A 113,402-nucleotide genomic window follows, 5' to 3' on the forward strand; every position below is an offset into this window, starting at 1 on the left:
GCTCGATGAATCGCTTCATGTGGCAACCCAGTTCGTGGCGTTGTCTCAATCTAGGCGACGGTATTCACGGATTCAATGCGTTTTCACACAGCCTCAGTCTGAAGCGGGCGGACGCGAAAGACGGCTACGCAGCCAGAGCAGAAGCTCACCGATGTTCACTCGGCTGTCCGCTCAGCGTGCGATTGCGGACGTCAAATTCGATCCGGTAAGCCTACATATCTAGAAATCCTCAAGGGCGACGTGGCTCGGCCGCGCGCCTATGGCCTGCCAGCGGGTATGCCTCGCTCAAGATGTAAGGCTTCGGCGCTCATGCCTGTACTTCTCTCGAGAAGCCCATCTGGTTCCACTCGATCGCGCGCTTGCGCCAATGCGTACCAATGGCTTGGGTAAAGTGTTTGCCGACCAGCTTAGCCCGAGCCTCGCACCATTGGGCTGATTCTCGGCGAACCACTACCCCCTCCAGCGGTCCTTTGCGGTAGCGGCTGGTCGCGGTGGCGACTAGTTGCTTTAACTCCGATACCGAAGTCTTATCGCATACTAGTTGGGGCACGGTTACTAGTCCCGCGATGGAAGCTAGAGTATTGCGTCGTTTCGTGTTCCAGAAATTCCCAGCCGCGCGGTCGTACACGTCAAACAGCAGAAACCAGTCGGGCAGAGCGACATAGTCAAGCGAATGGCGTGCGGCGCACCACTCGCCAAACAGAATCAAGTCGGGCTTGAGAACGGAATGCAGTGCTTCGCCATGTTGCAACAGCCATGCGGGCAGGCGGGCAAACTGACCAGCGTGAGGTTCGGCCAGATACTGGCCACGATTTTGCGCTCGTAGAACGCCACTGGCGTCGAGAGAGAAGCCCAAGTTCGCTCCATCAAGCTTTTCTTCCACCACCACCACACCCGCAAGCAGCTCTTGGATCTCGATAGGTGACAACACCTTGTCATCACGCGGCGCATCCTTGCCTAGCCAAGCCAAGTGCGGCGTGTGGGGAAAGCGGAAGAAGTCGGTCGTCAATTTAAAACTCTATCTTTGCTGCTTCTCGGCATGCTTCTGGCGTGACCAATCCTCAATGATTGGCTCCAGCAACACTTCATGCTGCGCTAAATGAATTTCCCAATCGTGCCAGTCAGTGTCGCCGGCAAATGCAACGCATCCCTCGCCATAAAGTATGTTTGCTGCTATTGCGGCCGCCACCATCTTCCTGTCCTCAGCGTCATGGATGACTGGCGTCAATACATCGGGCAAGACACCATAACCATCGACATCGAAATCCACCGGTACAACGTCGACTTCGGACATACCCCATTTGTGCATGACCATTTGGATGCCGAAATCGTTGAACCCGAGCTTGTTCTCGTACTCTTCAAAGATCTTTCCTGCGTCATCTAGGACTAAGCGAGATTCGCTCTGCTGAAACTGGCTCAGCCAATTCCATACTACGAGCCGTAGCGCGGGGTCAGGTGGCGTGGCGTCAATGTCGTTGGGGTGGGTGGGGTCTGCCGCGCTAGCGGCAATCAACACGTTGGTATCAACTACATAACGTGCCCTCATGCCCTCGCGCCCCGCTGACGCTCGAACATCAATTTAGCCTGTTCACGGGTTTCCCCAAGCGCGTCACCAAAAAACCCCTCCGGCCAATTCTTCACGCGGCCAAATTCATCTAACAATAGCTCGCGAAGCTTTGCCGCCTTGCGGTCGCGCTCAACGAAGTACATGGCAACCTGATCTGGCTTCACTTGCTGCTTGGCAATGAGGGTTTGCATGCGACGGAACAGATGTTCGGAGTGCGTTTCGACGACGAACTGCACCTTCCGTTGCCGACTGATCGTCACAAACAGTTCAGCCAAAACAGACTGCGCCAACGGGTGCAGGTGAATTTCAGGCTCTTCCAACATGATGGTGCTGCCAGCTGGCGCGAAGTGCGCCACGACAAGGACAGGCAACACTTGCGACACGCCAATCCCCACATCACGGAGGTTGCAAGCTGCTCCATCACGATGAACGATGAGCTCGTAGCGGTTAGACCGCCCCTGCTGACGAACTTCAAGGCTGTCAGCCAGCTTCATTTTCGCCAACCAGGAAGACACCCCCTGAACGACGTAGTTCTGCTCGTCACCTTTTAGCAAGGCACTGGCCAGCAGCGCATCGATTGCGCTACGCCCGTCAATGCCCACATCGCCGGGCTTTGTCTTGTTCCAAGGGTAGTCCCGTTCCGGTTTCCGCCGCAAAGGTCCCAAGTAGCTGATCGCCTCAAGTTCACGCCGAATGGCTAAGCTGAGGTCTTCGACGATAGGTCCATCTTGATTAAGGTCCGCAATCGCGTCCGCAGAAAAGGCAATTGATCGCTCCGGCGCATAGTTACGGCCTTTGAACCTAGGTTGCACCTCTTCGTCCACCATGATCGAGAAGGCGCCTTTGTCACGGCGTATTGCCCTGAACCGGCGAGAGTCGGTTCGCAGGTCTAATGTCTGAATTGCCACGCTGCCCGAGGAAGTTTGGCCATACGTGCAATCAAATTGCCCAGCGCTAACCCGGCCGCTGTCTCCCCTGCCTCGGAAGTCGAACCCGATTGAAAACTGACGCGGGCTTTCGGCGGCCTGATTTAACACGTCGTCGAACCCACCAAAGTTGAACAAATCGTTAACTTCGTCGCCTCCGAGGTTGAGGTGAACGGTTCGATCAGGTGATCGAACCGTTTGCTTGAGCAACAAAAGGCTTTGGATCAGCGTTGATTTGCCCGATGAGTTTGTGCCTAGCAACATCGTTACGGGCTTCAAATCGATAGGGGGAGGACTCTCCCAAGCCTTGAAGTTTGTCAGTCGCAGTTGCATAAACATCAGTTTGATTTCCCCGTTTTAGCCCCTCAACGCCCGCACCTTACGGGAAATGAATCAAACGGCGCCTTGCACCTGCTCGAGGACTGTTTGTAAGCGCCATTATTGTCGAACCCCATGATCGCGCTGATTCCTCCCGACATCGCGTTCCCAGTGCCCATCTCTTGTGCACCGCAGATTAGCTTTGTCTTCCGGTCGTTCTGCCGTCATCGCGCATTTCGAGACAGCCGCCGCGGCCTGGTTTCGGCGGTGAACGCAGCGGCTATCCTCAGCGTGAGGAAGTCCTCGACCTTCGAAGCGGTGGGTAAAACAGCAAGGCCTTCAGCCACCGCGAGGGCACAGGCTTCGGCTGAGAGAGGCATGCCTAAATTCTCGCAAGCCAATTGGCGAGGCGCCGGCCGGCCCGGGTCATCCCGAAATCCGCCGCGAGGGCTGCCAAAAAGATCTGATGCCGCGTGTATGTAACGAAAAGCTGTCGCATACTGAGCCGGGGGAAGGCCGCTGCCGCCCGGGCCAGTTTCCGCGGGTGATTTCACCCCGCTATGCCAGGCGGCTTCCGATTTCCGTTTCATCTTGCGACTTAGGCATGCGAGGGGGCATCCCCTGAAACCAGAGGAGAGTGTTCGCATGACCAATGGAAAAAGCGATGAACAAACAAGTCCCTGACGATGCGGCCATAGAGGCCCTTGACGTCCGCGCCCTACTAGTAAGGCTGGCACGCACGGATTGGCAAAACGACCCGCTTTTCGTTCCCGATGAGCAGGTGTTCCGCATGTTCGGCCGAGCCCGCAAGGCAAAAGACGAGGCGCGACTTGGCATGCTTTCCAGAGTGCTGTCACGGCGCCTGTTGAGCCTCGCCGGGGGCTTCGTCGTGCGCAGCGGCGTCGTCCCAGGGCTCATTGCCGATCGCGACCAAGCTGCGGAGGAGCTAGCCCAATACGTCTGGGACTGCCTGGTCAAGCGGCCCGGCGACGCTGCGCATGCCGAAAAACTGTTCGGTCAACTGTTTCGACGCCGTGCAACTGACTTCCAACGTCGCCTGTTAGCCAAAAAGCGTAAGTTTCAGGATAGCCTAGATGCCATGGGCGTCTCGGACGAAGACGACGACCCGGACAGAACCATTCGCAGGGTCATCGCGCTTCGCCAACCAGACACGCCGGCCGACGCGCTGGCCAGCAAACAAGAGCATGCTCAGCTCGTCGCCCGCCTCCAGGCTGTCCTCACCAAGCAAGAGTTTTACGTCTACACGATGCTGTTCGTGGACGAGATGCCGGTCAAGGACATTGCGGTCGCCCTCGGCGTCAGCACTCGAACCATCAACACCTATAAGAACACCGCCCTCGACAAAGTCGCAGAGATGCGGAAGGAGTTCAAGCAATGACATCGCCCATCCGCAGCCTGTCGCTCGATGAAGTTCTGGACGAGTTCTTCTTCTCTGCCGCCAAGCCGTCGCCCGACATGGTTCTTCGCGCCTGCGAAGCCCACCCCGAATATCGCGAGGACATCCTCGAGTTCGCCGCCCTCTGGTCGGCCTACGAGGCTTCGCCGGACGTGCCCGCGGCAGACACCGCTGACGTCTCTGAAGAGTCCGTCTCTCGCCTTCAGAGCTACGTTCTAAATCGCCTTCACGAAATCGACGGGCAGGCCGCGCCGCCCTCGGACATCGAAACCACGAAGCGTGCCGTGTCCACCTTGATTGGTGCCAAGCTGGCCCGTGCCGCGGCTGCCGTGGGATTCGGTGGCAACCCGCTGCTCATGGTTAAGGTGCTCACGACCATCACCAACGTCCCAGCGAGAGTAGTCAGGGACTTGGCCCAGCACCTTCACGTATTGCAGGCGGACCTGAGGCAATGCCTGGGGCCGCAACTCGCGGGGTCTAGAAGCTACAGTTCAGCCCGCCCACCAGATGCGCCAGGCTCGGAGACTTGGGAGAGCGCCGTCCGCTCCCTGCCGGTGAGCGAGGACGAGAAAAAGCGACTTCTGGCCTTCCAGACCGAGGAAGACGTCACGTGACACCCTTCCATCGCGCTCGGGAGGCCGCGATACAGCTGCGGCAGGACCTCTTTAAAGAGGCTGCCGCAACTGGCATCGCCTCCAACGTCGTCATCGCTGCCGTCGCCCACGAAGACGCTGAGAACTTCCAGATTTCGGATGCTAACCCTTCGGACAAAGCGCTTGGCGGGGCCGATGCAGTGCTGGACCACGACTTCCACCTCATCGTTGTCCGCAACGACGTATCAAAGCGCGAGCGCGCCTTCCTCGTGGCTCATGAGTTCGGACACTGGAAGCTTCATCACGAGACGCACGAAGGCTGCCACAAAGTTGTCGACAGCACGCTGAAGCCCGAGAACGGTGACACGTTCGGCGCCCAGAAAGTTGAAGCCTACGGCGCACGCGAGCGCGCTGAACTTCAAGCCAACATATTCGCCCGCGAGCTGCTGCTACCCAGAGAAGTGGCGCGCACCTTGTTCCTTTTAGGAAAAACGGCGCAGCAGCTTGCAACAGACCTCGATCTACCCTTGGAATTGGTCCGACAACAACTGCTGGATGGCCTCCTGCTTCCAGAGCCAGTTGAAAAGCCCCCCGAACCGCCGAAGGTCATCATCCCGACGGCCGAGCAGATAGCGGCCGCCCAGTCCAAGGCCAAGACATCGTTGGTGAAAGCAGGCCCGGGCACCGGCAAGACGGCCACGCTGCTGATGCGGGTGCAGCACCTCTTGGCAAATGGTGCGAAGCCCGAAGAGTTGCTGCTGCTGACCTTCTCAAACCGAGCAGCACGGGAACTGGTGGACCGCCTGCAACAGCTCGGCGTGGAGAACGCCCACCAGATGTGGGTCGGCACCTTCCACGCGTTCGGGCTGGAGTTCCTGCGGAAAAACTGCGAGCAGTTCGGCCTTCAGTCCCGCTTCGGGGTCGCGGACAAGATGGCCGAGATTGCGGTGCTTGAGCCACACATCTACGGCTTGGGCCTGCAAGCGTTCAACCCCTTGGGTGACCCTCTCGACTGGCTGAAGACCGTCGTCGAGGCCATTCAACGTGCGAAGGACGAGCTGGCTGACGCGGCCACGTATGCCGCAGCGGTGGAGGCTTCGGCATCAGAGACGTCGGCGGACCTGCTTGCTCGGCGACGCGATGTGGCCAAGCTCTACAGCTGCTACGAGGCCAAGACGGAGGACAACGCGCGCCTCGTGGACATGGGCGACCTCGTGATGCTCCCGGCGCTGGCGCTGACAAACAACTACGAAAGCTTCGAAGTTAGCGTGGATCGTTTCAAGCACGTCCTGATCGACGAGTACCAGGATGTGAACCGAGCGAGTGCGCAGCTGGTGAAGGCGCTCGCAGCCCATGCTGACACCCTCTGGGTGGTCGGCGACGCGCGTCAGGCCATTTACCGCTTCCGAGGCGCCTCGATGCGCAGCATCGTCAACTTCGGTGAGGACTACCCGGAGTACCAGCCTTTTCCGCTCAACGAGAACCGGCGAAGCTATGAAGAGGTCGTGCGTGTCTTCGAACACTCGGGACGGGCTACCCACCCGCTCCAGCTAATCCTTCCGTTGGACGATGTAGAGCCCGCCCGCGGCGCGAGCGGCGTGAAGCCGCGCCATGTCAAATGCGCCACCACTGACATCGTTCGCGGTGAAGTTGCGGCCAACGTCGCCCGCATCCATGACCTCGGCGTTGCGTACAGAGATCAAGTGGTGCTGGCCAGCACGCACGAAACCTGTGGCGATACGGCGGACGCTTTGAACGCCATAGGGATACCTGCCCTTCACCTTGGCGACATCTTCCAGCGCCCTGAGGCCAAGGATTTGCTGGCCCTTCTCCAGCTGTTCATCGACCGCTCAGGCAGCGGCTTGCTGCGTGTCTCGCGCTTGCCAGGCCTAGAGATGCCCCCCACGGACGTCGACCTCATCCTCGCTTGGCTCGACAGCGCTCGACCGGATGCGTTGTCATGGCTCGATTCCGCGCCCGATGGGCTTTCGGTTCAAGGGACCGGAGTGCTCGTTCATTGGAAGACCGTCTTCGATGGCCTTTCGTCGGCAGACTCGCCCTGGGACGTCATCTGCACGCTGCTGCTCGACCGAACACGCATCCTCGCCCCGCACCTGGAGGGCAGCGGTATCCTCGATGTGACCCGGCGCATTGCGTTGTGGCAGCTCATCTACTTCTTGCGTGTGCCCGATGGCGGTCATGCGTACCAAACCGTCGGAAGCTTCATCTCTCGCCTGCGGCGCCGTCTGCGCATCGGCGATGACCGCGAGCTGCGTGTGCCGCCGCCAGAAGCAGACAGCCTCGACGCCGTAGCCGTAATGACCATTCACGGCAGCAAAGGGCTTGAGTTTGAGGCCGTCCACCTTGTCGACATCGACGCCAAGCACTTCCGCATGGGCGCTGACCCGGACTTGGTGCCGGAATCCCTGCTGCAGTCTCTTCAACATAGCAAGAATTTCGAAGAGGAAACTGAAGCCTCGAACAAGTTGTATGTCGCGCTCTCAAGGGCACGCGAGCACCTCGTCTTATACGAGAGCCAAGGCGCGTACAAGGCGCAATGCGTGAGCGCAGTCGCCGACGCCGCCCATCTTCTCCAACCCGTTCAGGGCTTCGCGACGGCACCCAAAGCGGCGATACCGCAGTCGAAGGGTGTGCCTGTCCACCATTTTGGGCGGTGCGAGTTCGCTGGCCTCATGACCTACATGGTCTGCTCAAGGCGGTACTACTACGACTTCGTCAAGAACCTCAAACCCGCGTCGGGTCTACACCCCGCAGCCTTGATTGAAGGCGCGGTGATGCGGGAGCTTTTCGTCCCCTACGGCGCGGACCCCTCAGTCGCTGCCAATGATGTCGAAAGCACGCTGGCATCACTTGGACACGCCTTCAAAGACTCACTACCTCACCTGCGCGCCTACGCAGACCATCTTCTGGCTGCGGGACACAGCCTGATGCAGGCGCCGCGCGCCGCGATGGCTACGCCGTTCCAGGTCGAGTACTCCGGGCTGCATATCAACGTGCTGGCACACCGCATTACGAGTTCAGGGGATACCTACACAATTCACTTCGTCCGGACAAAGCCACCCAGCAAGCTTGGCCGGCAAAGGTCCGCAATCCGCTGGATGCTAAAACACTTGGCTGCGGCGAATAAGAGCCTCTCGTTTTTGGCTCGCATCCACGTGCTCAGCACGGGAGAGGAAGAGACGCTGTGGCCTGACAGCCCCAAGTTCGACAACAAATTCACCGTGGCGGCGGCTGAGGGAGTGATGGGCGGAGCCTTCGAGGCGCGACCCAATCCTTGGGAGTGCCCGAAATGCCGACACTTCCTGCACTGCCCCGCCTAGGCCCAGCCGGTCAGCGCACTTCCGATTTCAACGGCTTCCTGCGACTTACCCAGCATGAGCAGCGCATCCCGCGCAGCTCAACCAACGGTAAGGAGCAGCGATGCCAACCCGCGTTTACATCCAGTCGGAGTTCTTCTCTGACATCAAGTTCGTCGAAATCAACGACGAGGCGACCGTCGCTGAGCTGAAGCACGCCGTCCTCGCGCTGCTGCCGCCCGGCACCGAGGCGTCCGACCTGACCCTCTCGGTCGAGGACGATGACGACGACACCCACGGCCACGCCACCCACGTGAAGCACCTGAAGAAGGAGCACGGCGTGCGCGTCCACCTGCACCGCTGCAAGCAGGTGGAAGTGAAGGTGCGCTTCGGCGCCGATGTCGCGCACCACAAGTTCCGCCCGGCGACCACCGTCGGCCGCGTGCGCCTGTGGGCCGGAAAGAAGCTGGGCATGGCGCCCGGCGACATCGCCGAGCACGTCCTGCAGATTGCCGGCAAGACCGAGCAGCCCGACGTCGACGTCCACATCGGCACGCTGACAAAGTGCCCCCAGTGCGAGGTCACCTTCGACCTGGTGCCCGCGCACCGCATCAACGGCTAAGGGGAGAGGTATGGCACCGGACGAGCGATCGCTCCGTGCCGACCTCGTGTCGGCATGCTTTCTTTCGGGCGAAGACCGCAACCGCTGGCAGTTCAAGAAGCTGGAGTGGCCCTTCGTCTACATCAACGTCGTTGCCCGCGACCGCCGCGAGTACACGCTGCGCCTGGACTGCAGCGGCTTCCCGACGACGCCGCCTACGGGCACGTTCTGGGACCTGTCGACGAACAGCAAACTGACCTTCGACAAGTGGCCCCAAGGCGGTGAGCGCTTGCAGCTGGCCTTCAAGCCCGGCTGGAAGAACGGCGATGCGCTCTACATCCCCTGCGACCGCGAAAGCATTGTCGGCCACGACTGCTGGTTCGCCCAGTACCCGCAACTCATCTGGAAGCCCGCCAAGGGCATCAGCCACTACCTGGAGGTGGTCCATGAACTTCTTCAAAGTCGCGACTATGCCTGCGCCCCTGCTTGAGCTGCCGGCCGCGCTCTGGGCGGACCTGATGACCCATCTGCGTGAGCAAGGCGCCGGCGTTCGCGAAAGTGGAGCCTTCCTCCTTGGGCGCAAGACCGGCGCCGGCCGCGTGGTCCTGCGCTTCGTACCCTACGAGCAGCTGCAACCCGACGCCTTCAGCAACGACTACGTGTCCTTGAAGGCTGACAGCTTCGCAAAGCTCTGGGAGGTCTGCCGCGCCACCGGCATGACTGTCGTGGCCGACGTGCACACGCACCCTTTCGGCCCCGGTCAGAGCCGTTCAGACCGGACGAACCCCATGGTCGCCCTGAAGGGCCACATCGCGCTCATCGTGCCGCGATTTGCCAAGGACAACCCGCGCCCGCGCGACCTCGGGCTCTATGTCTACCAAGGCAACCACCAGTGGGATTCGTACTCGGGTTCCGATGCCGGCGGCCTCATTCGACTTACCGATGCCGGAGTTTTTTAATGACCCAGTTCAACGCTGATTCCATGCACCGGTTGGCAAAGATGGCCCTGGACGCCGGCGAGGTCGCCTCGCCCGAGGAGGCCGTGGCGCTCTTCTCGCGCTACAGGCTGCGCATCCACCTGGGCCATGGCTGGGCCAACACACTGGCCGGCCAGGCCTGCTTCTTGACCGCGCTGAACACGGCCATGCGCGCCTTCCTTGGCGGCGTCGAGGTCTACGGTGACCTGGGCCTCACGCTCGACGTCCCGTTGTACCAAGGTCGCAGCGCCCGGGGAGTCGCTGAGGAGCTCGGCGCGCCTGTGGTCACCAACGCCTCCACCGCGCTGCCGACGCTCGTGCTCGGTGCCGCCCCCGATGGACCGCCGCCCGCCTTCTGCGTTCAGCTCAGCTGGGACCACTGGCGCTTCGCGATTGCGCCCGTCAGTGTCGGCGGCGAGCTGACCTGCACTGACGACAACCCGCTCGCCGGCATTGGCGCCGCGGCGCTGGGGGTCAACGAGGCGTTCATGCACGTCCGTGGCGACCTCGCCGAGGCCGGCCACCGCAGCGTCGGCATGTCCCTCTGGAACCCGGTGGCCGTCGTCGACTGGCGCGACGACGCGCATAAGGGCCCCAAGCTCGCCTACTTGCCGAAGTCTCTGTGGCTGATCGGCCTGGGCCATCTCGGCCAAGCCTACGCTTGGACGCTGGGCATGCTGCCGTACCCGGTCGACGGTCGCCCGCACCTGGTGCTCCAGGACTTCGACAAGGCGGCCAAGTCCAATCTCAGCACCTGCTTGCTGCTGTGGTCGGCCGACCTGCTCAAGCCGAAGGTCAGGGCGGTGGCGAGCCGCCTCGAGGCCGCCGGTTTCACCACCGCGCTGGTCGAGCGCCGATTCGGCCCTAGACACCGAGTCATGGTCGACGAGCCGATTGCTGCGCTCTTCGGCGTCGACAACGTTGCCGCGCGCCGCGACCTCGATACAGCCGAGTTCTCGCTGGTCGTCGAGGCGGGGTTGGGCAGCGGGTATCGCGACTTCCGGAACATCCGCATGCACACGTTCCCGGGCTCGCGCCAGCCGTCCCAAATCTGGACAGCCGAATCCACCGCGCAGGCCGCCACCGAGCTGAATGACACTTACAAGAAGCTTGCCGACGAGCGCAAAGACATCTGCGGGATGTCGCTGCTGGCCTCGCGCGCTGTGGCCACTCCGTTCGTTGGCGCGCTGGCAGCGGTGCTTGCCTTGGCCGAGGTGATGCGTCCGCTCCACGGCGGCCTGGTCTATGCCACCCTGGACGTGCAGCTGAAGAGCTTGCGCCATCGCACTGGCGCAGCACCTGCGCCTTACCAAGGTCTGCAGACGGCCTTCGTTCAAGCCGAGAAGCGGCCGTCCGGCCCCGCGCGGGAGGCCGCGTGAGCAGGCGTCCCTACCGCCGCCGACGCCGCGACAGCCTTTTCTCCGCGGTAGACGACACCGCACACATCGCCGCTAGGTTCGGCCCCGTCGGTGCCCTCTGGACGGGCGTGATTGGCTTCGCCGTCTTCTACGCCGCGTTGCCGGCTTGCATGATTGCCTGGACCGCGGACCGTAAGGCCACCCTGAAGGGCCCAGCCGCGGCGGCCTTCGCGAACTTGCTGGACCAGGTCATGTGGCACCGCTTCATATCGCCCTGTCAGTGGGCCGGCGTCGCCATCCTGCTGGTGTGCTCGGCCATCGCCATCTGGAAGCATCTTGGCCAGGCTGACCTCGACGGCGACGACGTGACCTTCCTGAGCGCTGTGTCGAAAGCCGTGAGCCGCTTGATTGGGCATTGAATCGGTCAGGGCCTGACAAACGGTTTCGGCTGTGTTCAATACGGCTCCCTGAGCCGTATTTTCACTTGTGTGTTGGGCACGCGCTCGCCGGTGCAGCTTGGCGCCTGCAGCGTTCAATGACCGGTTTTGGTGGATGCTGCCGCTCACGCATCCGCACGCGAATGACTCAGATCAGTCTAGACCGGTCGTAGTCACTGGATCTCCGACCGCCCAGTGGAAGTCAACCAGCCAAGACGTGGCTAGGTTCCGATATTGAAATCAGCTGGTTCGGGAATCGTCCGAGTACCCCTCCGGATCATCGATCCAGCGCTGAAGTGCCCCACGCGGCCATCCACAAGCGCGTCCGCCCAAATGCACAGGAGGAGGAAACTTGCCTCCAGCAATCCTGCGATACAAGGTGGCGCGACTCAGTGCGGTGATGCGTATCACGTCGGCCATGCGAAAAAATGCGGGGCCTGTCGCGCTCGACAGATCAACATGGCGATGATTGACATGGGGTTCGAATTGCATGACAACTCCTTGAAGTTGGGTCGAGTCTTCAAGTAGCGGCTTGCGTACCGACGGTGAATTTCTGACTTGAAACCCCCCGGCAAAAGCAGAACCGGCACCGGAACCAGAGCAGCGCTGCCATCCGGACTCGCCCCGGCAATTGCAGCCTCACCCAGCGCCCCCTAGACTCGTCTTCCGCATGGATTTGCGCTGAGCGTGCGACGACTCACAGCTTCTGACAACTGGCAGTTTTGATAGGAGGTAACGCCCTGGCCCGGGCACACGCACTACCACGCTCAGACGACCACACCGTCACGGTATCAAGGCGGGCAACCCCGCAGAAGGTCCGCTGAAACGAGGACGGCTCAACCATCATCGGACACGTGGCCCAGACGAGTTGGCATCCGCGCGCTCCGGCGCTCGACTTCTCTCTGTCTCCCTCCATCGATCCGCCATTCGCTGCGCATCAGTCTGCACAGCCGGCATGCGCGCGACGAAGCGCTCCACCCGATCGGCCAATTCGGCCTGGCCCTGACTTCGAAGCGCATCCGCAATTGCGCACCAGCCCGCCACCACCTCCTGCCGCGCGCGCTGCATGGTCTCTTTGCCGGCATCCAGGGTGCCTCGCTTTGTCTGTAGGGCCTGGAGCACCCTGTCCAGCTTGGCGCGCATGAAGGTCGAGGTCTTCGGCGGCCGATGCCTGGTCCGGTCGCTCGGCGACAGTTGGCCGAACACCCGAAGCGCGCGGAGCCGATGATGGATCGCATCCCTGTAGGGCTTGCGCGTCTGCCCTCGCACCTGCCGCGGTGTGGCATTGGCCGCCGCGCCCTGCTCACGCATCAGCTCGGCGAACTGCTCGCGCCATTGCCGCAATGTCTCCTTGCGGATGTAGAGGCGCTTGCCCGGCTCGAACTCGTGCTCGCACTTGACCACCAGATGCACATGCGGGTGCGGCTGATCGGTGTGCAGCACCATGGCGTAGCGATATTGCAGCGCGAAGTTCTCGCGCGCAAAGACGCGCGCCGCGGCCAGTACCTTGCCCGGCGGCGTGCCGGCGGGCATGGACAGGACGATGTTGTGCACCAGCTTCGCACGGGTGTCTTTCTGCCCCAGCGCGGGTCTCGGCTTGTACTGGCTTCTGCAAAGCGCCAGCTGCCAGTCGGCCGTGATCTCCTTGGCGGCACCCCGGCCCTGCGACGCCAGTCCCTCGTCGGTTTCTAACTGCAGCTTGCCGTGCCGGCCGATGTAGCGCAGATGGGCCTCGACGCCGCCGACTTCCCGTGCGCCGCCGGAGACCTTCACCATCACCTCGGGCGTGCGCCCCACCGTGCGCTGGATCTGGGCGATCTGGTCGGCGCCGAGGCGCAGCGTGCCGCCCGGTCCTCGCCGACCGTAGCTCACGATGTCCAGGGTCATGTCGCGCGGCGCATCGGCTGCGCCGCGGCCGTTTCGGCCGATGCGCGCCGTCTGTTCAGGCATGGGCACTCCCGGCGCCGGTCTCCCAGCTGATAAGGTTGCGGCGCACGATGGCGGCCGCGGCTTCGCGTGCCTCCTCGACTTCCCGCCGGACCCGCGCGATTGCTTCGCCGAGGTCCGGTGTCAACGGCGCCGGCATCGTGTTCGGCATGCCGAACATTCGGAGCTGCCGCCCCAACGCGGCCAGTCGGGCCACGGTCACTTTGATTTGGTCCAGTTCGTTCGGCGGCAGCACGGCCGCGTCACGCACATGGTTGTGGATCAGCAGGGCGAGGTAGCTGGCTGTCTTCATCCCACGGACACGGGCTCGCTCTGCCGCCAGCGCGCGATCGCCTGTACGAAGCCGCAGCGTGAGGCGATCCGCCAGGCCGGGGCGGTTTTCCGATTCGCCTGCAGGCCGCTGTCCACCCGGGTCCAGCCAGCTTTCGCCGTTGGTTTTGAGGACCTCGTCGACCATCTTCGCGAGCAGGCTCGACGCACTGAGATGATGCCGCGCGGCCAGCGCGACGAAATGCGCCCTCGTCTCGGGCGGCACCCGAGTAGCTATCACGCGGCTCGATCGAGAGGTCTTAGTCATCGCAACGCCATGGCTGTTAACAATGTCTGACGGCAGTCTATCCTGCCCTCAACACCGCGCAAGGACTCAGCCTTCAAAGTTTCAACTTCTTGCTGCAGCCGCCACGTCCAGGGGACGGCGCTCAGTGATCCATTCCACACACAAGTATTCCACACGGCTGCATCACAAGTTTCCTCGCCCTTCATCGAACAAGAAAGCCTTCACTAGCTAGAACCATGCGAGACTTGTCTGGTGTTCGGTATGCCGAACACCGAGCGAAGGAGAGAAGGCTGGGCTACGGCGCATACCAAGTGCGCGAGCAATTACTCAGTGGGGGATCTGTCTCTTGGCAGCTCGACCTCGTCGCTGCAGACAGGCTACTCGCGCAGCGTGAACACTACCGATAGGTACGACACCGGCTGGCCTCCAATCGCCTCGATCCCATGCAGCGCTGTCGCATCAAACAGTAGCGAATCCCCCGCTCTCACCTCGACCACCTTGGCTCCATAACGGTAACGGACCGCCCCCGAGAGGAAGTACAGGAACTTCAGGCCCGGATGCTGGAAGGTTACGTAGGGATCGGCGCCGGGCAGCAGCGTTACCAGATACGGCTCGACGAACAGGTTGCCCGACAGCAGGTGACCCAGCAGCTCGTAGCGGTAGTCCGCCACCGCGCCAATGCGGTCGACTAGAACACCATGTCCCGCCCGTACATGGCAGAAGTCCGTGCGGCGCGCTTGGTCGCCAAAGAAGCGAGAGACCGGCACGTGCAGGCCCTGCGCGAGACGCTCAAGAGTCTCCACAGAAGGCGAGACCAAGCCGCGCTCGATGCGCGAGAGCATTGATGAGGAAATCCCGGATACCTGCGCCAGCGCACCGGCGGACATATCAGCCGCCATGCGCAACGCCCTGACCTGCGCGCCGACGCGTGCGGCAGACAGGCTTCTCACCACGGGCTCTGGCGCCCGCGGCCGAGCCCGTGTCACCGAGACCGGCAAGCGCAAAGGTCGGACAGTTGGAAGGGGTGAAGCGGTATATCTACGCGACATACAAGGCAGCCTCTGTGTACAGGAACTGGTCTAGAACGATGCGGTACATGCTGGTCAGCCCGTATGTGGAAGATCGTCCGTGGTGCAATCGTACACATGGCGAGAGCATTTTGTCCATGCCAATTGCCTCGCCCAAACACGCGCTCGACCCGGCGCTGTTGGCGCTTGGCTCTGCGATCAAAGCGCTGCGCAAGGCACATGGAATCTCACAGGAAGAACTTGCACACCGCAGTCACATCGACCGCTCTTACATGAGCAGCATTGAAAGAGGGATGCAAAACCCCGGCGTGATGACCGTGGTGCAGATTGCTGCGGGCATCGGCATTTCCATGGCCGAGTTGGCAACCAAAGCGCGGCTTTGAGGCTTTAGCCGCATTCCTTGTGGTCTGGCCCATGAGTCTTCACGGGGCGCTATTGAAGAGCCCTCTGCGAGCTCACTCACTTGGCTCAGATGCAACCAGTAGCGATGTCACCAGCTGAGATAAAGAGTTTGGGACGTGAATTGCACCTGCCCCCTGATGAATTAGGCTTATCCATCCTCGTTACCCGAACACTTGGTAGCACACAAGCCTCGCGCTGGAGCTCACTGATTTGTGGGATGACGCGGCACTCACACGCCCATACCATGTAATGGCAAGCATCCTCGCCGTCGAGGCTGGTGCTAATCGTGGATCACAAAAAAGAATGCGGTTCTGCCTGCAACCGCCTACGACGCTAAGGGGGATGCCACACCCAATCCTGGCTCGCTGGCGATGTCAGCGTTCTGCGCTCTTGCCGGAAGCTCATCGGATCGTGCTCAGCGCTGGGTCCTGTCTACCCCTTGGGGAATATTTTTTAACACATCCCTGCTTTGGTTCACCCCACCGCAAATGGACTGATCCGGATGATGCGATCGGGAAGTCTTGATACCAAGGAATTTGTATGGCGGAAGTACGGTTTCTGACAAACGAGGCGGGGAAGATTGAAGGCCTGTCATACGCAGGCTTCGAGACATTCCGCGGCTCTCCCTATACCAGCTGTGCGCGCGAGACCGGGCAGAACAGCAGGGACGCAGCCTCAGGAAATCTTCCGGTCAGCGTTCATTTCAACTTGCATGAACTGCCCCGCGCAGACATCCCCTTCGCTGACGAGCTCCAGCATTCGATCGAGTGCTGCCTCTTGGCGCCCCAAGATGAAAAAACCAGGCAGCACCTGCTGCGGGCACACGAAGCCATCGGTGCTCCACGGATCAAAGTACTCGAGATATCCGACTACCACACGACTGGACTGAAGGGGCCGACCACCGACCCCGGGTCAGTCTTTGCGGCACTTGTCAAGGGTGACGGCGTGACAAACAAGGCTGAGATGACTTCAGCTGGCTCGTTCGGGATCGGAAAAAACGCAGCTTTTGCCGTCTCAGATCTTCAGACCGTCATTTACTCCACCTGCTACCTCGAAGAAGGTACCGGCGAAACAAGGTTTGCGGCACAAGGCCGTCTCCGCCTGATCTCGCACATCAACGGTGAAAAGAATCTTGGCGCCGAGGGCTACTGGGGAAGTCCGGGCTTTGCGGCAATCGAGGATGACAAGGCGGTGCCGGACTGGCTTGCACGCACCACGGTCGGGACATCGATCTTTTCCATCGGATTCCGCGAAGAGGAGCAATGGGCTGACAGGATGGCCCTGTCACTTGTGACGAACTTCTTCCTTGCCATCGAGCGCCAAGAGATCGAATTTGTAGTCAACGGTCTGCATATCAATCGCGTATCGCTCGACGGCATTCTCGCCTCGCCGGAGCTGAAGAAAGTCGCTGCGGATGCGGATCAGAGCGAGGAACTGGACCGCGCGCTTCGCCTTGTGGAATGCATGCGCTCCGAAGCAGCGATCAGGGAAACCATCCACGTCGCTGATCTTGGCGATTTCGACTTTCATCTTCTGGTCCAGGAAGGCATGCCACGCGAGACCCATGTCCTGAGAAATGGCATCTACATCACCGACAACTTCGCCAAATTCTCTGAGCCCCTGCGCCGATTTCCCGGCACGCGCGAGTTCACCTCCGTACTCGAACCCGCCCGGAAACCAGCCGGCCGCAAGCCCAGTTCACTTCTCAAGCAACTCGAGAACCCTGCTCATGATGCGCTCGAACCCGAACGCATCGTGAACTCGACCGACCGGGATGCAGCGAAAAGGCAGATCAAGGCGCTCATCCGGAAAATGCGGGACATCATCCGATCAGCGGCAAAGATGGATGACGTCAGCCGCAGTCACCTAGACGAGCTCTCTCACCTTTTCGCGGACCCGGGAAATGGCAGCAAGGTGGATGACGAAAAGGACCCGGAGCACTTCAAATATGGCTCTGCGAGCATCGGAAAGCGGGCAAGGCTTCCAGGAACGAGCGGTAAAGGAGACGGAAAAGGAAAAGGCACGCAGCGCGCAACTCGTGCAGCCTCAAAGTCACCCAGAACTGGCGCCAGTCCATCCATTCCTCTTCTGGAACTGCGCTCCGTGCTAGGCGATGTACAGGACCAGCGGAAGCGCACGATCTTCTTCACCCCCGGCGACGACGGCAACGTAGAGCTCCGAGTCGCTGCGTCAGGCCTCACCAGTGATACCGACCTGCAGGTAGTCAAAAGCTCCGCCGGCGCAACGGCAGGCGGCGCGATAGAAGTAGCAATCAGCAAGGGCAAGCGCGTACAACTTGACGTTGTGTTCTCCGAACCCTTTGCCGGGCCCATCGAACTTGTCGCAGTCTCGCTCCAACCGCAGGCGGGGGCCGAATGAAAGTATCCGAAACAACAAGCTTTCCGCACCCTGTTCTTGCACCGTGGTCAACTGACTTCGATGGAATTTCATTCACATCACAGATAAGTTTTCGCGAGAATCCGGATGACAACCAGGTTTCCCTGCACTGTGCTGCCACGCTGGACCAGCCCGACATTGCGCACCTGATACAGGAGGGACTTGCAACCTTTGGCTGCTACATAAAGTGCCACGACACCGGCATGAGACGCCTTCAGGAGTTTGGCTTCCCTTCCGGTATTCGGCATTTCGCTCCTGGCGCCCTCTTGGGCAACGTGCAGTTGCGGCCCATGGTCTGGTCAATCCAGGCGATCGAAAGCTACAGACCTGCCGGAGTCCATGCGGAATTCTCCGGAACGTTCTCAATCGCACCGGGCCAGATACTTGCTCTCGGCGAAGAGCAGGTCATCGAGGTCACCCGACCACCCCTACCGACGATCGAGTCGATCTTCGAGATTGTTCTCTCGAAGGAAGTCGGTGAGAACGAGTTTGAAATCGATACCGAACACGATCGGATCACAGTGCTGATGGGAGAGCGCACGTTTCAGCTCGTGCAAGGCCTCAGGCAGGCCGATGAAACCACTCGCGCTGTAGCCATGAACAGCGTTTATGTTCCAGTGGTGATGCAGGTTCTTGTTCAACTTGCCGAGGGCAGCGAACACTTCGAGCAATACCGGTGGCTTCATCCGTTTCTGGAGCGTTGCCGGCTCTCCAATGTTGATATCGGAAAGCCTGATCTGCTAACGGATGCACAGCGACTGCTGGCGCATCCGTTTGCCTCGCTGGCCCAAATGATCGAACAGGAGGACGCCGTCGATGTTGCAGCCTCTTAAGCTACTCTCCACCTCTGTCGTCGAGAAACTTCTGCAAACACGCAGCGAGAACCTGAATCGATACAGCGCAGGAGACTTTCTGGATCTGGAGAAGAACAGTGGATGGGCAATCGAAACCAAAGTTGCACGGTGGGACCCTGAAATCGTCCACAAGCTAATCCCGGAAAGCTCACCCGAGGCTGAACTCAGGAACTCTCGACTGATCTACGAAGGCCTGGAAGGCATGACGCCCGCCCTCGCCCGAGATGAGCGGATCTGGGCAAGGTTATGCCATGTGGAATGCCTTGATTACTCTCGTGCGCGCTGGCTGCGAAAAAGTGAAAGCCTGGACAATCAGGTGCGGCTGCATTTTTTCGCTCACGGCCTCCCTGGTTGTCGCGACGACAATGCCATCGGCCGACTATGGTGGAATGGCCACGTCGCAAGGCTCGCCAGCCCCGGCAATCTCGACCTCGGACTCGAGCGATTGCTGGCCAGAGCGAACATCCGTCTTCAGATCATCGACCGGGCCGACACGGCATTTCGGCAGCCACTGATCGAAGGAATTGTCCGCCTGCTTGGTGACCAATGGTTCAGTGTCGATGATGCTGCGGTGGCCGACTTCATGTATGAAGTGAACAAGCGAAGTGGCGGCATCGTTTTCGAGGCGCTCCCCTCCGAAGAAATCGACGCACACTTGGCCCAGTGTCTCAATGTCGCAAAGGAACGGCGAACCCCGTCGTTCACAAAAAATAGCTAACCCTTGTTCAAAAGCAGCAAGCGAATGCCAAGCTTGGCCTCTCGTCTCGAAAATGAGAAGACTCCACTAGGGAGAACGTGCTCAGATGGCGACATACATCACTTGTCAGCTATCGACGTTTACTGATCCAGTGTCAGCGCTGCCGCCCTTGCATGGAATCGACCGGTCTGACGCAGTCTGCGCCAGACTCAGCGTGTGCGAAACGCGCCTGACTTGACCGCCCATGCGGCGTAACGTCACAAAGAACCAGGCTGCTCCTTCCAGATCGCCCAAGTCATCGTCGGATCGTCGGGGTATTTCTTCAGGATCCGTTTTTCTCCTTTTGCCTTGAGCAGTGCATTCTCGCTCCAGGCATTCGGGCCTCCGAGTTTCACTCCCGTATTTATCGCAACCGACGACGCGGCGTCGACCTTGAAATCCCCCATTGCATACTTCAGCACGCGGTCAGCTTCTTCTATTGATACCTTCTGCTCCCAATACAAGAAATCATGAATTATTGCCGGATAGGTATATTGCCCGTCAGGTGGAAGAACTGACCAGAACACCGGCGGAATGCTGGCAAAGTCCGTCACAAATCCCGGGGGAACCGTAACTGGCGATGCGTTCTGCCCCGGATTCGGCGTCCATCGAATCTGCTTGAGAAGCCAGTATCGACGATCGGCAAATCGGCCTAGGTGCAAAGCCTCACTTGACGCATGTGGTGCATTCATCCAGCCTTGCATCCATGCATCCATGGCTGCCTTGTCATGATAGGAGCTCTGCTTCGGAGCGGTCTGCGAACGAGCCAGACGCGAAGCAGGTGAGATCACCAATCCCATTCCTGCCGCCAGAGCAGAGCGTCGTGAAATACTCATGGTCAGTACCTCCTTGCGTGCAAGCAAAAGCAGTTGAAGAACGCTATCTCTTTTCCAGGTATGAACTCACAAGGTCGGTCGTTTGGCCGATCAGCTCCCTGATGAATGCCCTTGAACCTTGCACATTGCGAGAGCAGTCCCCCAAGCCATAGAGAACGAGACTGATGCTGCCCTGATGCAATCTCGTAAGCACTTCGGGCTCTTGGGAGATTGCCAAAGCCCCATATGCCCCCCTGTCGTCATTCGTACACGGGCGCGTAGACAGAAGCATCATCAGTTCAACCTCGCGCGGATTCGCAAAATACTGACGACGCCCATAGGGCTGCAAAGCCATGATCTTGCGGGGAAGGTCGCTTTTGGAGCCTCCGGTTGCAGCTTCGTACTCCTCATTTGACATCGCCCGGAACCCTTCCGATCTGAGCGAGGAAATGATGTGACGCATAAGGCCGTCGACAACCCGGTTTGCGTCGCTGCTTGATATCCGGGAACCACTGACACTGGAGAGGTCAAAAGAGACAAACTGAGCCCATACGGGTACGCCTGCCGATCCGCTCAGTGCAGCGACATGATTGTTGACCTCCCCGTCAACATCAACACGCAGAACCCAGCGCCCCGTTTCCCTCCCCTGCCTGGGAGCCGCTTGCACTTCTTTGGCTCCAGTGAGGAAAGATATGTACTCGATAGCGGATACGGTGTTTCCGCGAATCGAGGGATCGACCGACGCGAACCCATGCTGCACCAGCGAATTGGACGTCCTGCCTTTCCCCTGAGGAGAGGCAAACCCCAACTCAAATTTGGTAATGAACGCCAGAAGGGGAGGCAGCAATGTGCCAGTCGAATGGGTCGCGCTTCCGTTGGATGACTTGCACGCCGAAGCGACGGCAAGGTACGCATTCTCCTTGATCACTAGCTTCTCATAGTCCCTCTTGTACGCTTCGATCTCCTCGACCTTTGACCTGCGGAAACAATCAAGTACCGAGGTGCGTGCATCTCTCGATGGAGGTGCGATGCAGGTGAAGCCTTCGAGCAAGGGGACCGGGGCGGCTTTGAGAATGCACACTCCCGCCTGACGGCCACCACGATCCATGAGCGCTTTCTCAAGGCTGGAGGACGCTTCCCGGCAGTACGAGCCGGAGGGAGGCCACGAGTTCTCAAGGGCAGAGACGACTCGGGCAATGTCCCCACACGCATCCAGCCCCTTCAAATCGATCTGGGCAAAAGTGAGGGAAGGCTGCAGGAGAACGAGTGAAGCGGCAGCCAGGGGAAGCCTACCGGATAACCAACTGATAAAGTTCATCGCGAAAGATCCTTATGAGTTGAGATGTTGTCGCGTTGACAAGGTCCGCGTCCCGGCCAAACACCCCCCTTCGGAACGCCAGGTCCCTTTGCCTCGGGTCCCCGTGTTCCCGGCCCGCCATTTCCCGATAGAGACCATGGACCAGAAGGTTCTGCTCGAATGCGTTGAGTTCAAACTCCTTGAATTCGACCTTGAACAAATGCCCGGCGAGAAAGTCGGCTCCAAGTTCGATCTTCTTCGACATCATGTTGTTCAGACTGGAAAGTTCCGTCGCACCGCCGGCTTCCTGCATCTGAGCAACATGGGCAAGCTCATGCAGCAGGGGAGCGATCAAGCGCACTACCGGGATATCCGCTGGATAATTCACGACATAGCGGGGCCCCGCACCTCCCCGCATTTCAGAGACGCTGAGCAATAGCCCCAGGCACCCCCGGAATTGAACCGTCTTTCGATCTATTCCAAGCACCTTCATCGCGCGCAGCATATGATCGTTCTGTTGCAGGTCCAACGGATCTTTCATCTCACAGGCAGGCTGTTCGGAGTCACCCACATGGGTTGCATACAAACACCCGGGGGACGGAATCAATGACTGGGCAAGGGACTTTGCCATGACCAAAGCAAACACCGCCAGAACGGTGCCCTGAAAAGCGACTCGTACGGCGCGGCCTGAAGTCATATTCATCATTGACAAATGGCCGTCCATGCAGCCCCGCCTCCTACACAATATGCCGAGCAAGCAACAGTGACTGCGATACGGCTCTGGCATGCCGGATTGCTCAGCTTCATCCCGGGCATCGCCGGCCCCCAGCATCCACAGGGACCGACTGCTTGCCCTGACAGAAGCCCCTTTTGTGGTGAAGGCTCCGCGATCGCCTTGTCCTTGTCCTTGTCCTTGTCGAGAATGTCACGAACCTCGTCGAGGTCCATATCGCACAGATCGGCAATCCTGGTTGCAGTCCTGCCCTCGGAAGCAAGACTACGCACCTTCGAGGTTGAACAGTTTGCTGATGCTGAAGACACAGAAAAGCCCAGCACAATGCCAACCAAGGCTACGCAAGTTCTCCCGTATACACCGTTGCGCATTCCTCGCCTCCTCATGGGCTGAATTTTTCGACCGTCCGCTAACAGTAAGCCTCTACGGGCTCCGATGGAAATACACAATCTGCGCGATGCCACGGGACAGCAAACTGAAGATAATGCGCAGTTGCCCCGCTTTTCGATTTCTGGCCGTCGCAATGTCCGTCATTTCTCGCGGCCGGGGATGTCGACCTCATATTCACCGGGATACACAACAGGCATGTCACCTCGGGCCCATACCTTACGAGCCTCGGATGAGGCTGCGCCGTGGCACGTAAGTTTCGCTTTGCAGGCTCAGGTTTGAGCGACTTAGAGAGCGCAGGATCGGCACAGACGAGAGGGCTGCATTCAATGGAGACGATTTGCGAGCGCCTCGCTGACGGCTCCCTTCGCCATTCAGAGATCAGGCACATCTTCGAGCAGCTGGCTGTAGAGGGACGCCGTCGCATTGACGCATTCGTGTTCGAGCTGCTCTTCAGAAACAGGATGCGGGCCATTGCACAGGAGCATGCCGGTCTGACGCTGTCCTTCGGGTGGCACATCGGATATGACGGAGCGGGCAACAGTGCCTACTGGTTCCGTCTGATCGACGAGGAGGATGGGTGGAACGCATGTGACGAGGCCTTGCTCTCGCATTTGGCCATACAGGTACAGCGGAGTGGCATCGCGATACATGTTTTCCGGGTCATGTTCAGGCCCGATACGAACGGGTTCGTGTCCTCGGAACGCGTATCAGGAGCATGGCGGCCAGAGCGGGAACTTGCCGAAGCCCTTGCAGACCTGACGCCCCCCGGAACGTGGCGCCCCCCACGATCCATGGACCACATGGACACGGCGATGGCTTACACGGCTTTCGACTGGATGAGCAAGTACCCCCTGCTTCTCTCCTGGCTGCCAGCGCTTTCCATCCAGCGCCGGTTGATGAACTGCATTCTCAGTCCCGCACTTGGTCGTGATCCGACAGATATCGACATGATGGTGCTGTCCCCTGCCGGACAGCTGCGCTGCGTCGAATTCAAGAGAAAGTATCCGGCATCAGGCTCGCAAAGTTTCGGGCTTGACCTGCATCCGCATGTCAACACTGTGCGGATGATGGATTCCATGGGGATTGCCCCCCTGCACATCCTTCTGGTGGCCCCAAGATGGCAGAAAAACGAATCGCCCCTTCACTGGCTTGACGATCGCGCGCTGAACACCAGCTGGACTTGGCTCGCGGCCAGTCTTGGCGGCGAAGATGCGTTTTTAGGCCCGCCACTCAAGACGCACGGCTGGGACAGCGGCCAGCGCAACGCAAGCAGGCAGCAGTTCAGTATCAGCTGGTCGAAAATCAGACGCCTCCATGAGGGACTGAAACTTGGCGACGAAGGAGGCAGGAGGATGGTGGAATTCCTCACCGCAGGTGACCTGCCTGCCGCACCACCCGCGACATTCCACTACCTGTCTGCCCGACGGCTGGACCGGTAACCATTCAGGGCAGAGCCGCTGCGAGTATTGCCCTGCTCCCCCGACAGGCTCATCAGCCTAAGGCAGCAGATTGACCGTCTCGAATGCGTGATACAGGCCTGACAGGCTGCCGGTACGGATCCTGAACTGGCTGCGGGCCTTGGTCGTCGGCCTGGGACCATGCGCATCCTTGATTTTCGGCGCCGGGTCGTAGACCACAAGCCCCGAAGCAAGCGCCGACAAGAACATCCCGAAGTCCGTCCCGATACCCAGCATCGCGGGGCCCGTGAACCGGTACAGCGGCTCACTCCCCGCCTGTTTCTCGTACTTCACATATGCGGCCTGGGCGTGCTTGCGGCCCCAGTGCTCAAGAAGTGCCGCGTAACTCCAGGAAGCCGTGACGTCGCCGTGCAGCATCAGCTGGATGCCTCCATTGACGTCCTCGATCGTCTGCTTCTTCACGTCAAAGCCCGCAAGCTGCAAGGTATGACCGCTGGTACTTGCCACGCCGACGCGATGAGTACCCGTGAAGTAGATGTCATCACCGCGAGCGCGCCCGTACTTGCGCAGAAACGCCTGCACACCTTTCTCGCCGTAGAAACCGCCATTCGGTTCGGGCGTCATGAGGGTCACACGGTCACTGCTGATTGCCTTGATCTCCCAGCCCAGATAGTCCGGCTCGGACCGCCCGTTCGGCAGGATGCCGAGCAGCGCCTCAAGCGTATATCCACCACCATTGGTCGCCGCATAGGGTCTGGGCTTGCCGTCCCGTCCAAGACGGATGGACGGCGTCGGACCAAGCCGCGCGATGTCGACAAGTGCGGCGAGGAGCGCAGCCTGAAGTTCCTGGGGAGTTTGCCCGACGGGGCCAGGCGGCGGGAGCGTGTAGAGCCGACCGATAGCCTTCAGCGCGCAGCCGGCGCGCAACTGCTCGAAGTCGCTGCTGGCTGCACTGTCCGGCAAAGAAAGAAAGGCAAGGACCCGATCGTCACGGGTGATGCCGAAGAACAGGACACGGCCGTCCCATGCATTCTTTTCGCCGCGCTGCGCCCTTGGCACAGGCCGCATGTGCTCCGATGGAGCTGCAGCACAGCCCTTGAGAAAGCCTGAAAGACGAACTTCGGGGTAGCGCGGATAGAGGATCAGCTGCGCGCCGGGAGCCTGCTGGAACTGTCCTGCTGGCGTAAGCCAGTGGAAATCCAATGCCGCCTTAAAAGTGGGATCCTTGACACTGTCGTCTGCGGAGACCTCGCCAAATGGAAGCTCGTTGAGAACATCAAAGCTGCCACCCAGATAGATCTGCTGCTTCGAGTTGTCATTCTGTGCCAGCGGCTTGGCTAGCACCCTGACAACGCCCGCCTCCCCGAAGATCTTCATCAGTCCTGCCAGAGGCAGTTCCAGCGCCATTTTTTCCAAGTTCGCCTCTCTCCTCGCCCGAAACGATCCATTCACAGACCGCGTCGGCGAGTGTCGCACGCCCGGCTCCACGCGTGGCGCATTCCCAGACTGTGAGAACCCGCCAGCCAAGCGCCAGAAGTGCCTCTTCCGAACGCTGGTCGCGCGCCCGATTCTGCCCGATCTTCTGGCGCCAGAACTGCGTGTTTGTAGCGGGGTACTTGAAGAGCTGACACTGATGCCCGTGCCAGAAGCATCCGTGGACCTGGATGACGGCCCTATGCTTGGGCAACACGATGTCCGGACGGCCGGGGAGGTCCTTGCGGTGAATACGGAACCGGAAACCCCTAGCGTGAAGCGCGCTGCGCAAGAACACCTCGGGCTTGGTGTCGCGCGACCGGATGCCGGACATCATCCGGCTCCGGACCGCCTTCGAAACGACGTCCGTCACCCCGGGCAGCGGTCAGGCTGAAACAAGTACGCGGCGTCGCGCCGGAGCGGCCCTTGCCTTGACCCCGGCGCCTTCAGCCATGATGCCGGGTTTCATCAGCTGGGCTGCATGCCGCATGACGTCAACCACGACGGAATTGCCGAACTGCTTGTAGGCACGGGTATCGGAAACCGGGATCCGGAACGAATCGGGAAACCCCATCAGACGGGCGCACTCACGAGGCGTCAGCCGCCTGGGGTTCTTTCTGCCGTTCTGATAAACGAGGATCTCGGACCCGTCCTTGTAGTAGCGGGCCGAGAGCGTACGCGCAACACTGTCCGGCTTCACGAGCCCGAAGCCGAATCCATTGCCGGCGGCCCGGTGTTTTTCAGCATAGTTCTGCAGATAAGCCCAGAGCTTGTCGGTCAGCGTGTACTTGGCAGGCACGGCGCGAGCCCGGTGATCGAAATACTTGTCGCCATCCCACGGCAGCACAGGTTCCGTCCCGTCCGTCCGGTGAAGGATGTCCCGCATCCGGTGACGATCTTTCGCCGGAAGTTCAATCCTGTCGAAGTCAAAATCGACCGGGTCGCGAAAGCCCACAATCAGAATCCGCTCCCGGTGCTGCGGCACAAAATGCGCGCCATCAATGATGCGTGCCTGCACGTGATATCCAAGCTCATGCTGCAGCGTACGCATGATGACTTCGAACGTCCGCCCCTTGTCATGCGAGCGCAGGTTCTTGACGTTCTCGAGCAGAAACGCCTTCGGTTGCTTGGCTTCGATGATGCGGGCGACATCGAAGAAAAGCGTACCCTGGGTCTCGTCGTGAAAACCGTGTGCCCGTCCGAGCGCATTCTTCTTCGAAACGCCTGCGATGGAAAAAGGCTGGCACGGGAATCCGGCCAGAAGCACATCGTGGTCAGGCACGTTCCCGGCTTCGATCTGGGTAATGTCACCGTTGAGCTCGTGTCCACCGGGGAAATTTTCCCGGTACGTCTTCTGCGCGTAGGAATCCCACTCGCTGGTAAAAACGCATGCACCCCCAATGTCCTCAAAGGCGCTCCGGATGCCTCCAATTCCCGCAAACAGGTCGATGAACCTGAAGTCTCCTGTCGGCGCGGCCGCGGGAGTCGCCTCCCCCATCTCGCTAAGCAGTCCGCGCAATGCGAGCTCGTACCGGCGCGGCATCGAATTGCCGTCTTCCCAGCGAGAGATCGTTTTTGGCGTGATCTCAAGCTGGTCTGCCAGTTCCTGTTTGTTAAGGCGCTCCATGACATGGAGCAGAAGTTGAGCGGGCAGGATTGGGTTCTTCATTTATCTGGGAATGATTTTGGACAAATTGTCCCATAAAATTCCCAGGCTCTGAGCAAATTTCTTCGCCTCCCGGCGTGTCACGAATGCTCCCGGGAGGCTTCCTGTTGCCCCGGCACACAGACAGAGACAGGCAGCCCTCGACTTCCGCCTCCAGTCAGTCAGACGACCACTGCATTGGCGGCCCAGTGCTGCGTCAGATACCTAGCACGGTTGTACGCGCAGCTCGCACTGCATCGACCTTTGTGTGAGCGAACTGCCGTTCGGCAACGTCACGCAAAAAAGCTCGAGCACTTGCTGAGAACCGTCGATGCCGGCGCACGAAGGCCTGCACGCTCGCCGATGAAAATGCTACTTGCCGCCTGCTTTGCCCTTACTAGGAGCGACACGTAGCAGACCTCGGATTTGCGCGGAGTCGCCAGCTTGCCAGATGCGTCTGAAGGGAGAGATCAGCTTGTGATAACCCAAAGCACTCAGACGGATGCCGCCAACTCGGCGACTTTCGCTTCGATTGCCTCGGGAGTAACAACTACAGGCTTGAGCTTCTGATACCGGTCGTCAGTAAAACGGTCATCCCCCTTCAGGAGCTTGACGGTGATGGGCTCGATGTCGATTTCGGACACGACAATGCGAAGGCCGAACGGCGCCATGCTCAGACCACACGATCGGCCAGCATCCTAGCGTCCGCGGCATCCGCCGCAGGCATCCGCGGCGGCGGGCGGAAGTCGATGTTGATCTGTCCGATGGCACGTTTCGCTTCTGCACTCAGCCCCGCCAGTTGGCTTGCAGGAACGATCTCGCCGAACAGCTGGGCACGCAGCACCTTAGCTCGCTCTGCGACCACCTTCGTGCGCAAATCATCGTATGTGCCCTCGACGGCGATGGTGTAAACATCCAGCGTGGGCGGTTTCTCTCCGACGGCAAGGGCTTCCTCGCATGCGGCCATCCAGTCGCTGTCCTGCCGGTCAATGCGCCCGATCTGCTGCTCGATGCGGCCCGGATTCCAGTCCAGGTGAAACAGCACGACCTTGCGGCAGGCGCGATGCAAGTTCAGCCCTTCGCTCATCACGTCCGATTGGCCGATCAGCACGCGCGGGTTGAGTTGCAGGTTGTTGAATGTGCCTTGGCGCGCGCGCCGGGTCGCGGTTTTGGTGTCTCCGATCAGGAGTTGCGCGAACGGACTCATCCGGAAAACAAAGCCACTGGAATCCCGTTGTAGATCCGCTTCGAGCTGCTGGATGATCGCCGGCCACCCCATTGCGCCGGCAATGCCGGACTCGTCCGGCGCGAGCTTCGCGTCGTCGGGAGGATCGGGATCGCGCACGCTGCAAAGCAGGCTCGTGGCGTGCGACCGCACCGCTGCCTCGCCAGCTGCATCGCCGATCGCCCAGAGCTGGTTGTCGACGCACAGCTGCTGCACAAGCCACGTCGTGAGCGTCCTTTCGTCCCCAGTCGAAAGCGGATCGCTCCGGCAGTGCGCGCGTATGGCATCCCTGCACAGGTCGCGTAGGTGGCTGCGGTCAGACTCGTAGCGCGCGGCCAGCTCCGCTGCGCGCCCGGAGAATCCGAGGCGCTCGTCCGCGTCGAAACCGAACTCCGGATCTTGCAGCCAGCGCCGCAGATCAGCATCGTCCGGGTCGACACCTCGCGGCAGCGGGAGTGCCTGCCCCCTGCTCACGTGACGCAGGTAATGCCGGATGTTGAGCGCACGCTCGAGCGCCCTGAGCGATTCGATGAATTCACCGAAGACCAGTACCTTGCCGTCCCCGGCCAGCGTCTCGACGAGCCGGATGGCATGTGACACGCGCGGGTGCCATTGCAGCGACCAGCGCCTCTCGGTCGCGAGATCCGAGCGATCGCGGTCGAGATCACGGAGACGCCCAAGCCAGTATGCAGTGCGCACGGCTCTCGCCCCGGTGGAGCCCGTATTCGCCGCGGCATCCTCCGGGCTCTCGGGCAGGATCGGCAGTGCCTGCGAAAAGCGCGAACCCGACGTCTTGACCTCGAAAGCGGCGTCCCCACCGCGGGCGGCCGCGGAAAGCGCTTCCGTCAAAGCGAGGTAAGTCCGGTCCCGGCTGGACATCCCTGCAAGCAGCCTCACGCTGGGAATCAACCGTCGATGCGGGTGCGCGACACGGGACGCTGCGGAAGCCTCCGCGAAGCGCTGGACCGTCGGGTGATCGCGCCACAATCGACGCGTGACCAGTGGCTTCAGCTTCCCACTGAATTCGATGGCAGCGCTGCGCAAGGCTTGCAGTTCGGCGTCCGAACCGACGCGGATCCCGCGGGCCGCCTTCTCGAAGGCCTTCACGGTGCGCTCGAGGTCGCCCACCTGGTTCTCAGCGAGCCCGATGCGGTTGAAGATGGTGACCCACTGGGCTGCATCCATCTCCATCGGGGTCGCAGTGAGAGCAACCCGCTTTGCCGCGCGCGTGCGCTGAGCCCCGTCGTGCAGAAGGATGTGATTGAGCAACCGTGACAGCCTGCTCTTGCGGGTCGTCTCAGTCGCTTTCTCTTTCTTAGTCATGCTATCCCCGGCCCGGGCCTTGTGCGCCTCGTCTATGACAACCAGGTCGAATTGCCCCAGCAACTGGCCCACAAGGTTTTCGAAGAGTTCGCGGTTGGCCCCGTTCGAAAACGCCCGGGGTGAAGGTGTCCCGAGCTGACCGGTACGCATCCGTATCAGCGACGAGTCGCTTCCATTCGCCTTGAGCCACTGCACAGCATCGGCCTGGAAATCACTAATGACCAGTTTGCCTGCACCCCTTACCTGGCGGCCGTCTACGAGTTCCTTCTTCAACATGAAAGGCAGCGCCCAGAGCTCAGGCTGCTTCGCGGTCTCCGTCCTGGGCAGCCCGAACGTGTGGGAGATGAATGTGATGGGGCTGTGCTCCGACACCGGGAATCCCCTGCCCGTCGTGAACAGGTCGCGGAATGTCCGCAACACGCTGCTGCGGGGCCACCAGTTCTGCAACCAGGACACGCCCTGCCTGCCTGCCTGGTGCAGAAATCCAGCCAACTCCTCATCGCGCCACTGGAAAGTAAGGCCCGAGGGGATCAGGATCGCGACCCGGCCTCCGCAATGAGCCACGCAGGCCGCCAGCGCGATCGCGATCCGTGTCTTGCCCAAGCCCACCTCGTCCGCGATCAACACCCCCGGTCGGCCGGAAAGACTACCGCGCAGCCATTGCAGCGAATCGTCCTGCCCCGCGCGCCAGAGCTGCGGGATGCCTTCCAGTTCTGCGAGGCGGTCGAAGACCCGATTCCAGTTCAGCACGATCAATTCCCGGAAGGTGCGCACCAGCCCGCACGCAGTTGATTCACAACCGCCGAGTACTGTGCCTGCAGGGCGACCTCCTCGTGCAGCCATTCCGGCCTGAAGCCGGGCTCGAGCAGCGCGTCGAACAGGTCGACTCCCAACCCCTTCACGCGCTGACGATCGGCCTCGGCCGCCTGCTCGAGCAGCAGCACGCGCAACTGGCTCAGCCAGTACGGAAACTCCTCACGCGTGACCGTCTCGTTGCGGTTCGCAATCGCCTCGATCAAGGCCGCGAGAGTGCGCAGTGGATAGGGCGACGCTTTGGGGCGGTTCGCCGTCACCGCGCCGCGCCCGCCGGCGTCCTCCTCGTCCTCCTCCTCATCGGCTGCATGAGGCGGTGGCGAAGGGAAGGTCAACAACGCCTTGAACACGCTGTCAAGCGACACCTGAGACACGGGCCGTTTGCAGAACAGGCCGTCCGCGGAGAACACCGGCACCTCCCATTCCTGTTGCGGCCCCGGCGCCAAGACGCTAGCACGGACACGAAGAACGGTAGGCGCCACGGGCGAAGGCCAAGGCACGCTGGAAGCATCTGCGGCAACGGCCATCCAGTCGCCGTCCGCACACTGAATCGACAGCTGCCACACCGCCAGGGCGCTGCGCTCCAGCACCAGCCTGCCAGGGCTGGCTGCGTCTTCATGCAAATGCCTCGCCAGCAGGACCGGTGGTGGGTCCTTCGGCGTGAACATGGCTTCGCTGTCGCCTGCGGCCGTGGCGGCGATGTCTGCGTCGGTAGCGAAATCCCCGCATGCAAGGCGTCTCCAGACCTCGTCGACCTTGCCACCATCCGTGAGCACGACACCGGCCTCCACATTGCCGGGCGCGGCTGGCGGCGCCGTATGGCCGCGACCGCCCATGCGTGCGGCACTCAGGTAGCCCTGGTACGAGAGATTGCCGGAGCCGATGTAAAGAAAACCGAGCCGGCCGCTGTCGGATCGCACGGGCCCCAGTCCCGCGACATACTTGGCGTGCAGGAAACCTCGCCCTGGTGCCTTGCCCTTTTGCAAGGGGTCGCGCGGACAGCAAAGGCGCCACTTACCAATGCGACCACCTTTCAGCTTGCGCTGACCGATCCAGTTCGCGAGCTGCCCGGCCTGCAACGCATTGAAGACGAGGAGGCGGGTACCCGGTCGACCGAGGTCTTCAAGTTCGCGCAGCACCCCGGGTTGGGATGAACTGCCCGCGACCGCCTGCTCGAAGAAGCCGGAGCCGGCGACGAGCGTGCTGAGGCCATCGGGGGGAAAGCGCTTGCGAATCTGCGTCGCCAGGGGCTCGTTCAGGCTATGCACGAACTGCGCTGCGGGCGGATCGGCAGTCCGCCTGACGGCAGCGCGCAAACTGGCCCGCCATGCATCGAGCCAGTCCATTGCGAGCCGTTGCGTCCTCAACTTTTCCAGATGATCACTGTAGAGGCCATCGAACACCTGCTGAAAGAAGTCAAATGCCGCGGCCACATCGACCAGCGCCTGCGCGTCGTCCGCATCACCCGTCGCCCAATCAGTCATCCAGAAAAAATCGATCTGCGTCTGATGGGTCCAGGTCGCTTCGGTCCAATTCCCGGTGGAGACAATGACGCGCCACCGCGTGGTCGCGGCGCAGCGCGAGGCACCAAATCCCAGCAGTGCGACCTTGGCATGCAGCAGGCTGGTCCGCGCTTTCCAGGCCGCAGCGACGCAGGGCGCCAAGTGCAACAGACCGGGAACGGACGTGGGCGGTATGCGCTGTGACGAGGCGTCTAGCAGCAGCAGGCCCCGAACGAGCCCGGAGGCTTGTCTTTCCACGGACGTCTCACAGGTGAAGGCAGCCAGCGCGCGCTGGAGCACGGACACGTCGGCGCTCAACCCGCACAACAAGGCATGGGTCCCGTGCTCTCCGGGCTGTGGCGCGAACAGTGCCTCGAGGTCATGGCGCTCAGCGGGCATCGGCAAAACTCTCCCCGGCTTCCTCTAGGAGCCGACGCAGGCGGATGACGGGCCGCGGGATCGGCAGTTGTCGACCCTCGTTCGCCTCCGCAGCATCGTACGGGTCGTCGGCGACAAGTTCGTCGGTATAGCCGATCCCCTGGTCGATGCGTTCGCCGAACACGGAAAAGATCATTGGAACCCGGGAGCACAGGGCCAGTACGCGGGTGGCGAGTGGACCGCCAGCCTGCTCGGCACAAAATGCGGCCGCTTCTGCGGGCGCATCTTGCGGAAGCCGAGTACCTAAAGCGGAAGCCTCCTTCTCGAGTGCTCCAAAACGTGCCCGCACGCCAGCGCGCGCGGCCAGGCTGGGCGCTGTAAGCGAGCCGCCGTGAATAGCATCGCTCACCTCCTGTGCGGCAGCCAGACTCGCTGCCCGGAGATCCTCGAAGGCGAAACAGGTCGCGAGCCGTGCGCGCATCGCAGGATCTGGCAGGCCCTCCAGAAACCTTCCGCGGCCCTGCTCGCCTGCGAGATCGTCAACCGGAATCTGATGAAGAAGACCCGCGATTGTTCGGCGACCTTCATGTGCGAGTACCTGCCTGTGCACCAGCGCCCGCTCCAAGTCGGTGGCGAACTCAGGCAGCAGTGACTTCCTGAGCGTGTCCCTTACGCGCCGGATTTTTGCCGTGCCGGCCTCCAGCCAATCAACCAGCCGCGCCCGCGCGTCGACATCCGCCATCGCAATCTCTGCAAGCTCGGATCCGTGCTGAGTGAGGCTCAGCGCATTGAAACGCGCTTCCTCATGGCAGAAGCCGAGTCCTGGAAGGGCCCGTGTCGCAGCACGGCGAAATGGCACCGTGACATAGGCACCACCTCGCGAGACCGCATCGAAGCTCAGCGCAGAAACCTCGGCGAATTTGCGCTTGCCCTGCACTCTGTCGTCTTCAACGCGCCCCGCCGAATCGCGCACGCTGATCCAGCTTGCCAGCGCTTCGATGCCTTCGGCGATCCGGGCCGCGCTCGATTGCCTCTCAAGCTCCTGGGCGAGACGCAAGCCCATGCAGCCCCAGCTCAACTGCCTTACGAAAAAGGCACCTCCCAAGCCCGGAGCCGCCCATTCGTTGAAGCGCAGGATGGCCGGGCGCAGTCCGAAATCGAGCCGCAGCCGTGAAGCGCTGTTTTCAGCAGGCTCAATGGCTCCCCAGGTCATGCGGCGACAAGGACCATATTCAATGGGTCGCCCATCGGCCGAAAGCTGAGTGTTTCAAGACAATCATCTGTTTGAGGTTAACTTACCCGGCGCCATACCTGCTACCAATGTGTCGACTGTCTCGCAATCTTTTTCACCTGCGCTGGGTCTAACCAGCTCAGACGACGTGGAGAAACTTATGTCCCGAATCGAAGGGCGGCTTGCAAAGACCTTACTGAACAAGAAGACGGTGGTCACCCGAGCCGTGTTTTGGAAGATTCCCCACTCGTCTGGAAAGGAAGACATCCGATTGAAGCTCGGGCGGTACAAAAAACCAGAGGACTTTGACCTTAACGAGGAGGTTGAACTCCTCGCTCCAAAGAGCGAACTCACACTGGATCAAGAAGAGTTCCAAGCCCTGCTCGCGTTTTTGTCGGAAAGCTACGAACCTTTTCGCCAAGGCGTCAGGGCGTTCTTGCCGCTCGACCGCCCCTTTGACATAGAGAACGCCACTCAGATTCGAACGCTCTTTTCGCTCCCGAACAAGCGCGAACTGATACGCTTTATCTTGACGAACGACGTCATTCCAGAGGAGCTGGCGGCGGGCCTACAGCAGGCCCGGCGTGCACGCGCTACTCGGGAATTTGAACGCATGCTTGCAGACGATCTGCGCGAGGCTCCGTGGCAAGAATGGTTTCAACGGAACAGCTGGGTTCTCGGCAGCCAGTTTGTCAGAGTCCTCGATGAACGCCATATCGATACACAGCACATCTCCGACTTCTTGATGGAGGCCTACGACGGTTTCCTAGACATCGTAGAGATCAAGCGACCTGACGGTGGTCTTGCTTTTTGGGCCGGATCCCTCGATCACGGAAACTATGTTCCGTCGGTAGATTTGACGAAAGCAATCACCCAGGCGGGACGCTACATCTTCGAGGTCGAGCGCGAGGCCAACAGCGTCAAATTTCTGGAGCGCGTTGGAGGAGTTAAGACGGTCAAGCCTCGCTGCGTGCTTGTCTATGGTCGGTCAGCCAACTGGGATGACCGCCAAGCCGAGGCATATCGAATCTTGAACGCGAGCTACCACAATCTAACAGTGCTCACTTACGACCACGTCCTAGAACGCGCGCGCCGCATCTGTGGGGTCAAGTCGTGATACTCCATGGCAAACGCTCCATTTCAGAGCCTGTTCTCGCTGGCACGCCGCCGATTGTCAAACCCGATATTGGAACCGACTACTAATGTCTTTCGTGTTGAAGGCCATCAAGGTAGCGCGCGAGCATTTCCGAACGATTTTTTGGGAGAGCGTCTTAACGGGTTCAAACGCCTGTTGCTCGTAGAGCGGGATACAGTAGAGAAAAACCGGCTAGAAACAGAAAAGTACCTGAGAACCACGCCAGCCACGACCCCTTTCAGATCCGAAGTTCTCTCCGGGTTTGACCAGTCGAAGGTACATGTAGTGGAAGCCTACAGCGCGTATCACAAGGCCGAGCTGAGGATTGCCAGCGCTGCCGAAGCTCCGCCCGGGTTGCAGCCTCGCGCCGCGAAGCCATACAGCTGGATGGCGATCAGCTTCTAGTTAGCACGCAGACTGATTTGGATGCGTACAACGCCATGCTCGCAGAACTTCAATCCGCCGCAGCACAAGAAAAAATCGCCACCAAGAAACTCGAAGACGTCAACGACCGGTTGCAAAGCGATAAAGAGACATTGACCAATTTTTCCAGGCTACAGGCGTCTCTCTCTTTGACGAGGTCGCCCTGATGAACGACATCAACGCTGCTTGTGCCGCAGCAAGCGTCGCGTCGGCACAGCCATCCGGCGGGCACAGTGCGGGGCCATCAATCGAAGCTCGCCCACGCACACTTACCGATCTGAAAGACAAGGGACTTGTCGCACCAGCCGAGTACGAGTCGCGCCGCAACGAGATCCTGGCTAATATCTAAGCTGATCGCGCGCCTGCAGTGATGCTGCAGCGGTTGCGCGGACACTCCGAGATTTGCCGGTACTTTTGGCGGTATCTTTGAAATGAAAACTCAAAATACCTAGTATCGATGCGCCCTGCAGACTTATTTTCGATTCCTGTCGAAGCACCAGCAAGCCCCCTGTTCAGATACCCGTTGTCGAAGCCTTCGGCGACTGCCGTTGCGCGAGCACTCGTTACGACCCCAGCGCGTAACAACGCTACGTAACAAGCGCCGAAGAGCGCTCAGCCAAGGGCTTTTGCCGATCTCCATCGCGGCACCGATCCGGCAAAAAATTCATATGAATCAATAGCTTGCACATTCGGCGCATGCGCGCTCGATGCATCGCGAGAATGCGGCACGCAAGTTGCCCCGTCAGTAAGTCCCACCACCGAGGAGACTGCCATGACGGATGCCAATGCATCGATTTCTTCGATCGCCGGAGGCGCCGACAACGGTGCTGCGCCGGTGGTCATCGCCCAGGCGACAGTGAAGCCGATTGCCCCCATGGGCACTACCGCCGCCGCAGTTCAGCCCGCGGCGCCGGCCGGCATCGGATCGCTGTCGAACGCCACGCCCGGCACGGTCCTCATGCGCGACGGCGTCTCGATTCCCGTCGACGGCAGCCAGGCGCTGATGGCCGGCGACCGCGTGATCGTTCCGCAGGACGGCCACGCCAATGTTCTCTTCCCCGGATCGGCCACCAACAAGGCGCCGCTGTCCGGCGTCTTCACAGGCGGCACCGACGCCACCATCAGCACGACCAAGCTGGCCAGCGGCCTCGAGCAGGTGAATGTGGACGTGGCCTCGGGCGACCTGGAAGTGACTTCGCCCGACAGCGACGCGGAAGCCGCGGCGCTTGCGGTGAGCAAGAAGACCGCTGCCGGCAGCGGCATCGGGCTGGGTGAATTCGCGCTCGGCGCACTGGGTGCTGTCGCGCTCGGCGCCGCGCTGAGCGGTGGCGGCGGCAGCGACGGCGGCGCGGTTCCTTTCTTCGTTCCGGGCGTTGGCGACAGCGATGCCGACGCAGATGCGGATGCAGATGCCGACTCGGATGCAGACGGTGATGCTGACGCGGATGCAGATGCAGATGCAGATGCAGATGCAGATGCAGATGCAGATGCAGATGCTGACGCTGATGCGGATGCGGATGCAGACGCCGATGCAGATGCGGACGCTGATGCCGACGCGGATGCAGACGCAGACGCTGACGCCGACCACTTGCTCGATCCAGGCGACAGCCTCGCCGGCCATCTGCTCGGCTCCCTGGACAACGTCCTCGGCCTCGGAGGTGGCAGCGCCGCCGCGGCCAGAAGCGTCGCCGCCAGTTCATCCGGCACATTGGCATCGCTGATGCCCGCGGCCGACGGCCTCACGGATCTGCTGGACGACGTGCTCTCGCCGATCGCGGGCAACAAGTTCAGGCCCGACGATCCGAACGCATTCGATCCGCTGGACAACACCGTCGACAACCTGGCCGTCAACATCGGCGGCGTGCTCACCCCCGTGGTGGACGGCCTGCTGGGCGACGGCTTGACTGACGCGCTCGTCGGGTCGCTGATCGGCCAGGTCGACTACCTGACCGATGCGTTGGGCAACATCCTCGAAAACGTGCTCGGCAGCGAAGGCCTGCTCGGCGGCGTGACCACCGGCCTTGGCATCGACGGCCTCGTGGACGAACTGGTCGGCACCGACGGCGTGGTCGGGCAGGTGCTCGAAGGTCTGCTGGGCGACGGCAGCTTGCTGGGCAACGTGCTCGGCGAAGACGGTCTGATCGGGCAACTGCTTGGCGATGACGGGCTCCTTGGCGGCCTGCTCGGCGGTGACAGCGGCTTGCTCGGTGGCGTGCTGGGTGACGACGGCCTGTTGGGCGGTGTGCTCGGCGGCGACGGCGGCCTGCTTGGCGGCGTGCTGGGTGACGACGGCCTGCTGGGCGGTCTGCTTGGCGGTGACGGTGGCTTGCTTGGCGGCGTGCTCGGCGGTGTTGACGGCCTCCTCGGCGACGATGGCCCGTTGGGCGGCGTGCTCGGCGGCGACGGCTCGCTCGCCGGCTTGCTGGGCAGCGAAGGCCTCACCGGCGGCCTGCTTGGCGAAGGCGGGCTGGTCGACAGCCTGCTCGGACCCGACGGCGTGGTCGGCGACCTGCTGAGCGAGACACCCCTGGCCGGTTTGCTCGGGGGAGATGGCGGCCTGCTCAGCGGCGTGCTGGGCGATAACGGCTTGCTTGGCGGCCTTCTCGGTGACGACGGCCTGCTGGGCGGTGTTCTGGCCGACGACGGCCTTCTCGGAGCCGAAGGCCCGCTCGGCAGCCTGCTGGGCGGTGACCGCGGCTTGCTCGGTGGCGTACTGGGTGACGGTGGTCTGTTGGGCGGTCTGCTTGGCAGCGATGGCGGCCTCCTCGGCGGGGTCCTGGGTGATGGCGGCCTGCTGGACGGAGTGCTCGGCGGCGACGGCGGTCTCCTCGGCGGTGTCCTGGGCGAAGGCGGTCTGCTGGGCGGCGTACTCGGTGGTGACGGTGGTCTCCTCGGCGGTGTCCTTGGTGACGACGGCCTGTTGGGTGGCGCACTCAGCGGCGACGGTGGCCTCCTCGGTGGCGTCTTGGGCGAAGGCGGTCTGCTGGGCGGCGTACTCGGCGGTGACGGTGGCCTCCTTGGCGGTGTCCTGGGTGACGATGGCCTGCTGGGGGGCGTGCTCGGCGGCGTGACCGGCGGCGACGGCGGTCTCCTGGGCGGTGTCCTGGGTGACGATGGCCTGCTGGGTGGCGTGCTCGGCGGCGTACTCGGCGGCGACGGCGGCCTCCTTGGCGGCGTACTCGGCGGCGGCAGTGGCAGCGGTGGCGGCCTGCTCGGTGGTGTTCTCGGCGAGGACGGCATCGTGGGCAACCTCCTGGGCAGCGACGGCCTGGTCGGCGGCCTGCTGGGCGCGGACGGTCTCGTCGGCAGTCTGCTCGGCGCGCTGGGCGGCGACGGCGCCGTGGCCAACGTCCTGCAGCCGGCGGGCGACGCAGTCGCTCCGGCAGTCGAGACCGTGGGCAGCACGGTCTCCCACGCCGCGGCTCCGGCAACGGACATCCTGGCAGGGGCCACGGGTGTCGTGGCGCCGGTGGTCGACACGGTGGCCAGCGTGGTCGAAGGCGCGGGCCATGCCGTCGGCTCGGGCCTGGCCGAAGTGGTGGCGCCGATCACCAGCCAGGTCGAGCAGACGGTGAACCACGTCGTGAGCCCGGTCACCAACATCCTGCACGGCCTGCTGGGCTGACTGTAGGCAAGCACCCACGCGCCCGGCCTGCCTTATCCCGCAGGCACGGGCCGCGCACGCGGTCAAAGTGGAGGCTTGAAGGTCTTCGGCAGGCAGCTTTTGCCGAAGGGCTCTCGGTTCCTCCTCACGGCGCATTCCTGCGTCGTTAAGCGCTCCCTCGAGGAGCGCTTTTTTTTGACTTCAGTGTGTTTCGCGGCGCAACTGCTGCACGTCTTCATGCAGCGACTGCGCCCAGGCGCGGCGCTCGCGGCCGTGCGGGTCCTGCGGCTCGCCGAAGCGCACGATAGCCAGCAGCGGCGGCGCGCGCAGGGTGTTCCACAGCGACGCGGCGAGGCTGTCGTCGTCGATGTAGCGCGGGGCCTGGCTGGTCTCGCCGGTGGCGGCATCGGCAAAGCGCAGCGCGGCGGGCAGCACCGGCGCGCCGGAAGAAATGGCCGCCTGCAGCAGGTTGGCGTGGAACGGCAGCAGGCCACGGCCGTCGCTGGTCGTGCCTTCGGGGAACACGCCGATCAGGTCGCCGTTGCGCAGCGCCTCGGTCATGTGGTGCACCACGCGCAGTGCGTCGCGGCGGCGTTCGCGCTCGATGTAGAGCGTGCCGGAGCCGTTGGAAAGCGTGCCGATCAGCGGCCAGTTCTTGACGTCCGACTTCGACACGAAGCGCACATGGCGTGCCGCATGGAGGCAGGTGATGTCGAGCCACGAGAGGTGATTGCAAATGAGCAGCACCGGCCCCTCGGGCGGCGGCGTGCCCTGCACCTTGAGCGTGATGCCCATGATCTCGAGCATGCGCCTCGACCATGCCTGCACGCGCGCATTGCGCTCTGCCTGCTCGAGGCGGGGAAAGGTGAAGCGAATCGTCCACCAGCCGACCAGCGCATGCCCCACCGCATGCAGCAGGCGCCAGCAGGCTTTCAACGAATGAACCATCGGGGCGTCGTTCTTTCTGTCTGTCAGCCGTGTACCACCCGGCCCGCCACCAGCGTGTGCCGTGCGCGGCCCTGCATCGGATAGCCGGCGAACGGCGTGTGCTTGCCCTGGCTCTTGAGCGCATCGGGCAGCACCTGCCATTCGAGCCCGGGGTCGGCAATGCACAGGTCGGCCACGCCGCCTTCCACCAGGCGACCGATGCCGGTGCCTGCGTCTTCGGCGGCCAGCAGGCGCGCCGGTGCAGAGGTGATGACCTCGATGGCGCGCGCGACGCCCGCGCCGCTGCGCTCGCCCCATTGCAGCGCGAGCGGCAGCAGCAGTTCGAGCCCGGTCGCGCCCGCTTCGCTCTCGGCAAAGGGCAGCGTCTTGGCGTCGGCCTCGACCGGCGTGTGGTCGGACACCAGCGCATCGATGGTGCCGTCGGCCAGCGCGGCAGAAAGCGCCTCGCGGTCGCCTTGCTGGCGCAGCGGCGGGTTCAGGCGCGCACGGCTGTCGAAGTAGCCGATGTCGGTGTCGACCAGGTGCAGCGAGTTGATGCTGACGTCGCAGGTGAGCGGCAGGCCCTGCGCCTTGGCTTCGCGCACCAGCGCCACGCCGCGGGCGCTGGAGATGCGGCACAGGTGCACGCGCGCGCCGGTGGCCTTCATCAGCTCGACGATGGTGAAGATGGCGATCGTCTCGGCCGACACGGGCACGCCCGCGAGGCCGAGCCGCGTGGCGAGCGGGCCGCTGGCCGCAACGCCCTTGCCGAGGTCGCGGTCCTGCGGACGCAGCCACACGGTGTAGCCGAAGGTGCTGGCGTACGACAGCGCACGCTGCAGCACCTGCGTGTCGGCCAGCGGCACGTCAGCCTGGCTGAAGCCGATGCAGCCGGCCTCGGTGAGCTCGGCCATCTCGGTCAGCACGCCGCCGGCGAGGTTGCGCGTGAGCGCGCCGAGCGGAAACAGGCGCGCGCACTGCAGCTTCTCGGCGCGGAACTTGAGCATCTCGACCAGGCCGGGTTCGTCGAGCACGGGGTCGGTGTCGGGCGGGCACACGAGACTGGTGACGCCGCCCGCAATGGCCGCGGCCATTTCGCTTTCGAGCATGCCTTCGTGTTCGTAGCCGGGCTCGCGCAGGCGCGCGGCAAGGTCGACGAGACCGGGGGCGACGATGCAGCCCGCGGCATCGATGGTGCGCTCGGCCTTGAAACCGGCGGGGATGCTGCCGATGCCGGCGATCTTGCCGTCGGCGATGGCGATGTCGGCCTTCTTGTCGATGCCCGATGCAGGGTCGACGACGCGGCCGTTGGTGATCAGTGTGTTCATGCTTCGTTACCTGCCACGATGCTCATCACCGCCATGCGCACGGCGATGCCGAAAGTGACCTGCGGGAGGATCACGCTCTGCTTGCCGTCGACCACGGCGGAGTCGATCTCCACGCCGCGGTTGATCGGGCCCGGGTGCATCACGATGGCGTCCGGCTTGGCGAGCTGCAGCTTCTCGGGCGTAAGGCCGAAGGTCTTGAAGAACTCTTGCGACGACGGCAGCAGCGCGCCGCTCATGCGCTCGTTCTGCAGGCGCAGCATGATGACGACGTCGCAGTCCTTGATGCCCTCTTCGAGCGTGTGGCACACGCGCACGCCCATGCCGGCCATGTCGCTCGGCACCAGCGTCTTGGGGCCCACCACGCGCACTTCTGCGCAGCCGAGCGTGGTGAGCGCATGGATGTCGGAGCGCGCCACGCGCGAGTGCAGCACGTCGCCGACGATGGCGACCGTGAGGTTCGAGAAGTCTTTCTTGTAGTGGCGGATCGTGTACATGTCGAGCAGCCCCTGCGTCGGGTGCGCGTGGCGGCCGTCGCCGGCGTTCACCACGTGCACGTGCGGCGCCACGTGCTGCGCGATCAGGTACGGCGCGCCCGACTCGCTGTGGCGCACCACGAACAGGTCGGCGGCCATTGCGCTCAGGTTGGCGATGGTGTCGAGCAGCGATTCGCCCTTGGTGGCCGAGGAGCGCGCGATGTCGAGGTTGATGACGTCGGCCGAGAGGCGCTTGGCCGCGATCTCGAAGGTGGTGCGGGTGCGGGTGCTGTTCTCGAAGAACAGGTTGAACACGCTCTTGCCGCGCAGCAGAGGCACCTTCTTCACCTCGCGGTCGCTCACGCTCGTGAAGTTGGCGGCGGTGTCGAGGATGTGCGTGACGATGTCCTTGGGCAGGCCTTCGATCGACAGCAGGTGGATCAACTCGCCGTTCTTGTTGAGCTGCGGATTTCGCTTGTAGAGCATTACTTGCTTTCCTCCACCTTGAGGCTGAAGGCGCCGTCTGCGGCGCGGGCCAGGGCAAGCAGCTGGGTGTTCGGCAGCGTGAGCGTGGTGGCGGCGAAGTCGGCGGCAACGGGCAGTTCGCGGCCACCGCGATCCACCAGCACCGCCAGGCGCACGCTGGCGGGGCGACCGAAGTCGAACAACTCGTTGAGCACCGCGCGGATGGTGCGGCCGGTGTAGAGCACGTCGTCGAGCAGCAGCACGTCGGTGCCGTTCACGTCGAAGGGCAGCACGGTCTGCGCGCTGGCCGAGAGGCCGCGGCGCGCGAAGTCGTCACGGTGCATGGCCGACGAGATGACGCCGGGGGCGCCGCTCAGGCCCAGGTCTTTCTGCAGGCGCTCGACCAGCCAGGCGCCGCCGGAGGTGATGCCGACCAGCCTGGTTTCAGGGCGCATCAGCGTCTTAACGCCGGCAAGCAGCTTGGTGTAGAGCGCTTCGGCATCGGGAATTGAACTCACGTGAGACTCCTCAAGAATTGCTCCAGGATGATGCAGGCCGAGGCAGCATCGGCATCGCGCGCGCCCGAAGCCAGGGCCTCGGTGGTGCTGTAGCGCTCGTCGACCTCGAACACCTGGAGGTTGAAACGGCCGCGCAGCTGGCGCGCGAACTTCTGCGCGCGGCGGGTGTTCTCGTGCGGGGCGCCGTCGGGGTGGTAGGGCACGCCGATCACCAGCGCGTCGGGCTGCCATTCCTTGATGCGCGCCTCGACCTGCGCGAAGCGGGCGTCGCCCTCGGCCTTGATGGTGGGCTGCGGGGTGGCCGTCTGCAGCAGCCGGTTGCCGCTGGCCACGCCCGTGCGCTTCAGGCCGAAATCGAAGGCCAGGAAGGTCTGGAAATGGGCTGGGACGGGAACGGCAGCAGCGGGAACGGAAGAAGAAGCAGTAGGAGCGGGAGCGTCTGGCATGGCGGCTGCGCTCATGCGTGTCCGGCGTCTGGCGACAATTTCCACGCTTCGAGGCCCAGCAGCAGCAACGCCCTGTCGTAGCGCTGCTCGATCGGGGTGTCGAAGATCACGGCCGGATCGGCGCCCACGGTGAGCCAGCTGTTCTCGGCCAGTTCCGATTCGAGCTGGCCTTCGCCCCAGGCCGCATAGCCCAGCGAAACCAGCACCTTGCGCGGGCCCGCGCCGGTGGCCAGGGCCTCCAGCACGTCCTTGGAGGTGGTCATTTCGAGCCCGCCGGGGATGGTCATGGTCGAGGCGTAGACCGATTCCTCGGGCTTCTCGGCCTGGGTGAAGACCGGCTCGTGCAGCACGAAGCCGCGTTCGGTCTGCACCGGGCCGCCCTGGAAGACGGGAGCTTCGCCCAGCTCGGGGCGGGCCAGATGGAGCTCGATCTTCTCGAACAGCACCCTCAGGTTGATGTCGCTGGGTTTGTTGATTACCAGGCCGAGCGCACCGCGCTCGCTGTGTTCGCAGAGGTACACGACGCTGCGGTTGAAAGTTTTGTCTTCCATCCCGGGCATCGCTATCAAAAAGTGATGCGTAAGGTTCATCGGGGCAGAATCGGCGGCCATATGCCTCCGATTTTACTGGCCGTTGACAAGACCTATCCCAAAGGGCTCATGTGGTTCCGCCGGGACCTCCGGGTGGACGACAACGCGGCCCTGTATCGCGCGCTGCGGGCCTGCCGCCAGGTGGTCTGCGTTTTCGTGTTCGACAAGGCCATCCTCGACGCCCTGCCCACGGTCGACCGCCGGGTCGAATTCATCCGCGAATCGCTGGTGGAGCTCGAGGCCGAGCTGCGCGCGCTGGGCGGCGGGCTGATCGTGCGGCATGCCGCGGCGGTGCAGGAAATTCCGGCGCTGGCACGCGAACTCGGCGTACAGGCGGTATTTGCCAACCGCGACGACGAGCCCGACGCGCTGGAGCGCGACGCCAAGGTGTTCGGCGCGCTGGCCAATGCCGGCGTGGCCTTCCACACCTACAAAGACTCCACCGTCTTCGACCGCGACGAGGTCATGACCAAGACCGACCAGCCTTACACGGTGTTCACGCCCTACAAGCGGGCCTGGCTGGCGAAGGTCGATGCGTTCTTCCTCAAGTCGTACCCGGTGCGCAGCCACGCCGACGCGCTGGCGCCCTCGCCGCAGGCCTATGGCGAGCCGGTGCCGACGCTGCGGGAGATCGGCTTCGAGCAGAGCAACCTCTCGGCGCTGGAAATTCCCACGGGCACGCGCGGCGCGGGCCTGCTGTTCGAGGATTTCTTCGAGCGCATCGACCGCTACCACGAGGCGCGCGACTTTCCGGCGGTGCGGGGGCCCAGCTACATGGGGGTGCACCTGCGTTTCGGCACGGTGTCGATCCGGCAGATGGCCAGCCTGGCGCACCAACTCTCGCTGCAGGGCAACGCCGGGGCGACGACCTGGCTGAGCGAGCTGATCTGGCGCGAGTTCTACTTCCAGATCCTGGTTCACTTTCCGCACGTGCACCGGGGCGGCGAGTCGAAGAGCTTCCGGCCCGAGTACGACAAGATCACCTGGCACCACGGCAAGCACGCCGACCAGCTGTTCGACGCCTGGTGCCAGGGCCGCACCGGCTACCCGCTGGTGGACGCGGCCATGCTGCAGATCAACCAGAGCGGCTACATGCACAACCGCCTGCGCATGGTGGTGGCGAGCTTCCTGTGCAAAGACCTGGGGCTGGACTGGCGGCGCGGCGAGGCCTACTTCGCGCTGCACCTTAACGACTTCGAGCTGGCGTCGAACAACGGCGGCTGGCAATGGGCCAGTTCGAGCGGCTGCGACGCTCAGCCCTACTTCCGCATCTTCAATCCGGTGACGCAGAGCGAGCGCTTCGACCCCGAGGGCAAGTTCATCCGCCGCTACCTGCCGCAGCTGGCAGGGCTGTCGAATGCGGCGATCCATGCGCCGTGGATGGCGTCGCCGGTGGAGCTGGAGGCGGCGGGCATCAAGCTCGGCGAGACGTACCCGAAGCCGGTGGTGGACCACGCCGAAGCGCGCGAGAAGACGCTGCAGCGCTACGGAGTGGCGCGGGCGAAGGCGCTGCAGAAATAGAAAAAGAAAAGGGCCCGAAGGCCCTTTTCTTTATCGCTGCCTGAAAACCGCGCGTCAGGCGGCGGCAGCCAGCGTCGTCGACTCGCTCGTGTACGCACGCACCAGGCGCAGCAGTTCCTCTTCCGAGTACGGCTTGCCGAGATAGTGGTTCACGCCTAGCGTGCGCGCGTAGTCGCGGTGCTTCTCGGCGATGCGCGAGGTGATCATGATGATCGGCAGCTCGGCCAATGCGGCGTCGGCGCGGATGTTGCGGGCCAGGTCGAAGCCGTCCATGCGCGGCATCTCGATGTCCGACAGCACCACCGCCGGGCGCTCCTGCTGCAGCCGTTCGAGCGCCTGCAGGCCGTCGGCCGCGAGCGACACGCGATAGCCTTCGCGCTGCAGCAGACGCTGCGTGACGCGGCGCACGGTGATGGAGTCGTCTACCACCAGCACCAGCGGAATCTGCGGTGCCACCGGGGCCAGCACCGGCAACGGCTCCTGCGGCGCGCCCTGCCCAGCCGTGGCCGATGCGGCTTGCGCCGGCGCCACCAGCGCGGCGGCCTGGCGCTCGCGCGCCTGTTCGCCGTGCACCGCGGCCAGCGCCACCGGGTTGTAGATCAGCGCCACCGCGCCCGAAGCCAGCACCGAGATGCCGGCCAGGCCGGGCAGCCGCGCAAGTTGCGGGCCGAGGTTCTTGACCACGACTTCCTGGTTACCCAGCACTTCGTCCACGTGCAGGGCCACGCGCTGCGCGGCGCTTCGCACGACCACGATCGTGTTGTTCTTGGCGCCCGCATGCTCGCTGCGGGTCGAGGCTTGCAGCAGCGCGCCGGCCCAGTAGAACGGCACCTGTTCGTGGCCGAAGGGATGGCTGTTGTGCAGGTAGGCGGCCTCGAGGTCGGTTCCGCCCACGCGCTGCACCAGTTCCACCAGGTTCGACGGCACGCCGATCGACACCTCGCCCGCGCGCAGCATCACCACGTGCGTCACGGCGGTGGTCAGCGGCAGCACCAGCTTGAAGGTGGTGCCCTGGCCCGGGTTGCTGTGCGTTTCGATGCGGCCGCCGAGCGCCGCGATCTGCGCGCGCACCACGTCCATGCCGATGCCGCGGCCGGCCAGTTCGGAGACCTGGCCCGCCGTCGAGAAGCCGGGCTTGAAGATCAGCTCGGTGGCTTCTTCGGCCGACAGCTCCTGGTCGTGGCCGAGCAGGCCGAGGGCGCGGGCGCGCTCGGCGATGCGCTTGTTGTCGAGGCCGGCGCCGTCGTCGCGGAAGCTCACCGAGACGTCGTTGCCTTCATGGTGCAGGTCGATGACGATCAGGCCGCTGGCGTCCTTGCCGGCCTTCTCGCGCACGGCCGAATCCTCGATGCCGTGGGCCACGCAGTTGCGCAGCAAGTGCTCGAAGGCGGGCGTCATGCGGTCCAGTACGCCGCGGTCCATTTCGATGGAGCCGCCGACGATGTCCAGGCGCACCTGCTTGCCGGTGTCCTTCGAGGCCTGGCGCACCACGCGGTAGAGGCGGTCGGAGATGCCTTCGAATTCCACCATGCGCGTGCGCAGCAGGCCGCGCTGCAGTTCGCGCGTCTGGCGCGCCTGCACGCTGAGGTCGTCTTCCGTCGCCTGCACCGTCTTTTGCAGCGTGCGCTGCACGGTGGCCACGTCGTTCACCGACTCGGCCATCATGCGCGTGAGTTCCTGCACGCGGGTGAAGCGGTCGAACTCCAGCGGGTCGAAGCCCTGTTGCGAGTCCTTGGCTTGCGCCAGGCGGGACTGCATCTGGCTTTCGGCCTGCACTTCGATGTCGCGCAGCTGCTGGCGCAGGCGGTCCAGGTTGCCCGTGAGGTCGGACAGCGAGCCGCGCAGCTGGCCCAGTTCGGCCTCCAGGCGCGAACGCGTGATGATGACCTCGCCAGTCTGCGCGACCAGGCGGTCGAGCAGCTGGGTGCGGATGCGCACGGCCTGGCCCGTTGCGGCACGCAGGGGCGTGAGCAGTGCGGGCGCAGGGCGCGGTTGCAGCGTCGTGGGTGCGGCCGGTGCGGCAGCGACGGATTCTGCGTCTTCCAGGCTCGCCACGGGGGCGGCGGTTTCGTCGTTCGCCGGCACGCCGGCTTCGGGCGCCACCTGCAGCAGCTGGGCGGCGGATGCGGTCGCGGTGGCCGCGGCCACGATCTGGGCCAGCTCGACCTGCGTGGCATCGTCGGCCGCGCGCAGTGCGTCGAAGGTGGCCTGCAGGGCGTCGAGGCGCGTCAGCAGCTTTTCGATGTCGGCCCGTTCCGCGCCCTGGGAACCCAGGACTTCGATCTCGGACTCCATGCGGTGCGCGCGCTCGCCAAGGCGCATGGCGCCGGCCAGCCGCGCGCTGCCCTTGAGCGTGTGCAGCGTGCGCAGCACCGAGGCGCGCGGCGCGCTGTCGTCGGGGTGATGCGCCCACTGGCGCAGCGCCTCGCCGAGCTGGGGCAGCAGTTCGGCCGCCTCTTCCTCGAAGATCGGAAACAGGTCGACGTCGACCGCGTCGGCCAGGTCGATGGCGTCTTCGGAATCGTCCAGCGCCACGTCGGCGACGGAATCGCTGACCACCACCTGCTGCAGCGGCCGGACTTCGGCGCGCATGGCAACTTCGGTCGGCATCGGCGAATTGGCGATGTCACGCAGCGCCTGCAGCGTGCCTTCGGCCGGATCACGCAGGAAGCCGACGGCGAACTGGTGCAGCAGGCGACGCAGCTCGTCGGCCGCGGCCACCAGCACCATGCCCTGCTCACGCGTGCCGCTGCCCTGCATTTGCAGATGCTGCAGCGCGGCTTCGAACAGGCGGGCCATGCCCGACAGGCTGTGGAAGCCGACCGTGGCCGAGCTGCCGGCCAGCGAGTGGGCCAGCGCAACGGTCGAGTCGGGCAGGCGTTCGTGCGATTCGAGCGCCCATTCGCCGACGTCGGTGGCGAGCTGGCGCGACCATTCGTCGGCCTCGTTGAGGTAGACGTTGTAGAGCTGGATGCCGATGCGCAGCGGGCCGATGACCTTGACCTGGTCTTCGGCGCTTTCCTGCTGCGCAGCTGGCGCAGCGGCCACGACAGGTTCGGGCGCTTCTGCTTCTGTTTCTTTGTCGGCAACGAGGATCTGCGGTTCTTCAGGCACCGGGGGTGCTTCGAAGATGGGCACGAGCACCTCTTCGGCAACCGCCGGGGCGGGCAGTTCGGGCTCGGGCTCCGGCTCTGCTTCGGCCACCGGTTGCGGCTCGGGTGCGGCGACCGGCTCTTCCGGTTCTTCTTCGTGCAGCGGCAGTGCCGCGGCTTCGATGACTTCGGGCTCGGCTGCAACAACGGTAGGAGCCTGCACGGGCAGCGGCTCGGGCTCCCAGTCCAGGTCGGGCAGGCCGGCCGTGGTCGGCACGGTGGCTTCGATCGATTCGATGACTGGAGCGGGCTCTGCCGGCTCCGGCTCGGCGGCGGCAGGCGTCTTCGCGGGGGGCGCCAGGAAATCGAACTCCTCGCCGCTCGGCAAGGCTTCAAGCGCTGCGGGCTCGGTGGTCTGCTTCGCTTCGAAATCGATGAAGTCGGTCGATGCGAAATCGTCGTCGGGCTCGGGCGTGGCAGCCTTCTCGGGCTCCTGCCATGCCACGGTTTCGAACGGCACCTCGGGTGCCGCAGCCGGTGCGGGAGCTTCCGAGGTAAGCGACAGGTCCGGCAGATCGGGCAATTGCAGGGGCGGCAGCTGCGCCGCCACCGGCGCCGCAACTTCGAGCGGCGCTGGCGCGGAATGAGGCGCTTCGGCCGCGATGTGGCGCGCGGCGACCGCCAGGGCCTCCGCATCGGCCACGCGCACCGGCGGGGGCACGGGCTCGCCGGCCAGCAGCGCGTTGGCCACGCGGCTGAACGGTGCCGACTGCCAGCCGTGTGCGGAGCCCGAGGCAATGGCCTCGACCCACTGGCTGAAGTCCTTCATCGTGCGTTCGGTGGCCGACAGCAGTTCCGGCGTGGCGGCGCGCTGGTCGGCCAGCCAGGTGTTGAGCACCTGTTCGAGCGACCAGGCGGCGTCGCCGAAGTCGGTGAGGCCGACCATGCGCGAGCTGCCCTTGAGCGTGTGGAAGGCACGACGCAGGATCGTGAGTTCTTCGGTGTCGTCCGGGTAGCTGGCGAGTTCGGCGATGGCGGCCAGGCCGTTCTGCACCACCTCGCGGGCTTCGTCGAGGAAGATGTTCTGCAGGTCGTCTTCTTCGAGCTCGGTGACTTCGGTGTCGGGCAGCGCGGACGGACCGGAAATCTTGTTCGTCCAGCTGTCGGCCTTGCTGCTGAACTCCTCGATCGGCGAAACCTTGGCCTTGCGGTTGGGCGTGGCGAGCGCGGCGAGCTTCGAGGCGATCTGTGCGTCGACTTCCTCGATGCTGAGCACGGCCTGGGCGACCGGAGCCGGGCTCGGGGCGGCGCCGTCGGCAGCAGTGCTGTCGGTGGCCTGGCGGCCCATCAGCGGCTTGAGTTCACCGGCTTCGGCGTCGAACACGAACAGGCGCTTGGCCAGCGCGGGCTGGTAGCCCAGCATGTCGATCAGGAAACCGAGCGCGCCGAGGTTGTTGCCCAGCGCGTCGAAGCCGGCCATTTCTTCGGCCGGCGAGGTGCTGACGAGCATCGCCTCGACGTCGTCGCGCATGCGCTGAACGGTGAGCGCGGCCTGGTCGAGGCCGAGCACGGAAAACACACCGCGCATCTGCAGGAGCTGCGTCGGCACGGTGCGCAGCAGGCCCTTTTCGGCCGGGCGGCGGAAATACTGGTCGAGCGATTTTTCGAGTTCGCTCAGGTGGCTGCGCAGCTCGTCGACCACGGTGCCCATGGTCTGGCGGTCGCTCACGCGGCGATAGAGGTCTTCCATCCACGGCTCGAGCGGCTCGGAATGGCCGCCCGCGCGCACGCGTTCGATGCGGCCCGCCAGCTGCAGGGTACGCGAGGTGAGCTGCGGATCGCTTGGGTCCAGATCTTCGAGCGCGGCTTCCAGGTAGAGCACCGAGGTGGCGACTTCCATCGCGAGTTCGGTGCCCGGGGCCTGGCCGGAGCGCACGGAGGCTTCGACCGAATGGGTCAGCGCCTGCACCATCGGCAGGCTCGGCGGGTGCAGCTTCTGCAGCGATTCGCCGAGCTGCGCGAAGGTGTCGGCCACCTGGCGCGTGCGGGTGATGTCGCCGCCCGAGAGGCCCGACCACATTTCCTTGGCGGTCTCGATACGCTTGCGCGCTTGTTGCAACACCAGCGGATCGAAGCGGCCGAACTGCTCGACGGTGTAGTCAATGCGCTGTTCGCCGGCGATGCCCCAGGCGCTGCGCACGGTGCGCAGCGTGGCGGCGTCGTCGCTGGCGGTGGGCACGGCCTGCGCGCAGAAGAACAGCAGGTCTTGCCCGAGACGGTCGGACACGAGGCTGTCGCCGCGCGCGAGCGTGGCGTACTGCAGCAGCACGCGCGAGGCGGCGCGCTTGACGTAGGAATCGGGCGTGATCAGCCCGGTGGCCAGGGCTTCGAAAAAGCCGGCGGCCAGGGTCCAGAAGCTGGCGACGCGGGGCAGCAGAGCGCCGCGGCCGAGCCCCAGGCACAGCGCATGCAGCCGCCGAGCGGCCTGCACGTCGCCGGTCTTGACCAGTTGCAGCACTTCGCGGTCGAGCTTCGAGCGCACGGCCGGGTCATAGGCGATGGCGGCCTGCGTCAGCGCGGGCTTGACCTCGACCCAGCGCCAGGCGGTGCTCCACAGGTCGGCCGGGTGAACGCGCTCGTTGCCGACGAGCTCCAGCACGTCGCGGTACTGGGGAAACAGCGCCACCGACGACACGGGCTTGCCGGCCAGCAGGGCGTTGAGGAAATCGGTGACGGCGAAGCCGGCACGCTCGATCTTGACCACCGCGGCATCGGTGCAGCGCTGCGGTTCGGCAATGAAGCCCTGCACCGCGAACTCGATGGCGCCGAGCACCAGCGCGGGCGAGGAATGCCCCACCATCTGGAGCGCGCCAACGGCCTGGTGCAGTTGCTGGCGGGCCATCTGCAGCGGGCCGGCCTCGGGCTCGGCTGCGGCGTCCACGTCGCGCACGAAGCGCCGCAGCGACTTGCCTACACCGTCGAGGGATTTCTGGATTTCTCCCAGCACCCAGGCCAGCGGCCCGAGGTCTTCGGTGGCCGGCACGTTGCCGGCGAGGGGGGCCGTGGCAGGGGTTTGAATCGACACGTTGGGTGCTCGCCGTTCTTATCTATCTTGTGGGTCAGGCAATCTTGAAACGAGCCACCGAACGACGCAGTTCTTCGGCCATCTGCGACAGTTCGCGCACCTGCTGGGCGGTGGTGCGCGTACCTTCTCCGGTCTGTTCCGTCACGGCAAAAATGTGCTGGATGTTCGCGGCCACCACGTTGGCCGAATCGGCTTCGCGGGAGGCGGATTGCGAAATCTGCTCAATCAGGTCAGCGAGTCGGCGCGACACGCGGTCGATCTCGGACAGCGCGGTACCCGCGTTGTCGGACAGCTTGGCCCCTTCGACCACACCCTGCGTGGAGCGCTCCATGGCGCCCACGGCATCCTGCGTGTCGGTCTGAATCGCCTTCACCAGCGCCGAGATCTGGCGCGTGGCGTCTGCGGAGCGTTCGGCCAGTCGCTGAACTTCTTCCGCCACCACCGAGAAGCCTCGTCCGGCTTCACCGGCCGATGCGGCCTGGATGGCGGCGTTCAGGGCCAGCACGTTCGTCTGTTCGGTAATGTCCGAGATCAGCTCGGTGATTTCGCCAATCTCCTGCGAGGATTCGCCCAGGCGCTTGATCCGCTTGGAGGTTTCCTGGATCTGGTCGCGGATGGAGTTCATACCGCCGATGGCGTTCTGCACGGCCTGCAGACCCGAGGATGCAGCCTGCAGCGACTGGCGCGCCACCGTGGCGGACTCTTGCGCCTGGGTAGACACACCGTTGATTCGCTCGGCCATGGTCAGCACCGACTGGCCGGTTTCGCGAATTTCGCGCAGCTGTTCGGTAGAGGCGGCCAGCAGCTCGGTCGAGGTGCTTTCCACCTGCGACGTCGTCTGCGCCACGCGGGTTGCCGTGTTCTGCACGTTGCCCACCAGCAGTCGCAGTTCTTCCACCGTGTAGTTCACCGAGTCGGCGATGGCGCCGGTGATGTCCTCGGTCACGGTTGCTTCCTGCGTCAGGTCGCCTTCGGCCACTGTCTGCAGTTCGTTCATCAGCCGAAGAATGGCGGCCTGGTTGGCGTTGTTCACGCGGCCGGCTTCGTCGGAAGCCTGTTCGGCAGCCAGACGTTCGCGTTCGGCGACGGCGGCACGTTCACGGCCTTCGCGCACCTGCACGAAACCGATGGCGCCAGCGAGTGCCAGGGCGGCCAGCGACAGCACGAACAGCAGCACGATGGTGCCGGCGCCCAGGCCGGTGCGTGCGGAGAGCTTTTCCTGCAGGTCGCCGAGCGACTTACGCAGCGGCTCGCTGTCGGTCAGGATGGAAGCCTGCGCTTCACGCGCCGCCACCAGGCCCTGCAGGTTGCCCAGAATGGCCGAAGCCTGTGTGCGCATCTGCTCGTAGGTCTTCAGGATGGCTTCGAGCTGCTGGCGGGTCTGCGGGTCTTTCGAGCCGGGGAAGCGCTGCTGCGCGTTGCCGTCGAGCAGGCCGCGGGTGGTTTCCTGGAAGGTGTTCAGGTCCTTGCCCAGCAGGAACACGGCGTCGGGGTTCACGCCCTCGACCGTGAAGAACTCGTTGGTCGACTTGCCGATGCGCTGCGTCAGCATCACGAGCTGGCCGGCGGCCGAGATTTCAGGCAGCGTGGCGTTCTGCTGCATCTTCAGCGACGCGACGGTTTCCGTCATTTCGAGCAGCGTGGACGACTGCTGGTTGATGTCGCGCAGAGCGGCGCCCACCTGCGTCAGGATCTGGCGCTGGGCCAGCACGGCCTTGGCGCTGGCGTCGGCGCGGGTGACGAGAGGATTGATCTTGTTCATCTCCTCGTCGTACTGGTTGCCCACGCGTTCCAGGCGCAACGAGTCGTCGCCGTTGGTCAGGCCCTGTACGCGGCGCGAGAGGTCGTCGGCGCTGTCCTTCACTTCGACGAACGCCGAGGCGCTGCCGACGAGGGCCTGCGAGATCGACTTGGCAAGACGCTGCGACTGCATCAGCGACTGGCCGGTGGCCGCCACCTGCTGCGCCAGGCGTTCCGCGCGAAGAATGGCGGAGCCGGCAACCAGCAGCAGCAACAGCACCACGACGGCCAGCAGGATGGCCAGGATCCGCTGCTGCCTCGCCGGGTTGGAGCCCGCGCGGCCGCCGGTGGTGTCGGGCGCCGCTTCGGCAACCGTGGCGCCCGGCTCGTTGGCGGCGTCGCCGCCGCCGCCCGGCAGGTCGAGCTCGCCGAAGCTGGTGTCCGTGGTCACGGCACCTTTCCTGGCGAGGCGCACGGTTTTCTCGTCCGGAACCTGGACGGTATCGACATCGTCAAGCGATATCGTGGAACCGGAGCCATCGACGCGGGCCTTGTCGTTCCCGTTGTTCACGGGCAGTAATTTCTTGAACTTGTCGGCGATCGAGCTCACGGTCGGTCCTTCAGGTGGTTTCCGGTACGGCGTGCGGGAGCACTACGCACCAATACTCAAAAACTGGGGTTGCTGCGAAAGCGCTTGCAGGTTGACTTCCTGCCAGCGCTCCCCCGCTGCATCGGTAAACAGATGCCCATGCCAGGCAGGTGCTTCTGCGCCAGGAGGCTCGGACGCCGTAAAGGCCTCCGCCCCCCGCAACCCCGCCAGTCGATCGACCAGCAATGCGCAGTTGACTTCGAGCAGCTCGTTGAAAGCAACGAGCCGCGACTGGATGCGCGCCGCCTCGGTGGCGGCCAGCGCGACCGGGACGCCGGAGGCGAATGCCGACAGCTGCACGACGCCATAGAGGCCGCCGCGCAGGTTGGCAACGCCGAGGAACCACGGCTCCGTGTAGGGCACGGGCTGTGGCGGCGTCCAGGGAAAGATTTCGCCGGCGTGTCCCAGCGGAAAGAGGTATTTGCCCTCGCCCGCCTCGACCGCCAGCCACGTGGCAGCCACGCCCGTCGTGCGAGCGGCCTGCAGGCGGCTCGCCAGCCGGGACTGGAAGGCTCTCAGAGCATCGCGATTCGCCATGGACTCGGCAGGCTTTCGCTCAGTTCAGCGCGCTGATCTTGGACATCAGGTCGGCTGCGTTGACCGGCTTCACGATGTAGTCGCGTGCGCCCTGGCGCATGCCCCAGACGCGGTCGGTTTCCTGGTTCTTGCTGGTGCACAGGATGATCGGGATCGCCGCGTACTTCGGGTCGCGGGCAATGGCGCGCGTGAGCTGGAAGCCGTTCTGGCCGGGCATCACGACGTCCATGAGGATCAGGTCGGGGTGGTCTTCTTCCAGGCGGCGCATGGCGTCGTCGGCGTTTTCAGCCGTCTTGACGGCAAAGCCGTTCTTCTGGAGGAGGTCGGTCAGGAACACCAGTTCCGTCTTGGAGTCGTCGACGACGAGGATTTTGCGAATAGGCATTACTGCACTTCCTGTTGAACGATGCCAAACTGCTGCACGGCCTGCAGCAGCTGGTCTTTGGTGAAAGGCTTGGTCAGGTAGTCTTGCGATCCGACCATACGGCCGCGGGCCTTGTCGAATACACCGTCTTTCGAAGACAGCATGACGACCGGAACGTTGGAAAAATGGGCGTTGCGCTTGATGATGGCGCAGGTCTGGTAGCCGTCGAGCCGCGGCATCAGGATGTCGCAGAAAATCAGATGCGGCTTGTGGTCGTTAACCTTGGAGAGCGCGTCGAAGCCGTCCTCCGCAAGAAGAACCTCGTGCCCACCCTGCTTCAGAAAAATCTCGGCACTGCGCCGGATGGTATTGCTGTCGTCAATGACAAGCACCTTGTAACCTGATCCATTCGGGCCCATTGCAAACGCTCCTGCTCATGAGACTTGGAAGCCCGCCGCGCCGAACATCGACGCAGACCGCGTAGCTCTATCTATGCCATGCTTTCAGATTTCAACCATTTCGAAGTCTTCCTTGCGCGCACCGCACTCAGGACAGGTCCAGTTCATCGGGACATCGGCCCAGGCCGTGCCTGCCGCGATGCCGTCTTCCGGTACACCAACCGCTTCGTCATAGATCCACCCACAAATCAGGCACATCCAAGTTTTCGTATTCATCGGAGCTTAAAGTCCTTGTTCATTAAATGCAACGAGTGTATCTATGCGTATCTCACTGGCAGACGGTAAACGTCGCGCCTATGCCACCATCCAGGGGATTCCGCCCGGCGTATGACCATCTACTTACTTCCAGCAGACAAAACCCGCAAACCGGGCGATCTTAACGACCCCTCGCAGGATGAAGGCGAGCTGGCCGAGCGCGACCTGAATCCTCCCTGCGTGCTGGTATTCAACGCCAGCGACCCCAGCGGTGCGGGCGGGCTGGGCGCCGACGCCCTCGCCATGGCGTCGGTGGGCGCTCACGTCCTGCCCGTCGTCACAGGCGCCTACGCCAGGGACACGGCCGAGATTTTCGACCACTTTCCCTTCGACGAGGAAGCCATCGCCGAGCAGGCGCGCGCCATCCTGGAGGACGTGGAAGTCCAGTTGATCAAGGTGGGCTTTGCCGGCACCCCCGAGGCCCTGAGCACCATCGCCGAGACCGCCGCCGACTATCCCGAGGTGCCCGTGGTGGCCTACATGCCCAACCTTTCGTGGTGGGACGAGAACCTGATCGAGCCCTATCTGGACGCTTTTCGGGAGCTGGTTTTGCCTCAGACAACGGTGTTGGTTGGAAACCACAGTACTCTGTGGCGCTGGCTGCTTCCGGACTGGAACGGCGAGCGTCCGCCCGGTGCGCGCGACATTGCCAAGGCCGCCGGCGAGTTCGGCGTGCCCTACACGCTGGTAACCGGCATGGTGCTGCCCGAGCAGTTCATCGACAACGTTCTGGCCTCGCCGCAGTCGGTGCTCGCCAACGAGAAGTACGAACGGCTCGAAGCCGTCTTCGCCGGCGCCGGCGACACCCTGTCGGCCGCCCTGGCCGCCCTGCTCGCAAGCGGCACCGACCTCGTGGCCGCGACCACCGAGGCGCTGGCCTACATGGACCGCTGCCTCGACGCGGGCTTCCGCCCCGGCATGGGCCACGTGCTGCCCGACCGCCTGTTCTGGGCCGAGCCCGAGGACGACGAAGACGATGAAGACCCGGACGCCGCGCCGGACTTCGCCCTCCCCCCACACGACACCCGACACTGATGACCGACCGCAACGACATTCTTTTCGAGCGCGCCCGCGCCGTGATCCCCGGGGGCGTCAACTCGCCCGTACGCGCCTTCAAGGCCGTGGGCGGCACGCCCCGCTTCATCCAGCGTGCGCAGGGCGCCTACTTCTGGGACGCCAACGACAAGCGCTACATCGACTACATCGGCTCCTGGGGTCCGATGATCCTGGGCCATGGCCACCCTGCCGTGGTCGAGGCGGTGCAGAAGGCCGTGCTCGAAGGCTTCTCGTACGGCGCGCCGACCGAGCGCGAGATCGAACTGGCCGAGGCCATCCTCGCGCTGGTGCCGTCGATGGAAATGGTGCGGCTCGTGAGCTCCGGCACCGAAGCCGCGATGAGCGCATTGCGCCTGGCGCGCGGCGCCACCGGCCGCAAGAGCATCGTCAAGTTCGAGGGCTGCTACCACGGCCACGCCGACGCACTGCTGGTGAAGGCCGGCTCCGGCCTCGCCACCTTCGGCAACCCGACCTCGGCCGGCGTGCCGCCCGAGGTAGTGCAGCACACCATCGTGCTCGAGTACAACAACCTGCAGCAGCTCGAAGAAGCCTTCGCCCTGCATGGCAGCGACATCGCCTGCCTGATGATCGAAGCCATTGCCGGCAACATGAACTTCGTGCGCGCCACGCCCGAGTTCGCCAAGCGCTGCCGCGAGCTCTGCACGCAGCACGGCGCCCTGCTGATCTTCGATGAAGTGATGACCGGCTTTCGCGTGGGCCTGCACGGCGCACAGGGCGTGCTGGGCATCAAGCCCGACCTCACGGTGCTCGGCAAGGTCATCGGCGGCGGCATGCCGCTCGCGGCCTTCGGTGGCCCGCGCGCGATCATGGAACAGCTCGCGCCGCTAGGCCCGGTCTACCAGGCCGGCACGCTGTCGGGCAATCCGGTGGCCACGGCATGTGGTCTTGCCACGCTGAAGGAAATTGCAAAGCCCGGCTTCTACGAAGCGCTTGGCAAGAAAACGCGCACGCTGGTCGATGGCCTGAAGGCGGCCGCCGCGGCCGAAGGCCAGCCCTTCAATGCCGACAGCGAAGGCGGCATGTTCGGCTTCTTCCTGATGAAGGACCTGCCGCAAAACTATGCCACCGTGATGACAACCGACAACGCGAAATTCAATGCGCTGTTTCACGGTTTGCTCGATCGCGGCGTGTATATTGCCCCCGCGCTTTACGAGGCAGGCTTCGTGAGCGCAGCCCACAGCGACGACGACATCGCCGCCACCATCGAAGCCGCAAGACAAATCTTCAGGACGCCCTAGCCCATGAACTCCCTGCGCACGTTGCCGGTCCTGAGCATCGCTCTTCTCATTCCCGGCTTCGCATCAGCGCAGGAGTCCTTCGACCCGAAGAACATCTGGATCAACCCGGGCTTCTATTCGGCGCACTTCGACGGCGGCAAGGGCCTGGAGAACGTCAACCAGGGGCTGGGCTTCGAGTACCCGCTGAACGACACATTCCGGGTCACCGCGGGCACCTTCCGCAACAGCGATCGCCGGCAGTCGAACTACGTGGGCCTGTATGTGTTGCCCGTCGAGTTCTACGGCGTGAAGTTCGGCGCCGTGGTCGGCGGCTTCGACGGCTATCCCAACTACCGCAACGGCAACTGGTTCCCGGCCATCCTTCCGGTGGCTGCCATCGAGGGCAAGAGCTGGGGCCTCAATATCGCCTACGTGCCGACGATCAAGAACCGGCTGTATGGCGCCATCACCTTCCAACTGAAGTACCGCTTCGGAGAATAGGCTCGCCCCCAGGCTTCGCGCACTTCGTGTCGCTTCGCCAACCCCCACCGGGGGCAACACCTGCGGCCCGGCAAAGCCGGTTCCGCGGTGTTCTTGAAGGAGCGTCGTCAGTGCCTGAAGTGGCGCACGCCCGACAGCACCATCACCACGCCGCGCTCGTCGGCGGCATCGATCACTTCCTGGTCGCGCATCGAGCCACCCGGCTGAATGACGCAACTCGCGCCCGCATCGACCACCACGTCGAGGCCGTCGCGGAACGGGAAGAAGGCGTCGCTGGCGACGGCAGTGTCCTTCAGCGACAGGCCGGCGTGCTCGGCCTTGATGCTGGCGATGCGCGCCGAATCGAGGCGGCTCATCTGGCCCGCGCCCACGCCCATGGTCATGCCGTTGGCGCAGAACACGATCGCGTTGCTCTTCACGTACTTCGCGACCTTCCATGCGAAGAGCAGGTCTTGCAGTTGCTGCGGCGTAGGCTGCTTCTTGCTGACCACCTTGAGGTCGCTGGCCGCGAGCTCATGGTTGTCGGCGGTCTGCATCAACAAGCCTGAGCCGATGCGCTTCACGTCCATCGCATTGCGGCCGTTGTCCCAGTCGCTCGCGCCGCCCGGCGGCAGCGATATCTTGAGAATGCGCACGTTCTGCCGGTTCTTGGTCGCCTGGAACAGCTCCAGTGCCTCGGGCGTGTAATCGGGCGCCATCAGCACTTCGACGAACTGCTTGGAGATCTCCTGGGCCGTCGCGCCGTCGACCGGTCGATTGAAGGCAATGATGCCGCCGAAGGCCGAGGTCGGGTCGGTCTTGAAGGCCTTGCCGTAAGCCTCGGCAGCATCCTTGCCGATGGCAACGCCGCAGGGGTTGGCGTGCTTCACGATCACGCAGGCCGGCACATCGAAGCTCTTCACGCATTCCCATGCAGCATCAGCGTCGGCGATGTTGTTGTAGCTGAGCTCCTTGCCCTGCAGCTGCTTCGCCGACACGAGCGAACCGGGCGCCGGATACAGGTCGCGGTAGAACGCGGCCTGCTGGTGCGGGTTCTCGCCGTAGCGCAGGTCCTGCACCTTCACGAAGCGGCCGTTGCTTTGCGCGGGGAACAGCGAGCGCTTGGGCGCGGGCTGGCCGATGCTGGCGTCGAAGTCGATGGCCGAGAGGTAGTCGCTGATGGCACCGTCGTAGTCGGCGATGCGGTTGAACGCGGCCACCGAAAACGCGAACTTGGTCTTGTCGCTGAGCTTGCCGTCGGCCTTCAGCTCGGCGAGCGCCACTGCGTACTGCGATGCGTCGGTGAGCACGCCCACGTCCTTCCAGTTCTTGGCCGCGCTGCGCACCATGGCCGGGCCGCCGATGTCGATGTTCTCGATCGCGTCTTCGAGCGTGCAGCCGGGCTTGGCCACGGTGGCTTCGAACGGGTACAGGTTGACCACCAGCAGGTCGATGGTGTCGATGCCGTGTTCCTTGATGGCCGCCACGTGCGCGGGCAGGTCGCGGCGCGCGAGCAGGCCGCCATGGATCTTCGGGTGCAGCGTCTTCACGCGGCCATCGAGCATCTCCGGAAAGCCGGTGTGGTCGGCAACTTCGGTGACGGGCAGGCCAGCATCGGCCAGCAGCTTGGCGGTGCCGCCGGTGGACAGCAGCTTGATGCCCAGCGCATGCAGCGCCTGGGCGAATTCGAGAATGCCGGTCTTGTCGGAAACGGAGATGAGTGCGGTCTGGGCCATTGGATATGCCGTGGAGTTATTTCAAAAGTTTGTGTTCAACGAGCTTCTTGCGAAGCGTGTTGCGATTCAGGCCCAACCATTGCGCGGCTTTGGATTGATTGCCTTCCGCGCGCGTCATCACGACGTCGAGCAGGGGTTTCTCGACCACGCGCACGAGCATCTCGTACATGCCGTCGGGTTCGGTGCCACGCAGATCGCGAAAGTAGCTGTCCAGACTGGTGCGCACGCAGTCCTCGATATGTTTCTTGCTCATTGCTTCTTCTCTTTTTCTCAATCGACGGCGCAAGCCGCCTCCTCTTCACCTGGCGACGCCTCTTCGTCCGCCAAGTGCTGCACGGGCATGCGGTCCATGCGGTCCGCCAGCCCGTCGAAATAGTCGCCGACCGCGCGCAGCTGCTCGGCACAGTCCTCGATGGTGTTCATGCGTGCGCGAAACGCTTCGCCGTCGGGCAGCGTGCGCACATACCAGCCGATGTGCTTGCGCGCCGTGCGCACACCGCTGTAGTCGCCGTAAAGCGCATAGTGCTCCACGAGATGGTCGAGCAGCAAGCGGCGCACCTCAGCGACCAGCGGCGGCGCGCGGTGCGTGCCCGTTTCCAGGAAGTGCGCGATCTCGCGGAAGATCCACGGGCGGCCCTGCGCGGCGCGGCCGATCATCACAGCGTCGGCGCCGGTGGCCGCAAGCACGTCGCGTGCCTTCTCGGGCGAGCGGATGTCGCCGTTGGCCACCACCGGCACGCGCACCGCGGCCTTCACGGCGGCGATGGTGTCGTACTCGGCAAAGCCCTTGTAGCCCTGCTCGCGCGTGCGGCCGTGCACCGTGAGCATCTGCACGCCGGCCGATTCGAAATCGCGCGCGAGCTTCACCGCGTTGCGGTGCTCCTGGCTCCAGCCGGTGCGCATCTTGAGCGTGACCGGCACGCCGAAAGGCTGCGCGGCATCGACCACGGCCTGCACGATTTCAAGCGCCAGCGGCTCGTCGCGCATCAGCGCAGAACCCGCCCACTTGTTGCAGACCTTCTTGGCCGGGCAGCCCATGTTGATGTCGATGATCTGCGCACCACGCTCGATGTTGTAGACCGTGGCCTCGGCCATCATGGCCGCATCGGTGCCTGCGATCTGCACCGCAATGGGGCCCGGTTCGCCATCATGGTTCGCGCGGCGCGACGTCTTGAGCGTGCCCCAGAGTTCCTTGCGCGACGTGACCATCTCGCTGACCGCGTAGCCAGCGCCGAGTTCGCGGCACAGCATGCGGAAGGGCCGGTCCGTCACGCCGGCCATGGGCGCGACGAACAGGCGGTTTTCCAGCGTGTGGGTGCCGATCTGCAAGGTCATTGGAAAGAGGAGCGTGCGCGTTCGGCTGCTGAAAAATGAGGCACGATTGTAGCCACGCCGCATTTCAGCGACTGAAACGATTTGCGCCCTGGGTACCCGTACAAACACCGGTGCATTCCGGGGCTTTCTCCTGCGGGGTTGCGAAGCAAGCGCTGCCTATACTGCGCCGACCTTATGCAAGCCTGGCTCGACTCCCTCATGGCGCTGCTGGCGCTGCCGCAGTACGGTCTCTCGACCTTGTTCGTGGCGGCGTTCGTCTCCGCGACGCTACTGCCGGTGGGCTCCGAGCCCTTTCTCTTCGGGCTGCTCAAGCTCAACCCCGACATGTTCTGGCCGGCCATCGCGGTGGCGACCATAGGCAACACGCTGGGGGGCGCAGTCGACTGGTGGATGGGCTACGGAGCGCACAAGGTGGCCGACAAATACTCGCACTCGAAACATCATGTGCGCGTTCTGGGCTGGCTGGAGCGGCTCGGCCCGAAGGCCTGCCTGCTGAGCTGGCTGCCGCTGGTGGGCGACCCGCTGTGCGCGGTCGCGGGTTGGCTCAAGCTGCCGTTCTGGCCATGCGTTGCCTACATGGCCGTGGGCAAGTTCCTGCGCTACATCACCATGACGGTGGCGCTGCTGCAGATCTTCTGATCAGTTCAACAAGGCGTAGGGGCCGCCGCGTTCGAGCGCGCGCTTGTACGCGGGACGCGCGTGGATGCGCTCCAGGTATGCCATCAGCTTCGGCCGCTTTGCATCGAGTCCGCCGCGCGCCTGCGCGGCTTCGACCACGAAGCTCATCTGGATGTCCGCGCCCGTGAACTCGTCGCCGGCGAACCATTCGCTCTTGCCGAGTTCGGCTTCCATGTAGTTCAGATGGCTTGCGATGTTCGGGTTGATGAACGCCGACTTCGCCTTGGCCGAGATGGCCTTGGCGATCGGCTTCGCGAAGAAAGGCATCTTGCTCGTCTCGATGCGATCGAACACCAGCTTGAGCAGCAGCGGCGACATCGCCGTGCCTTCGGCAAAGTGCAGCCAGTAGCGATAGCGCAGCGCCTCCGGCGAACCGGCCGCGGGCGCGAGGCGACCGTGGCCGTAGCGCTCGACGAGCGTCTCGATGATCGCGCCCGATTCCGCAAGCGTGAGTCCGTCATCCGTCGTTACCACCGGTGACTTGCCCAGCGGATGAATGGCCCGCAGCGAAGCGGGCGCCAGACTGGTTTGCGGATCGCGCTGGTAGTGAACGATCTCGTACGGCAGCTCGAGTTCTTCGAGCAGCCAGAGCACACGCTGCGAGCGCGAGTTGTTGAGGTGGTGGACGGTGAGCATGAAGGCGGGCCTTGCAGGAAAAATAGGGCGCGCGCAGTCTACCCAAGAAACCGGCCTTGGCGACCCAGCCGGATGTGCGGGCCGGCGGCTGCCAGCACTGTGCTCGACGCCTACTTCACCCCGGCCTTGCGCAGTTCGTCAGCCGTGATGCGGACTGATTTCTGGCCACGTTGCACCACGATGGCAGTGTTGGTGCGCACTGCGGCTTCTCGCGCTTCCCGTGCGGCGCGCCGAATCGCGATCAGCGAAGCGGCCAGGTCCTTGTCCTTTGCTTGCATCAGCTGTTCACGGGTCATGGTGCTTCTCCCCATTCGATGAGATCTGGCTCTTCGCCAGCGTTGTCGTACAGCGCCCAGGCATCCACCGCAGCGCGATAACGGTCGTCAAAATTCCGATGCCCCGCCTCGAAACGACGGCGAATCACATCTTCAGGAATATGATGCCCGCCTTGCCGGACACGTTCCGCCACGCGCGCGACTGCAAATTCTGCCGTCGGAAGCGCCAGAAAGAAAAGGCTCACGTGATAGCCAGACTTCCTCCATGCGCCGATGTGGCGCAGATAGCTCAGTCCCGACAACGTGGTCTCGAAAGCAAAGCTCTCCCGACGACGAACGCACTCGGCAATCTCTTCCAGCATCAATCGCCCGGCCTTGATGGCTTCGGCCTCCGGCGCGAAGGGTGACAGCCCGGCGGCGATCAGATCCGCATTGATGAAACGCGAGATTTGCGCTTCCTGCGGAAGGAAAGCGCGGGCGAAGGCAGTCTTTCCCGCCCCGTGGGGGCCCGCAATGATGACGATCTTGGGAAGGCTCATCAACGGAGCATTTCGCTCGGGAGAGTGGCGTCAGGAGCTGAACAGGAAGTTCATCACGTCGCCATCTTTCACGACGTATTCCTTGCCTTCAGAACGCATCTTCCCCGCGTCCTTGGCGCCCTGCTCGCCCTTGAAGGCGATGTAGTCCTCGAACGCGATGGTCTGGGCGCGGATGTAGCCCTTCTCGAAGTCGCCGTGGATCACGCCGGCCGCCTGCGGGCCGGTGTCGCCGATGTGGATGGTCCATGCACGCACTTCCTTCACGCCGGCGGTGAAATACGTCTGCAGGCCCAGCAGCTTGAAGGCCGCGCGGATCAGGCGGTTCAGGCCCGGCTCTTCCTGGCCGATCTCGGCGAGGAACATCTTCTTGTCTTCGTCGTCCATCTCGGCCAGGTCGGCTTCGATCTTGGCGCAGATGGCGACCACGGGCGCGCCCTGCTTGGCCGCGTATTCGCGCAGGCGGTCGAGATACGGGTTGTTCTCGAAGCCGTCTTCCGCCACGTTGCCCACGAACATCGCGGGCTTGGCGGTGATCAGCGTGAAGCTCTTGACCAGCGGCAGCTCTTCCTTGGTGAAGTCGAGCGCGCGCACCGGCGTGTTCTCGTTCAGCGCGGCCTGGCAGCGCTCGAGCAGGCCGACCAGCTTTTGCGCGTCCTTGTCGCCGGAACGGGCCACCTTGGTGTGACGGTGCAGCGCCTTCTCGACCGTGGCCAGGTCGGCCAGGCAGAGTTCGGTCTGGATCACTTCGATGTCGGAGATCGGGTCGACCTTGCCGGCCACGTGGATCACGTTCTCGTCGTCGAAGCAGCGCACCACGTTGACAGTGGCGTCGGTCTCGCGGATGTGCGCCAGAAACTTGTTGCCCAGGCCTTCGCCGGTGCTGGCACCGGCCACCAGGCCAGCGATGTCGACGAACTCGACGATGGCGGGCACCACGCGCTCCGGCTTGACGATCTCGCTCAGTTGCGCGAGACGGGGGTCGGGCACTTCCACCACGCCCACGTTGGGCTCGATGGTGCAGAACGGATAGTTTTCCGCCGCGATGCCGGCCTTGGTCAACGCATTGAAAAGGGTGGATTTACCGACGTTGGGCAGGCCGACGATGCCGCATTGCAAACTCATGGGAGGTCCTCTTGGGTAACCCGCGATTTTAGGCGAGCATGGTTGCAGGCCCGTCCGGCAGGTCTTCGAGCTCGCATTTGCTTGCTCAAAACCTCAGGGTTAGCACCGACCGGCAAACGTTTGCGCAAACGTTTCCCTCAGCTAACATCGGAGCCCCCGGCAAAGACCGGCGCACCGTTCTGATCAACCACCTCAGGAGACATTCACCATGAAGTTCACCCGCCGTACCCTGCAAAGCGCCGCCGCACTCACGCTGCTGGGCGCCATGGCCGGAACACCCGCCCTCGCCCAGGACAAGCCCAAGGTCGCGCTGGTCATGAAGTCGCTGGCCAACGAGTTCTTCCGCACCATGGAAGACGGCGCCAAGGCGCACCAGAAGGCCCATGCCGCCGAATACACGCTGGTGGCCAACGGCATCAAGGACGAGACCGACACCTCCGCCCAGATCAAGATGGTCGAGCAGATGGTGGCGCAGAAGATCAACGCGCTGGTCATCGCTCCGGCCGATTCGAAGGCGCTGGTGCCGGTGATCAAGGCGGCCATCGACAAGGGCATCCTGGTGGTCAACATCGACAACCAGCTCGACGGTGCCGCACTGAAGGAAAAGGGCATCCTGGTGCCGTTCGTGGGCCCCGACAACCGCGCCGGCGCCAAGCTGGTGGGCGACGCGCTCGCCAAGGAGCTGAAGGCGGGCGACAAGGTCGGCATCATCGAAGGCGTGTCGACCACCTTCAATGCGCAGCAGCGCACGCTGGGCTACCAGGACGCAATGAAGGCCGCCGGCGTGACGGTGGTGGGCGTGCAGTCCGGCCAGTGGGAAATCGACAAGGGCAACACCGTGGCCGCCGGCATGATGCGCGAGCACCCCGACCTGAAGGCCCTGCTCGCCGGCAACGACAGCATGGCGCTGGGCGCCGTGGCTGCGGTCAAGGCCGCGGGCAAGACCGGCAAGGTGCTGGTGGTGGGCTACGACAACATCGGCGCCATCAAGCCGATGCTGAAGGACGGCCGCGTGCTCGCCACCGCCGACCAGTTCGCCGCCAAGCAGGCCGTGTTCGGCATCGAGACCGCGCTGAAGGCCATCGCCGACAAGAAGAAGCAGTCGGAGATGCCCGCCGAAGTGAAGACCGACGTGGTGCTGGTCACCAAAGACTCGAAGTAAGCACACAGCAAGAGAAAGTACAGACGTTGACAGCATCCGCCGCCATGAATCTCACAACGGCCATGCCCGTGCTCTCGCTGAGCGCCATGGGCAAGGACTATGCGGCGCCGGTGCTGGACGACGTCTCGCTCGTGCTCAACGCCGGCGAAGTGCTGGCCCTCACGGGCGAGAACGGCGCCGGCAAGAGCACCCTGTCGAAGATCGTCTGCGGCCTGGTGCAGCCCACGCGCGGCCAGATGCTGCTCGACGGCAAGCCCTTTGCGCCCGGTTCGCGCCGCGACGCCGAGCGGCTGGGCGTGCGCATGGTCATGCAGGAACTCGGCCTCGTCACCACGCTGTCGGTGGCCGAGAACCTGCTGCTCGACCGGCTGCCCAACAAGACCGGCTGGATCCGCCGCAGCAAGCTGCACGAGCTGGCCGCGCGCCAGCTCGCCAAGATCGGCATGGAGAACATCGACCCGGCCACGCCCGTGGCGCGGCTGGGCATCGGCCAGCAGCAGATGGTGGAGATCGCGCGCAACCTGCAGGACGACACGCGCGTGCTGGTGCTCGACGAGCCCACCGCCATGCTCACCCCGCGCGAAACCTCGCACCTGTTCGAGCAGATCGAGCTGCTGAAGGCGCGCGGCGTGGCCATCGTGTACGTGTCGCACCGCCTCGAGGAACTGCAGCGCATCGCCGACCGCGTGGCGGTGCTGCGCGACGGCCGGCTGGTGGACGTGCGCGCCATGGCCGGCGTGCGCGAATCCGAACTGGTGCAGCGCATGGTCGGCCGTGCGGTGCACGAGCACGAGGGCCGCGACCGCCGCGTGGCCGGCCCCGTGTTGCTGAGCGCGCGCGGCATCGGCCGGGCGCAGGTCGTGCGCGACGTCGACATCGACCTGCGCGCGGGCGAAGTCATGGGCCTGGCCGGCCTGGTCGGCTCGGGCCGGACCGAACTGGTGCGGCTGCTGTTCGGCGCCGACCGCGCCGACCGAGGCGAGATCACCCTTTATGAAAACGGCCAGCCCACGAAGCACGCGCGCAAGGGCTGGCGCTCGCCGATGCAGGCCATCCGCGCGGGCATCGGCCTCGTCACGGAAGACCGCAAGTCCCAAGGCCTGCTGCTGACGCAATCGATCCGCGTCAACGCCACGCTGAGCGATCTTGGCGCTATCTCGCACGCCGGCTGGCTGCAGCGCGCCAAGGAGCGCAGCATTGCGCAGAAGCTGGTTGAACTGCTGCGCATCCGTTCGCGCAGCATCGAACAACCGGTTGCCACGCTCAGCGGCGGCAACCAGCAGAAGGTGGTGTTCGCGCGCTGGCTGCACCGCGAATGCAAGGTGCTGCTGCTCGACGAGCCCACGCGCGGCGTGGACGTGGGTGCGCGCGCCGACCTGTACGCCGAACTCGACCGCATGACCGACGCCGGCAAGGCGCTGCTGATGGTGTCGAGCGACCTGCGCGAACTGATGGCCATGTGCGACCGCATCGGCGTGATGAGCGCCGGCCGGCTGGTCGCGGTGTTCGAGCGCGGCGAGTGGACCGAACAATCGCTGCTGGCCGCAGCATTCAGCGACGCGACAGGACGCGCCGCCAGCCCGCCGACGGTATCCCCCGTTTCCGATTCGACCCCGGTCACCGCCGACACACAATGAACGCCGAAGCCTCCACCAAACAAAACCCGCCGGCCTCGCCCTCCGCACTCAAGGGCCAGCTCGGCACCTACCTGGGCCTGACGGTCGTGCTCGTGGGCATGATCGCGCTCTTCGGCTCGCTGAGCGAATACTTCCTGACGCGCGAAACCTTCGTCTCCATCGCGAATGAAATTCCCGCGCTGGCCGTGATGGCGGTCGGCATGACCTTCGTGCTGATCATCGCGGGCATCGACCTGTCCGTCGGCTCGGTGCTGGCGCTGAGCGCGGCCGTCACGGCGGCGGCCATCCTCGAATGGAAGCTCTCGGTGCCTGTGGCCGCAGTGCTCGGCCTCGTTACCGGGCTCATCTGCGGCACGGTCACGGGCGCGGTGTCGGTCGCATGGCGGCTGCCGAGCTTCATCGTCTCGCTGGGCATGCTCGAAGCGGTGCGCGGCGGCGCCTACCTCGTGACCGATTCGCGCACGCAGTACGTGGGCGACGCCATCTCGGGCCTGGCCGCGCCGTGGATCGGCGGCATATCGGCCGCCTTCGTGCTGGCGGTGGTGCTGGTCGTCATCGGGCAGATGGTGCTCACGCGCACGGTGTTCGGCCGCCACGTGGTGGGCATCGGCACCAATGAGGAAGCCATGCGCCTGGCGGGCATCGACCCGCGCCCCATCCGCATCATCGTGTTCGCCGTTACCGGGCTGCTGGCCGGGCTCGCAGGGCTGATGCAATCGGCGCGCCTCGAAGCGGCCGACCCCAATGCCGGCGTCGGCATCGAGCTGCAAGTGATCGCTGCCGTGGTCATCGGCGGCACCAGCCTCATGGGCGGGCGCGGCTCGGTGATCAACACCTTCTTCGGCGTGCTGATCATCGCGGTACTCGAAGCCGGCCTTGCGCAGGTTGGCGCGAGCGAGCCGAGCAAACGCATCATCACCGGCGCCGTGATCGTGGTAGCGGTGATCATCGACACCCTCCGCCAGCGCCGCGCCGACCGCCGTCTGGCCTGACGACAGCATCCCGCCCCACCAGGAACAGGAAAAGCCATGGCCACCATCAAGGACGTCGCACTCAAGGCGGATGTGTCCGTCACCACCGTGTCGCACGTGGTCAACGATACCCGCCACGTGAGCGCCAAGGTGCGCGAGCGCGTGGAGCTCGCCATCCGCGAGCTGGGCTACGTGCCCAACGCGATGGCACGCAGCCTGAAGAGCAACACCACCTCGACGCTGGGCATGCTGATTCCCAACAGCTCGAACCCCTACTTCGCCGAGATCGTGCGCATCGTGGAAGACCGCTGCTTCGGCGCCGGCTACACGCTGGTGCTGTGCAACACCGACGACGAACCCCACCGCCAGAGCGTCTACCTGCAGGTGCTGGCCGAGCGCCGCATCGACGGGCTGATCGTGGTGTCGACCGGCGCGGGCGACGACGACTCCCTCATGAAGCAGCTGCGCGGCCTGCGCATGCCTACGGTGCTGGTCGACCGAGAGATCGCCGACCCTGCCTGCGACCTGGTGGAAACCGCGCACATGCAGGGCGGCCTGCTCGCGGTGCGGCACCTGCTGTCGCTCGGCCACAAGCGCATTGCCTGCATCGGCGGGCCGGTGGGCGTGATGCCGAGCGAGCAGCGCATCGAGGGCTGGCGCATGGCGCTGGCCGAGACCGGCGCAACACCCGACATCGCGAATGCCGAAGCGCTGCTGTGGCGCGGCGGCTTCACCAGCCAGGGCGGCTACGAGGCGATGCATGCCATTCTTCGCACCGAGCGCAAGCCCTCGGCCGTGTTCGTCTGCAACGACCTGATGGCCATCGGCGCGCTGCGTGCCGCGCATGAAAGCGGCGTGCGGGTGCCCGACGAACTCTCGATCGTCGGCTTCGACGACATCGAACTCTCGGCCTACACAAGCCCCCCGCTCACCACCGTGGCGCAGCCCAAGGAGCGCATCGGCGCGCTGGCGGTCGACATGCTGCTCGAACGCGTCGGCGGCAAGCGGCGCGATGCGCGCAAGGTGGTGCTGCAGCCCGAGCTGCGCGTGCGCGCCTCGACCGCCCGGCACGCGAGCTTCCGCGAGCCCGCAGCTCCTGTCGCGACCGAAACGCCTTCAACGGAAACCCGAAAGTCCCGCACCCCGTGAGCCTGAAGCCTTCTTCTTCCACCAGTTCCTCCCAGGCGCCGCGCATCGTGGTGCTCGGCAGCCTCAACATGGACCTGGTGCTGCGTGTGCCGCACGCGCCGGCCGCGGGCGAGACCCTGCTGGGCCATTCGATTGCCAACATTCCCGGCGGCAAGGGCGCCAACCAGGCCGTGAGCTGCGCGCGCGAAGGCGGCCAGGTGCAAATGATCGGCTGCGTCGGCGACGACGCGCACGGCCAGTCGCTGCGCCAGGCATTGGAGCGCGACGGCATCGACACTGCCGCGCTGCGCACCGTGGCGGGCGAGCCGACCGGCACGGCGCTGATCCTCGTGGAGGACAGCGGCCAGAACCGCATCGTGATGATTCCCGGCGCCAATGCGCGGTTCGAGATCGACGAAGCCGCGCTGAAGCAGCAGGTGCAGGGCGCGGCCTTCCTCGTGACGCAGTTCGAGACGCCGATGGACCAGGTCGCGCGCGCCATTGCGGTGGCGCATGGTGCGGGCTGCAAGGTGCTGCTCAACCCGTCGCCGGTGCAGGCGATCGCCGAACCGCTGTGGCCGCAGATCGACACGCTGGTCGTCAACGAAATCGAGGCGCAGACGCTGTGCGGCCAGTCCGCCGACAGTCCGCAGGAAGCGGCCCAGGCCGGCCAGGCCCTGCGCGCCAAGGGCATTGCGCGCGTGGTCGTCACGCTCGGCGCGCGGGGCGCCGTGGCAGTCGATGCCGACGGCGCGCGTCACCATCCCGCGCCGAAGGTGCAGGCGGTCGACACCACGGCCGCCGGCGACACCTTCCTGGGTGCGCTCGCAGTCGCGCTGGGCGAAGGCCAGCCCTTCGACGAAGCCGTGCGCCTGGGCATCCGCGCTGCCGCGCTGTGCATCCAGCAGCCCGGCGCCCAACCTTCCATTCCGCAGCGCGACGCCGTGCTGCGCAGCCCCCTGCCTCCCGACTGGATCAAGCTGTGAAACGCTCCCCCCTGCTGCATGCCGAACTGTCCCATGTGATCGCCTCGCTGGGCCATGGCGACATGCTCGTGCTCGGCGACGCCGGCCTGCCGATTCCCGACGGCCCGCGCCGCATCGACCTCGCCGTGGCGCGCGGCGTGCCGCAGCTCACCGACGTGCTGCAGGCCGTGCTGTCGGAGATGCAGGTGGAAGGCATCGTGGTGGCCGACGAGGCGCTGGGCGATGCGAAGAAGCTGCCGAGCTGGTATCCGCAGTCGCTGGGGATCGCGCCGCAGACGGTGTCGCACGAAGAATTCAAGCGCCGCACGGCAAAGGCGCGCGCCGTCGTGCGCACGGGCGAATGCACGCCCTACGCGAACATCATCCTGATCGCCGGAGTGAAGTTCTGAAGCGCCGGCCTGGCGCCGGTCATTCGAACCTGTAGTTCGCGCCCACCGCCTGCCCGACCTTGAGCATGTGCTCCACGCCCTGGATCACGATGCAGTTCATGCCGAAGGTGATGCCGCCATCCACCCGCGCGTCGGCGCGGTAGGTGCGCAGCGTGTCGCCGACCTCGGGGCTGCTGAGGGCCGTGGCCGGATCGATGTCGGGAATCGGGCAGCGCGTGCAGGGCTTGACGGGGCGCAGCTCGGCCTCGCCCTCGCCGGTCGTGATGTGCAGCGCGTCGACCCGGTCTTCGTCGTGCGACTCGATACCCGCCAGCACGATGTTGGGGCGGAAGCGCTCGATACCCACTGCACCGTGGCCCTGCGCCGCGAGGCGTTCGTTGAGTTCGGCCAGCGAGCCCTCGCTCGCCACCAGCAGCGCGTAGCCGTCGGCGAACTGGGTCTGCGCTTCGACGCCGTCGGTCCACTTCATGCTCGACAGGCGCTTGTGCTCGGGGTCGAAGCGCACGAGGCGCAGGGTCTGCGGCTTGCCGGGTTCGGAGAGAAAGTCGCTGAACCACTGTGCGGCGATGTCGCCCATGTCGTAGGCGGCCACGTCGTCCTTCCACACGCGCACCCGCACCGGCTTCTCGACCCGGTCGAAAGCCAGGTGCAGCGCCAGCATGCCGGGGGCGCGCAGCACCACTTCCATGTGCTTCATCTGCGGCTTGATCAGCGCCATGCGCGGCAGCTGCCGCTGGGAGACGAATTCGCCCTGGGCGTCGACCACCATCCAGGCCCGGTCGAACTCCAGGCCAGTCTCGGTCAGCAGCATTTCGGGAAGCTCGACCCCGGCGCAGGACTTGACCGGATAGACGAACAGGCGCGCGATGGTGGCTTCGAGGTCGAAAGCGGGCTGGGACACGGTGGGGGTTCCTTGGAATTCGGCCGCAATTGTCCCGCATCGCGGCGGCCGGAAGACCTTGGCACCCCGGGGGAAAGGCGCCGGGCGCGGGCTGGCGGGCAACTCCTACAATCGATTCATGGCCCTCCCCCCAGAAGTTTGCATTCGCGGCGCCGGCATCGTTGGCCGTACGCTGGCCCTGCTGCTCGCGCGCGAGCGTGTGCGTGTCGCGCTGGTGGTGCCGCCGGCCACGCAGGGCAAGGAAGACATCCGCGCCTACGCGCTCAACACCGCCTCCCGCACGCTGCTCGAATCGCTGCGCGCCTGGCCCGATGCGGCCCATGCCACGGCCGTGCGCGAGATGCTCGTGCATGGCGACGAAGGCGGCCGGGTGCAGTTCAGCGCCGCGCGCCAGAAGGTCGACGCGCTGGCCTGGATCGTCGACGTGCCCGCGCTCGAACAGCAACTGGCCGACGCAGTGCGCTTCCAGCCCCTGATCGAAGTGGTGACCGAGCCGGTGGCAGCCCCGCTCACCGTGGTGTGCGAAGGCAAGGCCAGCACCACGCGCGAAGCCCTCGGCGTGAGCTACGAGGTCACGCGCTATCCGCAGCATGCGATCGCGGCGCGCCTGGAGGCCGAGCAGTCGCACGACGGCATCGCGCGCCAGTGGTTCAACGACAAGGGCGAAGTGCTCGCGCTGCTGCCGCTCGGCGGCGCGCACGGCAAGACGGTCGCGCTGGTGTGGTCGGTCGATCAGTTGCGCGCGCCAGAACTGCTCGCGCAGGGCAACGACGAATTCAACGCCGGCATCACCGAAGCCAGCCACAACGCGCTCGGCGCGCTCAAGCTCACGAGCAAGCGCGGCGCCTGGCCGCTGGCCCGCGCCATCGCCGACCGCTGGACCGGCGCCATGCCCGGGCAGCCGACTCGCTCCTGGGCACTGGCGGGCGATGCGGCCCACACGGTGCACCCGCTCGCGGGCCAGGGCCTGAACCTGGGCCTGGCCGATGCGGCCGCGCTGGCCGACGTGATCAAGAACCGCGACTACTGGCGCAGCGTGGGCGATGCGCGCCTGCTGCGCCGCTACGAACGCGCCCGCCGCGCCGACGTGCTGCAGATGAGCCTGGCGACCGACGGGCTGCAGCAACTCTTTGCGCACAACCTGGGTCCGCTTCCTGCATTGCGCAACTGGGGCATGCGCGGCTTCGACCGCACGCGCCTCGTCAAGCGCTGGATCACGGCGCAGGCCATGGGCCTGAAGGCCTGACACCCCGCCCCTCTTTTAGAACCGAACCAACGGATCTCCCGATGACACTCGTACGCAACCTCTTACTCGCCGCCTGCACGCTGGGCGCGGTCGCGGCCGCCACAGCCGGCGAAGCCGAGATCCGCAAGAACCTGCCCGCACGCATTCCGCAGTTCCCGGCCATCGACGAAGTGTCGAAGTCGCCGATTCCGGGTGTCTACGAAGTGCGCGTGAACGGCTCGCAGATCTTCTACACCGACGAGCAGGGCAACTACCTCATCCAGGGCAACCTGATCGACGTGAAATCGCGCAAGAACCTGACCGAAGAGCGCGTGGAAAAACTCAGCGCTGTCGCCTTCGACCAGCTGCCGCTGAAGGACTCGATCAAGATCGTGCGCGGCAACGGCAAGCGCAAGCTCGCGGTGTTCGAAGACCCGAACTGCGGCTACTGCAAGCGCTTCGAGAAGGACATGAAGACGGTCGACAACGTCACCGTGTACCTGTTCCTGTACCCGGTGCTCGGCCCCGATTCGAACATCAAGTCGCGCGACATCTGGTGCAGCAAGGACAAGGGCAAGGCCTGGGGCGACTGGATGGAGTCGAGCACCCGTCCCACCACCGCGCCTAACGGCTGCGACGTGACCGCGCTGCAGCGCAACGTCGAGTTCGGCCGCAAGTACAACATCACCGGCACGCCCACGCTGATCTTCAGCGACGGCACCCGCACGCCCGGCGCCATTCCCGCAGAGCAGGTCGAGAAGCAACTCGCCGCTTCGTCCAGCTGATGGCGACGAAGACCGTTTCGCGGCGCACCGCCGCTGACGCCGCACCCGTGGCGGGCGTGCGCTATCGCGTCGAATGCGCGGACCTGCACGCGCATCTCTTTGCCGTGACGCTCACCATCGACGCGCCCGCCGCGCAGCAGCACGTGTCGTTGCCGGTGTGGATTCCCGGTAGCTACCTGGTCCGCGAATTCGCCAAGAACCTGCAGGGCCTGCGCGCCACGCAGGGCCGCCGCAAGCCGGCGCTGATGCAGCTCGACAAATGCAGCTGGCTCGTCGAATGCACGCCCGGCCAGCCGCTGGTACTGCACTACCAGGTCTGCGCGTACGACAACTCGGTGCGCACCGCCTGGCTCGATGCCGAGCGCGGTTTTTTCAACGGCACCAGCGTGTGCCTGCGCGTAGAAGGCCAGACCGAGGCGCCGCATGCGCTGGAGATCGTCGCACCCAAGCTGGCCGACGACGCCGCGCGCTGGTCGTGCGCCACCGCCCTCGTGCCGCTGAAGGCCGACAAGCATGGCTTCGGCAACTACCACGCATCAGGCTACGACGAGCTGGCCGACAGCCCGGTCGAGCTGGGTGCCTTCTGGAGTGCCGAATTCGAAGCCTGCGGCGTGCCGCACCGCTTCGTGATTGCCGGTGCCGCTGCATCCTTCGATGGCGAGAGGTTGATCGCCGACACAAAGGCGATCTGCGAAGCCGAGATGCGCTTCTGGCACGGCGACAAGATCGGCAAGCGCGGCGGACCGAAGCCGCCGATCGACCGCTACGTGTTCATGCTCAACGCCGTCGACGACGGTTATGGCGGACTCGAACACCGCCATTCGACCGCGCTGATCTGCAACCGCCGCGACCTTCCGCAGCGCGGCGAAAAGAAGAAGCAGCCTGACGGCTACACCACGCTGATGGGCCTCATCAGCCACGAGTACTTCCACACCTGGAACGTCAAGCGCATGCGGCCGGCCGAGTTCGCGCGCTACGACTACAGCCAGGAGAACTACACGCAGCTGCTGTGGTTCTTCGAAGGCTTCACCAGCTACTACGACGACCTGCTGCTGCGCCGCGCCGGTCGCATCGACGACGCAGCCTACCTGCGCCTGCTGAATAAGACCATCAACCAGGTCATGCAGACGCCGGGCCGACTGGTGCAGCCGGTGGCTGACGCGAGCTTCGACGCCTGGGTCAAGTACTACCGCCAGGACGAGCAGACGCCCAACAGCACGGTGAGCTACTACACCAAGGGCGCGCTGGTGGCGCTTTGCTTCGACCTCACGCTGCGCCATGAAGGCAAGGGCTCGCTCGACGACGTAATGCGCCACCTGTGGACGCACAGCAGTGGCGGGCCGATCAGCGAGGCCGACATTGCAGCGGCGCTCGAGGCCGTGAGCGGCCGCTCGTACGCGGCGGAGTTGGCGCGCTGGGTGCATTCGACCGAGGAGCTTCCGCTCGCGCAATTGCTGCGCACGCACGGCGTTGCCACGCTGGAGGACCCCTCGCAGCAGGCGCAGGCGCTGGGCCTGCGCGTGGCCGAGGCCAATGGCAGCGTTCAGGTGAAGGTGGTGTTGCGCGGCGGCGCGGCCGAGAAGGCCGGCTTCTCCGCGAACGACGAGTGGATCGGCGTCGAGCTGCCCGCTGTCGGCAAGAAGGGCCAGCAGCAGCCTGCGCAGGCCTGGCGCATCGCCAAGCTCGACGACCTGGCGCTGTACCTGGGCGATGCCATGAAGTGCACGGCCATCGTCGCGCGCGACCGCAAGCTGATCAGGCTGCCTCTGGTGCTGCCTGTCGGTGTGACCACCTGGCGCCTGTTCTCGCACGACGCCACGAAGGTGGCGGGCTGGTTGGCCGGCTAGGCGTTTTCCGCCGCAGTCGGGTGCCGCACGAAGAGCATCGGCTGCGGTTCACCGACCAGCACGCAGGGCTTGCCGGTGCGCCGGCAGTGGTCTTGCACGCGCCAGTAGGCATCGTGGCTCACGCAGCCGGTCTGGCAGATCACGAGATCGGCCGCGCGCAGGCTGGCTTCGAGCGCGGGATCGTCCGCATCGTCTCCGCCGTCGTGGTGCAGGTAGCGGCCGCCGGCAATCTCGACCAGCTGGCGCGCGAGCGAGGGCGCCTCGTCTTCATGGCCGACACACAGCACGGCCTTCTCGCGCAGGTCGGCGCGCGCCTGCGGCTCGGGCGGCATCATCAGATGGCGCTTGCTGCCCGGCGACAGCAGCGCGCTCAGCCGCTTCGGCAGCGCACCGCCTGCGGCGGCACGCACCGCGAGCTCTTCGCGCACGATGGCAATGGCCGAGTCGCGCGCCACCAGCGCGCCGCGCAAACGCACGACCTGCGCTTCGAGCCTTTCGACGAGCGCGGCCTGCTCGACCAGCAGGCGCGAGCAGCGCTCCTGCACGCGGGCATAGGCCCGCAGCAACACGGCATGTTCTTGCATCGGGAACTCCATGACGGGCATTCTAGATGAGAACAATTCTCAACTGAAAGCCACATGTGCCGAGCAGGGTCGCTCAGTGGGAAACCGACTTCGAAAACACGTTCACCACCACCACGCCCGCGATGATCAGCGCGAGCCCCGCAATGGCCGGCCCGTCGAGCTTCTGCCCGAACCACAGCCAGCCCACCAGCGAGATCAGCACGATGCCCACGCCGGACCAGATCGCATAGGCGATGCCCGTGGGGATGGTGCGCAGCGTGAGCGAGAGAAAGAAGAACGCAATCACATAGCCCACCACCGAGGCCAGCGTGGGCCACAGCCGGGTGAAGCCCTCGGACCCCTTGAGGAAACTGGTGGCGATCACTTCGGCCACGATGGCGACGAACAGGTAGGCGTAGTTGGAACTCATGGCGGGCACTCTATGGGAACTCGCAATGCCCCGCCACCCGCGCCGGCCATGCTGGGTATAGTGAAGCGCGTTTTTCTTCCCCTTCCCCCGGAGACACCATGAGCTACGAAAACATCGAAGTGCGGACCGAAGCAGGCAAGGTCGGCATCATCACCCTCAACCGCCCGAAGGCCCTGAATGCGCTCAACGACGCGCTCATGACCGAGCTGGGCCAGGCCCTGAAGGCCTTCGATGCGGACAACGCCATCGGCTGCATCATCCTCACGGGCAGCGAGCGCGCCTTCGCGGCCGGCGCAGACATCGCGGCGATGGCCAAGTACAGCTTCATCGACACCTACAAAGGCGACTACATCACGCGCAACTGGGAAACCATCCGCTCGATCCGCAAGCCCGTGATCGGTGCGGTGGCCGGCTTCGCGCTGGGCGGCGGCTGCGAGCTGGCGATGATGTGCGACTTCATCATCGCGGCCGACAACGCGAAGTTCGGCCAGCCCGAAATCAAGATCGGCGTGATCCCCGGCGCCGGGGGCACGCAGCGCCTGCCACGCGCAGTGGGCAAGAGCAAGGCCATGGACATGGTGCTCACAGCCCGCATGATGGACGCCGCCGAAGCCGAGCGCGCCGGCCTCGTGAGCCGCGTGGTGCCTTTCGAAAAGCTCGCCGACGAGGCGCTGGGCGCGGCGCTGATCATCTGCGGCTACTCGCAGATCTCGGTGATGGCGGCGAAGGAATCGGTCAGCCGCGCCTTCGAAAGCGGCCTGAGCGACGGCGTGATGTTCGAGCGCCGGCTGTTCCACGCGCTGTTCGCCACCGTCGACCAGAAGGAAGGCATGGACGCCTTCCTCAACAAGCGCGCGCCGGATTTCAAGAACGCCTGATCTGATCAGCGCGTAAGCAGCGAGCGCAGCGCATCGAGCGCCTGCGCTGTTGGCGTGCCGACGAGAGCCGCGCCGCCGGGCTGCGATGTCCAGCGCACCTGGCCGCCGGCGATTTCCAGCACGGCGACCAGCGCATTGCCTCGGTACAGCTCGAGCCGCGCCTCGACCGGTGCGGCGAGCGGTTCGTCGGGCGACGTGGCCGAACGCGCCACGGTGCTCACGAGCGCCGGCAGGCCTTCGATGTCGCCGCGCTCGTGGCGCACGCTGGCGCCTGAACGCGTGAAGTTGAAGGACGTCCATCGCTCCAGCGCCGAGAAGGACGCCGCCGCGCTCCGAGGCCTTGTCATGGCCTTGGCGGCAGCGCCCGGCGCGGTCGAACTCAGTCCGCCGGAAAGTTCGGCGCTGGCGCTGTCCTGGTTCGCGGGTGCGGCGGCTGGTGGCGGTGGCGCTGCCGGCGCGGGCGCTCCTGCTGCATAAGAGCTTCGCCGTTCGTTTTCCACGCGGGCTTCGCGGCGTTCATCGCGCAAGACGGGTGCGGGTGCGGATTGCTCGGCCACGATGGCAGGCGGTGTCGAAGGTGTGACCGGCTCGGCGGGCGCGACGGGCGCAGGAGCCGCCTGCTTGAGAGATGGCTTCGGCGCAGCACGCTGGAGAGCATCTGCGCTCGCCGCATCGGCCGCCTTTTTCGGGGAAGAAGAATCGCGCGGGGCCGGGGCCTTGGCGCGTTGCTCCGCGGCAGGCGCTGCGGGGGCTTGCGCAACGACTGGTGGCGGCGCGGCGGCGGCTGCCGGCGCTTCGGCTGGAGGCGCGGCCTCCGCGGACGCTTGCGCCGGAGCCGGTGCAGCCGGCGCCACTGGAGCCGGCGCCTGCGCAGTTGCTCCGCCCACGCGGGCTTCACCATCGAGTCGCGCATCGGGCACAGGCTCGCGATGCCACAGCACCGCCACGAAACCAGCCACCAGCACCGTCGCGAAAGCCGCGTTCCACGGCATGCGCGCACGCGGCTCGCCGCCACCGCCGAAGAGGCGGCGCCACCACGGCGCGGCGCTCGCGCTGTTGGCGGCAGGGCTCGCTGTCACCGGCGCCTCGGCAAGGTTGTGCGCCATCTTCAGGATCGCGTCGCGCGTGCGCGGATCGGGCCTGGCATCGCTGTCGGGCGCATGGTCCAGCGCGCGGCGCAGCGCGGGGTCGCGCAGATCGCCGTTGTTGTCGTCGAACCCGGTGTTGTTGCCGCTCATGCCCGTTGCTCCAGCACCGACAGATAGCGCTCCATGCAGCCGCGCAGTTTTTGCAAGCCATACCGCAGGCGGCTGCGCACGGTCTCGAAACCGATCTCCAGGCTCGCGGCCAGCGCCTCGACGGTCAGGCCGTCTTCATGGTGCAGCAGGAACGCGGCGCGTTGATCGGCCGGCAGTTCGTCGAGGCAAGCCAGCAGGCGGCGACCCGCGGCGCGCCAGAACGCCAGCTCTTCAGCCGACGGGTGCGCCGCCGCATCGACGGCCCCGCGCACGCCGCGGTCGAGCGTGGGCACGGGTTCGCTGTCATCGTCCGGGTGCGCATCGAGCGTCACTTCGCGCCCGCTCACGCGCAGCCGGTCCATCGCCAGGTTGTGCGCGATGGTGAAGGCCCAGGTGCGCCACGTCGCGCCCTGCGGCGAGAAGCTGTCGCGCGCCGAGATGATCCGCACCCAGGTGTCCTGGAATACCTCGTCGGCCTGCGCCACGAGCCGCGCGCCCAGCAGCCGCTTGACGAAGCGGAATAATCCGCCTTCGTGGCGCGCGTAGAGCACGTCGAACGCGGCGGCGTCACCCTGCGCGTAGGCCAGCATCAACTGGTCGTCGGGCATGGCCTGGCGCTCGGGGGCGTTCTTGGCGGAAGGGGCGCGGGGAAGCGCGGACATCGAAGGATTTTCACCCCAGCTTGTACGGGCGGCGGACCGCACCGGGGTTCGGGGCGGCAAAAAAAGTCGGCGAGCTCAACCCCGCTGGCGGTGGTCGGCCGTATCAGCCTGCACTCAACAACCCGGAGTGCTTTCATGACCCAAGCTTTCGTTCCCAGGTTTCGCCGCCCGCTCGTCGTGCTGCTGTGCGCCCAACTGCTCCTGGCCGCCTGCGGCGCCACCGAGCCCCCTGCCGTTGCCGGCGCCACGCGCTGGCCCACGCCCGCACCCGACAGCCGCTTGCAGGTGGCGCAGACGGTGCCGAACTTCGAGGCACCGTCCGCCACGCACTGCGCGAGGCCGGTCCAGACCTACGAGACACCGGGCATGGCGCGCGTCGCACGCGACCGGCGCGAGCTTGCGGACACCGACGCGATGAAGGACTACAGCCTGCGCCGGCCCGGCTCGCCATCGGTCTCGGCCGCGAAATCAATGCCGGCACCCGCCGCCGAGCCCCTTGCCAGCGCCAGCGCCATCGCTGAAGCTGCTGCGCCGGCCGCGCCCGCAGCGCCGCGCATAAGCGGCGGCCTTCAGCCACCAGCCCAGGCCCCGCGCCCCGCCAACGAACCCGTCACCGCCGGCATGGTCGACGACAACGCCGACTTCAGCGAATACCTGGCCTTCCGCGGTCGCACGCAGGTCGTCCACCGCGAGCGCGACATCAGCGCGCGCTACCTCCTCCAGGTGCGCGACGCCCGCGGCGCGGTCGTGCCCGATGCCGAAGTGGCGGTGCAGGCCGCGAACGGCGCCGCCATGTGGGCCCGCACCGACGCGGGCGGGCGCGCCTGGCTGCATCCGAACGCCTTCGACAAGGCGCAGAGCCCGGTGTACGAAGTGACCGTGCGCAGGAACGGCCGCCAGAGCACCGCCTTCCTGCAGCGTGGCCAGAAGAACGCCGTCGATGTCGTGCTCGACGGCAAACCCGGCACTGCCCCCGCGCGCGCCAGGCTCGACCTGGTCTTCCTGATCGACGCCACCGGCTCAATGGACGACGAGATTGCGAAGCTCAAGACCACGCTGCGCACCATCGCCGACCAGGTCGCCAGGCTGCCGAGCCGCCCCGACACCTGCTTCGGCCTGGTGGCGTACCGCGACCGCTCCGACGAATTTCTCGTGCGCCGCCACGACTTCACCAACGACCTCAACGCCTTCCAGGGCGTGCTCGATGCGCTGCGCGCCGCGGGCGGCGGCGACTATCCCGAGGCAATGAACGAAGCGCTGAACGAAACCGTCCACAAGATGAGCTGGCGCGGCAACGGCACCACGCGCCTCGTGGTGCTGCTGGCCGATGCGCCGCCGCACCTCGACTACGGCGGCCCGCAGTACGACGACGACATGGTCGCCGCGCTGGGCAAGGGCATCAAGGTGTTGAGCGTGGGCGCATCGGGGCTCGACAAGCAGGGCGAATACATCCAGCGCCAGATCGCGCAATACACCGGCGGGCGCTTCGTGTTCCTGACCTACAAGGAAGCGACGAATCCGGCGAGCGGCCCGGGAACGCAGACCGTGCATGACGTCGGCAACTACTCGGTGCAGACGCTGGACAAGCTGATCGTGCGGCTCGTTTCCGAAGAATTGGGCAAGTTGCCCGCGGGTGGTTGAACTGGGCCCTCAGCCTGGGCTATAATTTTGGGCTCGGTGCAAATCAGCACTGACGGCTCTTTAGCTCAGTCGGTTAGAGCGATGGAATCATAATCCACAGGTCCGCGGTTCGAGTCCGTGAAGAGCCACCAACAAAACGAAAAAGCCTTGTGAGTCAACGACTTACAAGGCTTTTTTCTTTGCCGGGCATGCTGACCGATAATCCGCGCCGATGCTCGCGCCTTCCCTCGCCACACCGAACCCGCCCGCCGCCCGCGCGGGCTTGCGGCGTCCGGGCGTGGGCCTGATCCGCTGGGTGCTGCTGTGGTTCGCGCTGTCGCTTGGCGTGGCCATCGCTTCTCCGGTCGTGCATCCGCAGACCGTGGAATTGGTCTGCTCGAACGCCGGCTCGGTGAAAGCCATCGTGCACACCGACGACGGCGCGCAAGAGCTGGGCGCAGGCCACATGGACTGCCCGCTGTGCGTGCTCAACGGCGCCCCGCCCGTGACAACGCCCACCTGCGAGCTGCCCGCGCTCATGCCGCTGGCTCGCGCAGTCCAGCCGATTCCGTCCGCGCACATCGCCGCGGTCACCGCTGCGCCCCTGCCGGCGCGCGGGCCTCCTTCGCTCTCCTGACGCTTCTTCAGTTCTTGCGCGCGTGATGCACGCAGCCTCCAGGCGAGGCTCGCTCGTCGCGTGCGTTCCTGCAATGAATTCGTCGGCACACGCACCCGTGCCGGAGAGAGCTTTTCCATGATCCACACACCCCATCCAACAAGGCGATTCCTGCTGCTGGCCGCCGGCAGCCTCGCCGCGCTCACGACCCTCGCAGCCTGCGACAAGGTGCTGCCCGCCAGCTTCAACGGCATCGACATCACCGGCGCCAGATACGCGCAGGATTTCCGTTTGACCGACGCGGACGGCCATGAACGCACGCTGGCCGACTACAAGGGCAAGGCAGTGATGATGTTCTTCGGCTTTACCCAGTGCCCCGACGTGTGCCCCACAGCACTCGTGCGCGCGGCAGAGATCAAGCGGATGCTCGGTGCCGACGGCGAGCGCCTTCAGGTGATCTTCGTCACCGTCGACCCCGAGCGCGATCTGCCCGTCGTGCTCAAGGCCTACACGCAGGCCTTCGACCCCAGCTTCATAGGCCTCTATGGCGACATGCAGCGAACCAGCGAGACCGCGAAAGACTTCAAGGTGTTCTACAAGAAAGTGCCCACGGGCTCCTCGTACACCATGGACCACTCGGCCTTCAGCTACGTGTTCGACCCAAAGGGAAAGATCCGCCTCGTGCTGCGCCACGAACAGAGCGCGGAAGAATGCGCGCAAGACCTCCGCCAGATTCTTCAGACCGCATCCGCCTGACTTCCATCGCTTCAACCTCAGGAGATTTCATCCATGAAAAACCCCATCGCACGCACCCTCCTCATCGCCATCGCCACATTGCTCGCCGCACACGCGCACGCCCAGGTCACCATCAAGGACGCGTGGGTGCGCGCCACCGTGCCGCAGCAGAAGGCCACCGGCGCGTTCATGCAGCTCAGCGCCGCGAAAGACACCAAACTGGTCTCGGCCAGTTCGCCCGTCACGCCCATCGTCGAGGTGCACGAAATGGCCATGCAGGACAACGTGATGCGCATGCGCCAGATCCCTGCGCTCGACCTGCCCGCCGGCAAGACCGTCGAGCTCAAGCCCGGCGGCTATCACGTGATGCTGCTCGACCTCAAGCAGCAGGTGAAGGAAGGCGACACCGTGCCGCTCACGCTGGTTTTCGAAGGCAAGGACGGCAAGCGCGAATCGGTCGAGGTGAAGGCGCCGGTGCGGGCGCTCAATGCCTCTGCGCAACCCGCGGGGCACGGTAGCCACAAGCACTGAGGAGCGAACGCGTCGAGGGTCGGCCGCGCCAACGCAGCCGATCCTGAAACCCCAGAACCCGGCCAGAGGAAATACCCTGTTTCGGTGATGGCGCTCGACCGGCCGTCCTACAAGAATTGTTGACAAATATTCACAATTCACACCCTTCTCGACCAACACCCTCGCGGGCTGGATTGGTCCGGGGCGCATGAGTTGTCCAGGAAGTCGGGGGCGTTCTTGCTGCCCCTGCTTTGGCTGGACGGCATGACGCGGCATGAGGGCCGAGGGATACGTAGACAGGGGATCTTCGGTGCCGCTCAGTTACCTTCTTCATTTGGAGCATGCTCGCCTGCCAATGCACGTGACGGACGCGCAGGACGTGCGACGCGTTTCCGTCCTGAAAGCAACCGGCCTGATCGAGGCCGCCATCGACCCGGCTTTCGACACCGGAGGCAGCTACAGGCTGGCGCAGGCGGCGCTGGTGGTCTGCATCACCGACGAGGGGCACGCCGAGATCGACAACCTGCGCGGTCGCAACGCCAGCAACACCGACGCGCCACCGAAGCCGGCACGCACGGGCATCGAACCGATGCACTACCTGCGCATGATCGAACGTTCGACATTCCCGCTTCGCGTGGACGACGCGCAGGAGATCAACTGCATCGAGGCGCTGAAGCAGGCCGGGTTCGTCGATGCCGCGATCAGCCCGGTGCTGGCGTGGAAGGACAGCCGCGAGCCGCAGGAGCTGGCGGTGATCCGGCGTATCACGCCGTTCGGGCGGGCTCAACTGGCGCGGGGCACCAGCTAGTTTCGCGGTGTCTGGTTTTCGGAGGGAGTCGATGCCGGCTGCCCCTCCTGTTTGTATACATACGCGCCCACCCTATGCCTTTCGGCCTCCCCCATCGAAGGGCTGCCTATTCAACAGGCAACGTGATGGGAAGCCACGCCAATCCTCGCTTCGCCTCTGCGCCTCCACCCACAACTCACAGAGTTGTCCACAGAAAAATCTAACAAGTCATCAAACCGTCAAACAGATGTCGTCGCAACGTAACCTTTGAACTGCTCGCGCAGCTTGGTCTTCAGCAGCTTGCCGGTGGCTGTATGCGGCAGCGTGTCGACGAAGACCACGTCTTCCGGTAGCCACCACTTCACGACGCGCTGCGCGAGGAAAGTGAGCAGTTCCTCGCGAGTGACTTCGGCGCCAGCACGCTTCACCACGATGAGCAGCGGACGCTCCTGCCACTTCGGATGCGCAATGCCGATCACCGCCGCTTCGGCCACGGCCGGGTGCATGCTCGCGGCGTTCTCCAGGTCGATGGAAGAAATCCATTCGCCACCCGACTTGATGACGTCCTTCGCACGGTCGACCAGTTGCACGTAGCCGTCTTCGTCGATGTTGGCGACGTCGCCGGTCGGAAAGAAGCCCTCGGCGTCGAGCACCGGGCCGCCCTCGCTCTTGAAGTAGCCGCTCGCAATCCATGGGCCGCGCACGTGCAAATGGCCGAAGGCCTTGCCGTCGTGCGGCAGGCGCTGGCCGTCCTCGCCGACGATCTTCAGCTCCACGCCCCACACGCCGCGGCCCTGGCGCATCTTCACGCGCATCTGTTCTTCTTTCGGCATCGACAAATGCTTGGGCAGCAGGTTGCCGATCACGCCGATGGGGCTGGTCTCGGTCATACCCCAGCCCTGCACGAAGTCGGCGCCGAAGTCGCGCTCGAAGCGTTCGATCATGCTGCGCGGCGTGGCCGCGCCACCCACGCCGATGCGCTTGAGGCCAATGGCGCGCGTGTCGATTTCGGGGTGTGCGTCGAAGTACTGGAACAGCATGAGCCAGATGGTCGGCACGGCCTGCGAGAAGCCGACCTTCTCGTCGCGCATCAGCTCGTACAGGCTCTGGCCGTCCATGTGCGGGCCGGGCATGACCAGCTTCGCGCCGGCCATCGCCGCCGCATACGGCATGCCCCAGGCGTTGGCGTGGAACATGGGCACCGCGAGCAGCAGCGTCATCTGCGAATTGACGCCGAAGGTGTCGGGCGCGCATTCCATCAGCGAGTGCAGCACGGTCGAGCGGTGCGAATACAGCACGCCCTTCGGGTTGCCGGTGGTGCCCGAGGTGTAGCAAAGCGACGAGGCAGTGCGCTCGTCGAACTCGGGCCAGGCGTAGGTCTCGCTCTGCGCGCCGATGAGCTCGTCGTAGCACAGCAGGTTGGGCACGTCGATGGCGGGCATGTGGGCGCGGTCGGTCATCGCGATGAAGGCGCGCACCGACTTCAGGCCGGGCGCGAGCTTCTCGACCAGCGGAGCGAAGTTGGCATCGAAGAACAGCACCTTGTCTTCGGCGTGGTTGACGATGTAGTCGACCTGCTCCGGAAAGAGCCGCGGGTTCACCGTGTGCAGCACCGCGCCAGAACCCGACACGCCGAAGTACAGCGCGAGGTGGCGATAAGTGTTCCACGCGAGCGTGCCCACGCGGTCGCCGGGTTCGATGCCCAGCGTCTTCAGCGCGTTGGCCACCTGCTTGGCGCGGCGCTGTATCTCCGCGTAGTTGGTGCGATGCACCGGCCCCTCCACCGTGCGACCCACGACTTCGGCATGCGGGTGGAAGGTGGCTGCGTGATCGATGAGCGACGAGATCAGCAGCGGGCGGTCTTGCATCAATCCGAACATGTTTTGTCTCCTGTACGCTGGGGCGATGCTAGGCAGCCGCCACTCAGCGCCGCATCGTCGGAACGGACGATTGAGGTCGTTCGAGGGTTGCCCCTAGCATGGCCTTTCAAGAGGACTTTTGCATGAACGTTCAGGACGCCATCACCACCCGCCGCTCGGTGCGCGACTTTCTCGACACGCCGGTGCCAGGCGACGTCATCCGCCGCGTCGTCGAGCAGGCGCTGCGCGCGCCTTCCGGCGGCAACCTGCAGCCATGGCATCTGCATGTGGTGGGCGGAGAAAAACTCGCCGAGCTCAAGACGATCATGCGCACGCGCGTGCAGGAGGCGCCCACCGGCGAAGGCAGCGAGTACGACATCTACCCGCGCGAGCTTGCAGCGCCGTATCGCGACCGCCGCTTCGCCGTGGGCGAGGCAATGTATGCGCGCCTGGGCATTCCGCGCGAAGACAAGGCCGCGCGCCGCGAATGGTTTGCGCGCAACTACCAGTTCTTCGGCGCGCCGCTCGCGCTTTTCTGCAGCGTCGACCGCCGCATGGGCCCGCCGCAGTGGTCCGACCTGGGGATGATGCTGCAGAACGTGATGCTGCTGCTGCGCGGCGAAGGGCTCGACAGCTGCCCGCAGGAGTGCTGGGCGATCTACCCGCAGACCATCGGCCAGTTCATCGCCCTGCCGCCCGAACGCATGCTGTTCACGGGCATGTCCATCGGCTATGCCGACCGCAGCCGCCCGCTCGATGCGCTGGTGACCGAGCGCGCGCCGCTGGCCGACGTGGCCGAGTTCGTCGGCATCTGAGTCCACCGGAGGGAACGGATCGTGCTTGATGATGCGGCATGCTCATCGCACAGATCTCCGACCCCCACATCCGCCCCGCCGGCCAGTTCTACCAGGGCGTGGCCGACTCGAACCGCATGTTCGAGGAAGCCATCGACCACCTGCACGCGCTCGACCGCAAGCCCGACCTGGTGCTGCTGACCGGTGACCTTGTCGACGACGGCCGGCCCGAGGAATACGCACAGGTGCGGCACCTGCTCGCGAAGCTGACGATTCCGTACCTCGTGATTCCCGGCAACCACGACCACCGCGAGAACTTTCGTGCAGCCTTCGCGGACCACGCGTACCTGCCGGCCGAAGGCGCGCTGCACTACTGCATCGACGACCATGCGGTGCGCATCGTGGCGCTGGACTCGTGCATTCCCGGGCTTCACCATGGCGGCATCGATGCGCAAGGATTGGCGTGGCTGCAGCGCACGCTCGAAACCGACCGAATCAAGCCAACGCTGCTGATGCTGCATCACCCGCCCTTCATGAGCGGCATTCCCTACATGGATACGTACCGCTACATGGACGCGGCGCCGCTAGAAGCCATCGTGCGCAGCGCCTCCAACATCGAGCTGGTGCTGTGCGGCCACGTGCACCGCACCATGCTGCGGCGCTGGGCAGGCACGGTCGTGTGTTCATGCCCGAGCAGCACGACCGAGATCGCGCTGCAGCTGGCCGCCGATGCGGCACCGGCCTCCTTCATGGGCCGGCCCGGCTGCATGCTGCACCTGTGGAACGAAGCGCACGGCATGGTGAGCCATGTGAGCCACATCGGGAAGATGCAAGGGCCTTATCCGTTTGCGTGAGGCCGGGGCTCAGCATCCCTTCAGGCAGAGCGGACAGAATCCGGCAAATCGACAAGGAGACGTGATGCAAAAGCAGCCCTACTGGTTTCCCGCCAAGCGCTACGGCTGGGGCTGGGGCCTGCCCAACTGCTGGCAAGGCTGGGCGGTGATGGCCGTGTACGGCCTGCTGGTGGTGACGGCTGTGTTTTCCATCCGCCCCGAACGGGAACCCCTGCTGTTCTTCGCGGCCCTCATGGTCCTGACCATCGCGCTTGTCGCCGTCTGCTGGATCAAGGGCGAGCCACCGCGCTGGCGCTGGGGCGAAAAGTAGTCGACGGCCATCCAGTCATGCCACAGGAACGCACCCTTCTCTACACCGGACACGAGTTCACGGTCGAGCACGTGCGCTCCCACGCGCACCAGGGGCCTGACTGGAGCAGCCCCTACACGCTGGAATCGCGGCGCATCATCTTCCCGGTGGGCCGTACGGTGCTCGATGTACGCACAGGCAACGGCACCTGGCTGGTCGACGGGCTCACCGCCATGCAGTTCTGCGACGCCATGGTCTATCAGGTGCGGCCGGTGGCACACGCGGCCCGACACAGCATGGTCGTCAGCCGGCATCGGCCGTCTCGCGCAGATGCGGCGCCGGTGTTCTGCCTGCTTTCACCACGGTCGGTGTACCGGGTTCACGCTGCACAGCGACAACTGCGCGCAGGCGATGCCGGTGCCGATGCCATCGCTTCACTGGTCGATGAACTCGGAATATCGCGCCGGCAGTTGCCGCTGACGGGCGCGGTCATGCGCGCGAAACGGCTGCTCGCGGAAACCGCCGACCGGGAGGCGAAGCTCCCGATGCGCGAAGTGGCCGACGCGGTCTCGCGCTCGCCATTCCATCTGGCACGCAGCTTCCGGCAGCAGACTGGCCTGAGCCTGCATCAGTACCGCCAGCACCTGCGGCTCGCAGCAGCCATGGAGCGGCTCGTCGATGGAGACAGCAACCTCGCGGGCATCGCGCACGACCTCGGCTATTGCAGCCAGAGCCACCTGGGCGCGGTGTTCCGCCGCGAGGTGGGCGTGACGCTGGGCGAAGCCCGCCGCGTGCTGGCCGGCAGCGCACGAATTTGATAGCCGCCGCGCGGCGCGGTCGCGAGACTCGCCGCGATGATGGATCGCAACCTTTCTGCAGGTCTGCTCGCCGCGCTGGCCGCAGCCTTCATCGGCAGCGCCTGGCAACTCGTCTCGCGCCACGGCGTGACCACCACGCTCGGGCCGATGGAGCTGGCGCTGATGCGCTACGGCATTCCCGCACTGCTGCTCTCGCCGCTGTGGTTCGGCAGCAATCGCATCGCACCGAAGGCCTCGCCGCCGGTGCTCGCGCTCCTCGTCATCGGCGGCGGACTGCCCTTCGGACTGCTGGTGCTGGCCGGCGCGCAATGGGTGCCCGCGAGCCACATGGGCATCTTCATGGCGGGCAGCCTTCCGCTCTTCACCGCCATCGGCGCATGGCTTCACAAGAGGCAGAAGGTCGAGGGCCTCAGGCTTGTCGGGCTGGCCTGCATTGCCATCGGCATGGCACTGTTCGCTGCGGGGAGCTTTCGCAGCGGCTCGCTCGACTGGCGCGGCGATCTGCTCTTTCTTGCGGCGGCCATGCTGTGGGCCGTGCATTCGCTCGCGTTCGCGCACTGCGGGCTCACGCCGTGGCAAGGCGCGGCGTTCGTGAACGGGTGGTCGGCGCTGATGCTGTTGCCTGTGATGTCGATCGCCGGCGCACCGCGGCGGCTGCTCAGCGCTCCATGGCCCGATGTCGCGCTGCAGGCCACGACGCAAGGTGTGGGTGCAGGAGTACTTGGGCTGGTGGTCTACATGGTGGCCGTCGCACGGCTCGGCGCGCCGCGCGCGTCGCTGTCGGCGGCGCTGGTGCCAGTGCTGACCACGCTGGGCGCGGCAGCCTGGATGAACGAACCGATCACCGGTGCGGTGCTGCTGGCCCTGGCGCTGGTGGTGCCCGGGATCGTGCTGGCGAGCGGTGCGGTGCAGCGCTGACAACAACCCTCAGGCAGCCGCAATCACCTGATCCCGCCCCATCGCCTTCGCGCGATACAGCGCAGCATCAGCCAGCGCCAGCACGTCGTCAACGCCAATGCTGCCCGTGCCGCTCTCGCTGGCCGCCACGCCGATGCTCACTGCCATCGAGCCGACAGCGGCCATCGGCGAATCGGCCGGGAACGGTTCGTCGATGTTCTGCTTGAGGCGCGTGGCGATGTCCATCGCCTCGGCCTTGCCCACGTCGGGCAGCAGCACCACGAATTCTTCGCCGCCGTAGCGCCCGAGCAGGCCCTTGTCGCCGATGGCGCGCTGCATGCGGCCGACGGCCTCGCGCAGCACTGCGTCGCCCATCTGGTGGCCGAAGCGGTCGTTGATGTCCTTGAAGTGGTCCAGGTCCACCATCAGCAGCGCCATGCGCCGGCGGCCCGAGGTAAACACGGCGCCGCATGCATCCAGCACCGCACGACGGTTGAGCGCACCGGTGAGCGGGTCGCGCGTGGCCAGGTATTCGAACTCGGTGTGCACCCGGTCGGTGGCCATGAGGATGACGGCGATGGACAGCAGCAGCACGGTGAACGAGTACATGCTGATGTAGAGCGACTGGATCCAGGTGCCGTCCATCAGGCTGCTGCCAGCCAGCCCCGCCACCACCGACAAGAAGCGCAGGCCGGCCACCAGCGCCTGCGCCAGCAGCAGCCCGATCATCAGCCGCTTGCCGAACACCCGGCCCTCGTGGCGCATGTACAGCTGGGCGTGGAAGAAGAACAGCGCCGATACCGCCAGGGTAATGAGCAGCAGGCGGGTCTCGAAGTCGGGCTTCACGCTGCTGAACCAGAACATGGCCAGCGCCAGGCAGCCGTTCAGCACCGTCCAGCCCCGTGTGTCGCGGCGCCCGAGCAAGAATTTCTGGCTGCCCGCGTAGTACAGGATGCAGGCCTGGTACAGCACGAAGTTGGCAACGACGATCGTGAGGAAGTCCGGAAAGAAGCCGCGCGCCGCAAACAGCATGGTGCTCACGAACGCCATGAGCGGCGCCTGGGACCACTCGTCCAGCCCCTGGATGGTGGCCGGATAGCTGCGCCGCATGAAGAACACCACCAGCGCCATCACAACGCCCATGAGCCCCGCAAGAATGATGACGGAGCGGGGATCGAGGATGGCTGGCAGGGCGCCCATGGGGCCCGATTATGTTGGCATCGCCGATCCGGGCGCTCCGCAGCGCGGGCGCGCCGCGCTCAGAGCCGCTCGACGATGGTCACGTTGGCCATGCCGCCGCCTTCGCACATGGTCTGCAGGCCGTAGCGCTTGCCGCGCTGGCCGAGCGCGTGGACCAGCGTGGTCATCAGCTTGGTGCCCGAGGCGCCCAGCGGGTGGCCCAGCGCGATCGCGCCGCCGTTCACGTTCAGCCGGGCCGGGTCGGCGCCCAGCGCCTGCAGCCAGGCCAGCGGCACCGGCGCGAAGGCCTCGTTGACTTCGTACAGGTCGATGTCCTCGATCTTCATGCCCGCCTTCTTCAGCGCGCGCTGGGTGGCGGGCAGCGGCGCCTCCAGCATGATCACCGGGTCGTGCCCCATCACGCTCATGTGGTGGATGCGCGCGAGCGGCTTCACGCCCAGCGTCTTCAGGCCGCGCTCGTTCACCACCATCAGGCCGCTCGCGCCGTCGCAGATCTGGCTGGCGGTGGCGGCCGTGCAGCGCCCGCCTTCGGCAATGAGCTTGACGGCCGCGATGCTCTCCAGCGTGGCGTCGTAGCGGATGCCCTCGTCGGTGGTGTGCAGCTCACCTGGCTCGGTGCCGTCGGCCATGCGCACCGCAATCGGCACGATCTCGCGCTCGAAAAGGCCGGCCTGGGTGGCGGCAATGGCGCGCTTGTGGCTTTCGAATGCGTAGCGGTCGAGCTCGTCTTTCTCGATGCCGTAGTTCCTGGCGATCATCTCGGCGCCGGTGAACTGGCTGAACTGGATGTCGGGGTAGCGCTTGGCCATGAGCGGGCTCACGTAGAAGCCCAGGCCGTTCTTCAGCGGCAGCGTGCTGGGCATGCCCATCGGCACGCGCGTCATGCTTTCCACGCCGGCGGCGATGACGATGTCCATGCTGCCCGACATCACGGCCTGCGCCGCGAAATGCAGCGCCTGCTGCGACGAGCCGCACTGGCGGTCGACCGAAGTGGCCGGCACGGATTCGGGCAGCTTCGACGCCAGCACCGCGTTGCGCGCGATGTTGGAAGACTGTTCGCCGGCCTGGTCGACGCAGCCCATGATGACGTCCTCGACCAGTGCCGGGTCGGCATCGGTGCGCTCCACCAGGGCGTTGAGCACCTGCGCGGCGAGGTCGGCCGGGTGCCAGCCGGCAAGGCGGCCGTTGCGGCGGCCTCCGGCGGTACGTGCGGCGGCGACGATGAATGCTTCGGGCATGAGGAATTCTCCAATGGGGTCTGGGGTTTGGAGAATTGTTGGCGCCGTGCCGCGGCGCAGCGTCGTCGGAACGGACGATTTTGGACTCCCGCTTTCCGTCCCCTACTTCGCGGGGAGTGACGCCGAGGTCGGAATCCAGACCTCGACGGTGCGATTGCTCGGCTTGAGTCGGGGGGACAGCTGCTCCACGAGCCAATTGGGATAGCCCACCTCGCGAAGCAGCGCGTAGGCACAACCGATCGACGCCTTGTCGTGATAGCGCACCGTGGGCTGGCTCACCTGCCTCGGCGGCGGGAGGTTGTTCTTGCGCGCCGACTCCGTGACGTCTTCGATCGGCGGCACGCTGGCACCTATTTGCTGCCAACGCTCACGATAGGTACGTACGCTGTCTCTCTGGCTGCCGTCGTAAATCTGGATGTAGACCCTCTCGCCCTTGCAGGACTCGCTCCTCGCGGCCTCGCTGCGAGGCGTCGCGGCGGGAGCGACTGGCGCTGGTGGTGCAACAGAAGGCGACGATGCGGCAGATGCGGGCGACGACGCAGCTGGTGCTGGTGGAATCGCGGCAGGAGAAACCGCCGGCGGCGGGGCCCCGGCTGGCGTCGCCTCTACCTTGGGGCATGCGCGTCGCGCGCCAAGGTCGTTCGACTCCGGCGCTCCTGCATCCTTCCCGGACAGCGAAGCGCTTTGATCGTCGGCCTCTCCGTAATCAGCCAGATACCGATTGCGGGCTTTAAGCAATTCGGCGCGGAATGGACTGCAAAGGTGCATGCCATCGAGCGGCGCCACGGCCGAATAGTCATAGCCCCAATAGCGCGGCAGCGGCTCCTTGGAGGTCTTGCCCGGCTCCTGCTTGAGGCAGACGGCAAGCCTGCTCTGCGCCTCCGGATGCTCTGCCTCCACAAGCCCCTTGCAAGCGCGAGAAAAGACATAGGGCACCACCTTGCGGCACTCGCTGAGGGTGTCGGCATAGATGCGCCTGGCCAGCTCGGAGCGCTTGAACCAGTCCACCTCGCCAGCCGGGCACAGCGTATCCGCAGTCTTGAGAAGTTCGCTGGCCAGCGCCTCGAGCTGGGGAGCGACCTGCGTCGGCCTGGCATTCGCAGGAAGAGCCGCAGGCAGCTTGCTCCAGAGATCGCTCAGTTCATCGAGCGCCTTGCGCTCCCTGTCCACGCGGCTGGCGCTCCCCACCTTCACACTGTCGATCGCCTGCCAGGCGGACACCCCCAGCGTCGCTGCCGCGCCCAGCCCGATCGACGCACCCACCGCCGTTGCGCCCACGCTGCCGATGATGCGCCCGCGCGCCGCTTTCTCGTCGCCGTTCAGCGCAGCGCCCGACAGGGCCACCGAACAGTCGTCCGGCACGAAATGCGCCGGCTCGTTCTTGACGCAGTCCGCGCGCAGAGCCTCGATGAATGCCGGGCTCAGGTCCTGCGCCAGGACCTGCCCGAGCCGGAAGTAGCTCTCCCATTGCGCTTCCGAGAAGAACTGGTCGGCGGTCGTTTCCTGGGGAAAGGTTGGCGCTGCCCGCTTGAAGTTCTGAAGATCGATGGGCAGGCCCTTGCACATGTTCGGCTTGACGATCAGCAGGATTCCGCGCTCCCGCTTCAGCTTCGGCCCCACCTCCACAACCCCGTCCCTGTCGGAGTAATTGATCCGGGCCACCGCCAGGCAGGCATTGCTCGCGTTCGAGGCCAGCTCCTGCAGCGAGCCGAATGCGTGCAGCGCACCGTAGAAGCCCGGGGGCTCCGACGCCAGCCCGCGCGGAACCTCGCCCGGCAATGCCCGCCGGGGCCGCAGGAACTCGATGTCGGCCTGCAAGTCGATGCGTGCCTTGCGCACCAGGTTTTCGACATCGCCGAAGGTGTAGTCGGGGTCGGCTCCGCAATCCACCACGACGATGACTTCCGCGCGTTCCGAGAGCAACGCGTAGGCGCCGGTGTTCTCGAAATGCCCGCCATCGGTCATGAACCAGTCGCGGCCTTCCTTGCCCTCGAAGATCGCCAGCGTCTCGCGCATCAGGCCCCACGACTTGGTCAGGAAATCCGACCAATGCTTCTTGTCTTTCTCCGGCTGGCGCCACCAGTAGCCCAGCCGCACGCCCGCGAACACGAGCAGCGCAGCCACTCCGCCACGCGTGAGCTTGCCCAGGCCCGGTGCCACGGCGGCACCCGACACCGCCATCCAGCTGCCGAGCGTCATCGGCGTGTCGCTGCCTTTCAACTCTTTCCACTCTTCCTGCCCCACCCGCATGAAGCCGCCCGACGCCACGGTCAACGACAGGCCACGGCGGTCCTGGTTGAAGAGCTGCCCCCTCGGGTCCTTGGTCTGGTTGAGGCACACGTTGAGCAGGTGGACCGGTCCTCCAGGGGCCTGCGGCTTGTAGTGCGCAAGATCGGCGTCATCGTCCGCAACGATCGTGTTGACCGAAGCGGTGTCCAGGTTTGGCGGGAACACGGCCGGCACGGAGTCCAACGCCCCCAGAACCCCGTACGCGCCCTGCGCCGAAGGCTGGCCGAAACGCTGCGCGTTGGCCGCACCCAGATAGCTGCGGATCAGCCGTGCCCGGTAGAAGGCATGCAGCGACGAGAGGTTCAGGAACGCCGGCGTCTTGCCCGTGCACCAGAGATAGCTCACGACCGGCACCAGCAGCAGCCCCCAGATGCGCCATGCATCGGAAAAAGCCAGGTCCTGGCGCGGCACGAACAGCCCGCCCAGCACGGCCTTGTACACCAGCGACACCCACCACGCGAACAGCAGGAAGGCCAGCAAATAGCCCAGCAGATGCGCAATGGCCATGAGGGCCTTCGACGTCGACCGCCCCGGCACCAGGTTCGACGCCAGCGGCAGCACCGCACGCAACACTGCCGCTGCCATCGCGAGATAAATGCCCGCACTCGCCAGCCCGATCTGCTGGAACGCCACATGCCATGCGAGCCGATCGGCCAGACCGACCGCCAGCACGACGATCAGCACGCGAAAACTGAAGGCGAGCTTGTTCGTCAGGAGGTTGCGCGCCTTGTCGGACTGCGGCTGGTGCGTGCCGCGGTCTTCGGACTCCGTCAACACGCCATCCGCCAGGCGCACGGCAAAGAACCAGACGGCGATCAGCACGCCGAAACCGCTCCAGAGAAAGTTCCTGAGATCGTCGCCGGTCTCGCTGCGGACATCTCCGAATGTCAGGCCCAGCCCGAGCAGCAGGGCACTCGCGACCAGCACGGCCAGGCAGATCCTCCAGACGCCGCCTTGCTGGCGCGTGGCCGCCACCCACGGCACGGCCCAATAAGCCGACGCATGGACCAGCACGAACACTCCGACCACCGGCAGCGCCAGCCAGACCACCGGGGTCCACGACGGCAGCCACTCGGCCAGCCACTGGAAGTAGCCCGCGATGCCGGGCAGGTACCCCACTTCCGCCATGCCCCACCAGGCCACCAGATTCAGCGCTGCAAGCGCGAGCCCCGCCAGCACGGACACCAGGCCCAGCTCCACGTGCACGCCGAGCAGGTTGCGCAGGTACAGCGCCACCGCGAAGGTGCGGTCGAGCGGCCCGCGCGGAATCAGGTAGCGACCGTTGGCGCGCAGCCACCAGATGAACCAGCTCGATCCGGCCTTGCCGACTTCGTCCTGGATGCGATCGAGATCCGCGCGATTGCGCGCCCTGCTGAAGAGCCGCCCGAGCATGGAGGCTGCATAGCCGCCGCCCGACACCGAGGACATCAGGTCGAAGCGCAGCAGCGCCCCTCGCCGCGCGAGCGCGCTGAAGACGCCGAGGCAGAAAGTTGCGCTGCGGATGCCACCGCCCGAAAGCGCAAGCCCCCACTTCCGGGTCGAACCTGTCAAAGCGGGATCGCCCAGCGCGTCGCGTCGCCTGGTCACCTCTTCGTCGATAGCGCTCATCGAATTCCCCTCCAGTGGCACCTGGTACGGCCGATGCATCGCCCGGCCATGCTGCCTCTGGCTGCGAATTCAATCGGAAGGTGCGCGCCTGCACATCCCCCATAAGAGGTATGTCCGTGCGCGAGCGTGCGGAGGGTCGAACCGCTCAGCGCGGCGCCATGCGGATAGCGCCGTCGAGCCTCACGCTTTCGCCGTTGAAATACCCGTTGGTGATCATCAGCTCCGCCAGTGTCGCGTACTCCGCCGGGTTGCCCAGCCGCTTCGGAAACGGCACCGACGCCGCCAGTGCGGCCTTCACGTTGTCGGGCGCGCCCTGCAGCAGCGGCGTGTCGAAGATGCCCGGCAGGATGGTGTTCACGCGGATGCCCTCGCTCATGAGGTCGCGCGCGATCGGCAGCGTCATGCCGACGATGCCGGCCTTCGATGCGGTGTAGGCGGCCTGCCCCATCTGGCCGTCCTGCGCGGCCACCGAGGCGGTGTTGACGATGGCGCCGCGCTCGCCGTCCTGCAGCATGTCGAGCGTGAGCATGCCGGCCGCCGACTTGGCAATGCAGCGGAAGGTGCCGACCAGGTTGATCTGGATGATGCGGTCGAAATTCGCGAGCGGAAAGTGCTTGATCTCGCCCGTGGCCTTGTCGCGGCTCGCGGTCTTCACCGCGTTGCCGGTGCCGGCGCAGTTGACAAGCACGCGCTCCTGCCCGTGCGCCGCGCGCGCTTTGGCGAACGCCGCGTCGACCTGTTCTTCGGATGTGACGTCGACCTTGCAGAAGACCCCGCCCAGTTCTTTGGCCAAGGCTTCGCCCTGCTCGGCATTGAGATCGAACAGCGCGACCTTCACGCCGTGGCTGGCAAGGCGGCGCGCGGTGGCGGCGCCGAGCCCCGAGGCGCCGCCGGTGACGACGGCTGCAATGCTGGAATCGAGTTGCATCTGCTGGTGTCCTTGAGGTGTCTTGACGGGTTTGTCCACAGCCAGTTTAGGAAGCAGAATCAGCCGCACACATCGTCGGAAACGACGGGATTTCAGCAGCACCGCATGCAGTCCCCCACACCCCGGATTCTCGAAACCAAGCTCAACCCCCCGGCCTTCGTCGCCACGCAGGTGCTGCGCACCGCGATCAGCGAGGAGATCGCCTCGGCAGCCGTGAAGCTGGTGCTCGTACGGGCGCCGGCCGGCTTCGGCAAGACGACTGCCATGGCCCAGATTCGCGAGCGCATGGAGGCGCAGGGCATTGCCACCGCGTGGCTCACGCTGGACCGCGCCGACAACGACGTCTCGCGCTTTCTCGCATGCCTGGCCGAGGCCGTGCAGCGCCTGGGTGTGGAAGAGCCGCTCGCCAATGCGCCCTTCGATGCCGTGGCTGCGCTGGCCGCCCACGACTCGCCCTTCACGCTGTTTCTCGACGACTTCGAAAGAGTGCAGGAGCCGGCCGTGCTGGGGCTGGTGCGCGAGATCATCGAGCACCTGCCGCGACGCGGGCAGATCGTGATCGGCTCGCGCAGCCTGCCCGACCTGGGCCTGGGGCGGCTGCGCGCGCGCGGCCAGCTGATGGAGATCGACACCGACCGCCTGCGCTTCAGCCTCGAAGAAACCAGCGCCTTCTTCAGCCTGCGCCAGGCGCAGGCAACCCAGGCGTTGCCGGCCGACATGCTGTCGCAGCTGTACCGCAAGACCGAAGGCTGGGTGGCCGCGATCTGGCTCGCGTCGATGGCGCTGGAGCGGCATGGCACCACGAGCGGTTTTGTCGAACGCTTTTCAGGCTCAGACCGCGCCGTGGCCGACTACCTGGCCGAAGACGTGCTCGCGCACCAGCCGCAGGAGATACGCGACTTCCTGCTGCGCACCAGCATCCTGCGGCAGCTCGACGCATCGGTGTGCCAGGCGCTGTGCCCGCGCGTGGACTGCGCGGCCATCCTCGAACGGCTGGCCGCGTCGAACCTGTTCGTCACGCCGGTGAGCGGCGATGGCGATGCGTGGCGCTATCACAGCCTGTTTGCCGACTTCCTGCGCGCGCAGCTGGCGCGTGAGCAACCCGGCGAGCTGGAGCGCCTGCACCTCGCAGCAGCGGGCTGGTACGAAGCGCATGACCGCCCCGTGCCCGCCATCGACCACGCCATCGAGGGCGGCGACCATCCGTATGCGCTGACCCTGCTCGACAGCTACGCGGCGCAGTTCCTCGAACAGGGCCGCATGCGCATGCTGGCGCGCTGGTTCTCGGCCATACCCGAGCATCAGCTGCGCGAACACCCGTTCCTGCAGCCCATCTCGCTGTGGGCCACCTGCTTCACGCACGGCCCGTGGGACGCGATGCGGCAGCTGGAGCAGTCGGGTTGCCTGGACAGCCCCATTGCCGAAGTGCGCGCCAGCGCCCACACGCTGGTGCCCCTGCTGCTGGCCATGCAGGACCGGCACGACGAGGCCTACGAGGCCGGCCGGCCGAGCCTGGCGCGCCTGCCGACCGGCCTGGCCTTTGCCGACAGCGTGCTGCTCAACGCCATGTCCCACATCCTGGCCGTGCGCGGCGACCAGCAGGAGGCCCGGCGCCTGCTCGACGTGGCTCGGCGCGAGCAGGGCAACAGCACCTTCAACCGCATGTATACCGAGTCGCTGGCCGGCCTGTTCGACCTGCACGAAGGCCGCCTGCGGCAGGCCACCGCGCGGCTGCGCATGGCGGTCGATTCGACGCATGCGGTGTCGTACAACCACAGCCACGGCAATGCATGGGCCGGCGTTCTGTACGCGGGCGCCGTGTACGAGACCAACCAGCTCGTGCAGGCCGAGCACCTGCTGAACGTGTACCTGCCGCTGGCGCGCGACGTGGGCCTGCCCGACCACATGATCCTGAGCCACGTGATGCGCTCGCGGCTCGCCTTCCATGCAGGCGACATTGACGCGGCCTTCCAGGCCTTGACCGAGCTCGAATACCTGGGCCACCACCGGCAGTTGCCGCGCGTGGTGGCGGGCGCCAAGCTGGAGCGCTCGCGCATGCTGCTGCTGCAGGGCAACGGGCCCGCATCGCACGACGAACTGCTGCGCGCGGACGACCCCGCGCTGTGGGAGCGCGAGCAGCGGCAACGCCTGCCGGCGCACGACCTCGACTATCTCGCGCTGGCCAAGGCACGCTGGGAGATCACCTTCGGCGACGCACGCAGCGCGCTGGGCGTGCTCGACGCGGAGCTGCATGCCGCGCTGGCCTCGGCCCGCAACCGGCGCGTGCTCAAGCTCAAGGTGCTGCGCGCGCTGGCACTGCAGCGTGTCGGCGACGCGGCCGCCGCCGTCGACGAATTCGGCGAAGTGCTGCAGACGGCAAGCCAGGAAGGATTCATGCGGCTGATCCTCGACGAGGGGCCGGCCGTGGGAATGCTGGTGCATCGGTATGCGGCGGCGCAGCATGAGGGCCCGCGCAGCGGCAGCACCAACGACCCGATCCTGGCGGACCACCTGCAGCGGCTGCTGCAAGCCGTGGGACCGGCGGTGGCAGGCGAAGCGGAGGCGCCGGCCGGCGACAACGCCATGAAGGAGCCGCTGACGCGCAAGGAAATCCGCGTGCTGCAGTTGCTGGCCGAGGGCTACTCGAACAACGCAATGGCGGAGAAGCTGTTCGTGTCGGACAGCACGGTGCGCACGCACCTGCGCAACATCAACATGAAGCTGGACGCGAAGAGCCGGACGCAGGCCGTGGCCATTGCACGCAGGCTCGGGGTGATCAGGTAGCAGCCTGTCCGGCCCCAATGTAGAACTTAGTGCTTCAACAGTGACTTCGGCAGTCACGATTACTACGGATTCCGGTGATACCCCGGCCGCCTCGCAATCCCTAGCATCCCTCTCAGGAACCGCGCCTTCCGAACGCTGCGGTACCGCAAGCAACAGAGAGCGACGCAAGCCGGAGCCACCATGCCCAAAGGTATTCCCAACCCCGCCGCCATGTATGGCATCTACCCTCGTGCCTGGGGCTTCGAGGTGTCGATCGTGCGCAATGGCACGCGCTACTACAAGCAGTTCGGCCGCGCCAGCTACGGCGGCGAGGAGCAGGCGCTGCTGCAGGCACAGAACTGGCGCGACGGCGTGGTGCGCAGCGTGCCGCCGGTGCCTCGGCGCACTCGGGCCGAGAAGCTGCGGATCAACAACACCACCGGCGTGTCGGGCGTGTTCTGCCAGGTCGCCTCGGGCGGCAGGGTGCGCGCCTGGGTCGCCAAGACCTATATCGGGCAGGACGAGATCCTGCGCACCGACTTTCCCGTGAACCTGGTGGGCGAGGCCGCGCAGGCGCTGGCCATCGAGGAGCGTGAGCGGCAGCTGGAGCGCATGGCCGGGCTGGCGAAGCTGCATCCGGCCGAGGAAACGATCCGCAAGAGCCCGCCGGCCAGCCACTCCGAACTGCTGGCGCCCAAGCGCTCGAAGTCCGAGATCAGGCGCAGCACCAATTCCAGCGGCGTGAGCGGCGTGCATTTCAAGGCGCCCAACCCGGGCCACCCGGGCTACTGGCTCGCCATCACCTACACCGCGGGCAAGGGCAGCGTGAGCAAGGCCTTCTCCATCAAGGAGCACGGGCCGGAGAAGGCCAAGCTGCTGGCCATCGAGGAGCGCGAGCGTCAGCTCGAGCAGAAGCTGATGTCGAACACCGCCCCCGCCAACGACCCGCTCACCATTCCCTTCCGGCAGGGCGCCCAGCAAGGCGCTCGGCAGCACGGCCTGGCCACCGCCGAGGCAAGGCCGCAGCAGTGAAAGGGCCGGCGAAAACGCACGCCTCATCCCCGGCGCTGCGCCCCGCATTGTCCCGGGCATGACCGCTTCCGCGGAATCGTCATGGCGCTTGGGCCAAAATAGCTGCGAAATGCGCGCGCCGATGAGCGACGAGCGAATCGGGGAGCCCATCAGACTCAGCAAAACTGAGTGCAAAAGCAGCAGCATCACGTCGAGAATGCCCAAAGGTATCCCCAACCCGGCAGCCATGTACGGCATCTACTCCAGGTCCTGGGGTTTCGAGGTTTCCATAGTTCGCAATGGCGTTCGCCATCACAGGCTGTTCGGCAAGGCCAGCTACGGCGGCGCGGAACAGGCCCTGCTCCACGCGCAGGACTGGCGCGACTTCATCGTGCGCAGCGTGCCGCCGCAGGCACGCCGCGAGCGGGCCGAAAAACCCCGCACCAACAACAGCACCGGCGTGACGGGCGTGTTCCACCATCTCGCGCCGGGCGGCCGGGTGCGGGCGTGGATGGCCAAGACCTACATCGCGCCCGACGAGATTCTTCGCACCGACTTCTCCGTCGCGGACCTGGGCGACGACGCGCAGGCGCTGGCGATCCAGGAGCGCGCGCAGCAGCTCAAGCGCATGACGGGGCTGGCGCGCATTCATCCGGCCGAAGAGGCGATCCGCATGGGGCTGTCGGCCCATCCGCCCGGGCCGCGCACGGCCAAGCGCTCGAAATCCGAAATCACCCGGCGCAACAACACCAGCGGCGTGAGCGGCGTTCACTTCAAGACGCCCAACCCCAGCCATCCCGGCTACTGGCTGGCCATTACCTACACCACGGGCAAGGGCAGCGTGAGCAAGGCGTTCTCGGTGAAGGTGCACGGCGCCGAAATGGCCAAGAGCCTGGCCATCGCCGAGCGGACAAGCCAGCTCGCCGAGAAGCTGCGTGCCGAGGAAGAAGCCGCGGCCCAGCCAGCCTCGCAGCGCAAGCCGCGCGCACGGACGGCGGCATCCAGCGCCAAGCGGAACAACGGATGAGGGCCCTGCACGAAACCGGCTTCGCCGAAGCGGCGAAGCCCGAAAGCTGCTGCGTGCGCGGAGCGGCCCACCCATGACGACGCACAAACAGCTCCACCAGTTGCTGCGCGTGGCCTCGCATCTGCTGGACCAGGCCGCTGCGGATGTACGGGCCACTGGCCTCGACCCCGTGGACGAGAACATCCAGCGCATCGGCCGCGCGCTGATCGAAGTGATCGAAGTGCAGCGGCAGATCTACGCCGCGCAGCCCGAACTGCAGCCCAAGTCGCTGGCCGCGTCGGCGCGCGAGAACGATGCCAACCGGCTCTTCACCCAGTTCACGCTGGAGGCGCTGGAGCTGGAAGACGCGGGCCACACCGACGCGGCGCGCGAGAAATACACGCAGTTCATCGGCCTCTCGCCGTCGTACCCCCACCGCGAGATTGCACGGGCGGAGATCCGGCGGCTGTCCTGACTGAACACGCTGCGGCTCACAGCGCCCTGGCGATCACTTCCTTCATGATCTCGTTGGTGCCGCCGTAGATGCGCTGCACCCGGGCGTCGGCGTACATGCGCGCCACCATGTACTCGTTCATGAAGCCGTAGCCGCCGAACAACTGCAGGCACTCGTCGATCACGCGGCCCTGCGCCTCCGAGCCCCAGAGCTTGGCCATCGAGGCGGTGGCGGTGTCGAGCTTGCCGGCCACGAGATCTTCCACGCAGCGGTCGATGAAGGCGCGGCCCACCTTGATCTGCGTGGCGATCTCGGCCAGCTTGAACCTGGTGTTCTGGAACTCGACGATCGGCTTGCCGAAGGCCTTGCGGTCGCGCACGTAGTCGAGCGTGGCCTGGTAGGCGCCTTCCATGGTGGCCAGCGCGCTCAGGCCGATGATGGTGCGCTCGTAAGGCAGGTCGCTCATGAGCTGGAAAAAGCCCTGCCCTTCCACGCCGCCCAGCAGAGCATCGGCGGACACGCGCACGTCGTCGAAGAAAAGCTCGGAGGTGTCCTGCGCCTTCATGCCGATCTTGTCGAGCACGCGGCCCACTCGAAAGCCCTTGCAGCCCTCGGTCTCGACGATGAGGATCGACGTGCCCTTCGCGCCCTGCGTTGGGTCGGTCTTGGCCACCACCAGCACCACGCCGGCGAGAAAGCCGTTGGTGATGAAGGTCTTGGAGCCGTTGATGAGGTAGCCGCCGTCCTTCCCATCCTTCGTCTTCTCGGCGCGGGTGCGCACGCCCTGCAGGTCGGAGCCCGCGCCGGGCTCGGTCATGGCGATGGCGCCCACCAGCTCGCCGCGCGCCATGCGCGGCAGGTAGTGGAGCTTCTGCGCCTCGGTGCCGTGGTTGAGGAAGTAATGCGCCACGATGGCGTGCACCGAAGTTGCCATGCCGGTGAGCGCGCGGCGCGACATCTCCTCGTAGACCACGGCCTCATGGCGGAAGTCGCCACCCGCGCCGCCGTATTCCTCGGGAATGTCGGCGCACAGCAGGCCCAGGGCGCCGGCCTTGCGCCACACCTCGTGCCCCACGTGGCCGCGCTTGCGGGCCTCCTCGTCATGCGGGAGCACTTCGGTCTCGACGAAGCGCACCACGTTGTCGCGGTACAGCTCCAGGTCTTCGTCGCTCCAGGAGCGGCGGAAATCGATGGACATGTTGTCTTCCTTGGTTTGTTGTCTTGCGGTCTTGGCGGGGCTCAGCCAACGCGGCGCTCCCTGCCGGCCCAGAAGGGTTCGCGCAGCTGGAACTTCTGCAGCTTGCCGGCCGCCGAGAGCGGCAGCGCGTCGCGGAACTCCACGCTGCGCGGGCACTTGTAGCCGGCGATCTGCTCGCGGCAGTGGGCGATGACCGCCTCTGCCTCCAGCGCCATGCCTTCGCGCCGCACGATCACCGCATGCACGCACTCGCCCCACTTGTCGTCGGGCACACCGATCACGGCGGACATCAGCACTTGCGGCATCTGCGCGATGGCGTTCTCGACCTCGGCCGAATACACGTTCTCGCCGCCGCTCACGATCATGTCCTTCATGCGGTCGACCACGTACACGAAGCCCTGCTCGTCCATGTAGCCGCCGTCGCCGGTGTGCATCCAGCCGTCGCGCAGCGCGGCCTCGGTCTGCTCCGGCTTGTTCCAGTAGCCCTTCATGACCATGGGGCCGCGCGCGACGATCTCGCCGACCTGGCCGTGGGGCAGCTCGTTGTCTTCGCCGTCGACGATGCGCACTTCGGCAATGGAGATCGGCGTGCCCGCCGAGCGCAGCAGGCGCTCGCGGTCGGGCCCGGGCAGGTGGCAGTGCGGCGGCAGCGCGGTGACGACGGGCGACAGCTCGGTCATGCCGTACACCTGCGCGAACGCGGTGCCCGGAAAGGCGCGCATGGCCTGGTCGAGCAGTGCTGCGTCGATGGGCGCCGCGCCGTATGACAGCAGGCGCAGGCTCGTTAGGTCGAATTCGGCGAAGCGCGGATGCTCGATCACGCGCTTGATCATGGTCGGCACCAGGAACATCTCTGTGATGCGCGCCGACTGCAGGGTCTGCAGCACGGCCAGCTCGTCGAACATCGGCACCACGTGCACCGGCATCTGCCGCAGCAGGCTCTGCAACGCCACGCCGCAGCCGGCCACGTGGAACATGGGCGCCGCGACGATGGCGGCCGCGTCGTGCGTGTCGCGCGGCAATGCCGCCACCGTGCCCAGCGCATTGATGCACAGGCTGCCGTGCGTGAGCATCACGCCCTTGGGCTGGCCAGTGGTGCCGCCCGTGTACATGATGGCCGCGAGCTCGTCGCCGCTGTGCGGTGCGTCGTCGATGGGCTGCGCTTGCGCCAGCAGCGCCTCGTAGCCGGCCATGCCTTCGGGCACGGCACCGTCGCCGCAATACACCACGGTGCGCAGCGACTTCGACAGCTGACGCAGCGCGGGCACCATGGGCGCGAAGAGGTCGTCGACCAGCAGGATGCGGGTGTCGCAGTCGTCGAGCGAGTACGCGACCTCCTTCGGATTCCAGCGGATGTTGACCGGGTTGATGACGCCGCCGCCCCACCAGGTGCCGAAGAAGTATTCGACGAAGCGGTGCGAGTTGAGGCTCATCATGCCGACGCGGTCGCCACGCGCCATGCCGAGCTGCTTCAGCACTGCGCCCAGACGCGCGACACGGTCGGTGAAGGTGCCGAAGTCCAGGCGCGTGTTGCCGCAGACCACGGCGGTGGCCCGGGCGTTTTCGCGGCGGCCTTTGAGCAGGGGTTGGGTGAGGAACATGCGGGGCTCCTTCAGGCGCCGCACAGGGGTGCGATGGCATCCGCCGCCACGCCCCAGCGGCGCAGCATGGTGAGGCCGTCGTCGCGCGCCGTGGCCGGCGGCACCACGGGCGCGGTGCGGCTGAAGCGCGGCGCGGGCGCGGGCTGCACCACGCCGCCCACGTTGGCGAAGGTGCCGCGCGCCACGTTGTGCGGATGCTCCGGGGCCTCGTCCCAGTCGAGCACGGGCGCGAAGCAGGCGTCGCTGCCTTCGAGCAGCACGCACCACTCGTCGCGCGTGCGGGTGCGGAACACGTCGGCCATGCGCAGCTTGAGCAGCGGCCAGCGGTCGGCGTCCATCTGCGCGTCGAAGGCGGTGTCGTCGGCGATGCCGCAGCGCTCGCGCATGAGCGCGTAGAACTGCGGCTCGATGGCGCCCACGGCCACGTACTTGCCGTCGGCGCAGGCGTAGGTGTCGTAGAAGTGCGCGCCGCCGTCGAGCATGTTCTCGCCGCGCTGGTTGCTCCACTGGCCAGCCGACTTGAATCCGTACATCATGGCCGACAGCAGTGCCGCGCCATCGGTCATGGCGGCATCGACCACCTGGCCCTGACCGGAGTTCTTCGTCTCGTGCAGTGCGGCGAGGATGCCGAAGGCCAGCAGCATCGCGCCGCCACCGAAATCGCCCACGTAGTTGAGCGGCGGCACCGGCGGCTCGCCCGCGCGGCCGATGGCGTGCAGCGCGCCACTGATGGCGATGTAGTTGATGTCATGGCCGGCCGCATGCGCGAGCGGGCCGTGCTGGCCCCAGCCAGTCATGCGGCCATAGACCAGACGCGGGTTGCGCGCATGGCATTCGGCGGGGCCGAGGCCCAGGCGCTCCATCACGCCGGGGCGAAAGCCTTCGATGAGCACGTCGGCCTTTTCGATGGCGTCGAGCACGGATTGCGCGGCACCTTCCGCGCGCAGGTCGACCTGCAGCGTGCTGCGCCCGCGCGCGAGGATGTCGTGCGGCGCGGTGCGCGTGCCGGGGCGCTCGATGCGGACCACCTCCGCGCCCATGTCGGCGAACAGCATCGCGCAGAAGGGCCCGGGGCCGATGCCCGCCATCTCGATCACCCGAAGGCCTTGCAATGGACCTGCCATGGTCTGTCTCCTGTTTGTGGAGGCATCTTGGCTCGGGGGCGGCGGGGCTGCATCGTCCAAAGCGACGAATGCGGGCCCCCGATGTCTACGTTGCGGCCGGGCGCAGCTTCGCCACGCGGCGCAAATGCCACGCGGGCGGGCCGAACTGGCCTTCGATGAGCGTGGCGCGGCGCACGTAGTGGCCGACCGCCAGTTCCTCCGTCATGCCCATGCCGCCGTGCAGCTGCACCGCGCCCTGCCCCACGGCTTTGCAGGCCTTGGCGGCTGCGACCTTGGCGGAAGACACGGCACGGGCGCGCTCGTTGTGGTCGGCTGTGTCGATGTGCTCGCCGACGCTCGCAGTGAGCGCGGCGGCCTGCTCCAGCGCCATGTGCATGTCGGCCAGGCGGTGCTGCAGCACCTGGAAGCTGGAGATCGGCACGCCGAACTGCTTGCGCTGGCGTACGTAGTCGAGCGTGTCGCGCATCAGGCGGCGCATGACGCCGATGGACTCGGCGCAGACCGCGAGCGTGGCTTCGTCGAGCGCCCGCTCGATCTGCGGCAGCGCGCTGCCCTCGGCGCCGAGCAGCGCTTCAGCGGGCAGGCGCACGTCGTCGAAGGCGATGTCGGCGGCGCGGCCGCCGTCGCGGGTTGGGTAGGCGCGCAGGCGCACGCCGGCTGTTTCCTTGGGTACGACGAGCAGTGAGAGACCGGCGCCGCTGCGCGCGCTCACGATGAAGTGACTGGCCCATGGCGCGGCGTGCACCACGGCCTTGCGGCCGTTCAGGCGAAAGCCGTTGCCGTCGCGCGCGAGTTCGGTCTGCACATCGGCGCGGTCGTGCCGGCTCTGCGGCTCGCCGTGCGCGAAGGCGAGCACGACCTGCCCGGCGACGATGCGTTTCAGCAGCGCATCGGCCTGCGCGCCGGGGTGGCGCTGCAGCAGGCCCGCGCCGATCACCATCGTCGACAGGTACGGCTCGGCAGCGAGTGCGCCGCCCAGTGTTTCCATCATCGCGAGGTGGGCGGCCATGCCACCGCCAAGGCCGCCCTGCGACTCGGGCAGCGCCGCGCCCAGCAGGTCGAGCTCGCTGGCCAGGCCCTGCCAGAACGGCGGAGGCGCATCGTCGGCCTTGCGCAGCGCGTACAGGCGCTGCTCGAAGCCGTGGTTGTCGTCGAGGTAGCGCGCGAGGCTGTCGCGCAGCATCGCGAGGGTTTCGTCCTGTTCGGTGAGGGTGCTCATGGAAGGACCTCAGTTCGCCAGCAAGTGGGCCGCGACGATGTTGCGTTGCACCTCGTTGGAGCCCGCGTAGATGGAGGCCGCGCGGTCGTTGAGGTAGGCCGACATCGAGAACACGGCGTCTTCGGGAATCGGCAGCTCGCCTTGCAGGCCGTCGTCCAGCGGCAGATCGGCGGCGGCGTAGTGGGCGGCGATTTCCACGCCGAGCTCGGTCAGCCGCTGGCGCAGCTCGGAGCCCAGCACCTTGCCCATCGACGGGCGGATGCCCGGTTGCTCGCCGCGGGCCTGCGCGCGCAGCGATTGCAGCTCGGTGGCCTCGAGGGCGTCGATGGCGCACTCGGCTTCGGCCAGGCGCAGGGCCATGTCGTCGGCTTCGTGTGCGTCGCCGCCTGAAGCTGAAAAGGCTGCATCTGCCGCGGTTGTCAGCCGGCGCAGGCGTGCGCGCAGCATCGGCGCCCATGCGCCGCCGCGCTCGTGCTGCAGCAGGTACTTGGCGATGGTCCAGCCCTGGTTCTCCTCGCCGATGAGACCGTCGGCCGGCACGCGCACGTCGTCGAAGAACACCTGGTTGAGCTCGTGGTCGCCCGAGATGCTGATGATCGGCCGGATGGTGATGCCCGGCGCCGGAATGTCGAAGCACAGGAAGCTGATGCCCTGCTGCGGTTTGCCGCCCGAGGTGGTGCGCACAAGGCAGAACATGCGGTTGGCGTACTGCGCGTGGGTGGTCCAGATCTTGGTGCCGTTGATGACATAGTGGTCGCCGTCGCGCACCGCCTTGCACTGAAGCGAGGCCAGGTCGGAGCCCGACTGCGGCTCCGAGTAGCCCTGGCACCAGTAGTCCTCGCCCGAGCGGATGCCGGGCAGCCACGCGCGCTTCTGCGCCTCGGTGCCAAAGGCGATGATCACCGGTGCGACCATGCCCGGCCCCATGGGTGCGCGCGGTGGCGCATCGGCGGCGGCAAGCTCGGCCGCGAAGAGGTAGTGCTGCATCGGCGTCCAGCCGGTGCCGCCGTGCTCGACCGGCCAGTTCGGCACGCTCCAGCCGCGCTTTGCCAGCACGCGGTGCCAGCGGTTGCCGTATTCGTAGTCGGTGAAGATGCCGGAGCAGCGCCGGCCCGCGGCACGCAGTTCGGGCGTCAGCTCACGCGCCAGGAAGTCTCGAACCTCGTCGCGGAATGCGGTCTCCGCCGCCGTGAGTGCCCAGGCCATGGTGTTTGTCGTCTCCTGCTGTCGGAATAACACCGGCCGAGTGTGAGGCCCCCGGAGGCCCGGCGGCATCGTCGGATCGGACGAACGCGGCCACGCGCGGCATGGCGCCTCGAAAGCCACCGTCTTCCGTAGTCTTTTGTTTTCATTCGGGATAATCCGATACGTCGGCGTCCCGGTTCCTGCTCCAATGCGTGCGGGAGTTGTTCCGGGCGCCCGAGAACGCGCCGCCCTCGAAGGAGCACCGCAGTGAGTACTGTCATTCCCGGCTTCCCGCACAGCAGCGTCGAGCGGCTGTGCGATTACGAACTGCCGGAACCGCCCGCCAGCCTTTTCCAGACTTCACCGGAGCCCGATGGCCCCGAGAATTTCGCACTGGCCTGGTGGCTATGGATGGACGAAATGAGCAAGAGCATGCTTCGGCATTACGACGCCTGGCGCGAGCAACTCGGCCATACGACGAACGACCCCGGCCGCAAGGGCTGACCGGCCTGCTCGGGCGGGCTCAGGCCGCGACGGCTTCGCGCTGCGGCGTCGCCTTCGTCGGCACGGGCATGTGCTGCGCCCAGTCGATGATTTCCAGCGTGCCGTCGGCATGCTCGGCCAGTGCCGTCAGGCTCTCGACCCAGTCGCCGTCGTTGCAGTAGAGGATGCCGTCGATGTCGCGCATCTCGGCATGGTGGATGTGCCCGCAGACCACGCCCTGTGCGCCGCGCTTGCGGGCTTCGCGGGCCACGGCCACTTCGAAGTCGCCCACGTAGCTCACCGCGCGCTTGACCTTGCCCTTGAGGTACTTCGACAGCGACCAGTACGGCAGCCCCATGCGCGCACGCAGCGAGTTGAGGTGGCGGTTGAGCTTGAGCGTGAACTCGTAGAGCGAATCGCCCACGTAGGCGAGCCACTTGGCGCACTGGATGACGCCGTCGAACAGGTCGCCATGGATGATCCAGAGCTTGCGGCCGTCGGCCGTCTCGTGAATCCATTCTTCGGCCACGTCGATGCCGCCGAAGTTGTGATGCAGGTACTTGCGGGCGAACTCGTCGTGGTTGCCCGGAATGAAGATCACGCGCGTGCCCTTGCGCGCCTTGCGCAGCAGCTTCTGGATCACGTCGTTGTGCGCCTGCGGCCAGTACCAGTGGCGCTTGAGCTGCCAGCCGTCGATGATGTCGCCGACCAGGAACAGGGTCTCGCACTCGGTGTGCTTCAGGAAGTCGAGCAGCGCACGAGCCTGGCAGCCGGGCGTGCCCAGGTGCAGGTCGGAGATCCAGAGGGTGCGGAATTGCAGGGGTGGACGTACGCGATCATCGTCCTCGGGGTCGAGGGCCCGGGTCGCGGTGTCGTGCCATGCACGAAGGAAGGCGTCGTCGCGTTGCATGGACGGGTAGGCTCCCACCGCCACGTGACCATACGATGGCGCCTCCGTGACATCCCGGTGACTTGTGGCCCGACGGCAACGCCACAATCGCGCGATGCGCCCCGGCCAGATCATCGTTCTCGCAACTCCCGTTTTCTTCCTGCTGATCGCGATCGAATTCGCAGTCGGCCGCGTACGCGCGCGACGCGGCACGGGGCAAGACACCTATCGCCTTGCCGACGCGGTGAACAGCATCGGCCTGGGCATGCTGAGCCAGATCAGCGCGGTGCTCACGGGGCTGCTGCGCATCGGCATCTACACGGCCGTGTATTCGGCTGTGGCGCTGTTTCCGCAAGAGGCAGCGCGCGACTTCTGGACGACGTGGTACGGCTGGCTGCTGGCGCTGGTGTTCTACGACTTCTGCTACTACTGGCTGCACCGAATGGGCCACGAGTCGGCCATCCTGTGGGCGGCGCACGTGGTGCATCACCAGAGCCAGCACTACAACCTGTCGACCGCGTTGCGGCAGACATCGAGCGGCGCACTGCTGAGCTGGGTGTTCTATCTGCCGATGGCGGTGGCGGGCGTGCCACCGCTGGTGTTCGGCGTGGTGGCTCTGGTCGACCTGCTCTATCAGTTCTGGGTGCACACCGAGCAGGTGGGCAAGCTGGGCTGGTTCGACCGCTGGTTCTGCTCGCCCTCGAACCACCGCGTGCACCACGCGGTGAACGACAAGTACCTCGACCGCAACTACGGCGGCATCCTGATCGTGTGGGACCGGATGTTCGGCAGCTTCCGCGAGGAAGACGAACGCTGCGTCTACGGCACGCGCGGCGAGCTGCGCAGCTGGGACCCGCTGTGGGCCAACGCCGAGGTGTACTGGGCGCTGGCGAAGGATTCATGGCATGCGCGCAGCTGGGCTGACAAGCTGCGCGTGTGGTTCAAGCCGCCAGGCTGGCGGCCGGCGGACGTGGCGGCGCGATTTCCGAAGCCGGCCTTCGACATTTCAAAGGTGACGCGCTACGAACCGGCGGTGAGCCCGGCCGTGCAGTGGTTCGCGGGCGTGCAGTTCATGCTGATGCTGGCGGGGGCCATATTCTTCCTGTGGTTCTCCGACACCATGCCGCTACCGCAGGCCGCCGTCTGGCTGGCCGCGCTGACGGCGAGCCTGTGGGCCATCGGCGGCGTGCTGCAGGGGCGGTTGTCGATGACCGAGGTGCTGCTGATCGAGGCAGCGGCCCTGGCCACGGCGAGCGCGGCGCTGGGCATCGGCTGGCTGCACCTCGTCTTCAAGCCGCTGGCTTTGTCGATCGCGATCTTCTTCGCCGCGCGGCGGGCGGTGGCGGCTGGTGCCGTAACGACCTTCGACGGGCTGCTGCTGACGGGGCTGGCGGCATCGCTGGCCGGCGACGTGCTGCTGATGGGGCCGGCCAAGCTGTTCGTACCCGGGCTCGTGTGCTTCCTGCTGGCGCACCTGGCCTATATCGCGCTGTTCCGCATCGGGGTCGGCCTGTTCCCGCGCCGCGGCGTGCTCGCGACGACGCTGCTGATTGGCGCGGGGATGTACGCGTTTCTCTGGCAGGGCGGACTGCCCGTCGCCCTGCGGGTGCCGGTCGGCGTCTATGTGATCGTGATCGCCTGCATGGCGGCACAGGCCATCGGGCGGGCCGCCGTGCTACGAAGCGCGGACCCTGCCTCGCTATGGGTTGCGGTGGGCGCCTGCTTCTTCATGCTGAGCGACTCGCTGCTGGCAACGAACCGTTTCGTGTCACCGCTGCCGCTGGCGTCGCTGTGGGTGCTGGCTACCTACTACGCGGCGCAGATTCTGATCGTGCGGCACACGCGGCCCGCAGAAAGAAGCGGGAGCTAGTCGACGCAGCGCTGGATTTCCACCGTGGAGTGGCGAATTTCCTCGTGCATCGAGAAGCACGCCCGCACCTGATCGGCCGTCAGCGTCATCGAATGCGTCACCACCGTGAGCGCACAGGCATACGCATCGCGCCCCACGCGCCACACGTGCAGATCGGCCACGCGCGTTTCCGAATCGGCCAGCGTCGTCTCGACGCCTTCGCGGATCTCTTGCGTCACCGGGTGGTCCATCTCGCGGTCGAGCAGCACCTTGCCAGTTTCCTTCAGCAGCCCCTTGGCCCAGACCGCCACCAGCACCGCGCCGACGATGCCCATCGCCGGATCGAGCCAGGCCCAGCCGTAGAACCAGCCGCCCAGCAGCGCCGCAATGGCCAGCACCGAGGTGGCAGCATCGGCCACGACGTGCATGTAGGCGGAACGCAGGTTCAGGTCGTGGCCATGGTGGTCGCCATGCGCGTGGTGATCGTCGTGCCCACGGGCGTGGCCGTGGTCATGCCCGTGATGATGGTGATGCGCCCCGCCCAGCAACCGCGCGCAGACCAGGTTGACCACCAGCCCCAGCACCGCGACCGAGATGGCTTCGGGGTAGTGAATGGCCGAAGGCGACCACAGCCGCTCGAGCGAGCCCACCACCATCAGCGCCGCGATGCCCAGCAGCACCAGCGCGCTGGCAAAGCCGCCGAGCACTTCGATCTTCCAGGTGCCGAAGGCAAAGCGCGGGTCGCGCGCGTAGCGCCGCGCGGCCGCATAGGCAAAGGCGCTCAGGCCGATGGCCAGCGCGTGCGAGCTCATGTGCCAGCCGTCGGCCAGCAGCGCCATCGAGTTGAACCACCAGCCGGCGCCGATCTCGACGACCATCATCGCGGCGGTGATCCACATCACGAGGCGCGTGCTGCGCTCGGCGGAGGCGGTGTCGGCGCCGAAATGGTGGTCGTGCTGCCAGGCACTCAGGTCATGAGTGTGCATGTGTCTTCAGGCTCCAAAGAGGTCTTGTCCGTCGGAACGGCTCGAAGGCGGAGTCACGCCCAGGTGCCGGTAAGCCGCCAGCGTGGCAATGCGCCCGCGCGGCGTGCGCTGCAGGTAGCCCTGCTGGATGAGATAGGGCTCGATCACGTCCTCGATGGTGTCGCGCTCCTCGCCGATGCTGGCCGCCACGTTGTCCAGCCCCACCGGGCCGCCGTCGAAACGGTGAATGACGGCTTCGAGCAGCTTGCGGTCCATCAGGTCGAAGCCCTGCGGATCGACGTCGAGCATGGCCAGCGCCTTGTGCGCGATTTCTTCGGTGATGCGGCCATTGCCCTTGACCTCGGCGTAGTCGCGCACGCGGCGCAGCAGGCGGTTGGCAATGCGGGGCGTGCCGCGCGAACGACGGGCGATCTCGAAGCCGCCGGTTTCGTCGGTCTCCACCTTGAGCAGGCGGGCGCTGCGGGTCACGATCAGCGCCAGCTCTTCGGGCGTGTAGAACTCCAGCCGCGCGACGATGCCGAAGCGGTCGCGCAGCGGGTTGGTCAGCATGCCGGCGCGGGTGGTGGCGCCCACCAGGGTGAAGGGCTGCAGGTCGAGCTTGATGCTGCGCGCCGCGGGGCCCTCGCCGATCATGATGTCGATCTGGTAGTCCTCCAGCGCGGGATACAGGATTTCCTCGACGACCGGGCTCAGGCGGTGGATCTCGTCGATGAAGAGCACGTCGTTCGGCTCCAGGTTGGTCAGCAGCGCCGCCAGGTCCTTGGGCTTTTCGAGCACGGGGCCGGAGGTCTGGCGCAGGTTGACGCCCAGTTCGGCCGCGATGATGTGAGACAGCGTGGTCTTGCCCAGGCCCGGGGGACCGAACAGCAACACGTGGTCGAGCGCCTCTTTGCGCTTGCGCGCGGCGCCGATGAAGATTTCGAGCTGCTCGCGCACCTTGGCCTGGCCGACGTACTCGTCGAGCAGCTTGGGGCGCAGGGCCCGCTCGATCGCCTCTTCGTTGGGCGATGCGGGGGCTGCGGACACCACGCGTTGGGGGGCGGGCGCGAAGTCGTCTGTCTGGATGGTCATTGGGTAAGGGTCTGCGTCGGCAAGTTTAGTCCTTGGGCCAGACTGGCAGAATGCTTCGGCACATAACAAACGAGGGGAAGCCAGCACGTGTCGATCTACGAACTGAAGCCGCGTTTCCAGGCCCTGCTGCGGCCGCTGGTGGTCCGCCTGCATGCGATGGGCGTCACCGCCAACCAGGTCACGATGGCGGCATGCGTCGTTTCGGTCGCGCTCGGGCTCTGGCTCTTCTTCGCGGCGCCCTCACTGGCGGCCTTCGGGCTCATTCCACTTTGGATGTTCCTTCGCATGGCCTTCAACGCCATCGACGGCATGCTGGCGCGCGAGCACAACCAGCAGAGCA

Annotated in this window: 104 protein-coding genes and 1 tRNA gene (1 of these 105 running past the window's edge); 51 read left to right on the forward strand and 54 right to left on the reverse strand. The window is 65.3% G+C overall.

Features of this window, described 5'->3' with window-relative positions; genetic code table 11:
* Positions 1–307: 307 nt before the first annotated feature.
* From BLV60_RS17770 to BLV60_RS17780, 3 genes are read right to left on the reverse strand one after another with little or no spacing between them, the layout of a single operon-like run.
* Positions 308–1,009, reverse strand: coding sequence for an RNA ligase family protein (locus BLV60_RS17770; protein ID WP_093056596.1), 702 nt, complete (start codon positions 1,007–1,009; stop codon positions 308–310).
* A gap of 9 nt (positions 1,010–1,018) precedes the next feature.
* Positions 1,019–1,546, reverse strand: a complete 528-nt coding sequence (locus BLV60_RS17775) for a hypothetical protein (RefSeq protein ID WP_093056597.1) — start codon at positions 1,544–1,546, stop codon at positions 1,019–1,021.
* Positions 1,543–2,832 (reverse strand): AAA family ATPase, encoded by a 1,290-nt coding sequence (locus BLV60_RS17780; RefSeq protein ID WP_093056598.1) that lies wholly within the window; start codon positions 2,830–2,832, stop codon positions 1,543–1,545. The genes BLV60_RS17775 and BLV60_RS17780 overlap by 4 nt, the downstream gene beginning before the upstream one ends.
* A 643-nt stretch (positions 2,833–3,475) precedes the next feature.
* Between BLV60_RS17780 and BLV60_RS17785 the strand changes: the two genes are divergently transcribed.
* The 8 genes from BLV60_RS17785 (at position 3,476) to BLV60_RS17820 (ending at position 11,493) form a co-directional block, all read left to right on the forward strand.
* The gene (locus tag BLV60_RS17785) at positions 3,476–4,210 is read left to right on the forward strand and encodes an RNA polymerase sigma factor (protein ID WP_176928817.1); all 735 of its coding nucleotides are present in this window, start codon (positions 3,476–3,478) and stop codon (positions 4,208–4,210) included.
* A complete protein-coding gene (locus tag BLV60_RS17790; RefSeq protein ID WP_093056600.1) occupies positions 4,207–4,842 on the forward strand; it encodes a hypothetical protein in 636 nt (211 codons plus the stop codon). The genes BLV60_RS17785 and BLV60_RS17790 overlap by 4 nt, the downstream gene beginning before the upstream one ends.
* Positions 4,839–8,162, forward strand: a complete 3,324-nt coding sequence (locus BLV60_RS17795; RefSeq protein WP_093056601.1) for a UvrD-helicase domain-containing protein — start codon at positions 4,839–4,841, stop codon at positions 8,160–8,162. The genes BLV60_RS17790 and BLV60_RS17795 overlap by 4 nt, the downstream gene beginning before the upstream one ends.
* A 100-nt stretch (positions 8,163–8,262) precedes the next feature.
* Positions 8,263–8,760, forward strand: coding sequence for a hypothetical protein (locus BLV60_RS17800; protein ID WP_093056602.1), 498 nt, complete (start codon positions 8,263–8,265; stop codon positions 8,758–8,760).
* Positions 8,761–8,770: 10 nt separating this feature from the next.
* Positions 8,771–9,229, forward strand: a complete 459-nt coding sequence (locus BLV60_RS17805) for a DUF7665 family protein (RefSeq protein WP_093056603.1) — start codon at positions 8,771–8,773, stop codon at positions 9,227–9,229.
* Complete coding sequence (locus BLV60_RS17810) at positions 9,186–9,698, forward strand: M67 family metallopeptidase (RefSeq protein ID WP_218132236.1); 513 nt, start codon at positions 9,186–9,188, stop codon at positions 9,696–9,698. The genes BLV60_RS17805 and BLV60_RS17810 overlap by 44 nt, the downstream gene beginning before the upstream one ends.
* Positions 9,698–11,095 carry a ThiF family adenylyltransferase gene (locus tag BLV60_RS17815; RefSeq protein ID WP_093056605.1) on the forward strand — a complete coding sequence of 466 codons (1,398 nt, stop codon included), beginning with the start codon at positions 9,698–9,700 and terminating at the stop codon, positions 11,093–11,095. Before BLV60_RS17810 ends, BLV60_RS17815 begins: the two co-directional genes overlap by 1 nt.
* Positions 11,092–11,493 (forward strand): hypothetical protein, encoded by a 402-nt coding sequence (locus tag BLV60_RS17820; protein ID WP_093056606.1) that lies wholly within the window; start codon positions 11,092–11,094, stop codon positions 11,491–11,493. Before BLV60_RS17815 ends, BLV60_RS17820 begins: the two co-directional genes overlap by 4 nt.
* A 258-nt stretch (positions 11,494–11,751) precedes the next feature.
* Here the strand turns inward: BLV60_RS17820 and BLV60_RS17825 are convergent, their stop codons facing one another.
* The 4 genes from BLV60_RS17825 to BLV60_RS17840 all read right to left on the reverse strand — a co-directional run bounded on the left by BLV60_RS17825 (position 11,752) and on the right by BLV60_RS17840 (position 14,964).
* On the reverse strand, positions 11,752–12,003 hold the full coding sequence (locus tag BLV60_RS17825) for a helix-turn-helix transcriptional regulator (protein ID WP_093056607.1): 252 nt from the start codon (positions 12,001–12,003) through the stop codon (positions 11,752–11,754).
* A 351-nt stretch (positions 12,004–12,354) separates the two neighbouring features.
* The gene (locus BLV60_RS17830; RefSeq protein WP_093056608.1) at positions 12,355–13,461 is read right to left on the reverse strand and encodes a relaxase/mobilization nuclease domain-containing protein; all 1,107 of its coding nucleotides are present in this window, start codon (positions 13,459–13,461) and stop codon (positions 12,355–12,357) included.
* Positions 13,454–14,035, reverse strand: coding sequence for a hypothetical protein (locus BLV60_RS34675; protein ID WP_256329264.1), 582 nt, complete (start codon positions 14,033–14,035; stop codon positions 13,454–13,456). Before BLV60_RS34675 ends, BLV60_RS17830 begins: the two co-directional genes overlap by 8 nt.
* 356 nt (positions 14,036–14,391) lie before the next feature.
* Positions 14,392–14,964 (reverse strand): helix-turn-helix domain-containing protein, encoded by a 573-nt coding sequence (locus tag BLV60_RS17840; RefSeq protein ID WP_093056771.1) that lies wholly within the window; start codon positions 14,962–14,964, stop codon positions 14,392–14,394.
* A 146-nt stretch (positions 14,965–15,110) separates the two neighbouring features.
* On the opposite strand from BLV60_RS17840, the gene BLV60_RS17845 reads away from it, so the two are divergent.
* The 4 genes from BLV60_RS17845 (at position 15,111) to BLV60_RS17860 (ending at position 19,413) form a co-directional block, all read left to right on the forward strand.
* Positions 15,111–15,425 (forward strand): helix-turn-helix domain-containing protein, encoded by a 315-nt coding sequence (locus BLV60_RS17845; RefSeq protein WP_371127380.1) that lies wholly within the window; start codon positions 15,111–15,113, stop codon positions 15,423–15,425.
* A gap of 559 nt (positions 15,426–15,984) precedes the next feature.
* Positions 15,985–17,823 carry a hypothetical protein gene (locus BLV60_RS17850; protein WP_093056610.1) on the forward strand — a complete coding sequence of 613 codons (1,839 nt, stop codon included), beginning with the start codon at positions 15,985–15,987 and terminating at the stop codon, positions 17,821–17,823.
* A complete protein-coding gene (locus BLV60_RS17855; protein WP_143042595.1) occupies positions 17,820–18,674 on the forward strand; it encodes a hypothetical protein in 855 nt (284 codons plus the stop codon). The genes BLV60_RS17850 and BLV60_RS17855 overlap by 4 nt, the downstream gene beginning before the upstream one ends.
* Positions 18,658–19,413, forward strand: a complete 756-nt coding sequence (locus BLV60_RS17860) for a DUF6339 family protein (protein ID WP_093056612.1) — start codon at positions 18,658–18,660, stop codon at positions 19,411–19,413. The genes BLV60_RS17855 and BLV60_RS17860 overlap by 17 nt, the downstream gene beginning before the upstream one ends.
* 236 nt (positions 19,414–19,649) lie before the next feature.
* Here BLV60_RS17860 and BLV60_RS17865 read toward each other — a convergent pair whose 3' ends face one another.
* The 3 genes from BLV60_RS17865 to BLV60_RS17875 are packed head-to-tail and all read right to left on the reverse strand — an operon-like array spanning position 19,650 to position 22,267.
* A complete protein-coding gene (locus tag BLV60_RS17865; protein WP_218132237.1) occupies positions 19,650–20,267 on the reverse strand; it encodes a DUF1353 domain-containing protein in 618 nt (205 codons plus the stop codon).
* 43 nt (positions 20,268–20,310) lie between these two features.
* Positions 20,311–21,564, reverse strand: a complete 1,254-nt coding sequence (locus BLV60_RS17870) for a hypothetical protein (protein ID WP_143042596.1) — start codon at positions 21,562–21,564, stop codon at positions 20,311–20,313.
* On the reverse strand, positions 21,536–22,267 hold the full coding sequence (locus BLV60_RS17875; RefSeq protein WP_143042597.1) for a hypothetical protein: 732 nt from the start codon (positions 22,265–22,267) through the stop codon (positions 21,536–21,538). The genes BLV60_RS17870 and BLV60_RS17875 overlap by 29 nt, the downstream gene beginning before the upstream one ends.
* 641 nt (positions 22,268–22,908) lie before the next feature.
* On the opposite strand from BLV60_RS17875, the gene BLV60_RS17880 reads away from it, so the two are divergent.
* A complete protein-coding gene (locus BLV60_RS17880; protein ID WP_143042598.1) occupies positions 22,909–24,105 on the forward strand; it encodes a hypothetical protein in 1,197 nt (398 codons plus the stop codon).
* Between the two features lie 57 nt (positions 24,106–24,162).
* Here the strand turns inward: BLV60_RS17880 and BLV60_RS17885 are convergent, their stop codons facing one another.
* The 7 genes from BLV60_RS17885 to BLV60_RS17910 all read right to left on the reverse strand — a co-directional run bounded on the left by BLV60_RS17885 (position 24,163) and on the right by BLV60_RS17910 (position 33,656).
* Complete coding sequence (locus tag BLV60_RS17885) at positions 24,163–25,491, reverse strand: MvaI/BcnI family restriction endonuclease (RefSeq protein WP_093056616.1); 1,329 nt, start codon at positions 25,489–25,491, stop codon at positions 24,163–24,165.
* Complete coding sequence (locus BLV60_RS17890; RefSeq protein WP_093056617.1) at positions 25,400–25,930, reverse strand: very short patch repair endonuclease; 531 nt, start codon at positions 25,928–25,930, stop codon at positions 25,400–25,402. The genes BLV60_RS17885 and BLV60_RS17890 overlap by 92 nt, the downstream gene beginning before the upstream one ends.
* A gap of 12 nt (positions 25,931–25,942) precedes the next feature.
* A complete protein-coding gene (gene dcm / locus BLV60_RS17895) occupies positions 25,943–27,226 on the reverse strand; it encodes a DNA (cytosine-5-)-methyltransferase (RefSeq protein WP_176928818.1) in 1,284 nt (427 codons plus the stop codon).
* Positions 27,227–27,696: 470 nt separating this feature from the next.
* Complete coding sequence (locus BLV60_RS34415) at positions 27,697–27,873, reverse strand: hypothetical protein (protein ID WP_176928819.1); 177 nt, start codon at positions 27,871–27,873, stop codon at positions 27,697–27,699.
* 2 nt (positions 27,874–27,875) lie between these two features.
* Entirely contained in the window at positions 27,876–30,500 is a 2,625-nt protein-coding gene (locus tag BLV60_RS17900) for a helicase-related protein (protein ID WP_176928820.1), read from the reverse strand.
* A gap of 2 nt (positions 30,501–30,502) precedes the next feature.
* Positions 30,503–32,464 (reverse strand): hypothetical protein, encoded by a 1,962-nt coding sequence (locus tag BLV60_RS17905; protein WP_093056619.1) that lies wholly within the window; start codon positions 32,462–32,464, stop codon positions 30,503–30,505.
* Complete coding sequence (locus BLV60_RS17910) at positions 32,454–33,656, reverse strand: hypothetical protein (RefSeq protein ID WP_093056620.1); 1,203 nt, start codon at positions 33,654–33,656, stop codon at positions 32,454–32,456. The genes BLV60_RS17905 and BLV60_RS17910 overlap by 11 nt, the downstream gene beginning before the upstream one ends.
* Positions 33,657–33,834: 178 nt before the next feature.
* Here BLV60_RS17910 and BLV60_RS17915 point away from each other — a divergent pair, with 178 nt between their 5' ends.
* From BLV60_RS17915 to BLV60_RS17925, 5 genes are all read left to right on the forward strand, one after another.
* Positions 33,835–34,791 carry a Shedu anti-phage system protein SduA domain-containing protein gene (locus BLV60_RS17915; protein WP_093056774.1) on the forward strand — a complete coding sequence of 319 codons (957 nt, stop codon included), beginning with the start codon at positions 33,835–33,837 and terminating at the stop codon, positions 34,789–34,791.
* A gap of 6 nt (positions 34,792–34,797) precedes the next feature.
* Positions 34,798–35,214 carry a hypothetical protein gene (locus BLV60_RS34110; RefSeq protein ID WP_143042601.1) on the forward strand — a complete coding sequence of 139 codons (417 nt, stop codon included), beginning with the start codon at positions 34,798–34,800 and terminating at the stop codon, positions 35,212–35,214.
* A gap of 35 nt (positions 35,215–35,249) precedes the next feature.
* Positions 35,250–35,399, forward strand: coding sequence for a hypothetical protein (locus tag BLV60_RS34420; RefSeq protein WP_176928821.1), 150 nt, complete (start codon positions 35,250–35,252; stop codon positions 35,397–35,399).
* The gene (locus BLV60_RS34115; RefSeq protein WP_143042602.1) at positions 35,399–35,581 is read left to right on the forward strand and encodes a hypothetical protein; all 183 of its coding nucleotides are present in this window, start codon (positions 35,399–35,401) and stop codon (positions 35,579–35,581) included. Before BLV60_RS34420 ends, BLV60_RS34115 begins: the two co-directional genes overlap by 1 nt.
* A 423-nt stretch (positions 35,582–36,004) precedes the next feature.
* On the forward strand, positions 36,005–38,857 hold the full coding sequence (locus BLV60_RS17925) for a hypothetical protein (RefSeq protein WP_093056622.1): 2,853 nt from the start codon (positions 36,005–36,007) through the stop codon (positions 38,855–38,857).
* A gap of 180 nt (positions 38,858–39,037) precedes the next feature.
* Here BLV60_RS17925 and BLV60_RS17930 read toward each other — a convergent pair whose 3' ends face one another.
* From BLV60_RS17930 to BLV60_RS17955, 6 genes are read right to left on the reverse strand one after another with little or no spacing between them, the layout of a single operon-like run.
* Positions 39,038–39,784, reverse strand: coding sequence for a lysophospholipid acyltransferase family protein (locus tag BLV60_RS17930; protein WP_093056623.1), 747 nt, complete (start codon positions 39,782–39,784; stop codon positions 39,038–39,040).
* A 23-nt stretch (positions 39,785–39,807) separates the two neighbouring features.
* Positions 39,808–41,091 carry a dihydroorotase gene (locus BLV60_RS17935; protein WP_093056624.1) on the reverse strand — a complete coding sequence of 428 codons (1,284 nt, stop codon included), beginning with the start codon at positions 41,089–41,091 and terminating at the stop codon, positions 39,808–39,810.
* Positions 41,088–42,050, reverse strand: a complete 963-nt coding sequence (locus tag BLV60_RS17940; protein ID WP_093056625.1) for an aspartate carbamoyltransferase catalytic subunit — start codon at positions 42,048–42,050, stop codon at positions 41,088–41,090. Before BLV60_RS17940 ends, BLV60_RS17935 begins: the two co-directional genes overlap by 4 nt.
* Positions 42,050–42,547 (reverse strand): bifunctional pyr operon transcriptional regulator/uracil phosphoribosyltransferase PyrR, encoded by a 498-nt coding sequence (gene pyrR, locus BLV60_RS17945; RefSeq protein ID WP_093056626.1) that lies wholly within the window; start codon positions 42,545–42,547, stop codon positions 42,050–42,052. Before pyrR ends, BLV60_RS17940 begins: the two co-directional genes overlap by 1 nt.
* Positions 42,544–42,993 carry a Holliday junction resolvase RuvX gene (ruvX, locus tag BLV60_RS17950; RefSeq protein WP_093056775.1) on the reverse strand — a complete coding sequence of 150 codons (450 nt, stop codon included), beginning with the start codon at positions 42,991–42,993 and terminating at the stop codon, positions 42,544–42,546. Before ruvX ends, pyrR begins: the two co-directional genes overlap by 4 nt.
* 11 nt (positions 42,994–43,004) lie before the next feature.
* Entirely contained in the window at positions 43,005–43,604 is a 600-nt protein-coding gene (locus BLV60_RS17955; RefSeq protein ID WP_093056627.1) for a YqgE/AlgH family protein, read from the reverse strand.
* On the opposite strand from BLV60_RS17955, the gene BLV60_RS17960 reads away from it, so the two are divergent.
* Entirely contained in the window at positions 43,605–45,104 is a 1,500-nt protein-coding gene (locus BLV60_RS17960) for a cryptochrome/photolyase family protein (RefSeq protein WP_093056628.1), read from the forward strand.
* Positions 45,105–45,158: 54 nt separating this feature from the next.
* Here the strand turns inward: BLV60_RS17960 and BLV60_RS17965 are convergent, their stop codons facing one another.
* From BLV60_RS17965 to BLV60_RS17990, 6 genes are all read right to left on the reverse strand, one after another.
* Positions 45,159–51,281: a hybrid sensor histidine kinase/response regulator gene (locus BLV60_RS17965; RefSeq protein WP_093056629.1), complete on the reverse strand. Its 6,123-nt coding sequence runs from the start codon at positions 51,279–51,281 to the stop codon at positions 45,159–45,161.
* 34 nt (positions 51,282–51,315) lie between these two features.
* The gene (locus BLV60_RS17970) at positions 51,316–53,631 is read right to left on the reverse strand and encodes a methyl-accepting chemotaxis protein (protein WP_093056630.1); all 2,316 of its coding nucleotides are present in this window, start codon (positions 53,629–53,631) and stop codon (positions 51,316–51,318) included.
* 42 nt (positions 53,632–53,673) lie between these two features.
* The gene (locus BLV60_RS17975) at positions 53,674–54,207 is read right to left on the reverse strand and encodes a chemotaxis protein CheW (protein ID WP_093056631.1); all 534 of its coding nucleotides are present in this window, start codon (positions 54,205–54,207) and stop codon (positions 53,674–53,676) included.
* 19 nt (positions 54,208–54,226) lie between these two features.
* Positions 54,227–54,592 carry a response regulator gene (locus BLV60_RS17980; protein ID WP_093056632.1) on the reverse strand — a complete coding sequence of 122 codons (366 nt, stop codon included), beginning with the start codon at positions 54,590–54,592 and terminating at the stop codon, positions 54,227–54,229.
* Positions 54,592–54,990, reverse strand: a complete 399-nt coding sequence (locus BLV60_RS17985; RefSeq protein WP_021012487.1) for a response regulator — start codon at positions 54,988–54,990, stop codon at positions 54,592–54,594. The genes BLV60_RS17980 and BLV60_RS17985 overlap by 1 nt, the downstream gene beginning before the upstream one ends.
* Before the next feature lie 84 nt (positions 54,991–55,074).
* Positions 55,075–55,245, reverse strand: coding sequence for a rubredoxin (locus BLV60_RS17990; RefSeq protein ID WP_007838397.1), 171 nt, complete (start codon positions 55,243–55,245; stop codon positions 55,075–55,077).
* Between the two features lie 111 nt (positions 55,246–55,356).
* On the opposite strand from BLV60_RS17990, the gene BLV60_RS17995 reads away from it, so the two are divergent.
* From BLV60_RS17995 to BLV60_RS18005, 3 genes are read left to right on the forward strand one after another with little or no spacing between them, the layout of a single operon-like run.
* Positions 55,357–56,319, forward strand: coding sequence for a bifunctional hydroxymethylpyrimidine kinase/phosphomethylpyrimidine kinase (locus BLV60_RS17995; RefSeq protein WP_093056633.1), 963 nt, complete (start codon positions 55,357–55,359; stop codon positions 56,317–56,319).
* Positions 56,319–57,599: a glutamate-1-semialdehyde 2,1-aminomutase gene (gene hemL, locus BLV60_RS18000; protein WP_093056634.1), complete on the forward strand. Its 1,281-nt coding sequence runs from the start codon at positions 56,319–56,321 to the stop codon at positions 57,597–57,599. Before BLV60_RS17995 ends, hemL begins: the two co-directional genes overlap by 1 nt.
* Positions 57,600–57,602: 3 nt before the next feature.
* Positions 57,603–58,079: a hypothetical protein gene (locus BLV60_RS18005; protein ID WP_093056635.1), complete on the forward strand. Its 477-nt coding sequence runs from the start codon at positions 57,603–57,605 to the stop codon at positions 58,077–58,079.
* Positions 58,080–58,186: 107 nt separating this feature from the next.
* On the opposite strand, the gene purH is transcribed toward BLV60_RS18005, so the two are convergent.
* Genes purH through dusB form a run of 3 tightly spaced genes read right to left on the reverse strand, consistent with a single transcriptional unit; the run spans position 58,187 to position 61,129 of the window.
* Positions 58,187–59,794, reverse strand: a complete 1,608-nt coding sequence (gene purH, locus BLV60_RS18010; protein ID WP_093056636.1) for a bifunctional phosphoribosylaminoimidazolecarboxamide formyltransferase/IMP cyclohydrolase — start codon at positions 59,792–59,794, stop codon at positions 58,187–58,189.
* A gap of 16 nt (positions 59,795–59,810) precedes the next feature.
* Positions 59,811–60,047, reverse strand: coding sequence for a Fis family transcriptional regulator (locus BLV60_RS18015; RefSeq protein ID WP_007838304.1), 237 nt, complete (start codon positions 60,045–60,047; stop codon positions 59,811–59,813).
* A 17-nt stretch (positions 60,048–60,064) separates the two neighbouring features.
* Entirely contained in the window at positions 60,065–61,129 is a 1,065-nt protein-coding gene (gene dusB / locus BLV60_RS18020) for a tRNA dihydrouridine synthase DusB (protein ID WP_093056637.1), read from the reverse strand.
* 174 nt (positions 61,130–61,303) lie between these two features.
* Here dusB and BLV60_RS18025 point away from each other — a divergent pair, with 174 nt between their 5' ends.
* Positions 61,304–61,768, forward strand: coding sequence for a YqaA family protein (locus tag BLV60_RS18025; RefSeq protein ID WP_093056638.1), 465 nt, complete (start codon positions 61,304–61,306; stop codon positions 61,766–61,768).
* Here BLV60_RS18025 and BLV60_RS18030 read toward each other — a convergent pair whose 3' ends face one another.
* The 4 genes from BLV60_RS18030 to ychF form a co-directional block, all read right to left on the reverse strand.
* Complete coding sequence (locus tag BLV60_RS18030; protein WP_093056639.1) at positions 61,769–62,443, reverse strand: glutathione S-transferase; 675 nt, start codon at positions 62,441–62,443, stop codon at positions 61,769–61,771.
* A gap of 110 nt (positions 62,444–62,553) precedes the next feature.
* Positions 62,554–62,739 (reverse strand): hypothetical protein, encoded by a 186-nt coding sequence (locus tag BLV60_RS18035; protein ID WP_093056640.1) that lies wholly within the window; start codon positions 62,737–62,739, stop codon positions 62,554–62,556.
* Positions 62,736–63,257 carry an ATPase gene (locus tag BLV60_RS18040; RefSeq protein WP_093056641.1) on the reverse strand — a complete coding sequence of 174 codons (522 nt, stop codon included), beginning with the start codon at positions 63,255–63,257 and terminating at the stop codon, positions 62,736–62,738. The genes BLV60_RS18035 and BLV60_RS18040 overlap by 4 nt, the downstream gene beginning before the upstream one ends.
* A gap of 30 nt (positions 63,258–63,287) precedes the next feature.
* Positions 63,288–64,379: a redox-regulated ATPase YchF gene (ychF, locus tag BLV60_RS18045; protein WP_093056642.1), complete on the reverse strand. Its 1,092-nt coding sequence runs from the start codon at positions 64,377–64,379 to the stop codon at positions 63,288–63,290.
* Between the two features lie 208 nt (positions 64,380–64,587).
* Here ychF and BLV60_RS18050 point away from each other — a divergent pair, with 208 nt between their 5' ends.
* From BLV60_RS18050 to rbsD, 6 genes are read left to right on the forward strand one after another with little or no spacing between them, the layout of a single operon-like run.
* Entirely contained in the window at positions 64,588–65,541 is a 954-nt protein-coding gene (locus BLV60_RS18050) for a sugar ABC transporter substrate-binding protein (protein WP_093056643.1), read from the forward strand.
* Positions 65,542–65,585: 44 nt separating this feature from the next.
* Positions 65,586–67,178, forward strand: coding sequence for a sugar ABC transporter ATP-binding protein (locus BLV60_RS18055; RefSeq protein WP_093056644.1), 1,593 nt, complete (start codon positions 65,586–65,588; stop codon positions 67,176–67,178).
* Positions 67,175–68,170, forward strand: coding sequence for an ABC transporter permease (locus BLV60_RS18060; protein ID WP_093056645.1), 996 nt, complete (start codon positions 67,175–67,177; stop codon positions 68,168–68,170). Before BLV60_RS18055 ends, BLV60_RS18060 begins: the two co-directional genes overlap by 4 nt.
* Before the next feature lie 36 nt (positions 68,171–68,206).
* Positions 68,207–69,298, forward strand: coding sequence for a LacI family DNA-binding transcriptional regulator (locus BLV60_RS18065; RefSeq protein WP_093056646.1), 1,092 nt, complete (start codon positions 68,207–68,209; stop codon positions 69,296–69,298).
* Positions 69,295–70,263: a ribokinase gene (gene rbsK / locus BLV60_RS18070; protein WP_093056647.1), complete on the forward strand. Its 969-nt coding sequence runs from the start codon at positions 69,295–69,297 to the stop codon at positions 70,261–70,263. Before BLV60_RS18065 ends, rbsK begins: the two co-directional genes overlap by 4 nt.
* Positions 70,260–70,652, forward strand: a complete 393-nt coding sequence (gene rbsD / locus BLV60_RS18075) for a D-ribose pyranase (RefSeq protein ID WP_093056648.1) — start codon at positions 70,260–70,262, stop codon at positions 70,650–70,652. The genes rbsK and rbsD overlap by 4 nt, the downstream gene beginning before the upstream one ends.
* 19 nt (positions 70,653–70,671) lie before the next feature.
* Here the strand turns inward: rbsD and BLV60_RS18080 are convergent, their stop codons facing one another.
* On the reverse strand, positions 70,672–71,553 hold the full coding sequence (locus tag BLV60_RS18080) for an MOSC domain-containing protein (protein ID WP_093056649.1): 882 nt from the start codon (positions 71,551–71,553) through the stop codon (positions 70,672–70,674).
* Positions 71,554–71,671: 118 nt separating this feature from the next.
* On the opposite strand from BLV60_RS18080, the gene BLV60_RS18085 reads away from it, so the two are divergent.
* From BLV60_RS18085 to BLV60_RS18095, 3 genes are read left to right on the forward strand one after another with little or no spacing between them, the layout of a single operon-like run.
* Entirely contained in the window at positions 71,672–72,799 is a 1,128-nt protein-coding gene (locus tag BLV60_RS18085; protein ID WP_093056650.1) for an FAD-dependent monooxygenase, read from the forward strand.
* A 41-nt stretch (positions 72,800–72,840) separates the two neighbouring features.
* Positions 72,841–73,563, forward strand: coding sequence for a DsbC family protein (locus BLV60_RS18090; RefSeq protein WP_093056651.1), 723 nt, complete (start codon positions 72,841–72,843; stop codon positions 73,561–73,563).
* The gene (locus BLV60_RS18095) at positions 73,563–75,410 is read left to right on the forward strand and encodes a M61 family metallopeptidase (RefSeq protein ID WP_093056652.1); all 1,848 of its coding nucleotides are present in this window, start codon (positions 73,563–73,565) and stop codon (positions 75,408–75,410) included. The genes BLV60_RS18090 and BLV60_RS18095 overlap by 1 nt, the downstream gene beginning before the upstream one ends.
* Here the strand turns inward: BLV60_RS18095 and BLV60_RS18100 are convergent.
* A complete protein-coding gene (locus BLV60_RS18100) occupies positions 75,407–75,994 on the reverse strand; it encodes a DUF2325 domain-containing protein (RefSeq protein ID WP_093056776.1) in 588 nt (195 codons plus the stop codon). The genes BLV60_RS18095 and BLV60_RS18100 overlap by 4 nt on opposite strands.
* A 73-nt stretch (positions 75,995–76,067) precedes the next feature.
* On the reverse strand, positions 76,068–76,403 hold the full coding sequence (locus BLV60_RS18105) for an SMR family transporter (protein ID WP_093056653.1): 336 nt from the start codon (positions 76,401–76,403) through the stop codon (positions 76,068–76,070).
* Between the two features lie 98 nt (positions 76,404–76,501).
* On the opposite strand from BLV60_RS18105, the gene BLV60_RS18110 reads away from it, so the two are divergent.
* A complete protein-coding gene (locus tag BLV60_RS18110; protein WP_093056654.1) occupies positions 76,502–77,281 on the forward strand; it encodes an enoyl-CoA hydratase in 780 nt (259 codons plus the stop codon).
* Positions 77,282–77,286: 5 nt separating this feature from the next.
* Here BLV60_RS18110 and BLV60_RS18115 read toward each other — a convergent pair whose 3' ends face one another.
* Together BLV60_RS18115 and BLV60_RS18120 are read right to left on the reverse strand one after the other, a co-directional pair.
* Positions 77,287–78,519 (reverse strand): hypothetical protein, encoded by a 1,233-nt coding sequence (locus tag BLV60_RS18115; protein ID WP_093056655.1) that lies wholly within the window; start codon positions 78,517–78,519, stop codon positions 77,287–77,289.
* Complete coding sequence (locus BLV60_RS18120) at positions 78,516–79,181, reverse strand: sigma-70 family RNA polymerase sigma factor (RefSeq protein WP_093056656.1); 666 nt, start codon at positions 79,179–79,181, stop codon at positions 78,516–78,518. The genes BLV60_RS18115 and BLV60_RS18120 overlap by 4 nt, the downstream gene beginning before the upstream one ends.
* Before the next feature lie 135 nt (positions 79,182–79,316).
* On the opposite strand from BLV60_RS18120, the gene BLV60_RS18125 reads away from it, so the two are divergent.
* The 6 genes from BLV60_RS18125 (at position 79,317) to BLV60_RS18150 (ending at position 83,470) form a co-directional block, all read left to right on the forward strand.
* Positions 79,317–80,822 (forward strand): vWA domain-containing protein, encoded by a 1,506-nt coding sequence (locus BLV60_RS18125; RefSeq protein WP_093056657.1) that lies wholly within the window; start codon positions 79,317–79,319, stop codon positions 80,820–80,822.
* 54 nt (positions 80,823–80,876) lie between these two features.
* Positions 80,877–80,953: transfer RNA gene (locus BLV60_RS18130), tRNA-Met, on the forward strand.
* An 80-nt stretch (positions 80,954–81,033) separates the two neighbouring features.
* A complete protein-coding gene (locus BLV60_RS18135; RefSeq protein ID WP_256329277.1) occupies positions 81,034–81,438 on the forward strand; it encodes a DUF2946 family protein in 405 nt (134 codons plus the stop codon).
* A gap of 117 nt (positions 81,439–81,555) precedes the next feature.
* Positions 81,556–82,173: an SCO family protein gene (locus tag BLV60_RS18140; RefSeq protein ID WP_093056658.1), complete on the forward strand. Its 618-nt coding sequence runs from the start codon at positions 81,556–81,558 to the stop codon at positions 82,171–82,173.
* Between the two features lie 33 nt (positions 82,174–82,206).
* Positions 82,207–82,683 carry a copper chaperone PCu(A)C gene (locus BLV60_RS18145; protein ID WP_093056659.1) on the forward strand — a complete coding sequence of 159 codons (477 nt, stop codon included), beginning with the start codon at positions 82,207–82,209 and terminating at the stop codon, positions 82,681–82,683.
* Positions 82,684–83,041: 358 nt separating this feature from the next.
* Positions 83,042–83,470, forward strand: coding sequence for a hypothetical protein (locus BLV60_RS18150; RefSeq protein WP_256329278.1), 429 nt, complete (start codon positions 83,042–83,044; stop codon positions 83,468–83,470).
* A 218-nt stretch (positions 83,471–83,688) separates the two neighbouring features.
* Here the strand turns inward: BLV60_RS18150 and BLV60_RS18155 are convergent, their stop codons facing one another.
* Positions 83,689–85,329 carry a 3-(methylthio)propionyl-CoA ligase gene (locus BLV60_RS18155; protein ID WP_093056661.1) on the reverse strand — a complete coding sequence of 547 codons (1,641 nt, stop codon included), beginning with the start codon at positions 85,327–85,329 and terminating at the stop codon, positions 83,689–83,691.
* A 122-nt stretch (positions 85,330–85,451) separates the two neighbouring features.
* On the opposite strand from BLV60_RS18155, the gene BLV60_RS18160 reads away from it, so the two are divergent.
* The 5 genes from BLV60_RS18160 to BLV60_RS18180 all read left to right on the forward strand — a co-directional run bounded on the left by BLV60_RS18160 (position 85,452) and on the right by BLV60_RS18180 (position 88,981).
* On the forward strand, positions 85,452–86,123 hold the full coding sequence (locus BLV60_RS18160) for a nitroreductase (RefSeq protein WP_093056662.1): 672 nt from the start codon (positions 85,452–85,454) through the stop codon (positions 86,121–86,123).
* Positions 86,124–86,161: 38 nt separating this feature from the next.
* Entirely contained in the window at positions 86,162–86,956 is a 795-nt protein-coding gene (locus BLV60_RS18165; RefSeq protein ID WP_093056663.1) for a phosphodiesterase, read from the forward strand.
* Between the two features lie 64 nt (positions 86,957–87,020).
* Positions 87,021–87,266: a hypothetical protein gene (locus BLV60_RS18170; protein WP_093056664.1), complete on the forward strand. Its 246-nt coding sequence runs from the start codon at positions 87,021–87,023 to the stop codon at positions 87,264–87,266.
* Between the two features lie 17 nt (positions 87,267–87,283).
* Entirely contained in the window at positions 87,284–88,063 is a 780-nt protein-coding gene (locus BLV60_RS18175) for a helix-turn-helix domain-containing protein (RefSeq protein ID WP_093056665.1), read from the forward strand.
* 36 nt (positions 88,064–88,099) lie between these two features.
* Entirely contained in the window at positions 88,100–88,981 is an 882-nt protein-coding gene (locus tag BLV60_RS18180) for a DMT family transporter (RefSeq protein ID WP_256329283.1), read from the forward strand.
* 9 nt (positions 88,982–88,990) lie between these two features.
* Here the strand turns inward: BLV60_RS18180 and BLV60_RS18185 are convergent, their stop codons facing one another.
* The 4 genes from BLV60_RS18185 to BLV60_RS18200 all read right to left on the reverse strand — a co-directional run bounded on the left by BLV60_RS18185 (position 88,991) and on the right by BLV60_RS18200 (position 96,223).
* The gene (locus BLV60_RS18185; protein WP_093056666.1) at positions 88,991–90,160 is read right to left on the reverse strand and encodes a GGDEF domain-containing protein; all 1,170 of its coding nucleotides are present in this window, start codon (positions 90,158–90,160) and stop codon (positions 88,991–88,993) included.
* Positions 90,161–90,219: 59 nt separating this feature from the next.
* Positions 90,220–91,398, reverse strand: a complete 1,179-nt coding sequence (locus BLV60_RS18190) for an acetyl-CoA C-acetyltransferase (protein WP_093056667.1) — start codon at positions 91,396–91,398, stop codon at positions 90,220–90,222.
* 102 nt (positions 91,399–91,500) lie between these two features.
* A complete protein-coding gene (locus tag BLV60_RS18195; RefSeq protein ID WP_176928822.1) occupies positions 91,501–95,295 on the reverse strand; it encodes a patatin-like phospholipase family protein in 3,795 nt (1,264 codons plus the stop codon).
* A gap of 145 nt (positions 95,296–95,440) precedes the next feature.
* Complete coding sequence (locus tag BLV60_RS18200) at positions 95,441–96,223, reverse strand: SDR family NAD(P)-dependent oxidoreductase (RefSeq protein WP_093056669.1); 783 nt, start codon at positions 96,221–96,223, stop codon at positions 95,441–95,443.
* A 105-nt stretch (positions 96,224–96,328) separates the two neighbouring features.
* On the opposite strand from BLV60_RS18200, the gene BLV60_RS18205 reads away from it, so the two are divergent.
* From BLV60_RS18205 to BLV60_RS18220, 4 genes are all read left to right on the forward strand, one after another.
* Positions 96,329–99,007, forward strand: a complete 2,679-nt coding sequence (locus BLV60_RS18205) for a winged helix-turn-helix domain-containing protein (RefSeq protein WP_093056670.1) — start codon at positions 96,329–96,331, stop codon at positions 99,005–99,007.
* A gap of 180 nt (positions 99,008–99,187) precedes the next feature.
* A complete protein-coding gene (locus tag BLV60_RS18210) occupies positions 99,188–100,018 on the forward strand; it encodes an AP2 domain-containing protein (RefSeq protein ID WP_093056671.1) in 831 nt (276 codons plus the stop codon).
* A 196-nt stretch (positions 100,019–100,214) separates the two neighbouring features.
* On the forward strand, positions 100,215–101,024 hold the full coding sequence (locus BLV60_RS18215; RefSeq protein WP_256329286.1) for an AP2 domain-containing protein: 810 nt from the start codon (positions 100,215–100,217) through the stop codon (positions 101,022–101,024).
* A gap of 73 nt (positions 101,025–101,097) precedes the next feature.
* Positions 101,098–101,478, forward strand: a complete 381-nt coding sequence (locus BLV60_RS18220) for a hypothetical protein (RefSeq protein ID WP_093056673.1) — start codon at positions 101,098–101,100, stop codon at positions 101,476–101,478.
* Positions 101,479–101,494: 16 nt separating this feature from the next.
* Here BLV60_RS18220 and BLV60_RS18225 read toward each other — a convergent pair whose 3' ends face one another.
* From BLV60_RS18225 to BLV60_RS18245, 5 genes are all read right to left on the reverse strand, one after another.
* Positions 101,495–102,655: an acyl-CoA dehydrogenase family protein gene (locus BLV60_RS18225; RefSeq protein WP_093056674.1), complete on the reverse strand. Its 1,161-nt coding sequence runs from the start codon at positions 102,653–102,655 to the stop codon at positions 101,495–101,497.
* Between the two features lie 41 nt (positions 102,656–102,696).
* A complete protein-coding gene (locus BLV60_RS18230; protein ID WP_093056779.1) occupies positions 102,697–104,256 on the reverse strand; it encodes a long-chain-fatty-acid--CoA ligase in 1,560 nt (519 codons plus the stop codon).
* Between the two features lie 11 nt (positions 104,257–104,267).
* On the reverse strand, positions 104,268–105,380 hold the full coding sequence (locus BLV60_RS18235) for a CaiB/BaiF CoA transferase family protein (RefSeq protein WP_093056675.1): 1,113 nt from the start codon (positions 105,378–105,380) through the stop codon (positions 104,268–104,270).
* An 85-nt stretch (positions 105,381–105,465) separates the two neighbouring features.
* Positions 105,466–106,599 (reverse strand): acyl-CoA dehydrogenase family protein, encoded by a 1,134-nt coding sequence (locus BLV60_RS18240; RefSeq protein ID WP_093056676.1) that lies wholly within the window; start codon positions 106,597–106,599, stop codon positions 105,466–105,468.
* A gap of 9 nt (positions 106,600–106,608) precedes the next feature.
* Complete coding sequence (locus BLV60_RS18245) at positions 106,609–107,805, reverse strand: acyl-CoA dehydrogenase family protein (protein WP_093056677.1); 1,197 nt, start codon at positions 107,803–107,805, stop codon at positions 106,609–106,611.
* Between the two features lie 246 nt (positions 107,806–108,051).
* On the opposite strand from BLV60_RS18245, the gene BLV60_RS18250 reads away from it, so the two are divergent.
* A complete protein-coding gene (locus BLV60_RS18250) occupies positions 108,052–108,288 on the forward strand; it encodes a hypothetical protein (RefSeq protein WP_093056678.1) in 237 nt (78 codons plus the stop codon).
* 19 nt (positions 108,289–108,307) lie between these two features.
* Here the strand turns inward: BLV60_RS18250 and BLV60_RS18255 are convergent, their stop codons facing one another.
* On the reverse strand, positions 108,308–109,177 hold the full coding sequence (locus BLV60_RS18255) for a UDP-2,3-diacylglucosamine diphosphatase (RefSeq protein ID WP_093056679.1): 870 nt from the start codon (positions 109,175–109,177) through the stop codon (positions 108,308–108,310).
* 94 nt (positions 109,178–109,271) lie between these two features.
* On the opposite strand from BLV60_RS18255, the gene BLV60_RS18260 reads away from it, so the two are divergent.
* Positions 109,272–111,026 carry a lysoplasmalogenase family protein gene (locus BLV60_RS18260; RefSeq protein WP_093056680.1) on the forward strand — a complete coding sequence of 585 codons (1,755 nt, stop codon included), beginning with the start codon at positions 109,272–109,274 and terminating at the stop codon, positions 111,024–111,026.
* Here the strand turns inward: BLV60_RS18260 and dmeF are convergent.
* Positions 111,023–111,991 (reverse strand): CDF family Co(II)/Ni(II) efflux transporter DmeF, encoded by a 969-nt coding sequence (dmeF, locus tag BLV60_RS18265; protein WP_093056681.1) that lies wholly within the window; start codon positions 111,989–111,991, stop codon positions 111,023–111,025. The two genes, BLV60_RS18260 and dmeF, sit on opposite strands and share 4 nt — an antisense overlap.
* 6 nt (positions 111,992–111,997) lie before the next feature.
* Entirely contained in the window at positions 111,998–113,062 is a 1,065-nt protein-coding gene (gene ruvB / locus BLV60_RS18270) for a Holliday junction branch migration DNA helicase RuvB (RefSeq protein WP_093056682.1), read from the reverse strand.
* An 87-nt stretch (positions 113,063–113,149) separates the two neighbouring features.
* Here ruvB and BLV60_RS18275 point away from each other — a divergent pair, with 87 nt between their 5' ends.
* Positions 113,150–113,402, forward strand: partial view of a CDP-alcohol phosphatidyltransferase family protein gene (locus BLV60_RS18275; RefSeq protein WP_093056683.1) — the 5' end (the start) only. It continues 365 nt past the right edge of the window; only the first 253 of its 618 coding nucleotides appear in the window; it begins with the start codon at positions 113,150–113,152; its stop codon lies beyond the right edge, outside the window.

Origin of the sequence: Variovorax sp. YR634, assembly GCF_900106655.1 — a bacterium.
Taxonomy (GTDB): domain Bacteria; phylum Pseudomonadota; class Gammaproteobacteria; order Burkholderiales; family Burkholderiaceae_C; genus Variovorax.

Coding starts and splice junctions, on each gene's coding strand:
- BLV60_RS17775 (WP_093056597.1), bottom strand. CDS start 1,546: ATGAGGGCACGTTATGTAGTTGATACCAACGTGTTGATTGCCGCTAGC.
- BLV60_RS17780 (WP_093056598.1), bottom strand. CDS start 2,832: ATGTTTATGCAACTGCGACTGACAAACTTCAAGGCTTGGGAGAGTCCT.
- BLV60_RS17785 (WP_176928817.1), top strand. CDS start 3,476: ATGAACAAACAAGTCCCTGACGATGCGGCCATAGAGGCCCTTGACGTC.
- BLV60_RS17790 (WP_093056600.1), top strand. CDS start 4,207: ATGACATCGCCCATCCGCAGCCTGTCGCTCGATGAAGTTCTGGACGAG.
- BLV60_RS17800 (WP_093056602.1), top strand. CDS start 8,263: ATGCCAACCCGCGTTTACATCCAGTCGGAGTTCTTCTCTGACATCAAG.
- BLV60_RS17805 (WP_093056603.1), top strand. CDS start 8,771: ATGGCACCGGACGAGCGATCGCTCCGTGCCGACCTCGTGTCGGCATGC.
- BLV60_RS17810 (WP_218132236.1), top strand. CDS start 9,186: ATGAACTTCTTCAAAGTCGCGACTATGCCTGCGCCCCTGCTTGAGCTG.
- BLV60_RS17815 (WP_093056605.1), top strand. CDS start 9,698: ATGACCCAGTTCAACGCTGATTCCATGCACCGGTTGGCAAAGATGGCC.
- BLV60_RS17825 (WP_093056607.1), bottom strand. CDS start 12,003: ATGCAATTCGAACCCCATGTCAATCATCGCCATGTTGATCTGTCGAGC.
- BLV60_RS17830 (WP_093056608.1), bottom strand. CDS start 13,461: ATGCCTGAACAGACGGCGCGCATCGGCCGAAACGGCCGCGGCGCAGCC.
- BLV60_RS34675 (WP_256329264.1), bottom strand. CDS start 14,035: ATGACTAAGACCTCTCGATCGAGCCGCGTGATAGCTACTCGGGTGCCG.
- BLV60_RS17845 (WP_371127380.1), top strand. CDS start 15,111: ATGCTGGTCAGCCCGTATGTGGAAGATCGTCCGTGGTGCAATCGTACA.
- BLV60_RS17850 (WP_093056610.1), top strand. CDS start 15,985: ATGGCGGAAGTACGGTTTCTGACAAACGAGGCGGGGAAGATTGAAGGC.
- BLV60_RS17855 (WP_143042595.1), top strand. CDS start 17,820: ATGAAAGTATCCGAAACAACAAGCTTTCCGCACCCTGTTCTTGCACCG.
- BLV60_RS17860 (WP_093056612.1), top strand. CDS start 18,658: ATGTTGCAGCCTCTTAAGCTACTCTCCACCTCTGTCGTCGAGAAACTT.
- BLV60_RS17865 (WP_218132237.1), bottom strand. CDS start 20,267: ATGAGTATTTCACGACGCTCTGCTCTGGCGGCAGGAATGGGATTGGTG.
- BLV60_RS17870 (WP_143042596.1), bottom strand. CDS start 21,564: ATGAACTTTATCAGTTGGTTATCCGGTAGGCTTCCCCTGGCTGCCGCT.
- BLV60_RS17875 (WP_143042597.1), bottom strand. CDS start 22,267: ATGGACGGCCATTTGTCAATGATGAATATGACTTCAGGCCGCGCCGTA.
- BLV60_RS17885 (WP_093056616.1), bottom strand. CDS start 25,491: ATGGCGCTGGAACTGCCTCTGGCAGGACTGATGAAGATCTTCGGGGAG.
- dcm (WP_176928818.1), bottom strand. CDS start 27,226: ATGAAGAACCCAATCCTGCCCGCTCAACTTCTGCTCCATGTCATGGAG.
- BLV60_RS34415 (WP_176928819.1), bottom strand. CDS start 27,873: ATGGCGCCGTTCGGCCTTCGCATTGTCGTGTCCGAAATCGACATCGAG.
- BLV60_RS17905 (WP_093056619.1), bottom strand. CDS start 32,464: ATGCCCGCTGAGCGCCATGACCTCGAGGCACTGTTCGCGCCACAGCCC.
- BLV60_RS17910 (WP_093056620.1), bottom strand. CDS start 33,656: ATGACCTGGGGAGCCATTGAGCCTGCTGAAAACAGCGCTTCACGGCTG.
- BLV60_RS17915 (WP_093056774.1), top strand. CDS start 33,835: ATGTCCCGAATCGAAGGGCGGCTTGCAAAGACCTTACTGAACAAGAAG.
- BLV60_RS34110 (WP_143042601.1), top strand. CDS start 34,798: ATGGCAAACGCTCCATTTCAGAGCCTGTTCTCGCTGGCACGCCGCCGA.
- BLV60_RS34420 (WP_176928821.1), top strand. CDS start 35,250: ATGCTCGCAGAACTTCAATCCGCCGCAGCACAAGAAAAAATCGCCACC.
- BLV60_RS34115 (WP_143042602.1), top strand. CDS start 35,399: ATGAACGACATCAACGCTGCTTGTGCCGCAGCAAGCGTCGCGTCGGCA.
- BLV60_RS17925 (WP_093056622.1), top strand. CDS start 36,005: ATGACGGATGCCAATGCATCGATTTCTTCGATCGCCGGAGGCGCCGAC.
- BLV60_RS17930 (WP_093056623.1), bottom strand. CDS start 39,784: ATGGTTCATTCGTTGAAAGCCTGCTGGCGCCTGCTGCATGCGGTGGGG.
- BLV60_RS17935 (WP_093056624.1), bottom strand. CDS start 41,091: ATGAACACACTGATCACCAACGGCCGCGTCGTCGACCCTGCATCGGGC.
- BLV60_RS17940 (WP_093056625.1), bottom strand. CDS start 42,050: ATGCTCTACAAGCGAAATCCGCAGCTCAACAAGAACGGCGAGTTGATC.
- ruvX (WP_093056775.1), bottom strand. CDS start 42,993: ATGCCAGACGCTCCCGCTCCTACTGCTTCTTCTTCCGTTCCCGCTGCT.
- BLV60_RS17955 (WP_093056627.1), bottom strand. CDS start 43,604: ATGGCCGCCGATTCTGCCCCGATGAACCTTACGCATCACTTTTTGATA.
- BLV60_RS17960 (WP_093056628.1), top strand. CDS start 43,605: ATGCCTCCGATTTTACTGGCCGTTGACAAGACCTATCCCAAAGGGCTC.
- BLV60_RS17975 (WP_093056631.1), bottom strand. CDS start 54,207: ATGGCGAATCGCGATGCTCTGAGAGCCTTCCAGTCCCGGCTGGCGAGC.
- BLV60_RS17980 (WP_093056632.1), bottom strand. CDS start 54,592: ATGCCTATTCGCAAAATCCTCGTCGTCGACGACTCCAAGACGGAACTG.
- BLV60_RS17985 (WP_021012487.1), bottom strand. CDS start 54,990: ATGGGCCCGAATGGATCAGGTTACAAGGTGCTTGTCATTGACGACAGC.
- BLV60_RS17990 (WP_007838397.1), bottom strand. CDS start 55,245: ATGAATACGAAAACTTGGATGTGCCTGATTTGTGGGTGGATCTATGAC.
- BLV60_RS17995 (WP_093056633.1), top strand. CDS start 55,357: ATGACCATCTACTTACTTCCAGCAGACAAAACCCGCAAACCGGGCGAT.
- hemL (WP_093056634.1), top strand. CDS start 56,319: ATGACCGACCGCAACGACATTCTTTTCGAGCGCGCCCGCGCCGTGATC.
- BLV60_RS18005 (WP_093056635.1), top strand. CDS start 57,603: ATGAACTCCCTGCGCACGTTGCCGGTCCTGAGCATCGCTCTTCTCATT.
- purH (WP_093056636.1), bottom strand. CDS start 59,794: ATGGCCCAGACCGCACTCATCTCCGTTTCCGACAAGACCGGCATTCTC.
- BLV60_RS18015 (WP_007838304.1), bottom strand. CDS start 60,047: ATGAGCAAGAAACATATCGAGGACTGCGTGCGCACCAGTCTGGACAGC.
- dusB (WP_093056637.1), bottom strand. CDS start 61,129: ATGACCTTGCAGATCGGCACCCACACGCTGGAAAACCGCCTGTTCGTC.
- BLV60_RS18025 (WP_093056638.1), top strand. CDS start 61,304: ATGCAAGCCTGGCTCGACTCCCTCATGGCGCTGCTGGCGCTGCCGCAG.
- BLV60_RS18030 (WP_093056639.1), bottom strand. CDS start 62,443: ATGCTCACCGTCCACCACCTCAACAACTCGCGCTCGCAGCGTGTGCTC.
- BLV60_RS18035 (WP_093056640.1), bottom strand. CDS start 62,739: ATGACCCGTGAACAGCTGATGCAAGCAAAGGACAAGGACCTGGCCGCT.
- BLV60_RS18040 (WP_093056641.1), bottom strand. CDS start 63,257: ATGAGCCTTCCCAAGATCGTCATCATTGCGGGCCCCCACGGGGCGGGA.
- ychF (WP_093056642.1), bottom strand. CDS start 64,379: ATGAGTTTGCAATGCGGCATCGTCGGCCTGCCCAACGTCGGTAAATCC.
- BLV60_RS18050 (WP_093056643.1), top strand. CDS start 64,588: ATGAAGTTCACCCGCCGTACCCTGCAAAGCGCCGCCGCACTCACGCTG.
- BLV60_RS18055 (WP_093056644.1), top strand. CDS start 65,586: ATGAATCTCACAACGGCCATGCCCGTGCTCTCGCTGAGCGCCATGGGC.
- BLV60_RS18060 (WP_093056645.1), top strand. CDS start 67,175: ATGAACGCCGAAGCCTCCACCAAACAAAACCCGCCGGCCTCGCCCTCC.
- BLV60_RS18065 (WP_093056646.1), top strand. CDS start 68,207: ATGGCCACCATCAAGGACGTCGCACTCAAGGCGGATGTGTCCGTCACC.
- BLV60_RS18085 (WP_093056650.1), top strand. CDS start 71,672: ATGGCCCTCCCCCCAGAAGTTTGCATTCGCGGCGCCGGCATCGTTGGC.
- BLV60_RS18090 (WP_093056651.1), top strand. CDS start 72,841: ATGACACTCGTACGCAACCTCTTACTCGCCGCCTGCACGCTGGGCGCG.
- BLV60_RS18095 (WP_093056652.1), top strand. CDS start 73,563: ATGGCGACGAAGACCGTTTCGCGGCGCACCGCCGCTGACGCCGCACCC.
- BLV60_RS18100 (WP_093056776.1), bottom strand. CDS start 75,994: ATGCAAGAACATGCCGTGTTGCTGCGGGCCTATGCCCGCGTGCAGGAG.
- BLV60_RS18105 (WP_093056653.1), bottom strand. CDS start 76,403: ATGAGTTCCAACTACGCCTACCTGTTCGTCGCCATCGTGGCCGAAGTG.
- BLV60_RS18110 (WP_093056654.1), top strand. CDS start 76,502: ATGAGCTACGAAAACATCGAAGTGCGGACCGAAGCAGGCAAGGTCGGC.
- BLV60_RS18115 (WP_093056655.1), bottom strand. CDS start 78,519: ATGAGCGGCAACAACACCGGGTTCGACGACAACAACGGCGATCTGCGC.
- BLV60_RS18120 (WP_093056656.1), bottom strand. CDS start 79,181: ATGTCCGCGCTTCCCCGCGCCCCTTCCGCCAAGAACGCCCCCGAGCGC.
- BLV60_RS18125 (WP_093056657.1), top strand. CDS start 79,317: ATGACCCAAGCTTTCGTTCCCAGGTTTCGCCGCCCGCTCGTCGTGCTG.
- BLV60_RS18135 (WP_256329277.1), top strand. CDS start 81,034: ATGCTCGCGCCTTCCCTCGCCACACCGAACCCGCCCGCCGCCCGCGCG.
- BLV60_RS18140 (WP_093056658.1), top strand. CDS start 81,556: ATGATCCACACACCCCATCCAACAAGGCGATTCCTGCTGCTGGCCGCC.
- BLV60_RS18145 (WP_093056659.1), top strand. CDS start 82,207: ATGAAAAACCCCATCGCACGCACCCTCCTCATCGCCATCGCCACATTG.
- BLV60_RS18155 (WP_093056661.1), bottom strand. CDS start 85,329: ATGTTCGGATTGATGCAAGACCGCCCGCTGCTGATCTCGTCGCTCATC.
- BLV60_RS18160 (WP_093056662.1), top strand. CDS start 85,452: ATGAACGTTCAGGACGCCATCACCACCCGCCGCTCGGTGCGCGACTTT.
- BLV60_RS18165 (WP_093056663.1), top strand. CDS start 86,162: ATGCTCATCGCACAGATCTCCGACCCCCACATCCGCCCCGCCGGCCAG.
- BLV60_RS18170 (WP_093056664.1), top strand. CDS start 87,021: ATGCAAAAGCAGCCCTACTGGTTTCCCGCCAAGCGCTACGGCTGGGGC.
- BLV60_RS18175 (WP_093056665.1), top strand. CDS start 87,284: ATGCCACAGGAACGCACCCTTCTCTACACCGGACACGAGTTCACGGTC.
- BLV60_RS18180 (WP_256329283.1), top strand. CDS start 88,100: ATGATGGATCGCAACCTTTCTGCAGGTCTGCTCGCCGCGCTGGCCGCA.
- BLV60_RS18185 (WP_093056666.1), bottom strand. CDS start 90,160: ATGGGCGCCCTGCCAGCCATCCTCGATCCCCGCTCCGTCATCATTCTT.
- BLV60_RS18190 (WP_093056667.1), bottom strand. CDS start 91,398: ATGCCCGAAGCATTCATCGTCGCCGCCGCACGTACCGCCGGAGGCCGC.
- BLV60_RS18195 (WP_176928822.1), bottom strand. CDS start 95,295: ATGAGCGCTATCGACGAAGAGGTGACCAGGCGACGCGACGCGCTGGGC.
- BLV60_RS18200 (WP_093056669.1), bottom strand. CDS start 96,223: ATGCAACTCGATTCCAGCATTGCAGCCGTCGTCACCGGCGGCGCCTCG.
- BLV60_RS18205 (WP_093056670.1), top strand. CDS start 96,329: ATGCAGTCCCCCACACCCCGGATTCTCGAAACCAAGCTCAACCCCCCG.
- BLV60_RS18210 (WP_093056671.1), top strand. CDS start 99,188: ATGCCCAAAGGTATTCCCAACCCCGCCGCCATGTATGGCATCTACCCT.
- BLV60_RS18215 (WP_256329286.1), top strand. CDS start 100,215: ATGCCCAAAGGTATCCCCAACCCGGCAGCCATGTACGGCATCTACTCC.
- BLV60_RS18220 (WP_093056673.1), top strand. CDS start 101,098: ATGACGACGCACAAACAGCTCCACCAGTTGCTGCGCGTGGCCTCGCAT.
- BLV60_RS18225 (WP_093056674.1), bottom strand. CDS start 102,655: ATGTCCATCGATTTCCGCCGCTCCTGGAGCGACGAAGACCTGGAGCTG.
- BLV60_RS18230 (WP_093056779.1), bottom strand. CDS start 104,256: ATGTTCCTCACCCAACCCCTGCTCAAAGGCCGCCGCGAAAACGCCCGG.
- BLV60_RS18235 (WP_093056675.1), bottom strand. CDS start 105,380: ATGGCAGGTCCATTGCAAGGCCTTCGGGTGATCGAGATGGCGGGCATC.
- BLV60_RS18240 (WP_093056676.1), bottom strand. CDS start 106,599: ATGAGCACCCTCACCGAACAGGACGAAACCCTCGCGATGCTGCGCGAC.
- BLV60_RS18245 (WP_093056677.1), bottom strand. CDS start 107,805: ATGGCCTGGGCACTCACGGCGGCGGAGACCGCATTCCGCGACGAGGTT.
- BLV60_RS18255 (WP_093056679.1), bottom strand. CDS start 109,177: ATGCAACGCGACGACGCCTTCCTTCGTGCATGGCACGACACCGCGACC.
- BLV60_RS18260 (WP_093056680.1), top strand. CDS start 109,272: ATGCGCCCCGGCCAGATCATCGTTCTCGCAACTCCCGTTTTCTTCCTG.
- dmeF (WP_093056681.1), bottom strand. CDS start 111,991: ATGCACACTCATGACCTGAGTGCCTGGCAGCACGACCACCATTTCGGC.
- ruvB (WP_093056682.1), bottom strand. CDS start 113,062: ATGACCATCCAGACAGACGACTTCGCGCCCGCCCCCCAACGCGTGGTG.